Origin of the sequence: Croceibacterium atlanticum (assembly GCF_001008165.2) — a bacterium.
GTDB classification, from domain to species: Bacteria; Pseudomonadota; Alphaproteobacteria; order Sphingomonadales; family Sphingomonadaceae; genus Croceibacterium_C; species Croceibacterium_C atlanticum.
Genome location: NZ_CP011452.2, coordinates 1987376 through 2098939, shown reverse-complemented (window position 1 = coordinate 2098939; position 111564 = coordinate 1987376). Strand labels below are relative to the sequence as shown.

113 protein-coding genes, 1 tRNA gene, 2 pseudogenes and 1 riboswitch (2 of these 117 only partly in view) are annotated in these 111564 nt (G+C 62.3%); of the genes and pseudogenes, 63 read left to right on the top strand and 53 right to left on the bottom strand.

What is annotated here, in order from left to right; translation table 11 throughout:
* On the top strand, positions 1–50 hold the 3' portion of the coding sequence (locus WYH_RS17385; RefSeq protein ID WP_082347941.1) for an excalibur calcium-binding domain-containing protein. The gene continues 37 nt to the left of window position 1, outside the view; only the last 50 of its 87 coding nucleotides appear in the window; its start codon lies beyond the left edge, outside the window; the stop codon is at positions 48–50.
* A 9-nt stretch (positions 51–59) separates the two neighbouring features.
* Here WYH_RS17385 and WYH_RS09945 read toward each other — a convergent pair whose 3' ends face one another.
* Together WYH_RS09945 and WYH_RS09940 are read right to left on the bottom strand one after the other, a co-directional pair.
* Entirely contained in the window at positions 60–602 is a 543-nt protein-coding gene (locus tag WYH_RS09945) for a thermonuclease family protein (RefSeq protein WP_156320120.1), read from the bottom strand.
* Between the two features lie 75 nt (positions 603–677).
* A complete protein-coding gene (locus tag WYH_RS09940) occupies positions 678–1220 on the bottom strand; it encodes a thermonuclease family protein (RefSeq protein ID WP_053833526.1) in 543 nt (180 codons plus the stop codon).
* A gap of 160 nt (positions 1221–1380) precedes the next feature.
* Here WYH_RS09940 and WYH_RS16855 point away from each other — a divergent pair, with 160 nt between their 5' ends.
* Positions 1381–1530, top strand: coding sequence for a hypothetical protein (locus WYH_RS16855; protein ID WP_156320119.1), 150 nt, complete (start codon positions 1381–1383; stop codon positions 1528–1530).
* Between the two features lie 94 nt (positions 1531–1624).
* On the opposite strand, the gene WYH_RS17050 is transcribed toward WYH_RS16855, so the two are convergent.
* Both WYH_RS17050 and ppk2 read right to left on the bottom strand, forming a co-directional pair.
* Entirely contained in the window at positions 1625–1981 is a 357-nt protein-coding gene (locus WYH_RS17050) for a hypothetical protein (protein ID WP_046903708.1), read from the bottom strand.
* A 190-nt stretch (positions 1982–2171) separates the two neighbouring features.
* Positions 2172–2948 (bottom strand): polyphosphate kinase 2, encoded by a 777-nt coding sequence (gene ppk2 / locus WYH_RS09930; RefSeq protein WP_046903707.1) that lies wholly within the window; start codon positions 2946–2948, stop codon positions 2172–2174.
* A 127-nt stretch (positions 2949–3075) separates the two neighbouring features.
* Between ppk2 and argB the strand changes: the two genes are divergently transcribed.
* The 5 genes from argB to WYH_RS09905 are packed head-to-tail and all read left to right on the top strand — an operon-like array spanning position 3076 to position 6161.
* A complete protein-coding gene (argB, locus tag WYH_RS09925) occupies positions 3076–3981 on the top strand; it encodes an acetylglutamate kinase (protein ID WP_046903706.1) in 906 nt (301 codons plus the stop codon).
* A complete protein-coding gene (locus tag WYH_RS09920) occupies positions 3981–4505 on the top strand; it encodes a hypothetical protein (RefSeq protein WP_053833524.1) in 525 nt (174 codons plus the stop codon). The genes argB and WYH_RS09920 overlap by 1 nt, the downstream gene beginning before the upstream one ends.
* A gap of 57 nt (positions 4506–4562) precedes the next feature.
* The gene (locus WYH_RS09915) at positions 4563–4847 is read left to right on the top strand and encodes a YggT family protein (protein WP_046903705.1); all 285 of its coding nucleotides are present in this window, start codon (positions 4563–4565) and stop codon (positions 4845–4847) included.
* Positions 4831–5544, top strand: coding sequence for a hypothetical protein (locus WYH_RS09910; RefSeq protein ID WP_053833523.1), 714 nt, complete (start codon positions 4831–4833; stop codon positions 5542–5544). Before WYH_RS09915 ends, WYH_RS09910 begins: the two co-directional genes overlap by 17 nt.
* Entirely contained in the window at positions 5541–6161 is a 621-nt protein-coding gene (locus WYH_RS09905; RefSeq protein ID WP_046903704.1) for a MarC family protein, read from the top strand. The genes WYH_RS09910 and WYH_RS09905 overlap by 4 nt, the downstream gene beginning before the upstream one ends.
* A gap of 15 nt (positions 6162–6176) precedes the next feature.
* On the opposite strand, the gene WYH_RS09900 is transcribed toward WYH_RS09905, so the two are convergent.
* Both WYH_RS09900 and WYH_RS09895 read right to left on the bottom strand, forming a co-directional pair.
* Positions 6177–6791: an LON peptidase substrate-binding domain-containing protein gene (locus WYH_RS09900; RefSeq protein WP_046905037.1), complete on the bottom strand. Its 615-nt coding sequence runs from the start codon at positions 6789–6791 to the stop codon at positions 6177–6179.
* Positions 6792–6793: 2 nt separating this feature from the next.
* The gene (locus tag WYH_RS09895; protein WP_046903703.1) at positions 6794–7708 is read right to left on the bottom strand and encodes a tetratricopeptide repeat protein; all 915 of its coding nucleotides are present in this window, start codon (positions 7706–7708) and stop codon (positions 6794–6796) included.
* A 187-nt stretch (positions 7709–7895) separates the two neighbouring features.
* Between WYH_RS09895 and WYH_RS09890 the strand changes: the two genes are divergently transcribed.
* Both WYH_RS09890 and WYH_RS09885 read left to right on the top strand, forming a co-directional pair.
* Positions 7896–7970 (top strand) — tRNA-Gly (locus WYH_RS09890).
* A gap of 528 nt (positions 7971–8498) precedes the next feature.
* A complete protein-coding gene (locus tag WYH_RS09885; RefSeq protein ID WP_046903702.1) occupies positions 8499–10526 on the top strand; it encodes a ParB/RepB/Spo0J family partition protein in 2028 nt (675 codons plus the stop codon).
* Positions 10527–10664: 138 nt separating this feature from the next.
* Here WYH_RS09885 and WYH_RS09880 read toward each other — a convergent pair whose 3' ends face one another.
* A complete protein-coding gene (locus tag WYH_RS09880) occupies positions 10665–10994 on the bottom strand; it encodes a YnfA family protein (RefSeq protein ID WP_046903701.1) in 330 nt (109 codons plus the stop codon).
* Positions 10991–11407, bottom strand: a complete 417-nt coding sequence (locus WYH_RS09875; RefSeq protein WP_046903700.1) for a MerR family transcriptional regulator — start codon at positions 11405–11407, stop codon at positions 10991–10993. The genes WYH_RS09880 and WYH_RS09875 overlap by 4 nt, the downstream gene beginning before the upstream one ends.
* 68 nt (positions 11408–11475) lie before the next feature.
* Between WYH_RS09875 and WYH_RS09870 the strand changes: the two genes are divergently transcribed.
* From WYH_RS09870 to WYH_RS09790, 19 genes and pseudogenes are all read left to right on the top strand, one after another.
* Positions 11476–12120 (top strand): cation efflux transmembrane domain-containing protein, encoded by a 645-nt coding sequence (locus WYH_RS09870; RefSeq protein WP_046903699.1) that lies wholly within the window; start codon positions 11476–11478, stop codon positions 12118–12120.
* Between the two features lie 375 nt (positions 12121–12495).
* The gene (locus WYH_RS09865) at positions 12496–12795 is read left to right on the top strand and encodes a DUF736 domain-containing protein (RefSeq protein WP_046903698.1); all 300 of its coding nucleotides are present in this window, start codon (positions 12496–12498) and stop codon (positions 12793–12795) included.
* 151 nt (positions 12796–12946) lie between these two features.
* Positions 12947–13390, top strand: coding sequence for a hypothetical protein (locus WYH_RS09860; RefSeq protein ID WP_046903697.1), 444 nt, complete (start codon positions 12947–12949; stop codon positions 13388–13390).
* Between the two features lie 17 nt (positions 13391–13407).
* Positions 13408–13674 (top strand): DUF7662 domain-containing protein, encoded by a 267-nt coding sequence (locus tag WYH_RS09855; protein WP_046903696.1) that lies wholly within the window; start codon positions 13408–13410, stop codon positions 13672–13674.
* Positions 13675–13927: 253 nt separating this feature from the next.
* A complete protein-coding gene (locus tag WYH_RS09850) occupies positions 13928–14773 on the top strand; it encodes a DUF932 domain-containing protein (protein WP_046903695.1) in 846 nt (281 codons plus the stop codon).
* A 252-nt stretch (positions 14774–15025) separates the two neighbouring features.
* Entirely contained in the window at positions 15026–15277 is a 252-nt protein-coding gene (locus WYH_RS09845; RefSeq protein ID WP_046903694.1) for a helix-turn-helix domain-containing protein, read from the top strand.
* A 138-nt stretch (positions 15278–15415) separates the two neighbouring features.
* Positions 15416–15679: a DNA -binding domain-containing protein gene (locus WYH_RS09840; RefSeq protein ID WP_046905036.1), complete on the top strand. Its 264-nt coding sequence runs from the start codon at positions 15416–15418 to the stop codon at positions 15677–15679.
* Positions 15680–15841: 162 nt separating this feature from the next.
* Positions 15842–16618, top strand: coding sequence for a DUF2285 domain-containing protein (locus tag WYH_RS09835; protein WP_046903693.1), 777 nt, complete (start codon positions 15842–15844; stop codon positions 16616–16618).
* 119 nt (positions 16619–16737) lie between these two features.
* Positions 16738–17004, top strand: a complete 267-nt coding sequence (locus tag WYH_RS09830; RefSeq protein WP_046903692.1) for a helix-turn-helix transcriptional regulator — start codon at positions 16738–16740, stop codon at positions 17002–17004.
* Between the two features lie 5 nt (positions 17005–17009).
* Positions 17010–17903 (top strand): replication initiator protein A, encoded by an 894-nt coding sequence (locus WYH_RS09825; RefSeq protein WP_046903691.1) that lies wholly within the window; start codon positions 17010–17012, stop codon positions 17901–17903.
* 237 nt (positions 17904–18140) lie between these two features.
* Positions 18141–18659, top strand: a complete 519-nt coding sequence (locus tag WYH_RS09820) for a DUF2840 domain-containing protein (protein WP_046903690.1) — start codon at positions 18141–18143, stop codon at positions 18657–18659.
* Positions 18656–19213 (top strand): S26 family signal peptidase, encoded by a 558-nt coding sequence (locus WYH_RS09815; RefSeq protein WP_046903689.1) that lies wholly within the window; start codon positions 18656–18658, stop codon positions 19211–19213. Before WYH_RS09820 ends, WYH_RS09815 begins: the two co-directional genes overlap by 4 nt.
* On the top strand, positions 19210–19902 hold the full coding sequence (locus WYH_RS09810; protein WP_046903688.1) for a lytic transglycosylase domain-containing protein: 693 nt from the start codon (positions 19210–19212) through the stop codon (positions 19900–19902). Before WYH_RS09815 ends, WYH_RS09810 begins: the two co-directional genes overlap by 4 nt.
* 288 nt (positions 19903–20190) lie before the next feature.
* Positions 20191–20418 (top strand): annotated as a pseudogene (locus WYH_RS16560) (S26 family signal peptidase); the annotation flags it as partial.
* The gene (locus tag WYH_RS09805; protein WP_046903688.1) at positions 20415–21107 is read left to right on the top strand and encodes a lytic transglycosylase domain-containing protein; all 693 of its coding nucleotides are present in this window, start codon (positions 20415–20417) and stop codon (positions 21105–21107) included. The pseudogene WYH_RS16560 and the gene WYH_RS09805, both read left to right, overlap by 4 nt.
* 288 nt (positions 21108–21395) lie before the next feature.
* Positions 21396–21623 (top strand): annotated as a pseudogene (locus tag WYH_RS16555) (S26 family signal peptidase); the annotation flags it as partial.
* Between the two features lie 41 nt (positions 21624–21664).
* Entirely contained in the window at positions 21665–22312 is a 648-nt protein-coding gene (locus WYH_RS09800; protein WP_156320188.1) for a lytic transglycosylase domain-containing protein, read from the top strand.
* Positions 22313–22547: 235 nt separating this feature from the next.
* Entirely contained in the window at positions 22548–23636 is a 1089-nt protein-coding gene (locus tag WYH_RS09795; RefSeq protein WP_046903686.1) for an IS110 family RNA-guided transposase, read from the top strand.
* Between the two features lie 541 nt (positions 23637–24177).
* Positions 24178–25908, top strand: coding sequence for a relaxase/mobilization nuclease domain-containing protein (locus WYH_RS09790; RefSeq protein ID WP_046905033.1), 1731 nt, complete (start codon positions 24178–24180; stop codon positions 25906–25908).
* 187 nt (positions 25909–26095) lie between these two features.
* On the opposite strand, the gene WYH_RS09785 is transcribed toward WYH_RS09790, so the two are convergent.
* The 4 genes from WYH_RS09785 to WYH_RS09770 all read right to left on the bottom strand — a co-directional run bounded on the left by WYH_RS09785 (position 26096) and on the right by WYH_RS09770 (position 29415).
* A complete protein-coding gene (locus tag WYH_RS09785; protein ID WP_046903685.1) occupies positions 26096–26908 on the bottom strand; it encodes a hypothetical protein in 813 nt (270 codons plus the stop codon).
* On the bottom strand, positions 26905–27843 hold the full coding sequence (locus tag WYH_RS09780; protein ID WP_046903684.1) for an MvdC/MvdD family ATP grasp protein: 939 nt from the start codon (positions 27841–27843) through the stop codon (positions 26905–26907). The genes WYH_RS09785 and WYH_RS09780 overlap by 4 nt, the downstream gene beginning before the upstream one ends.
* 19 nt (positions 27844–27862) lie before the next feature.
* Positions 27863–28249, bottom strand: a complete 387-nt coding sequence (locus WYH_RS09775) for a hypothetical protein (protein WP_046903683.1) — start codon at positions 28247–28249, stop codon at positions 27863–27865.
* A 77-nt stretch (positions 28250–28326) separates the two neighbouring features.
* The gene (locus tag WYH_RS09770; RefSeq protein WP_053833522.1) at positions 28327–29415 is read right to left on the bottom strand and encodes a hypothetical protein; all 1089 of its coding nucleotides are present in this window, start codon (positions 29413–29415) and stop codon (positions 28327–28329) included.
* Between the two features lie 125 nt (positions 29416–29540).
* Between WYH_RS09770 and WYH_RS09765 the strand changes: the two genes are divergently transcribed.
* From WYH_RS09765 to WYH_RS09745, 5 genes are all read left to right on the top strand, one after another.
* Positions 29541–34688: a hypothetical protein gene (locus tag WYH_RS09765; protein WP_046903681.1), complete on the top strand. Its 5148-nt coding sequence runs from the start codon at positions 29541–29543 to the stop codon at positions 34686–34688.
* A gap of 272 nt (positions 34689–34960) precedes the next feature.
* Positions 34961–36967, top strand: coding sequence for a conjugal transfer protein TraG (locus WYH_RS09760; RefSeq protein ID WP_046903680.1), 2007 nt, complete (start codon positions 34961–34963; stop codon positions 36965–36967).
* Positions 36964–37380 (top strand): ribbon-helix-helix protein, CopG family, encoded by a 417-nt coding sequence (locus WYH_RS09755; protein WP_046903679.1) that lies wholly within the window; start codon positions 36964–36966, stop codon positions 37378–37380. Before WYH_RS09760 ends, WYH_RS09755 begins: the two co-directional genes overlap by 4 nt.
* Positions 37381–37674: 294 nt before the next feature.
* Positions 37675–39804 (top strand): hypothetical protein, encoded by a 2130-nt coding sequence (locus WYH_RS09750; RefSeq protein WP_053833521.1) that lies wholly within the window; start codon positions 37675–37677, stop codon positions 39802–39804.
* On the top strand, positions 39801–40751 hold the full coding sequence (locus WYH_RS09745; protein ID WP_046903677.1) for an HNH endonuclease: 951 nt from the start codon (positions 39801–39803) through the stop codon (positions 40749–40751). The genes WYH_RS09750 and WYH_RS09745 overlap by 4 nt, the downstream gene beginning before the upstream one ends.
* Before the next feature lie 12 nt (positions 40752–40763).
* Here the strand turns inward: WYH_RS09745 and WYH_RS09740 are convergent, their stop codons facing one another.
* The 6 genes from WYH_RS09740 to WYH_RS09715 all read right to left on the bottom strand — a co-directional run bounded on the left by WYH_RS09740 (position 40764) and on the right by WYH_RS09715 (position 46298).
* Positions 40764–41675 carry a DUF6615 family protein gene (locus WYH_RS09740; RefSeq protein WP_046903676.1) on the bottom strand — a complete coding sequence of 304 codons (912 nt, stop codon included), beginning with the start codon at positions 41673–41675 and terminating at the stop codon, positions 40764–40766.
* Between the two features lie 291 nt (positions 41676–41966).
* The gene (locus WYH_RS09735; protein WP_046903675.1) at positions 41967–42482 is read right to left on the bottom strand and encodes a hypothetical protein; all 516 of its coding nucleotides are present in this window, start codon (positions 42480–42482) and stop codon (positions 41967–41969) included.
* On the bottom strand, positions 42482–43705 hold the full coding sequence (locus WYH_RS09730; protein ID WP_156320116.1) for a phospholipase D family protein: 1224 nt from the start codon (positions 43703–43705) through the stop codon (positions 42482–42484). Before WYH_RS09730 ends, WYH_RS09735 begins: the two co-directional genes overlap by 1 nt.
* A gap of 321 nt (positions 43706–44026) precedes the next feature.
* Positions 44027–45400 (bottom strand): hypothetical protein, encoded by a 1374-nt coding sequence (locus WYH_RS09725; RefSeq protein ID WP_046903673.1) that lies wholly within the window; start codon positions 45398–45400, stop codon positions 44027–44029.
* Positions 45401–45721: 321 nt separating this feature from the next.
* Entirely contained in the window at positions 45722–46036 is a 315-nt protein-coding gene (locus tag WYH_RS09720; RefSeq protein WP_046903672.1) for a type II toxin-antitoxin system RelE/ParE family toxin, read from the bottom strand.
* Positions 46037–46040: 4 nt separating this feature from the next.
* Positions 46041–46298: a ribbon-helix-helix domain-containing protein gene (locus WYH_RS09715; RefSeq protein ID WP_179945405.1), complete on the bottom strand. Its 258-nt coding sequence runs from the start codon at positions 46296–46298 to the stop codon at positions 46041–46043.
* A 268-nt stretch (positions 46299–46566) separates the two neighbouring features.
* Between WYH_RS09715 and trbB the strand changes: the two genes are divergently transcribed.
* Genes trbB through WYH_RS09660 form a run of 11 tightly spaced genes read left to right on the top strand, consistent with a single transcriptional unit; the run spans position 46567 to position 56037 of the window.
* Positions 46567–47553 carry a P-type conjugative transfer ATPase TrbB gene (trbB, locus tag WYH_RS09710; RefSeq protein ID WP_046903671.1) on the top strand — a complete coding sequence of 329 codons (987 nt, stop codon included), beginning with the start codon at positions 46567–46569 and terminating at the stop codon, positions 47551–47553.
* The gene (locus WYH_RS09705) at positions 47550–47882 is read left to right on the top strand and encodes a TrbC/VirB2 family type IV secretion system protein (RefSeq protein ID WP_046903670.1); all 333 of its coding nucleotides are present in this window, start codon (positions 47550–47552) and stop codon (positions 47880–47882) included. The genes trbB and WYH_RS09705 overlap by 4 nt, the downstream gene beginning before the upstream one ends.
* The gene (locus tag WYH_RS09700; RefSeq protein WP_046903669.1) at positions 47882–48151 is read left to right on the top strand and encodes a VirB3 family type IV secretion system protein; all 270 of its coding nucleotides are present in this window, start codon (positions 47882–47884) and stop codon (positions 48149–48151) included. Before WYH_RS09705 ends, WYH_RS09700 begins: the two co-directional genes overlap by 1 nt.
* Positions 48148–50616 carry a conjugal transfer protein TrbE gene (gene trbE, locus WYH_RS09695; RefSeq protein ID WP_046905031.1) on the top strand — a complete coding sequence of 823 codons (2469 nt, stop codon included), beginning with the start codon at positions 48148–48150 and terminating at the stop codon, positions 50614–50616. Before WYH_RS09700 ends, trbE begins: the two co-directional genes overlap by 4 nt.
* Positions 50613–51332, top strand: coding sequence for a P-type conjugative transfer protein TrbJ (gene trbJ, locus WYH_RS09690; RefSeq protein WP_046903668.1), 720 nt, complete (start codon positions 50613–50615; stop codon positions 51330–51332). The genes trbE and trbJ overlap by 4 nt, the downstream gene beginning before the upstream one ends.
* Before the next feature lie 13 nt (positions 51333–51345).
* Positions 51346–51606 carry a putative entry exclusion protein TrbK-alt gene (trbK-alt, locus tag WYH_RS09685; RefSeq protein ID WP_046903667.1) on the top strand — a complete coding sequence of 87 codons (261 nt, stop codon included), beginning with the start codon at positions 51346–51348 and terminating at the stop codon, positions 51604–51606.
* Positions 51603–52892, top strand: coding sequence for a P-type conjugative transfer protein TrbL (gene trbL, locus WYH_RS09680; RefSeq protein ID WP_046903666.1), 1290 nt, complete (start codon positions 51603–51605; stop codon positions 52890–52892). The genes trbK-alt and trbL overlap by 4 nt, the downstream gene beginning before the upstream one ends.
* A gap of 4 nt (positions 52893–52896) precedes the next feature.
* Positions 52897–53580: a conjugal transfer protein TrbF gene (gene trbF, locus WYH_RS09675; protein WP_046903665.1), complete on the top strand. Its 684-nt coding sequence runs from the start codon at positions 52897–52899 to the stop codon at positions 53578–53580.
* Positions 53577–54587: a P-type conjugative transfer protein TrbG gene (gene trbG / locus WYH_RS09670; protein ID WP_046903664.1), complete on the top strand. Its 1011-nt coding sequence runs from the start codon at positions 53577–53579 to the stop codon at positions 54585–54587. The genes trbF and trbG overlap by 4 nt, the downstream gene beginning before the upstream one ends.
* Positions 54587–55819, top strand: a complete 1233-nt coding sequence (locus WYH_RS09665; RefSeq protein ID WP_046903663.1) for a TraB/TrbI/VirB10 family type IV secretion system protein — start codon at positions 54587–54589, stop codon at positions 55817–55819. The genes trbG and WYH_RS09665 overlap by 1 nt, the downstream gene beginning before the upstream one ends.
* Positions 55816–56037: a DUF2274 domain-containing protein gene (locus WYH_RS09660; protein WP_046903662.1), complete on the top strand. Its 222-nt coding sequence runs from the start codon at positions 55816–55818 to the stop codon at positions 56035–56037. The genes WYH_RS09665 and WYH_RS09660 overlap by 4 nt, the downstream gene beginning before the upstream one ends.
* Before the next feature lie 19 nt (positions 56038–56056).
* On the opposite strand, the gene WYH_RS09655 is transcribed toward WYH_RS09660, so the two are convergent.
* The 10 genes from WYH_RS09655 to pyk all read right to left on the bottom strand — a co-directional run bounded on the left by WYH_RS09655 (position 56057) and on the right by pyk (position 70426).
* Positions 56057–56365 carry a hypothetical protein gene (locus WYH_RS09655; protein WP_046903661.1) on the bottom strand — a complete coding sequence of 103 codons (309 nt, stop codon included), beginning with the start codon at positions 56363–56365 and terminating at the stop codon, positions 56057–56059.
* Complete coding sequence (locus WYH_RS09650; RefSeq protein WP_046903660.1) at positions 56362–57309, bottom strand: LysR family transcriptional regulator; 948 nt, start codon at positions 57307–57309, stop codon at positions 56362–56364. Before WYH_RS09650 ends, WYH_RS09655 begins: the two co-directional genes overlap by 4 nt.
* 99 nt (positions 57310–57408) lie before the next feature.
* Positions 57409–59886, bottom strand: a complete 2478-nt coding sequence (locus WYH_RS09645) for a heavy metal translocating P-type ATPase (protein WP_046903659.1) — start codon at positions 59884–59886, stop codon at positions 57409–57411.
* Positions 59887–60005: 119 nt separating this feature from the next.
* Positions 60006–63269, bottom strand: coding sequence for an efflux RND transporter permease subunit (locus tag WYH_RS09640; RefSeq protein ID WP_156320187.1), 3264 nt, complete (start codon positions 63267–63269; stop codon positions 60006–60008).
* Between the two features lie 46 nt (positions 63270–63315).
* A complete protein-coding gene (locus tag WYH_RS09635; protein ID WP_046903657.1) occupies positions 63316–64503 on the bottom strand; it encodes an efflux RND transporter periplasmic adaptor subunit in 1188 nt (395 codons plus the stop codon).
* Positions 64504–64514: 11 nt separating this feature from the next.
* Positions 64515–65768 (bottom strand): TolC family protein, encoded by a 1254-nt coding sequence (locus WYH_RS09630; RefSeq protein WP_046903656.1) that lies wholly within the window; start codon positions 65766–65768, stop codon positions 64515–64517.
* Between the two features lie 690 nt (positions 65769–66458).
* On the bottom strand, positions 66459–66782 hold the full coding sequence (locus WYH_RS09620; RefSeq protein ID WP_046903655.1) for a helix-turn-helix domain-containing transcriptional regulator: 324 nt from the start codon (positions 66780–66782) through the stop codon (positions 66459–66461).
* A 4-nt stretch (positions 66783–66786) separates the two neighbouring features.
* A complete protein-coding gene (locus tag WYH_RS09615; protein WP_046903654.1) occupies positions 66787–67125 on the bottom strand; it encodes a type II toxin-antitoxin system RelE/ParE family toxin in 339 nt (112 codons plus the stop codon).
* A gap of 55 nt (positions 67126–67180) precedes the next feature.
* Positions 67181–68449, bottom strand: a complete 1269-nt coding sequence (locus tag WYH_RS09610; protein ID WP_046905029.1) for a tyrosine-type recombinase/integrase — start codon at positions 68447–68449, stop codon at positions 67181–67183.
* A 522-nt stretch (positions 68450–68971) separates the two neighbouring features.
* Positions 68972–70426 carry a pyruvate kinase gene (pyk, locus tag WYH_RS09605; RefSeq protein WP_046903653.1) on the bottom strand — a complete coding sequence of 485 codons (1455 nt, stop codon included), beginning with the start codon at positions 70424–70426 and terminating at the stop codon, positions 68972–68974.
* Between the two features lie 46 nt (positions 70427–70472).
* On the opposite strand from pyk, the gene WYH_RS09600 reads away from it, so the two are divergent.
* The 4 genes from WYH_RS09600 to WYH_RS09585 all read left to right on the top strand — a co-directional run bounded on the left by WYH_RS09600 (position 70473) and on the right by WYH_RS09585 (position 72427).
* The gene (locus WYH_RS09600; protein ID WP_046903652.1) at positions 70473–70784 is read left to right on the top strand and encodes a DUF1244 domain-containing protein; all 312 of its coding nucleotides are present in this window, start codon (positions 70473–70475) and stop codon (positions 70782–70784) included.
* Between the two features lie 90 nt (positions 70785–70874).
* Positions 70875–71111 carry a DUF2312 domain-containing protein gene (locus WYH_RS09595; RefSeq protein WP_046905028.1) on the top strand — a complete coding sequence of 79 codons (237 nt, stop codon included), beginning with the start codon at positions 70875–70877 and terminating at the stop codon, positions 71109–71111.
* A gap of 91 nt (positions 71112–71202) precedes the next feature.
* Complete coding sequence (locus WYH_RS09590) at positions 71203–72081, top strand: SDR family oxidoreductase (protein WP_082347940.1); 879 nt, start codon at positions 71203–71205, stop codon at positions 72079–72081.
* Between the two features lie 22 nt (positions 72082–72103).
* Positions 72104–72427, top strand: coding sequence for a heavy metal-binding domain-containing protein (locus WYH_RS09585; RefSeq protein ID WP_046903651.1), 324 nt, complete (start codon positions 72104–72106; stop codon positions 72425–72427).
* A gap of 24 nt (positions 72428–72451) precedes the next feature.
* Here WYH_RS09585 and WYH_RS09580 read toward each other — a convergent pair whose 3' ends face one another.
* A complete protein-coding gene (locus tag WYH_RS09580; RefSeq protein ID WP_169780753.1) occupies positions 72452–73186 on the bottom strand; it encodes a CPBP family glutamic-type intramembrane protease in 735 nt (244 codons plus the stop codon).
* A gap of 54 nt (positions 73187–73240) precedes the next feature.
* Here WYH_RS09580 and WYH_RS09575 point away from each other — a divergent pair, with 54 nt between their 5' ends.
* The 5 genes from WYH_RS09575 (at position 73241) to WYH_RS09555 (ending at position 76240) form a co-directional block, all read left to right on the top strand.
* Entirely contained in the window at positions 73241–73990 is a 750-nt protein-coding gene (locus WYH_RS09575; RefSeq protein ID WP_046903649.1) for a YebC/PmpR family DNA-binding transcriptional regulator, read from the top strand.
* A gap of 13 nt (positions 73991–74003) precedes the next feature.
* The gene (gene ruvC, locus WYH_RS09570) at positions 74004–74474 is read left to right on the top strand and encodes a crossover junction endodeoxyribonuclease RuvC (RefSeq protein ID WP_046903648.1); all 471 of its coding nucleotides are present in this window, start codon (positions 74004–74006) and stop codon (positions 74472–74474) included.
* A gap of 178 nt (positions 74475–74652) precedes the next feature.
* Complete coding sequence (locus tag WYH_RS09565) at positions 74653–74967, top strand: antibiotic biosynthesis monooxygenase family protein (RefSeq protein ID WP_046903647.1); 315 nt, start codon at positions 74653–74655, stop codon at positions 74965–74967.
* Positions 74964–75311, top strand: a complete 348-nt coding sequence (locus WYH_RS09560) for an arsenate reductase (RefSeq protein WP_046903646.1) — start codon at positions 74964–74966, stop codon at positions 75309–75311. Before WYH_RS09565 ends, WYH_RS09560 begins: the two co-directional genes overlap by 4 nt.
* Positions 75312–75466: 155 nt before the next feature.
* Entirely contained in the window at positions 75467–76240 is a 774-nt protein-coding gene (locus tag WYH_RS09555) for a siderophore-interacting protein (RefSeq protein WP_053833681.1), read from the top strand.
* A gap of 16 nt (positions 76241–76256) precedes the next feature.
* On the opposite strand, the gene WYH_RS09550 is transcribed toward WYH_RS09555, so the two are convergent.
* Both WYH_RS09550 and ubiG read right to left on the bottom strand, forming a co-directional pair.
* Positions 76257–77147: a bestrophin family protein gene (locus WYH_RS09550; protein ID WP_046903645.1), complete on the bottom strand. Its 891-nt coding sequence runs from the start codon at positions 77145–77147 to the stop codon at positions 76257–76259.
* 6 nt (positions 77148–77153) lie between these two features.
* On the bottom strand, positions 77154–77891 hold the full coding sequence (ubiG, locus tag WYH_RS09545) for a bifunctional 2-polyprenyl-6-hydroxyphenol methylase/3-demethylubiquinol 3-O-methyltransferase UbiG (protein ID WP_046903644.1): 738 nt from the start codon (positions 77889–77891) through the stop codon (positions 77154–77156).
* A gap of 62 nt (positions 77892–77953) precedes the next feature.
* Here ubiG and WYH_RS09540 point away from each other — a divergent pair, with 62 nt between their 5' ends.
* The 4 genes from WYH_RS09540 to WYH_RS09525 all read left to right on the top strand — a co-directional run bounded on the left by WYH_RS09540 (position 77954) and on the right by WYH_RS09525 (position 83403).
* Positions 77954–79234, top strand: a complete 1281-nt coding sequence (locus WYH_RS09540; RefSeq protein ID WP_046903643.1) for an aspartate kinase — start codon at positions 77954–77956, stop codon at positions 79232–79234.
* 57 nt (positions 79235–79291) lie between these two features.
* Positions 79292–80827: a bifunctional aminoglycoside phosphotransferase/ATP-binding protein gene (locus WYH_RS09535; protein ID WP_046903642.1), complete on the top strand. Its 1536-nt coding sequence runs from the start codon at positions 79292–79294 to the stop codon at positions 80825–80827.
* 145 nt (positions 80828–80972) lie between these two features.
* Positions 80973–81983, top strand: a complete 1011-nt coding sequence (locus WYH_RS09530) for an NAD(P)H-dependent flavin oxidoreductase (protein ID WP_046903641.1) — start codon at positions 80973–80975, stop codon at positions 81981–81983.
* 19 nt (positions 81984–82002) lie between these two features.
* Positions 82003–83403, top strand: a complete 1401-nt coding sequence (locus WYH_RS09525; protein WP_046903640.1) for an aldehyde dehydrogenase — start codon at positions 82003–82005, stop codon at positions 83401–83403.
* Between the two features lie 83 nt (positions 83404–83486).
* Here WYH_RS09525 and WYH_RS09520 read toward each other — a convergent pair whose 3' ends face one another.
* The 5 genes from WYH_RS09520 to ligM all read right to left on the bottom strand — a co-directional run bounded on the left by WYH_RS09520 (position 83487) and on the right by ligM (position 89161).
* Entirely contained in the window at positions 83487–84650 is a 1164-nt protein-coding gene (locus WYH_RS09520; RefSeq protein WP_046903639.1) for a patatin-like phospholipase family protein, read from the bottom strand.
* Between the two features lie 31 nt (positions 84651–84681).
* On the bottom strand, positions 84682–85245 hold the full coding sequence (locus WYH_RS09515; protein WP_046905025.1) for a TMEM165/GDT1 family protein: 564 nt from the start codon (positions 85243–85245) through the stop codon (positions 84682–84684).
* Positions 85246–85261: 16 nt separating this feature from the next.
* Positions 85262–85437, bottom strand: a riboswitch (yybP-ykoY riboswitch).
* A gap of 35 nt (positions 85438–85472) precedes the next feature.
* The gene (locus WYH_RS09510; protein WP_046903638.1) at positions 85473–86933 is read right to left on the bottom strand and encodes an MFS transporter; all 1461 of its coding nucleotides are present in this window, start codon (positions 86931–86933) and stop codon (positions 85473–85475) included.
* A gap of 30 nt (positions 86934–86963) precedes the next feature.
* Positions 86964–87647, bottom strand: coding sequence for an alpha/beta hydrolase (locus WYH_RS09505; protein WP_046903637.1), 684 nt, complete (start codon positions 87645–87647; stop codon positions 86964–86966).
* A 113-nt stretch (positions 87648–87760) separates the two neighbouring features.
* Positions 87761–89161: a vanillate/3-O-methylgallate O-demethylase gene (gene ligM, locus WYH_RS09500; RefSeq protein WP_046903636.1), complete on the bottom strand. Its 1401-nt coding sequence runs from the start codon at positions 89159–89161 to the stop codon at positions 87761–87763.
* A 117-nt stretch (positions 89162–89278) separates the two neighbouring features.
* Here ligM and WYH_RS09495 point away from each other — a divergent pair, with 117 nt between their 5' ends.
* Positions 89279–89680 carry a VOC family protein gene (locus WYH_RS09495; protein WP_046903635.1) on the top strand — a complete coding sequence of 134 codons (402 nt, stop codon included), beginning with the start codon at positions 89279–89281 and terminating at the stop codon, positions 89678–89680.
* A 96-nt stretch (positions 89681–89776) separates the two neighbouring features.
* Here the strand turns inward: WYH_RS09495 and WYH_RS09490 are convergent, their stop codons facing one another.
* The 7 genes from WYH_RS09490 to WYH_RS09460 form a co-directional block, all read right to left on the bottom strand.
* Positions 89777–90676 carry a TauD/TfdA dioxygenase family protein gene (locus WYH_RS09490; RefSeq protein ID WP_046903634.1) on the bottom strand — a complete coding sequence of 300 codons (900 nt, stop codon included), beginning with the start codon at positions 90674–90676 and terminating at the stop codon, positions 89777–89779.
* An 18-nt stretch (positions 90677–90694) separates the two neighbouring features.
* Entirely contained in the window at positions 90695–91702 is a 1008-nt protein-coding gene (locus WYH_RS09485; RefSeq protein ID WP_046903633.1) for a zinc-dependent alcohol dehydrogenase family protein, read from the bottom strand.
* A gap of 26 nt (positions 91703–91728) precedes the next feature.
* Positions 91729–92544, bottom strand: a complete 816-nt coding sequence (locus tag WYH_RS09480) for a glutathione S-transferase family protein (RefSeq protein ID WP_082347938.1) — start codon at positions 92542–92544, stop codon at positions 91729–91731.
* Positions 92513–93259, bottom strand: coding sequence for an SDR family NAD(P)-dependent oxidoreductase (locus WYH_RS09475; protein ID WP_046903632.1), 747 nt, complete (start codon positions 93257–93259; stop codon positions 92513–92515). Before WYH_RS09475 ends, WYH_RS09480 begins: the two co-directional genes overlap by 32 nt.
* 28 nt (positions 93260–93287) lie before the next feature.
* Complete coding sequence (locus WYH_RS09470; protein ID WP_046903631.1) at positions 93288–94160, bottom strand: amidohydrolase family protein; 873 nt, start codon at positions 94158–94160, stop codon at positions 93288–93290.
* A 76-nt stretch (positions 94161–94236) separates the two neighbouring features.
* Positions 94237–95751 carry an aldehyde dehydrogenase family protein gene (locus WYH_RS09465; protein ID WP_046903630.1) on the bottom strand — a complete coding sequence of 505 codons (1515 nt, stop codon included), beginning with the start codon at positions 95749–95751 and terminating at the stop codon, positions 94237–94239.
* A 139-nt stretch (positions 95752–95890) separates the two neighbouring features.
* Complete coding sequence (locus WYH_RS09460) at positions 95891–98011, bottom strand: PQQ-dependent dehydrogenase, methanol/ethanol family (RefSeq protein WP_046903629.1); 2121 nt, start codon at positions 98009–98011, stop codon at positions 95891–95893.
* 203 nt (positions 98012–98214) lie between these two features.
* Between WYH_RS09460 and WYH_RS09455 the strand changes: the two genes are divergently transcribed.
* On the top strand, positions 98215–99324 hold the full coding sequence (locus WYH_RS09455; RefSeq protein WP_046903628.1) for a 5-methyltetrahydropteroyltriglutamate--homocysteine S-methyltransferase: 1110 nt from the start codon (positions 98215–98217) through the stop codon (positions 99322–99324).
* A gap of 79 nt (positions 99325–99403) precedes the next feature.
* Here WYH_RS09455 and WYH_RS09450 read toward each other — a convergent pair whose 3' ends face one another.
* Together WYH_RS09450 and WYH_RS09445 are read right to left on the bottom strand one after the other, a co-directional pair.
* A complete protein-coding gene (locus tag WYH_RS09450; protein ID WP_046903627.1) occupies positions 99404–101827 on the bottom strand; it encodes a TonB-dependent receptor in 2424 nt (807 codons plus the stop codon).
* Positions 101828–102141: 314 nt separating this feature from the next.
* Complete coding sequence (locus WYH_RS09445; protein WP_046903626.1) at positions 102142–102840, bottom strand: nuclear transport factor 2 family protein; 699 nt, start codon at positions 102838–102840, stop codon at positions 102142–102144.
* Between the two features lie 74 nt (positions 102841–102914).
* Here WYH_RS09445 and WYH_RS09440 point away from each other — a divergent pair, with 74 nt between their 5' ends.
* The 4 genes from WYH_RS09440 to WYH_RS09425 all read left to right on the top strand — a co-directional run bounded on the left by WYH_RS09440 (position 102915) and on the right by WYH_RS09425 (position 105797).
* Positions 102915–103856, top strand: coding sequence for an SDR family NAD(P)-dependent oxidoreductase (locus WYH_RS09440; protein WP_046903625.1), 942 nt, complete (start codon positions 102915–102917; stop codon positions 103854–103856).
* A 122-nt stretch (positions 103857–103978) separates the two neighbouring features.
* Positions 103979–104836 carry a dienelactone hydrolase family protein gene (locus WYH_RS09435; protein ID WP_046903624.1) on the top strand — a complete coding sequence of 286 codons (858 nt, stop codon included), beginning with the start codon at positions 103979–103981 and terminating at the stop codon, positions 104834–104836.
* Position 104837: 1 nt separating this feature from the next.
* Positions 104838–105302, top strand: a complete 465-nt coding sequence (locus WYH_RS09430; RefSeq protein ID WP_046903623.1) for an acetyltransferase — start codon at positions 104838–104840, stop codon at positions 105300–105302.
* A 144-nt stretch (positions 105303–105446) separates the two neighbouring features.
* On the top strand, positions 105447–105797 hold the full coding sequence (locus WYH_RS09425; RefSeq protein WP_082347937.1) for a DUF4168 domain-containing protein: 351 nt from the start codon (positions 105447–105449) through the stop codon (positions 105795–105797).
* 73 nt (positions 105798–105870) lie between these two features.
* Here the strand turns inward: WYH_RS09425 and WYH_RS09420 are convergent, their stop codons facing one another.
* The 8 genes from WYH_RS09420 to WYH_RS09385 form a co-directional block, all read right to left on the bottom strand.
* Positions 105871–106680: a CmcJ/NvfI family oxidoreductase gene (locus tag WYH_RS09420; RefSeq protein WP_046903622.1), complete on the bottom strand. Its 810-nt coding sequence runs from the start codon at positions 106678–106680 to the stop codon at positions 105871–105873.
* Positions 106677–107669: an aldo/keto reductase gene (locus tag WYH_RS09415; protein ID WP_046903621.1), complete on the bottom strand. Its 993-nt coding sequence runs from the start codon at positions 107667–107669 to the stop codon at positions 106677–106679. The genes WYH_RS09420 and WYH_RS09415 overlap by 4 nt, the downstream gene beginning before the upstream one ends.
* A gap of 76 nt (positions 107670–107745) precedes the next feature.
* On the bottom strand, positions 107746–108114 hold the full coding sequence (locus tag WYH_RS09410; RefSeq protein WP_046903620.1) for a hypothetical protein: 369 nt from the start codon (positions 108112–108114) through the stop codon (positions 107746–107748).
* An 82-nt stretch (positions 108115–108196) separates the two neighbouring features.
* On the bottom strand, positions 108197–109156 hold the full coding sequence (locus WYH_RS09405) for a Gfo/Idh/MocA family oxidoreductase (protein ID WP_046903619.1): 960 nt from the start codon (positions 109154–109156) through the stop codon (positions 108197–108199).
* A 97-nt stretch (positions 109157–109253) separates the two neighbouring features.
* Positions 109254–110117 (bottom strand): class III extradiol dioxygenase subunit beta, encoded by an 864-nt coding sequence (locus WYH_RS09400; protein ID WP_046903618.1) that lies wholly within the window; start codon positions 110115–110117, stop codon positions 109254–109256.
* Positions 110118–110121: 4 nt separating this feature from the next.
* Positions 110122–110526, bottom strand: a complete 405-nt coding sequence (gene ligA / locus WYH_RS09395) for a protocatechuate 4,5-dioxygenase subunit alpha (protein WP_046905023.1) — start codon at positions 110524–110526, stop codon at positions 110122–110124.
* 8 nt (positions 110527–110534) lie between these two features.
* A complete protein-coding gene (locus WYH_RS09390) occupies positions 110535–110852 on the bottom strand; it encodes a DUF2218 domain-containing protein (RefSeq protein WP_046903617.1) in 318 nt (105 codons plus the stop codon).
* Positions 110849–111564 carry the 3' portion of an amidohydrolase family protein gene (locus WYH_RS09385; protein ID WP_046903616.1) on the bottom strand. Its footprint extends 310 nt past the window's final position, so the window shows 716 of its 1026 coding nt (coding positions 311–1026); its start codon lies off the right edge, out of view — the gene reads right to left on this strand; it ends in the stop codon at positions 110849–110851. The genes WYH_RS09390 and WYH_RS09385 overlap by 4 nt, the downstream gene beginning before the upstream one ends.

Here is a 111564-nt window from a genome sequence, read left to right as displayed (position 1 = left end):
TGGACCGGGATGGCGACGGGGTGGCCTGCGAACCGTGGCGGGGGCGTTGAACGGCGCGCCTAGCACCAATCGCCGCGATAACCCTTCCAGGGTTCGGCCAGCCCTTCTTCCACCAGAATATCGCCAAGGCTCCGCCCTTCACGCGTGACCACGCGCAGCAGGCGGCCATAACGGTCCCGGTCATTGCCTGCCGTCTCCAGCGTGAAGGGGCCGCGATTGAGCAATTGGGTAAGCCGCTCCGTCGCCTGCGCGCCCAGCCGCGCCTCTCGCGCACAATCGGGCTGGCTGGTTTCAGGCGTATTGATGTCCGCGATGCGGATCTTCTTTCCGCGATACCAGAACGTATCCCCATCCACGACGCAGGTGGTGCGGACTGTACCGCTGCACGGCTCGAAACTCGCGCTGTCCCTGTCCATCGGCACATGGGCGCGGGAGGGAAGAGGGGCATCCCACAGGAACACAACGGTAAAGGTCGCCAGCGGAAGAGCGATCATCAGCGGAAGAAACCAGCGGGCATTTCCCTTCTGCGCTGGCCTGCGCGCAGCAAACCGCCGCCCTTTTTGCGGGCGAAGCGGCACGGCCTTGAAGGGTTTGCGCGGCATGGCGGCATTGTCACCCCAATTCCGTCACCGAAGCGTTAAGCGGCGGCGATCAAGATCTGCCCCGCCCTAGACAGGTCAGCACCAGCCGCGGCGGAAGTTTTCCGGGTTTTCGGCCAGTCCTTCGGCCACCAATATCTGGCCTATGCTCTGCCCGTCGCGGGTGATGGTGCGCAGCAGGCGGCCATAGCGGTCCTCGTTCGGGCCATCGGGATTGCGATGCAGGCTGAAGGGCGCCGCATTCAGCAGATCCTGCAATCGCGCGGCCGCCTGGCTGCCGATACGCGCCTCCTTTGCGCAGGTGGAGCGGCCGGCTTCAGGTGCGTTTATATCGGCGATGCGGATGGCCTGCCCGCGATAATAGAGCGTGTCCCCGTCAATCACGCAATTGGTCTGCATCCGATTGGTGCAGGCGGCGAATTGCGCGCTTTCAATGTCGCCCGTTTCCACGACGGGCCGGGCTTGGCTCTTGGGCGGGCTGAGGCCCAATGTGGCGACCGATGCGGCCGCCAGCGGGACAGCTATCAATGCGGGCAGGAACCAGGACAATTCGCGCCACACATTGTTGCGGCGGCGATACCCGCGGCGATAGGTTGCATCGTCGATCGTTTGTTCTGGCATGGCCGGTCAGATGACGCAGACGGCTATAGGGCGCAATTCAGGGCGATTCCTGATTGGGCGGAAGGATTCCGTCAGGGATTTGAAAACAGGCCCCGGGCCGGAACCGGGTGCGGTGCCCGCGCGTTGATCAGATCGGGATAGATCTGGATAGGAGGAACCCATGGAAGAAGTCACGAATGAAGATCGCCGCCGCGAAATTCGCACTCTTGTGGAGCGGATAGAAGCCCATCCGGAACGCGACATGAAGGAGGAGCGGGAACGGCTGCGCGTGCTGCGCAAGATCGTGGAAGGCGATCAGGACGCGGGCTGAATCAGTTCCGTCCTTGAAACCTGAACCGAATTGAAAAGGGCGGCGGGTCGATGCCCGCCGCCCTTTCGCGACCTGAAGGACGAGGCCTTCATTTTCAGTTGTTCAGCGGGTCATCCACTGAATCCGGTTCCTCGGGCATTTCGGAATCCGGCGTTTCCGGCAGGAAATCCTCGTCATCGAGATCCGGCTGGTCTTCCACCCAATCATCATCTGCCGGGGGCGGCACTTCGTCCGGGTCCACGTTCTGCACGTCGCCCGGCGTGGCGGGTGCTGCATCCTCCGGCGGGGGCGGCGGCAAGGGATCGTCACTGGGCGGTGCGGGCGGTCCCGGAGGCGGGGGCAGCGGATCCTGCGACGGGGGAGGCGGGGGCACTTCCTGCGCCGATGCGGCGGAAGCGCCGGCCAGCAACATGGCGGCCAGCGATGGGGCAATGAAACGGAGCTTGTGCATTTGCGGGTTCCTTGAACTGTTCTGCATCCGCAAACACAAACGTGCGGCCCGCCAGATTGGCGATTGGGATTGCGACCAGCGGCGCGCCGGATAAGGCAAAAGGAGCAGAAAAAGCCCCGGTTCATCGGGGGTTTAGCTGCCGTTAACCTTTGGGCCGCGCGGGCCGTTTCAGCCCGTCGCCCGCCCGCCTCTATTCATCGGGCAGCAGATAGGGGCGAATCGGTTCCAGCATCCGGAATTCTTCCGTCAGCGGCTTGTGCGGCAGGTCCGGCCAGTCGATTTCCTGTTCCGGCACCACCGTATCGGGCAGGCGATCCAGCAGATCGCGGATCAGGGTCAGCCTGCCATGCTTCTGGTCGTTGAAGTCGACCACGGTCCAGGGCGCATGCGGTGTGTGCGTTGCCGCGAACATCGCCTCCCTCGCGGCGGTATAGTCCTGATAACGGCTCCGCGCTGCTGCATCGACGGGGGATAGCTTCCAGCGTTTCAGCGGATCTTCCAGACGTTCCGCGAAGCGTTCTTCCTGATGTTCCTGATCGCAGCTTAGCCAGTATTTGAACAAGCGGATCCCGTCATCCACCAGCAGCCTTTCGAAAATCGGCGCCTGGTGCAGGAAGGCGGTGACTTCGGCATCGCTGGCAAAGCCCATCACCCGTTCCACTCCGGCGCGGTTGTACCAGCTGCGGTCAAACAGCACGATTTCGCCGGCGGCGGGCAGGTGCTGGACGTAACGCTGGAAATACCATTGGCCGGCTTCCACCTCGCCCGGCCTGGGCAGGGCGACCGTGCGGCATTGCCTTGGATTGATGCGTTCAGAAATCGCCTTGATCGTGCCGCCCTTGCCGGCCGTGTCGCGCCCTTCGAACAGAACGCAGATGCGTTCGCCCCTGGTTTTTGCCCAGCGGGCCATGGCCACCAGCTCATGCTCCAGAGGTTCGAGCAATTCCTCGTATTTCTTGCGCTTCATCGTGCTCTTTCCCCCGAGGTGCGGCTGTCCTGGCTACACCAGCGGAAGGCATGGCGGAACGGGCAATGCGTATTTCCGGCGCAGGACTGGCTTTGCAGCGTGCGGGGGAGCGGCTAAGGCGCAGGCCATGACCGCCTCGCAGGACAAGCAAATGCTCGCCAAGGCGGAGACGCTGATCGAGGCGCTCCCCTATTTTCAACGCTATGCCGGGCGTAGTTTCGTCGTGAAATATGGCGGCCACGCCATGGGCGATCCCAAGGCCGCGCGCGATTTTGCCGAAGATATCGTGCTGCTCAAGGCAGTCGGCATCAACCCGGTGGTGGTGCATGGCGGCGGGCCGCAGATCGGTGCCATGCTGAAGAAGCTGGGCGTCGAATCGCAATTCATCGACGGTTTGCGCGTTACGGACAAGGCGACCGCCGAAGTGGCCGAAATGGTGCTGTCCGGCGCGATCAACAAGGAACTGGTCGGCTGGATCGCGCAGGCCGGGGGCAAGGCTCTGGGCATTTCGGGCAAGGATGCCGGGCTGGTCACCGCCAGCAAGGTCGCGCGCACGACCAAGGATCCCGACAGCCAGATCGAACAGGCGATCGACCTGGGCTTTGTCGGCGAACCGGAAGAGGTGGACACCACCATTCTGGAAACCGCGAGCAAGGCGGGCATGATTCCGATCGTGGCCCCGATTGGCGCGGGCAGGGATGGCCATACCTATAATATCAATGCCGATACGATGGCGGGCGCCATTGCCGCCGCGCTTGGTGCCGCACGCCTGTTCCTGCTGACGGATGTATCCGGCGTGCTGGACAAGCAGGGCAGCTTGCTGACGGACCTGACACCCGCCGATATCGCCAAATTGCGTGAAGACGGCACGATCAGCGGCGGCATGATTCCCAAGCTGGAAACCTGCGTGAAAGCGGTTGAGGCCGGGTGCGAAGCGGCAGTGGTTCTGGATGGCCGCGTGCCGCACGCCATGCTGCTGGAATTCTTCACCTCCCGCGGGGCGGGTACGCTGGTTCGCGCCGGGGGCGATTGATGCGGGCGCCGGCACTGCTGCCCGCCTTTGCCCTGCTTGCCGCCTGTTCCGGCAATTCGGGGCAGGCGGACAAAACGGCGGAGCCTGCCGAAGCCGCGCCCGCAGCGTCTCCGCAACCGGCCGATCCGGATCATCTCCTGGCGCTGTCCGACCGGGATTGCGCGGTGGTGGCGAATTTCTATCTCGATGCGGTCAGCGCGGGGCGTTTCCGCGATGCGGCGCTGGTCTGGGCCGGCCCCGAAATAGATGATCGGCTGCTGGAGGCGCGCTTTTCCGATTATGCGGAACCGCAATTCACCATGGCCGAACCGATGACGGAAGGCGCGGCGGGTTCGCTCTATTGCACGATTGACGGCGTTCTGACCGATGCCGCCGATCCTTCAATGCCCGAAAGCGCGGGCCAGCTGGTGCTGCGCCGGGTGAACGATGTGCCCGGTGCCACGCCGCAGCAATTGCGCTGGACGCTGCGTTCCAGCACGTTCATCGAACCGCTTGAACGGGCGGCCGGATCTCCGGACGCTTGATGCGCCTCCACCCGCTGGGCTAGGCAGCAGATTGCACGTAGCGAGAGGAAGTACGTCTTGATTACCCTTGTCAGCATTCTCGGCATTATCGTGCAGGCGATTGTCGTCCTGATCATCGTCCAGTTCGTGATCGGGTTGCTCTTTTCCTTCAATGTCGTCAGCCCGAGCAACCAGTTCCTGATGCAGGTCTATTCCTCCATCAATGCGTTGATGGATCCGCTGTTGCGGCCGATCCGCAAGATCCTGCCCGATACGGGGGCGATCGATTTTTCGCCGCTCGTGCTGATAATCGGGCTGCAGATACTCATGCGCATATTGTCTGACATTGCCTTCCGTATCTGATCCTGTCCTGCGCGGTTGGCGCGCCGCGTTCGCGCTGCTTGCCTGCGCGGCGCTGGCCGCGTGCGCCGCAGGGCCGCAGCGGCGCGACGGGCCACGCATTCCGGCGCGGGCCGATCCCAGCCGGGTGGTCGCGACCGAACTGGCCTTTTCCCGCATGGCGCGGGAAGAAGGGCAGTGGACCGCCTTTGCCGATTATGCGGCGGACGGGGCGCATATGTTCGTTCCGGAAAAGGTGCTGGCGCAGGAATGGCTGAAAGGCCGTGCCGATCCGGCGCAGTCGATCAGCTGGCATCCCCACCGCGTCTGGTCCAGCTGCGACGGGACCGTGGCGGTCACACGGGGGGCTTGGGAAGGGCCGGGCGATACGCATGGCTGGTATTCCACCGTGTGGAAGCGGGTCCGGGATGACCGGCGCGGCGAATATCGCTTTCTCGCGGATCTGAGCGGATCCCTCGAACAGCCGCTGCCTGCGCGCGACATGATCGGATCCGACATTGCCCGCTGTGGCGGCGCGCCGGGCCCGGCACCGGCGGCGCCTGCTGCGCCGGAAGAAAGCGGCCGGTCGGATGACGGCACGCTCTACTGGATCGCAGGGCTGGACGATGCCGGCCGTCCGCAGATCCGCGTATGGCAGTGGGACGGTTCCGAAATGGCGCCTGCTGACCTGTCGCTGGGCAGGGGACGGATCGGGCTATGATCGAAATCTTCCTTTCCGCCTTCGTCACCCTGTTCCTGGTGATCGACCCGCCGGGTTGCGCGCCGATCTATGCCGGGCTGGTGAGCGAGGCGACCCCGCGCCAGCAACGCAACATGGCCATTCGGGCCACATCGATCGCTTCGGTCATCCTGCTGTGCTTCGCCCTGTTCGGGGAACAATTGCTGGGCGCCTTGCATATCCAGCTGGATTCCTTCCGCATCGCCGGCGGTATCATGCTGTTCCTGATCGCGCTGGAAATGGTCTTTGAAAAGCGGACCCAGCGGCGCGAGGAACGGGCCGAGAAGATTCGTGCCACGCCCGAGATAGAGGACGTGTCCGTTTTCCCCATGGCCATGCCGATGCTGGCCGGGCCGGGCGCGATCGCATCCATCATGCTGCTGATGGCGCGGGCGCAGGGCACGGAAGAGACCCTGGTCATTCTCGGCGCGCTGGGTGCGGTCATGCTGCTGACCCTGGGCGCCCTCATCGCGGCCACACCGCTGATGCGGCTGTTCGGCAATGATGTGGAGGCAGTGATCACGCGCCTGCTGGGCGTGTTGCTGGCGGCGCTGGCGATCCAGTTCGTGATCGACGGGGTGAAGGGCAGCTTCCTGTAAGGCAGCCGCCCGTCCCTATTGCAGCGTCACCCGTTCCTCGTCCGGATCGCCGCGGCCGAAAAACTGCATCAGCTGGATCAGCAATTCGCAGCGTTCGGCCAGATTGGGCGCTTCCAGCAATGCCTGCTTGGACGCGGAATCGAATGGCGCGATCTGGCTGACGCCGTTGATCAGCGATGTATCGTCCAGCCGTTCGACCGAATCCCAATCGATCGAATAACCCTGCATATCGGCGAAGATGCGGGCTTCCTGTTCAAAACCGGCGCGTTCGGCCAGGCTCAGCGTTTCATGTTTCGGATCGGCCAGCAATTCCGCCTCGATCTGGCGGAAGGGCGTCTTCACATCCAGTTCCCGCTTAAGGCGGAAGCGCGATTCCCCTTCGAGGACGATATTATACCGGCCATCTTCCAGAGCCTCCACATCCTCGATTCGGCCGACGCAGCCGATCTGGAACAGGGGGGCATCTTCTTCCGGGCCCTGCGGCTGGATCATCGCGATCCGCCGGTCGCGCGCCAGCGCATCCCCCACAAGGGCCCGGTAACGCGGCTCGAATATATGGAGCGGCAATTGCAGGCCCGGGAACAGGATCGCCCCGGACAATGGAAAGATAGAGAGCCGCGAACTGGCCACGATCAACCGAACAGCAACAGCGAAAGGCGCCGCCTCTGGGATGCCACCCAGGCATCTTCCAGCCCGACCGCTTCGAAGATCTGCAACAGCTTGGCCTTGGCCGCGCCTTCATTCCATGCCGGATCGATTTCGATCATCTTCAGCAGCGTGTCCGCCGCTTCATCGCGCGAACCTGCGGCAAAGGCAGCCTGGGCGAAATCGAACTGGGCCTGCATATCGGCCGGACGTTCTGCCGCGGCGGCGCGCAGGGCCTGCAATTCGCTGTCATCGACATCGCTTCCCGCCAGTTCCAGCGCGCTGCCTGCCTGGGCCACCACGGGATCGGCTTTCAGATCTTCCGGCAGGGCATCGAACGCGGCCTGCGCTTCTTCCTTGTGGCCGGCAGCCAGCAATGCGCGAATCAGGCCGGACTGCACGCCGGGATCGTCCGGCGCCATCTGTGCGATCTGCATGAAAACCGATGCGGCCCGTTCGGCATCGCCTTCGGCCAGCAATTGTTCGCCCATGCCGACCAGCTGTTCCAGATCGGGCTGTTGCGAAGCGCCTTCATCGCCGGCACCTGCCTTGATCGGCAGTTTTTCCAGCAATTGGTCCAGCATCTGCTTCAATTGTGATTCGGTGCGGGCCGGGGTCAGATCCGCCACCGGCTGGCCCTGGAAAATCGCATAGACAGTGGGAATCGACCGCACCTGGAACTGGGCGGCGATGAATTGTTCCTCGTCCACATTCAGCTTGGCCAGCAGCACGCCCTTATCGGCATATTCTGCGGCGACCTTTTCCAGCACCGGCGTCAACGCCTTGCACGGTCCACACCATTCGGCCCAGAAATCGAGGATGACGAGCTTGTCGCGCGAGGGATCGACCACGTCCTTGCGGAACCGTTCGACTGCCTTCTGCTCATCGATATTAAGGCCCATGCTAGCCAAGGGGAGGTCTCCTGTCTGTCGCGATTTGGATTCGCACAATGTGGACCTTCAGGCGGATTTGTGAAGGGCATGTGCACGTTGTGACGGGAATGAGTTTTTTCCTCTTGCAGGTCGGCAAACCCGGTGATAGTTGCGCGCCTCCCCACCCGGAGCGGCAAGTTCCGGGGGCGCCAAGTGAGCGGGCGTAGCTCAGGGGTAGAGCACAACCTTGCCAAGGTTGGGGTCGAGGGTTCGAATCCCTTCGCCCGCTCCAGTTTTCCATGACAAATCAGCGAATTAGCGCCACGGCGCATTCCCTTTCGCTGGAGACAAAGCCGGTTGCGAGGGCTGTTGTCTCCACATTGTCTCCAGAAAATCGGCAAAATCAGGTTGGTTCTGGCGTCGAATAGCGAAGATTGCGGCGGCGTCGCCCTTTGGGCCGGGCTTTCGGTTTGCACCGGAGCCAAGCGTTGCCTGTCTCCGCCATGCGGCTTCAATCCCTGACGCGAGCGACGTTTCACGTCATGTCGTAAATCCGCATCTGCGAATTCGCGTCGTCCTCTGGATGCGGAGATCGGTCCAGGGCTGCGCCGACCCGATCGCGTTGTTTGTATCTCTCCCCGTCGGTGGGGTGGGCGACGCTTCCCTTTAGGTTCGCCGCGCCGGGGCGCAACGCGCTTTGCGCTTACTTCCTCTTCGTTTCAGCCCTCCGGGTGCGCCCCGGCTCTGACAGCGAACCAGCCGGTCGCTCCTTCGCCGCCCACCCCATTCCGGGGTGAGTGTGTGTTGAAGGAGAAGTGTGATGAACGCTGTTACCGAAACCACCGCTGCCGAGCCTGTGTCTGGCGTCGAGATTTTCGTGCCCCTGAACAAGCTCAAGAAGTCCCCGCGCAATGCGCGCAAGGTGCCGCACGGGGAAAGCGCCATCGAGGCGCTGGCCGCATCCATCGCGCACAAGGGGCTGATCCAGAACCTTGTCGTGGAACCCGCAGTAAAGGACGATGGAACGCCGACCGGCTTCTATTTCGTCACCGCTGGCGAAGGTCGCAGGCAGGCGATGCTGCTGTGCGCCAAGCGCAGGAAGATGAAGAAGTCCGACCCGGTGCGCTGCTGGCTCGACACCGAGAACGATCCGTCCGAGATCAGTCTGGACGAGAATGTCACCCGCACCCCCATGCACCCCGCCGACCAGTTCGAGCGGTTCCGCGAGCTTTCCGAAACCAAGGGTTGGGGCGCGCAGGAAATCGGCGCGCGGTTCGGCGTGTCCGCCCATGTCGTGAAGCAGCGGCTGCGCCTTGGTGCTGTGTCTCCGAAGCTGTTGCAGGTCTACCGCGAGGATGGGCTGACGCTGGATCAGTTGATGGCCTTTGCCATTACCGGGGACCACGACCGACAGGAGCAGGTGTTCGAGAGCCTGCATCATAACCGCGAGCCATGGATCATTCGGCGCGATCTGACCGCCGCCAATGTTCCCGGCCATGATCGCCGCGCGATCTTCGTGGGCGAGGCAGCTTATGAAGAAGCGGGCGGCACCATCATCCGCGACCTGTTTGCCGACGAAGGCGGCGGCTATTTCGAGGATGCGGGTTTGCTCGATATGCTGGCTATCGAGAAGCTGCGCGAGGTTGCTGCCGAAGTGCAGGCCGAGGGCTGGAAATGGGTCGAGGCGCATATCGACTATCCCCATGCCCACGGCATGCGGCGTTTCTATCCCGAAGCCGTTGCCCTGTCCGACGAGGACGAAAAGCGGTTGGAAGCGGCGTCAGCCCAGTATGACCAGCTTGTCGAGAATTTCGACTCCTATGACGAAATGCCGGAGGACGTGGCGGCCAAGGTCGAGGCGCTGGATGCGGAGATCGATGCGATTTCCGACAAGCGTCATGCCTATGATGCTAAACTGATCGCGCATGGCGGTGTGCTCGTGGTGCTCAACCATGATGGCACGGTCAGGATCGAGCGCGGTTTCGTTCGTGCCGAGGATGAGGTGCTGGCCGATCCGCAGCCCGAAGGTGAAAGCGAAGATGCTGCACCTGATACTGTCGAGGATGAACAGACCGACGATAGCGATGAAGGTGAGCAGGACATCGAAGACGACGAAGTCGGCAAGCCGATTTCCGATGCTCTGACCCGCGACCTGTCCGCGCACCGGACCCTTGCCCTTCGCGTGGCGCTTGGCGAGTGGCCCGACATGGCGTTGATCGCTATAACCCATACGCTGACTTCGCAACTGTTCTACAGCTTTGCCGAGGCCGGTTGCCTTGAGGTCCGTCCGACCGTGACGCCGCTGGGCAGTCATGCGGACGGGATCGAGGATACGCCGCTGGCAGCCAAGGCAAACGCGGCGCATGAGGCATGGGCCGAACGGATGCCCCGTGATGTGGCGGAACTGTGGACCTTCATATTCGCTCTGGACGATGAGGACCGGATGGCGCTGCTGGCGCATTGTGTGGCCTGCACCGTCAATGCGCTGCATCTGCCGTGGGATCGCAAGCCCCGGTCGCTGCAAACCGCCGACAGGCTGGCGAGTGCGCTGGCGCTCGACATGGCGAAGGACTGGACGCCCACCGTGGGCAGCTATCTTGGCCGTGTCACCAAGGCGCATATCGTCGAGGCCGTGACCGAAGGCGTATCGGAGGATGCCGCGCGCCGGATCGTGGACATGAAGAAAGCCGACATGGCGCAGTCCGCCGAGCAGCTTCTGGCCGGGACCGGATGGTTGCCTGCGATCCTGCGGACGCCGGACACGGAAGCGGAGCAGCCATCAGAGGCCGAGGCTCCCGAAGCGCAAGCCGAGGACGGCGAAGACTTCTACGCCGTCGCCGCCGAATAGCGGCATGAAGCCGGGGCCGCCTGAGCGGTCCCGGCCTTCATTTGACACCTGCTGAAAATTGCGGCCGCGCCCCATCGGGCGCGGCCGTATTGTTATGCGTCGGATCGACGCCGCTGAGAATTTACCCGGCTCGGCAGTTCAAATCGAACGGGGACCAAGCAGGATAATGGCCGCTCCAACAAGACAGACGGAGGCACCGGTAATATCCCATCGATCGGGGCGCAGCCCTTCAATCGCCCACAGCCAGCCCAGTGAGGCAGCAATATAGACGCCGCCATAGGCAGCATAGGTACGTCCCGCCGCATCGCTGTCGACCAGGGTTAGCAACCACGCGAACAAGGCGAGCGAGATCATGCCCGGGACAAGCCAGAATGGTGACTTGCCGAGCCGCAGCCATGCCCAGAAGGAGAAGCATCCTGCGATCTCGGCCAAGGCTGCGCCGAGATAGGCGAACGGTGTGAGGTTCACAGGGTCTCTCCTGAAGTGGCAGGCGGTGCGAGCGCCTCGATGATCCGGCAATCCCCGACCGTGCCGCCCTTGCAGGAGTCGAGTAATGCCGACAGCTCGCTACGAAGCGCAGTCAGATCGGCGATCTTGCGCTCGACCTCGGCAAGGTGATCGCGGGCCAAGGCATCGACCGTGGCGCAATCGCGTGACCGATCATCCGACAGTGACAGCAACGCCCGCACCTGGTCGAGCGGGAAGCCGAGATCGCGTGCCCGGCGAATGAATGAGAGCCGGCCCAGTTCCGCCTTCCCATAGGAGCGGTAATTGCCCGAAGTTCGTTCAGGCTTCGCCAGCAATCCGATCCGCTCGTAATAGCGGATCGTTTCGACCTTGGTGCCCGTCGCCTTGCCCAGTTCGCCGATCGTGAATGCCATGCCCTTGACCCTGTAGTTGCTACAGGGTGCATATAGGCGGTCGCATCGGAAGAATCGAGGTAACGGATATGGCAGGCGGATGCTGCGGCGGTTGTGAAACGACTGCACCGACCGAGGACAAGGCATGGCGGCGGGTGCTGTGGATCGTGCTTGCCATTAATGCCGGAATGTTCGGTGTCGAGATGGTGGCGGGGGTTGCGGCGCATTCGGCATCGCTCAAGGCCGACGCGCTCGACTTTCTCGGGGATGCCGCCAACTATGCGATCAGCCTCGGCGTTGCCGGCATGGCACTGCAATGGCGCGCGCGGGCCGCATGGCTCAAGGGCGCCTCGCTGCTCCTGCTCGGTCTGTGGATTCTCGGCAGCACCGCATGGATGGCGATTGCAGGCACACTTCCCCGAGCTGAGACGATGGGCATTATCGGCGTGCTGGCGTTCATCGCCAATCTTGCTTGCGCGATCATGCTGTGGCGGCACCGCGAGGGCGACGCCAACCGCAGGTCGGTATGGATCTGCTCGCGCAATGACGCGATCGGCAATGTGGCCGTGGTCGCCGCCGCGCTCGGCGTGTTCGGCACGGGTACCGCCTGGCCCGATATCGCCGTTGCCATGATCCTCGCCAGTCTTGGTGTCAGCGGCGGCTGGCAGATCGTCCGGCAGGCGCGGTCTGAATTGCGGGGACTTTCGGGAAGTAGGGCACGCGCGGCCACCTGAGGCGCTCAATTTGCCCTTGTGTGGTATGGAGAGCGTTCTGTTCGGCAGGTGCCGAAACACCTGCATCTGTGGCTTAGGGATTCCGATCGCACACCTGCATTCTCTGTTCCCTGCCGTCAGAACCACACCCACACGGCCTCTCTCATGGCTGGTCTGACCGGAGGCAGCTTCGCCCGATCGGCTATGCCGCAATGACGGGTACGCCGCTTTTTTCCGCCGCCTGACGGCTTTGCATCGCGAAACAAAAAAGCGGCTTGCCACCATCCTCCGCTTCGCTGCGGTCCCTTTGGGATGCGCCGCCGATCGCTCCGGTCCCTTGAACCGCCATCGAGGCCGCGATGGGCGTGGTCCGAGCAACACGAAAGGACTTACGACATGGCCACCATCGGCACCTTCACCGCCAACGACAACGGCGAACTGGTCGGCAATATCAGGACGCTCACTCTCAACACCCAGACAATTCTCCGCCCCGTCGACAAGGACGGCGAGAAGTCCCCCGACTTCCGCGTCAGTACCGGCGATCTCGACATCGGCGCGGCCTGGAAGAAGACCAGTCGCGAAGGCCGCGACTATATCTCGGTCAAGCTGGACGATCCGAGCTTCCTGGCTCCCGTCTATGCCACACTTTCCGAGACCGACACCGCCGGCGAATACGTCCTCATTTGGTCGCGCTGACGGCCACCAGCGCCCCACCCTTTCGGGCGGGGCGCATCCATCATCGGATGGATGACCGGCTTTCGTCTTGCGGTCATCGCCATCGCCAGCTAACACTTGCGAGTGAATCGCAATAAGCGGCATGAGGGGATAGCGCAGAAAGGACAGATCGATGACCCGCCATTTCCCTCCGCCAAGCCTCGACGATGCCGCGCATCGTTCATTGCTTGTCGAGGCGGCACGGTGCTGGCGCAATGCGCGCGATACAGGTCAATCGGTCCAGCCCCGTCTCTACAAGATTCTCGCTTCCCAGAATTGCGAGATGCTTGCCCCCGTGTTCGATAGCCTGATGCACCTATGCGAAGACGCACTCGGTCGTCCGGTCGCTATCGGTGAAGCCGCGGCACTGTCGGGCGATGAGCATCTGCTGCTTGGCTTGATCGATGGATCGAAGCCGCGCCGCGCCTGCATCGACTGCGCCGAAGGCGCCGCCTCGGCTCTCGATTGTGCCATCTGCTCGACACGGATCATGATGGGCCTCACCCTTGTTCATGACACCGGCGATGTTCCTCGGCGCATGATTGCCACCCAAACCGTTCCGCCCGTTATGAGCTGAGGGGCGGATACGGCGGGATGGGTAAATATGATGCTCTAGGCACGTTCCTGAGGCGCTGGCGCCGCCGCAACGATGCCGAAGGCGTCGAACTGCGCTTCGCGCATATCGAGGACATTATCGGCGGCCTGCTGCCACGCGGCGCGGCTGAGCCCGAATGGTGGTGCGCGAACGGGCGCGCCGACGCTCATGCGCCGCATCGCCGGGCCTGGCTCGATGCCGGGTTCGAGGCGATTGCCGAACCCAAGGCCGAGACGGTCTATTTCAAGAAACGGCCCACGCTCTGACCAGCGTGGGATGACCTTTGCGGGCGCGGCTGACGCCGCGCCATGATGGCTAAGGGCTTCGCCCTCGCGCCGGTCAAGGGAAGCTTCGCCGTCCTGGCCGGTGTCCCCGGCCTTCCTCCATTCCATTGCGTGCAGGCCGGGCGATCCCCCTCCGGCCCGGCCGCCCTTGTCCGTTGCTACCCCAGTCTCGCCGACGGGCAGGGTTTCAGCGCGGCGCTTCCCGCTGCGCGGAAACCCAAGGAAGGATTTGACCATGAGCTATCACACCCTCGCCACCCGGTTCGGTCGCAATGCCCATCAGATCAGCGGGCGCGAGCCGCTCGATAACGAGGCGCTTTACAGCCACGTCCCCTCGATCTTTGCCAGCGAAGCGCATGACAGCCGTTCGGACCGCTATGTCTACGTACCCACAATCGACATTGTGGAGGGGTTGCGCCGGGAAGGATGGTTCCCGTTCTTCGCCGTCCAGTCGGTGCCGCGCGACGGAAGCCGCCACGGCCACGCCAAGCATATGCTTCGCCTGCGCCGCGATGAAGGCATCGGCAAGCCCGAAGCCGCCGAAGTTATCATCGTCAACAGCCATGACGGGACCAGTGCCTACCAGATGTTCGCCGGGATGCTGCGTTTTGTCTGCACCAATTCCATGATTGCGGGCGAGCGGTTCGAAGAAGTGCGCGTTCCCCACAAGGGCAATATCCAGCATGACATCATCGAAGGTGTTTACACTGTGGCCGAGGACTTCCCCCGGCTGATCGATGCCAGTGAAGGTATGAAGGAAATCCAGCTTGGCGAAGATGAGCAGCGCGTGCTCGCCGAAGCCAGCCTTGTCGCCCGCTATGGCGAGGACGAAAGTCCGCTGCGCCCCGAACAGATCATCGAGCCGCGCCGCCACGAGGACCGGGGCCGCAGTCTCTGGACGACTTTCAACGTCATTCAGGAAAATGTCGTTCGCGGCGGTCTGTCAGGCCGCAAGCGCAATGCGCGAGGCCGTATCCGCCGCAGCACGACCCGCGCGATTAACGGCATCGACCAGAATGTCACGCTCAACCGGGCGCTCTGGACCCTGGCCGAAGGGATGCAGCGCCTCAAGGCGGGCTGACCGCAATCCCGTGGAGCCGGAAACCCGGCTCCACAGTTTTCTGTATTTGCACAGTTACGGAACTACGATTTTACGTTTCGCAGGCCCTGTGCTGATCCGGCCGCGCGTCCCGGCAGGTCCGCGGGGCCGGTCGAATATGCGTGCTCGCCGGGCCATAGCCCGGCTCGCGATTTGACTATTTCCATTCACCGAAAGCGACTATAATAGTCGTTTACGTAGCGAACAACGCGTAGGTTGTGGAGGTGATCGTGCATGATCACTTCCCGCCAAGTGCGGGCCGCTCGTGCGCTTCTGGGTTGGACACAGGAGATGCTAGCAGACAAGGCCCTTGTTGCGCTCACTGCGCTCAAGCGCCTGGAATCGGAGAACAACCTGTCCGTGCGCGACGTTACACGCCATCAGGTGGTCAAGGCGCTGGAAAGCGCAGGGATCGTTGTCCTCGATTCGGACAGGGGACAAGGAGTGCTTCTCGTGAGCGAAGCCCAGAGCGAACCGAACGAATAGCGCCATGCAAGGCGCCAGCATTTATCCGCATTTTCTCCGACCGCTATAGCAGGCGCGGGACAATTGCTCCGCGTCGTAATGGTGTATGTGCCCCGAGACGCCACGCGCCAGAACAATGGCTGAATGCGGAGCGAAGCGATGACGATACCCGCTTTCGAAGACCGCGCGCCCGATGCGGCGCATGTCACCGACTATGACGAACGCCATCACCACACCTATTGGCGGCTGCTCGATGCCGCAGCGGAAAATGCCGATTGGCGCGAGGCCGCCGCGATCATATTTGGGATCGACCCAGAGGCCGAACCCGAGCGCGCGCGCCTGGTGCATGACTCCCATCTCGCGCGTGCGCGCTGGATGACCGAAACCGGCTATCGCCATTATCTGCGCCCTCCCGAATCCTAAGGCCGGGATGGGACTGCGGAGCCAAACTGGCAGCCAACGTAGCCAGACCGCTGACTTGAAACGGCTATGCGCCCGCGCGCTCGACAGGGCTTCTGCCCAGCTGCTCGGCTGAGAACATCTTCCGCTGCGCTCCAAAAGAGAGCCACGCTTGGGAGAGGTTCGATGCCGCCTGAGAGGGACTGGCGCACGCCCCCGGAGGAAGCCAGGGACGAGACGCTGCAATATTCGGACATTGCGATGGGCTATCTCAGTCGCAACGCCCGTTATCGTACCGAATATCGCCGCGCTATCGGCAGGGTGAAGCGTGGAGCGGTCAAATCCGACGACGCCACCGCCGCCTTGGTGCTGCGATGGGGGATCAGCTTCCATACGGACCCGTCCGCCGCTTTCGATGCGAAGCTGGCGGTCGCGCGGCCGAGTCTTTCGCCGACCGAAATAGTTCTGGCTCCGGCGCTCTCGGGGATTGCCGCCGAGCGGCTTGACCCGAAGTCGCTGGGGGACATTCGCGCTTGCATCACCATCGGCGATTTCCGCCATTTCATTCTCGCCGACAAGGATGGCGATGAGCACCTCTGGGTCGCTGGTTCGTTTGGCCGTCCGCTGGCCATGATGCTGCCGTTCGAGACCGACCCACTGGTTCGCCTCGCATCCGCCGAGCGCTTCTGTCGCCGCCTGCTCGGCATGGCGGTCGGGCCACCGCCACTACGGCCAACACAGTTCCGGCGGCATCATTTGCTCACCTTGTTGCAGGTGCTCGACGGGCATGATGCCGGTGCCACCCGCCGGGAACTCGCGGCGGCGCTGATTGATCGCGATGTGCGCGATTACAGCGCTGCCGACTGGAACGGCAGCCGCGAGCGCAAGCGCATTTCTCGCTGGATAAAGGACGCCGTCGAACTGCGCGACGGTGGCTATATTCGTCTGCTGCGCGGCGGTTGAGGGGGACATTTCCGGCACCCTGACTTCTGTCTCTTCTCCGACGCGCATCCGGTTCGCCATCATCGCCTCCTGTCCGCCGGTCCCGCTCATCGGGTCCGGCTATCATCTGGAGGATCATCATGAGCGAACCGGCAGCCGCCACCACGCCACGCTATCTCAAGACGCCCGATGCGGCGGTCCATCTCGGCCTTTCGGCCCGGACGCTCGAAAAGCATCGCTGCTATGGAACCGGGCCGGTTTTTCGCAAGCTCGGCGGCCGTATCGTCTATGCCATCGAAGACCTCGACGCCTGGGCCGCACTCGGCACCCGCCGTTCGACTTCCGATCCCGGCAAAGGTGTCGTCCATCCGGCCAAGCGCCTGCCCACTGATTGCGTGCGCCGCTGAGACCCATGGGCGTTGCAAAGCCTCCTTCCGGCCGCTGCGGCGCCGAACGGACGCAGCTGGAACTGTTCCGTTCGGTCCCCGGCGATCTCGCGCCACGCGATGCGCAGGATCTCATGGCCTGGCCGTTCTTCAGCCTCGCCAAGAGCAGGCGCATTGCGCCGATCGACTTCAATATGGGCAAGACCCGGATATCGGTCGAGGCCGTGCCCGAACATGGCATGGCGACCATTTGGGATGCCGACGTGCTGATCTGGGCGGCAAGCCAGCTCATCGAGGCGCGCGATGCCGGCCGGCCCACTTCGCGTCTCATGATAACGACGCCGCACGAGATATTGGCGTTCACCCGGCGCGGCACCGGCAAGGCAAGCTACGAACGGCTCAAGGCTGCGCTCGACCGGCTGCAATCCACCACTGTCGCAACGTCGATCCGGCAGGAGCATCAGCGTCGCCGTCATCGCTTCTCGTGGATCAACGAATGGCGTGAACTAGCGGACGGCCAGGGCCGGGCGCTCGGGATCGAGTTGATCCTGCCGGACTGGTTCTATGCTGGTGTGCTCGACCGCGCGCTCGTGCTGACGATAGACCGGGCCTATTTCGATCTGACTGGCGGATTGGAGCGCTGGCTTTACCGCATCGTGCGCAAGCATGGCGGGAGGCAGGAAGGCGGGTGGAGCTTCGACATTCCCCACCTTCACAAGAAGTCCGGCGTACTTTCGCCGCTGCGCCGCTTCGCTTTCGAGCTGCGCGGGATCGTCGCCCGCCAGCCGCTGCCTGGCTACGTCCTCAGACTCGAACATGCACTTGGCCGCGATCGGCTGAACTTCGCGCCGATCCCTGTCGATCCGCTCGATGCTGCCATGCGCCGTATGGGCTTCGACGCTGTGGATAACCGGTCATGAGGTTCGGACTATCGGGAACGCCCGGACTCGGACCATCAGGAACGGGATCCTCGGACTATCGGGAACACGAGTGGCCCGCGAGGCCGCAGAAATCCTCGCAGAATCGCACCCCTTCTAACAGTGCTAATAGAATCGAATCCTTCGGATTCTTGCTAACGCAACTCGCCGCTGTGGACAGATCGCGCGCTGCGTCGCCGGCAAGGCGTCTGCTCGACGGTGGCTCACAGGAGATCGGCAATGAATAACGACGCACCCAGCGGTGTGCGCCGAGGCTGCGCATTGGGCTCGGCACGCAAGCAGCTGACCGAAGTCGAGCTGACCTGGATCGAGAAGAAGTTCGAGCACTGGATACGCTTCGGCCGGATCGCGCAGGACCGCATCGTCACGCGCAGAACCCGCATCGTCGGCTTCCGACCCGGCGCGATCTTCGCCTTCGTGCGCTGGATGGCGAACGACTATGGAACGATCAGTTCACGCATTGATGTGCTGCGCGCGGTCGCGCCCGACGAAGCCTACACGACACTGCCCTTCGTGCGGCCCGGCGGTGAAATCCTGCTGCACATCGAAGGCTGGCCGAAGGTCAACGAGGTGTTGTCCGCGATCGACAGCGTGGAGGCGGCCGGTGTCGATCCCTGCGATGCCGCGCCCGATCATTGGCGCCATGTTCACAACCGTATCGCGGCCGGGCAGAGCCCGCGGCCCTATACGATGGAACGCCACCTTGCCTGGCTCAAGCGCCGGGAGATCGAGGATTGACCCGCTTCGGCTATGTCATCGCCACGCTCGTTATCGCGCAGGTGTTCATCGTTCTGTTCGTCGCGGTGGCGCTTGCCGATCCGCGTCCGCGCGTGATCTGGAATGCCAGCGCGAGCGCACCGATCGGTCTCTACCGGATACATGCCGACCCCGATCCACAGACGGGAGCGCTGGTAGCCGTCACGCCGCCGCGACCATGGGCACACTGGATGGCAGAGCGCGGCTATCTCCCGGAAGGTGTGCCCCTCCTCAAGCATGTCGCGGCAATAGCCGGACAGCGCATTTGCCGCATCGGCAACATGGTCAGTGTCGATCGCCAGCCCGTTGCCGTTGCGCTGGATCGCGACAGCCGAGGTCGCCCGCTGCCCGTCTGGCAGGGGTGCCACAAACTCCGGTCGGGCGAATTTCTGTTTATGAACCCGTCCGTGCCCGATAGCCTGGACGGCCGCTATTTCGGCCCGCTTGAGGCAGCAACAATGCTGGGCCGCGCGACGCCGATGCTTACGCGCGATACGGCGGATGGTCCGCTCGTCTGGCGGGGAATCGTGCCATGAACTGCCGGTGTCTTGCAATCGCCCTGGTATTGGCCGTGCAGATGGCCGGTTCGTCGCCGGTCGCTGCGGAACCTGCGCCCGGCATTGCCACGGCCCATCCTTATGCAGCGCATGTGGCCGATGCAGCGCGGCGGTTCGGCATTCCCCAGGACTGGATATGGGCAGTCATGCGCATCGAAAGCAACGGTGAGAGGCGCGCTGTTTCGTCCGCCGGAGCGATGGGCCTGATGCAGATCATGCCCGCAACCTGGGCCAACCTGCGCGCGCGTTATCGTCTCGGATCGGACCCGTTCGATCCGCGCGACAACATCATGGCGGGCGCAGCCTATCTGCGCGAGATGCACGACCGCTACGGCAACGCCGCTGCCATGCTGGCCGCCTACAATGCGGGGCCCGGCCGCTATGAACAGTATCTTTCACGCGGTCGTCCGCTGCCACGCGAGACGCGCGCCTATCTCACGAAGCTGACAGCGGTCACGGGTAATTCCGGCTACGCGACGCTTGCTGCGGCGCCACCGCCCGATCCACTCGCCTGGCGCCGCGCGCGCCTGTTTCCAGCGCGGGCAGATGGCATCCCGGCCACTGAGGATGCGGTGACTGACGAAGCTTCGGATTCTTCGCCGACCGCGCCACCCGGTGCTGTCGAGCCGCCGGCAAACGGTCTTTTCGTATCGCTTTCAGGGCAATGACGGCTGTTGCCACCTACAGCGCCCAATGGCGTGCTCTCCGACCCGCTGGAGGGCGGCAGAGCAGTGACAAGTCTATTGAATTGACGAAGAAAAATCGATTGCCGCTGTATTTGGCGAGGACTTGGCGGCGCGCACGAAGGGTGCGCCGCCTGCGTCCGTTGCTGATCTTGCTTGCACCTCTGCGGCGCTCGGCGCTTCCTCCGCTCCGGTTAAACGGAAGCGAAGGAGTCGGGTGATGGAGTACTTTGCAGGGCTCGATGTGTCGATCGAGGAGACCGCCAGCCCGTTGCCGTTGCGCTGGATCGCGACAGCCGAGGTCGCCCGCTGCCCGTCTGGCAGGGGTGCCACAAACTCCGGTCGGGCGAATTTCTGTTTATGAACCCGTCCGTGCCCGATAGCTTGGACGGCCGCTATTTCGGCCCGCTTGAGGCAGCAACAATGCTGGGCCGCGCGACGCCGATGCTTACGCGCGATACGGCGGATGGTCCGCTCGTCTGGCGGGGAATCGTGCCATGAACTGCCGGTGTCTTGCAATCGCCCTGGTATTGGCCGTGCAGATGGCCGGTTCGTCGCCGGTCGCTGCGGAACCTGCGCCCGGCATTGCCACGGCCCATCCTTATGCAGCGCATGTGGCCGATGCAGCGCGGCGGTTCGGCATTCCCCAGGACTGGATATGGGCAGTCATGCGCATCGAAAGCAACGGTGAGAGGCGCGCTGTTTCGTCCGCCGGAGCGATGGGCCTGATGCAGATCATGCCCGCAACCTGGGCCAACCTGCGCGCGCGTTATCGTCTCGGATCGGACCCGTTCGATCCGCGCGACAACATCATGGCGGGCGCAGCCTATCTGCGCGAGATGCACGACCGCTACGGCAACGCCGCTGCCATGCTGGCCGCCTACAATGCGGGGCCCGGCCGCTATGAACAGTATCTTTCACGCGGTCGTCCGCTGCCACGCGAGACGCGCGCCTATCTCACGAAGCTGACAGCGGTCACGGGTAATTCCGGCTACGCGACGCTTGCTGCGGCGCCACCGCCCGATCCACTCGCCTGGCGCCGCGCGCGCCTGTTTCCAGCGCGGGCAGATGGCATCCCGGCCACTGAGGATGCGGTGACTGACGAAGCTTCGGATTCTTCGCCGACCGCGCCACCCGGTGCTGTCGAGCCGCCGGCAAACGGTCTTTTCGTATCGCTTTCAGGGCAATGACGGCTGTTGCCACCTACAGCGCCCAATGGCGTGCTCTCCGACCCGCTGGAGGGCGGCAGAGCAGTGACAAGTCTATTGAATTGACGAAGAAAAATCGATTGCCGCTGTATTTGGCGAGGACTTGGCGGCGCGCACGAAGGGTGCGCCGCCTGCGTCCGTTGCTGATCTTGCTTGCACCTCTGCGGCGCTCGGCGCTTCCTCCGCTCCGGTTAAACGGAAGCGAAGGAGTCGGGTGATGGAGTACTTTGCAGGGCTCGATGTGTCGATCGAGGAGACCGCCAGCCCGTTGCCGTTGCGCTGGATCGCGACAGCCGAGGTCGCCCGCTGCCCGTCTGGCAGGGGTGCCACAAACTCCGGTCGGGCGAATTTCTGTTTATGAACCCGTCCGTGCCTGACAGCCTGGACGGCCGCTATTTCGGACCGCTTTCGGCCACGACACTGCTGGGCCGCGCGACGCCGATGCTTACGCGCGATACGGCGGATGGTCCGCTCGTCTGGCGGGGAATCGCGCCATGAAACGCAGGCCATTTGCCACCACTTTGGCAATCGCTTTGCAGATGGTCGGCTTGCCTTCGGCTACGGCAGAACCTGCACACGGCACTCCCGGAGTCCATCCCTACGCAGTGCATGTGGCCGATGCAGCGCGGCGGTTCGGCATTCCCCAGGACTGGATATGGGCAGTCATGCGCATCGAAAGCAACGGTGAGAGGCGCGCTGTTTCGTCCGCCGGAGCGATGGGCCTGATGCAGATCATGCCCGCAACCTGGGCCAACCTGCGCGCGCGTTATCGTCTCGGATCGGACCCGTTCGATCCGCGCGACAACATCATGGCGGGCGCAGCCTATCTGCGCGAGATGCACGACCGCTACGGCAACGCCGCTGCCATGCTGGCCGCCTACAATGCGGGGCCCGGCCGCTATGAACAGTATCTTTCACGCGGTCGTCCGCTGCCACGCGAGACGCGCGCCTATCTCACGAAGCTGACAGCGGTCACGGGTAATTCCGGCTACGCGACGCTTGCTGCGGCGCCACCGCCCGATCCACTCGCCTGGCGCCGCGCGCGCCTGTTTCCAGCGCGGGCAGATGGCATCCCGGCCACTGAGGATGCGGTGACTGACGAAGCTTCGGATTCTTCGCCGACCGCGCCACCCGGTGCTGTCGAGCCGCCGGCAAACGGTCTTTTCGTATCGCTTTCAGGGCAATGACGGCTGTTGCCACCTACAGCGCCCAATGGCGTGCTCTCCGCCCCGCTGGAGGGCGGCAGAGCAGTGACAAGTCTATTGAATTGACGAAGAAAAATCGATTGCCGCTGTATTTGGCGAGGACTTGGCGGCGCGCACGAAGGGTGCGCCGCCTGCGTCCGTTGCTGATCTTGCTTGCACCTCTGCGGCGCTCGGCGCTTCCTCCGCTCCGGTTAAACGGAAGCGAAGGAGTCGGGTGATGGAGTACTTTGCAGGGCTCGATGTGTCGATCGAGGAGACCGCGATCTGTGTGGTTGGCGATGACGGCAAGGTGGTGCTGGAGACCGAAGTCCCGACCGATCCGCAGCAGATCGCCGATGCGCTGGAGCGCTATGCCGGACGCCTGCGCCGGGTCGGTCACGAAGCAGGATCGATCTCGCCCTGGCTGCATGCCGGGATGCTGGCGCTGGGGCTCCCGGCCGTGTGTCTGGAGACCCGCCACGTGCGCGCAGCGCTGTCGGCCCAGCGCAACAAGACCGATGCCGCCGATGCACTCGGCATCGCGCATATCATGCGCACGGGCTGGTTCCGCGAGGCGCATATTAAAACGGAAGACTGCTACCGGATCCGCCTGCTGCTGGTGCAGCGGCGCAACCTGAAGCGCAAGTTCCTCGATATCGAGAACGCCATCCGCCACTCATTGAAGGTGTTCGGGATCCGTCTCGGCAAGGTCGGCCGCGGATCGATGGAGAAGGCCGTGCGCGAGGCGGTTGCAGGCGATGCGATGACCGCCGGGCTGATGGACTGCATGCTCAGAGCCCGCGCAGCGCTGTGGGAGGAGTATCTCATCCTGCACAAGCTGGTCACCCAGCTGGCGATGCGCGACGAGCTGTGCCGCAGGTTCATGGCGATCCCCGGCGTCGGCCCGGTGACCTCCCTGAGCTTCAAGAGTGCGATCGACGATCCCGCCCGGTTCCGCCGGTCGCGCAATGTCGCTGCCTATTTTGGGCTCACCTCGCGCCGCTGGCAGTCGGGTAGCTCGATCGACGTAAAGGGGCGGATCAGCAAGGCGGGTGATCCCGATGTGCGCTGCGCGCTCTATGAAGCTGCATCCGCGATGCTCACCCGGTTCAAGGGCCGCGATACGATCAAGAGCTGGGGGCTGAAGCTCGCCAAGACCAAGTGCCACGCCAAGGCGCGTGTCGCGGTCGCCCGCAAGCTTGCCATCGTGATGCACGCAATGTGGCGCGACGGCACGTTCTATGTCGGCGATCCCGACCGGGATGCGCACGAGATCGACAGCGTGAACGCTTCGAAGCTGCGGCGTCTGAGCTACGCGCGGTCATGAACATGAACACACCAGGTGCAGCCGGCTGACGGCTCGACGACATGAAGGAGGTCCGCTGAGGCGGCAAAGGAATGATACAGACCAGGAAAACGGGAAGCACGATATCTTGCCTGCGGCCGCGCACAGCGGACCGCGCTCGATTGCCTGTGACGATGCCCCGTAATTCCGATAGCGACATGTGCCGCGCAGGCCAAAGTATCGCCTCGATGCAGAGCGATACCGGCCTCGATGAGCACGGAAGACTGCACGGCGTATCAGACCTGTCCAACGACTTCGCAGACCTGCGCACAAGCGCGTCGAATAGTTGGTCCTTTAGTGCTAAAGAGAGGAAACGACGATGGCGAATACTTGCTCAAAAACGAAGCCAAATAAGACGGCAAGATAAAAGCCGCGATGTGCCGAGCCATCTGCAGCCGGTCGTGGCCTTGTTTTACAAGGCTTTGCGGCGTTCCGCCGCGAGGTGCGCGCCCGATGGCGCGATGTGTAGCATGTGCCGCTTTCCGCCGTTTGTGCGGGCTTGCCGCACATCGCAGGCCCGAACATGACCGACGACAGCGATTTCCGTGTCCGGCCAGGCCGCATCCGCACGCGGCGCGGGCAACGCGCACGGCCCGCCATCGCGCAGGCTCTTGCCGCCGCCCAGCGAGCTGGAGGCCTTGGCGCGGGACGCGCGCGATCTTCAGGTGTGGGGTTTTCGACCTTCGGACGCGGGCGTGCGGCGAGCATTCGCGCCGCCCATCGCCTCGGTGGCCGGGCTCGCAACGTCGTAATCAAGGCGCGCGTGGTCCGGCATGGAGGCCGCTCGTCGCTTGGTGCACATCTCGATTACCTGCAACGCGACGGCGTCACCCGTGATGGCGAGCGTGGCATGCTATTCGGGACCGAGGGTGACGAATTCGACCGTAGCGAGTTTGCCGCGCGCTGCGAGGATGACCGGCACCATTTCCGCTTTATCGTCTCGCCCAAAGACGCCGGGCAAATGCGCGACCTCAAGACTTTCACGCGGGAACTGATGACGCAGATGGAACGGGATCTCGGCACCCGTCTCGACTGGCGCGGGGTCGAGCACTGGAACACCGACAACCCCCATGTCCATGTCATCGTTCGCGGCGTCGGCGAGGACGGCCGCGATCTCGTGATTTCGCGTGACTATATCCGCGAGGGAATGCGGGCACAGGCGCGCGAGATCGTCACGCAGGAACTCGGCCTGCGCACCGATCTCGAAATCCGCCAGTCGTTGGAGCGGCAAGTCGATGCCGAACGCTGGACCGATATCGATCACCGATTGGCACGAGAGCGCGACCGCAACGGCATCATCGACACTGCGCCCGAACGGGGAGCGCGGCCCGGTCCGGATCATGCGCTGCGCATCGGCCGCTTGCGCAAGCTCGAAGGGCTCGGCCTCGCCAGCGAGGTGGCGCCCGGTCAGTGGACCATGCGTGGCGATGCCGAAACCGCGCTGCGCGAATTGCAGGCGCGTGGTGACATCATCAAGCGGATGCACCGCGCCATGACAGAGCGGGGCATCGACCGGGGCGTCGGCAGTTATGTGCTTGAACCCGAACCTGGGCAGCCTCTAATGGGCAGGCTGGTCGAGCGTGGGTTGCACGACGAGCTGACCGGCAGGGCCTATGCGATCGTCGACGGCATCGACGGACGCACGCACCATATCCAGCTTCCCGACATCGCCGCAACCGGCGATTGCAGGCCCGGCGCAGTCGTCGAGCTAAGGCACTTCGAGGATCGCAAAGGCCGACAGCGGATGGCACTGGCCGTGCGCTCGGACTTCGACCTGAACGCACAGGTCCGCGCGCCCGGTGCTACCTGGCTCGATCGCCGAAACCTGTCGGGCGATGGACGTGATCTCGGGGGCGGTTTCGGGGCGGAGGTTCGGGTCGCGATGGAAGCACGGGCGGAGCATCTCGCCGACGAGGGCCTGGCGCGGCGGCAGGGGCGACGGATCATCTTCGCCCGCAATCTGCTCGATACGCTCCGGCGGCGGGAACTGGATGCCACCGCTGAGAAACTGTCGGCGGAAATCGGCCTGCCGCATACTCCGTCACAGACCGGCGATTACGTCACGGGCACGGTGCGCCAGCGTCTGAACCTTGGCTCGGGTCGCTTTGCCATGATCGACAATGGGCTCGGATTTCAGCTCGTGCCCTGGTCCCCCTCGCTCGACCGGCAGATGGGCAAGCACATCTCCGGCGTCATGCGTGGCGACGGCGGCGTGGACTGGTCGTTAGGGCGCGGACGGGGGTTGGGGCTATAATGTCGCGAACTGGGCCGAAAACGGACCGGCTGCTTTGAGGAGATAGTTCATAGAAACGGACTTTCAGATTTCACCGTGATCGCGGAACGACAACAAGACTGAGCCTTGGGCATGAGGACTCCGATGAATGAGGATTCGAAGAGTAAGTGGCAGTTGAACGCTGACGCTGAGACTACGGTTGCAATGCTTAGTCGCGAACCTCACTCTCGGCTTTTATCGTTTCGGGTCGGGTAAGACGCTGACCTTCAATCTCCGGATCGCTTGCTTGGCCTGAGTCTGATGGTTTTGTCTCCGGCGCTCGCGATGCTTCAGTGGCTTGCGGCCCGCTTTGCCGTAACTCACTTGCCCGTTCCGGATTCGCTGACGTACGCGTCAGCGCGCCAACTCCAACCGAATTAAACGCGTAACAGATTGGGTCGAGCGACAGCAGCAAGACGAATGCACCGAACGCCCTAACTAGATGTTGATGAGTTACCTTGATCCTCGTCACCTTGGCGTTGACCGCGTCCCTCGACCTACGCGACGCCAGCAATGTGCTTCGCGTCAGGTTTGTTAAGGGTCGCGGCGTTCGCCAGGCGGCTGCAATTTCGCCCTCCACGACCCGCTGAAATCCCGATACCTGAAGTGTTTTGAAGGCGTGGTACCCAGCCCCCGCAACATACATAGTTGCAAGGAACATCATCCCAAGCTTGAGGCCTTCGGGAGCCGGGCCAGACTTGTCTTCCCAGGTGGCGGCCTGGAGTGTGATTACGAGTGGAACTAGGGCCGCTAGAACCGCCAGATAGGTTGTCGCCTTGCTCTCTGCAGTTCGAACCCTCTCGGTTTCTGCTTCTGCCACTCGCTGCGCTTCATCAAGGGCCCGTTCCGGTTCTATTGAGAACTTGGCCGAGTTGATCGCAGTGATATCCCGGTCGAACGAAGCCTTTTGCGCCTTGTCCTCGTCGACCGTCAAAGGTTCGATATAGGGAAAGACAGCATCCACCCAGTTCGTCCATTTCATGCAGACAGCCCTTTGGCGATGGCGGCGCTAATTGGCGCACCGGTCCTCTGCTCGATCCAAGCCCATTGTCCGTTAGGATTCGCCTCGAGGAACCAATACTCCCCGTCCTTATCCTCGACGAGATCGATGGCGGAATAGCGGAGGCCGAGCGCGCGGGTAACCGCCACGCACGCGCGCTCCACGTCACCTGGCAGTGCGGTGGCGCGATGCACGAGGTCGGTTCTGACCCCTCTGCGCCAGTCGACGGCGGTCTCCTCGAAATCTTGCGAATCTATAGCGGTGGCGAAGACCTGATCGTCGACGACGATTACCCGAACGTCGGATCGTTTGCGCACTTCTTCCTGCAAAATGACGGGAGCGAGTTCGATCCCGGCTGTCTCGCCCTTGAGCGACGATCCGAGACGCGAAGTGAAGATGACTTTTCCGCGCTCGCCGTCGTCTATGAGAGCGTGACGCAGCGGCTTTGCGACGGCGCCGCCGCGCTCGGAAAAGGCGATGGCGTGGTCGGGATGGTTGGTGACCAAGGTCTCCGGCACGTTGAAACCCAAGCGCCGTGCGATCGTCAGCTGCCGCGGCTTGTCTTCGGCGCGCAGGATCGCAAAAGGGCAGTTCAGCCAGCGGCCGTCGAGGGCATTCCAGATGGATCTCAGGAGGGCGGACCATTCGGCTTGCAGATATTCGGCGGTCGCAGGGTCGCGCTCCTCGAAGTCCGGTGGCATCGGGCGCCGGTAATAGGCTCCGGTGATGTCGCGAAGATCCAACGTCCTGTCTTGTCCTTCAAGCCGCAGCCTTCCAGGATCACCGTTCGGAAGAACCGCGTGATAGGTATGGATATCTTCGGTGTTCAGCCTGAAGAATTCCATTCCGCGGCGTTCGAGTTCGAGCACGACGAAGTCGGTCGTGACGTCCCGCCGGTTAGTAGCCAGGAGGATCAACCGTCCGCTTTCGCCGGAATCACGCCACGCCCTTTACCTGATCGTCCGTTTCCTGCTGGACATCGGTCTTGGTCTGTATTTCGGGCAAGGCTAGCGACGCGTCTTGGTCGTCAGCCTCCTGTCTCACTTTCGTAAGGGTTGAGGTCTCCGCCATGGCACCTCGCTCCTGATCGTGATCGTCGGCTTCGACCTGAGTCATGGTCTTGGTGTGCGTCTGCGCGAGCAGGTCTGCCGCTTGTTCAACAATGGGCCGGGAGAGACCTTCAATGTCGATCACCCAAAGCTGCCTGATCTCGCAATAGCGTCCCGCCATCTCCTGAACTTCGTAGCTTCGTTGCGTAGCGAACCGCATAAGAAAGGGTTCCGCATCACGCCTCGCGGCAGCGGCGCTTGTAGCAGTTCTCATACTTGCTCCCCTCTCGTCTCAGTATCGTTCCGGCCAGCGCGCGTGCAGCACCTCAGCCTGCCTTTCGACCGCTTACTTCAGGCCCTCTGGCGTTCCCGGATCTCGGTTTCGCCAGCAACAATCAGGTCACCAACATAGTCCCGAGACGGGGAGGTAGGGGGCTCTCTGGCCTCACCGACTTCTATCGCATCACAGATCAATTTGGCTACATACGGCGCGTCATCACCCCACCAGGGCACAATTGCACTGCTAAGGATTCGACGAAAACCGTCAAGGGTCTCGATATCAAGGAACAACAGACTCGCCAACTCGGCCATCGTTCGGTCACCAGTCGCTAGAATAAAGCGCTGACTATTGTAGTTTGCTGTCTTCACCCGCTGCACGAACTCGCTGAGATAGGTAATATCCCAGGCTGCATTTCGAATACCAGCCAACGCTCTCTCCCGGTCTGGCGACCTCAGGTGCTTCATCATCCGAGCTCTTGCGGCGCGGGGAGACAGGTACATTGTGGCGAACATGGCGGCAGGGCCAGCTACGATGAAATCCGAAACCATCCACTCGAAGAGTGCGCGCGCCTTCGCCCTTCTCGCCAAGGGCGAGAGCTCCAGGCTCGCGATTTTCAGCGCCACGGCGTAGTTGCGGACCCAGCGATTTAACGGAGCGGCAAGGTCGACAAACCCTTTGGCTGCGGGCGAAAGCACAGGCAGCTTCGAAGCGCGGCCCAATGCGATATCCAGCCATGTTTGGTGCCGATTTTGATCGGCGACCCGAAACCAGGACAGCTCTTCCAGTGCTGCATCATTTCCCTGACGGTGTGCTAGTTCATGAAACGCGATGGAAGGCTCGATGTCGAAATCGACGGTTTGACAAAGCGCCATAATCTCCGCTGCCAGCTGGCTCGTCGGCTCCGCCGGGCGCGCCAGGCCTGTCCGAGCTATCCTCGCCATCCGGGAAACAATGTTCCTGTCTGGCATCACCACCGTTTGGACACCTTCGATCAGCGCTGCATATGTTATAGTTTCCAGACGCAGAAACCCCGCAGGGGCTGGAATGAACCCTGGGACGAGGGCTTGGGATCCTTCGAGTCTATGTATGATCGTTCGCACATCCTCGGCAGGGAAGTCTGGCCTCAAGCAAATCATCGCAGTGGCATCGTCTTCCAACATGACTCTTTCGGATCCTACCTGATGGTCTTGCAAGCTATTGCGCCGTTTCATTGAGTAGTATGCCAAGTTTAGAAATCGCATGAGAAGTCCAAAAAATACCATCAAGAGCAAGACCCGTTCACAACATGACAGATGAAGAGACGAGCGAGACGGAAGGCGGCGACGATCGCGGATCTAGTCCTGCTGCTCGCGGCGGTGCCGGGGTCTATCTCGAAGGCGAACTCGGCGCATTTTACCTTCTAGCGATGCTAGTTGGGACGGAGCCGCGCGGGTTGCCCGGAACCCGTCTTGAGCGGGTCCGCTTCCAAGGTGTCGATCTGGGATACGCTCTCGACGACTTGATTCTTCATGGCAATGCTTCAGCAGGGCCTTGCCTTTTGGAGATCCAATCGAAGCGCGAAATCACGTTCGCGCCAAAGGATAGCGTCTTCCAAGAGGTATGCACCCAAATCGCGCGAAGCGGAGAGGGAGGAGTTCCGGAGCAACAGCATTTGCTGGCCGTCGCGACACAGCGCACCAGCCGTTCAATCTCGGGGCCCTACCAGGACGTGCTCCAGTGGGCGCACATCGCGGACGCAAGTGCCGAGTTCTTCTCACGACTATCTGCGAAGGGCGTGGCGAACAAAGCGATGCGCGAGTTCGTGGCCACCTTTCGCAGCAATCTTGTCGCCGCCGGAATTGCCGATGACGATGAGGTCATCTGGCGCATTCTTCGCCGCTTCGTGATCCTTGAATTCGACTTCGAAGCGATCTCCCCACTAGCGCGGACCCACGCGCTGACGCTGGCGCGGAATGTCCTGTCGGAGCAGGATACGGCGCGAGCGGAAGCGCTGTGGAGCAATCTCATTGAGATATCGATCGCCACAGGGAAGATCGGCGGAGCGCTTGATCGCAATGCATTGTCGGATGAGCTGGCGAAACGCGGATTTCGGTTGGCGGGCGATCGGAATTTCGCGCCATCGCGCGAAAGGCTGGAAGAGACGGCCCGTCTCACCCTCGCCAATATCGGAGATAATCTCGCAGGGGTGCAATTGCCGCGCCTAGACGCCATTGCCAAAGTCGATGCCGGCCTCGATCAACATCGGTTTGTGGAGATCCGCGGCGACGCGGGTGTCGGCAAATCTTGGGTGCTTCGACATGTCGCGGAGCGTGTATCGAGGGAATCGCACATCATCGTGCTTGACCCTATCGCCACTCCGGAAGGTGGCTGGAGCGCCTTCGCCCAGTTGCTCGGCGTGTCTTCAACAGCAAAGGCGTTCTTGAGCGATCTGGCCGCCAGTGGCGGCGGCATCCTGTTCATCGACAGTCTCGAGATGTTCACCGACCCCGGCCGACAGCGAACGGTGAACGACCTATTCCGGGAAGCCAGCGCGGTACCTGGCTTTTCCGTGGTTGTAACCGCGCGTCCCGATTTCGGGGCGGACGGCGAGTCGTGGCTCGCTGAGGATGCGCTTACCGCACTTGGTGCGTCTCATAGGGTGATCGTCGGGGAACTCCTCGAATCCGAAGTCGAAATTCTGCGCGAGCGTGCTCCGGAACTTCGCGCGTTGCTCGCCGCTGATCATCCAGCCGCTCCTATTGCCCGAAACCTTTATCGTCTCTCGCGCTTGCTCAAAGTGCCCAACGCGGCAGTCATCCGAACGGAAGCCGTTCTTGCCGAGTATTGGTGGCGGACCGCCGATGGCGCACCAAACGGCGATGTGCGTCCGGCGCAGCGGATACTTTCCGATCTCGCCGAGCGCGCGCTGACGGGACAGGATGCACTGGAACTGCGAAGCGACTCCGCCGCCCGCTCGCACCTCCTGCGGTCTCTGACGCTGCGCGAACCGCGCCGCGATCACCTAACCTTTTACCACGATGTCCTGCGCGACTGGTCCGTTGCCTCCCGCATCCACGAGGATTCCGCGTATCTGGCGGGTTTGAATTTGTCGGTGCCTGTGTCCCCGCGCGTTGCGCGCGGCATCGAACTTGCGGGGCGGCTGGCGCTTGAGCGCGGAAACGATTGCAGCGCCTGGCTTGAACTATTGAACCTGCTGTCGCCCTCAGGCTCGCACGGCTCGTGGCGGCGCCAGGCTCTCGTCGCGATCGTGCGATCCGAGCTTGGGCCGGGTCTCCTTGAGCGCTGCAGCGACGCGCTGCTTGCTGACGGAGGAACTCTGCTACGAGAGCTCTGTGCAGCAATCAACTCGCTCGAGACGGTGGCGGCGGCCGATCTCTTCAAGGGATTGGCGGCAGGTGGCGAGCAGGCCGCGGTGCCGCGTTCGCTGCGCGCCAACACGACTGGATCGGCGGCATGGCTTCTGCGATGGTGTACCGATCATGCGGCAGAGATTCCGCTGCCGGCAATTGGAGCGGTCCTGGACCTGGTCCAGATCCAGTACCTGATCCTCATGCATGTGCCCAAGTTGGCCGGGCCCACTGCGAAAATGCTGTTCGATTGGCTGCTGCAGCTGGACATCCGCGAGGTGGAGCGGACGATCCCGGCTTGCGACGCGGGCGGCCGGCTCGACCATCAGGCGTATGGCAGGTTGGTGGAAGAGCTGCGAATGTGGACTCTTCTTCTCGCCAGTCATGCGCCCGAACAGGCCAAGGCTTATCTCCGCGCCGTGACGGCAGAGAAAGACCACCGCAAGGCTAACTCCATTCGGTCGTTCGGAAAGGTGCTTGCACAGGTCGCCCCCGCTGAACTTGCCGGCCTCATCACGGGCAGCCTCATTGAAAGCCAAGAAGAACGCTCGGAATATGGGAGGTCTCGCGGCAGCGCGTTCAGCTTTGGCGAGAGCGACTATTTACCCCCATCACCTGCCCAGCCGCCGTTTCTCGACCTGCTTGAAGCTGCGCCGGAGATTGGACTCGGGTTGATCCGGCAGCTGACACAAGAGGCAGTCGCCTTCCATTCGGGCGGCGCCGATCCGGATGCCAACGGGTACGCACTCGAATTTGAAGACGGGCGGCGCTTCTTTCCCTGGGCCCAGACATACTTCTGGTCGCGCGATCAGGCCCGCGAATATTCGGTCGCCTCGGCGCTAAAGGCGCTCGAAGCTTGGGGTCATATTCGGCTGGATGCCGGGGATTCGATCGACGCGGTGCTCGCGGACGTCCTTGGCCCCGACGGAAGCTGCGCAGCCTATCTGCTTGTTGCCGTCGATCTGCTGATCTCACATTGGCCCAAGAGCCGAGACGCTCTAGTTCCGTTCGTTTCCTGTCCTGAGCTTCTCGCCACCGAACGTGGGCGCCAAACGCATGATCAGATGGGCTCCGCGCTGCTCGCGATGGAGCGTGAGCCTGCCGGTAAGGTGCAACTCGCCGACCTTGCCGCGCGGCCATCGCGGGGCATGCCGCTCGAACGCCTGCTGATCGGCTACCTCGGCGACGACCCTGCTTCGCGGCGGGTTCGCACCCAGCTGAGTGCTGCCGTCGATGTCCTGGGCGATTTCAAAACGAACGCCGATTTCGGAGATCCGGCCTTCATGGGCGCTTACGCGCTGAACATTCTCGACTCGGACAACTGGATCGACGTAGAGGGCGGTCGTGCCTATCGGTCGCCGCCAGCCGAAGCCGAGCATCTCGCGAGACTGAGTGAGCAATCGAGCCAATTGATCCGCTCGAGCAACATCGAGGCGAAGATCCAGCTCGCAATCGACGATCCGGCGCGGAGCTCGACCGAGTTAGCCCGCGAAGCCCTTGACTATGCCGAGGGCGATCTTCCCGACGACAGCGATCCCGACACACTGAAAATGCGGTCCACACGGCTGGTTGCCACGGCCATGCTGGTGGCGCGCGACGGAGATGATGTTTTGCTCGCGGAGCATGAGGACTGGGTTCGCGCCGTGATCGAGCGTGCGCTTGCAGAAGAAGCCGATCGGCATGGCGGAGCCGGCAGTTCACTGCGGTTCAACAGGCCAGCGCTGGCTGTTTGCGCGCTCGTCCATCTGTGGCATCGCAAGCGTCAGGCGGCCGATCGTGACGCGCTGATCAAGCTGTCAGCCAGAGACGACCGGTCGACTCCGCTTGCCTTCGCAGCCACGCTGGAAACCATTCTCTCGACCGATCCACAGCTGCTGAAGGCGGCAATGCGCGCGGCATTCGCGAGTTGTCGCTGGCGCTGGCACCCCTATGATGAAGATGCTGGCGAACAGGAGCGCTACGCGCAGGAAAAGGCAGCGGCGGATACGCGCGCGGTAGCAGCTGAGATCGCTTGGCTTGACGGGGGTGCCGAACCCGAATGGTCGCCTTTTCCCGAGGATCGACCGCAGCAGCGCCGCCGCACCCGTCTGCGCGTGCCGGGGGCGCAGGATACCGTGGATGTCGATGCTCCCGCGCCTTGGGTGCCACCGTCGAAGCGGAACGCAACGATTCATGCCGACAGCCAAGCTGCGGCCCGCTGGCTGCAGCTAGTGACTGGTGCAGCCGGCGCCGAGATCGATTGGAGGGGAGAAATCGTCCAAGCTTATGCCGACTGGTCCGCGAATCTCAACGGACATGGCCTGCCGACCGAGACGGAGGTCGATGGCCGCAATAGCGACTGGAATGGTGAATTCTACACCCTGTTCGCGATAGCTCTCATGGATATGCCGCAGCAGCATTTCGAGGACGGGCTGGCGCTGGTTACCAGTCTGCCCGATCGACCGTTCGGCAACGTGGCGGAAACCCTTATCCATACGGCGGACGTGGTCTATTTCAACGACCCTACGCGGTCCGCGCAGCGCGCCGTCGAGCTGCGTTCTAGAATGGTCCAGCGGACAATGGCCCTGCGCGGTTGGCAATGGCTGCGAAACACGAGCGACCTGTCGGTCGACTACGACACCGGCGGGGTTGTGGCAAAACTGCTCATGAACACGCACAGCCCCTTCGCCGGCACAAAGAGCTATCTGGTGCCTGCGGTTTTCGACCGTATCGATCCGCTGCTCGACGCACTGCGCCCAATGCTGCCTGGCGGCCCGACGTCCTTCATTGCCCTCTGCACTATGAACATGATTTTAGTGACGCCTCGCGCTCGCCACATCGAGTTTCTGCTGGCAGCTATCGAGGCCTGGCTCGAGCGATCGGGAAATGATCCGACGATGTGGCTTGAGTTGGGAATCGGGCAGAAAATCATCGAATGGTTCGAACGCGCGAGCGTCGAGGAACCTTCGCTACTCGGCCCCGACCATCCATATAGGATGCGGATCGATACAGCGTTAGGCCGCCTGGTCGATTTCGGCGTACCGGAAGCGCACGAGTTCGACATGCGCATCGAACGGTCGGAAAGGTCGGTTACCGATCGCAAATAAGGTTGGTTTTGGTCGTTGAACCTGCAGTGACTGTCTCGACAACTCACTAGTTAACTGACGTGTAATTTGTGGACCGCACGAAGTCCCGGCAGGTTCTGGGGACTTTGGGAAGTGCTTCTCATGTCAGCAATTAGGGCGCGAAGCCGACATTCTGCGACCACGCGAAATAAGCGAATACTCCATTCCCTGTCTTTCTTCGCCAGGCTGCGCTGGACACGATCGCTGCTTGCATCCGTAGCTTGCTGACCTCCTCCTTATGAGAAGGAGGTCTCATGTCCGCGACCAGAATTCTATGGGGCCAGATCATCGCCGTGTTCCAGATCGTGCTCGTTTCGATCTGGAGCGCGACCCAATGGACGGCAGCAGCGCTGGCCTATCAGCCGGAACTGGGACCGCCTTGGTTCTTTTTGGGTGACTGGCCCGTCTATCCGCCGCCAGCCTTCTTCTGGTGGTGGTTTGCATTCGACGCCTACGCCCCGGAGATATTCAGGACGGGCGCCTATATCGCCGTGTCGGGCGGTTTCGCTGCAATCGTCGTCGCCATTGCGATGTCCGCTTGGCGTGCGCGGGAAGCGCGAAACGCTGAGACCTATGGGTCCGCACGCTGGGCGACCATGGGAGAAGCTCGGACCGCCGGGCTGTTGCGTGACGAGGGTGTCGTTCTCGGCCGTCTCGGATCGGACTATCTGCGCCATCACGGACCCGAGCATGTGCTGTGCTTCGCTCCGACCCGCAGCGGCAAGGGCGTCGGTCTGGTTGTGCCGTCGCTGCTTACATGGCCTGGCTCCGCGATCGTTCACGATATCAAGGGAGAGAACTGGCAGCTCACGGCGGGCTTTCGCGCGCGTCACGGCCGCGTATTGCTGTTCGATCCGACCAATGCTGCATCGGCAGCATACAATCCGCTGCTCGAAATTCGCAAAGGCGCCTGGGAAGTGCGCGACGTGCAGAATGTCGCTGACGTCCTGGTCGATCCGGAAGGCAGCCTTGAAAAGCGCAACCATTGGGAGAAGACCAGCCATGCACTGCTGGTCGGCGCAATTCTACATGTTCTCTATGCTGGCGAAGACAAGACGCTGGCCGGCGTTGCCGCCTTCCTGTCGGACCCGCGGCAGCCCATCGAATCGACGTTACGCGCGATGATGACTACGCTGCATCTGGGTAAGGCAGGTGTCCATCCCGTCGTCGCCAGCGCCGCGCGCGAGCTGTTGAACAAATCGGCGAACGAACGATCGGGTGTGCTCAGCACGGCCATGTCTTTCCTGGGTCTCTATCGCGATCCCGTGGTCGCACAGGTGACACGCAGCTGCGAATGGCGCATCGCGGATCTGGTCGAGAGTGAGCGACCAACGACACTGTATCTGGTCGTGCCGCCCAGCGACATCTCGCGCACCAAGCCGCTCATCCGCCTGATCCTCAACCAGATAGGACGGCGATTGACCGAGGATTTGCAGGCCCGACAGTCGCGCCACCGCTTGCTCCTAATGCTCGACGAGTTTCCGGCACTCGGGCGGCTAGATTTCTTCGAGAGCGCGCTGGCCTTCATGGCAGGCTATGGCATCCAGAGCTTTCTGATCGCCCAAAGCCTCAACCAGATCGAGAAGGCATATGGACCGAACAACGCGATCCTCGACAACTGTCATGTGCGGGTGTCGTTCGCCACCAATGATGAACGTACCGCCAAGCGCATTTCGGATGCACTGGGCACGGCTACCGAAATGCGGGCGATGAAGAACTATGCCGGCCATCGCCTGTCGCCCTGGCTTGGGCACCTGATGGTGTCGCGCTCGGAAACTGCCCGCCAGCTCCTTACGCCGGGTGAGGTCATGCAGCTTCCACCCGACGATGAGATCGTCATGGTCGCCGGTATCCCGCCAATTAGGGCGCAGAAGGTCCGCTACTATAAGGACCGGCGGTTCACCGAACGAGTTGTTTCTCCGCCGAATATTGAAGGCAGAGCACGCAAGACGCGTCCCGATGATTGGAGCGGCCTGCCTCCAATCATTGTGTCACCGGTGTCTGAACCGGCACCGGTAGACAAATTGGCCGAATTATCGTGCGAGGATGACGAGACCGAAAATGCCGGGTTGCGCCGACAGCCCGATATGGAACGTCATGTCGATATCTCACCGGCTCCCAAATCCGCGCCAGCCAACGAGTTCGAACCGGACGATCCCGAACCGGATAGCGATGCCGCGCGGCAAGCCACGGTGCGCCGTCAGATGCGGACCGTAGCGCGTCAGGCATCACTCGATCCCGATGACGGTATTGAATTGTGACGACCAAGGCGCGACTTTCGGTCTATCTCGACCAGGAACTTATGAGGGCGCTGGCTGCCTATGCCGACCGGCGCGGGCAATCGCGTTCGCTGATTGCCGAGGCAGCTATAGCCTCTTTCCTGTCACCCGATGGCGACGAGCGCCGCGAGGCGGCGATGACAAAACGTATAGACCGACTTGACCGTAAGGTGGCGCGGCTTGAACGTGATCTTGGCATCAGTGTCGAGATGATCGCGCTATTCGTTCGCTTTTGGCTGACATCCACTCCGCCACCGCCGGAAAGCGACCGGACCGTGCTACGCAGCTTGGGTGGAGATCGCTACGATGCCTTCATTGATGCGTTGGGACGAAGGCTCGCCAGCGGACGGAGGGTTGCTCAAGAGGTTGTCGAGGATCGAAATCCATCCGAGTAGAAATGAACGCTAGGTCGGACGATCCGGAACGGCAGGTTTCAGGAGGGCCTATTGAGATAGCGGACATCCCAAGCGGCGAAATTGTGGGTCGGCTTGCGAGACTTGCCGGCTATTCAGTGATCAGCCTTCGATGACCAGACGCGGACGGCCAGTTTCTCTGGATGCCATCACTTTCTCGACTACGCAAACGATCGACTTGCACTCTTTGAATGCCAAAGAGTGACGAGATTTCAGATGTTGATGACCGGATGATGCCATCTACATTGTTTGGAAAACCACTCAAGTGAGCGAGCGATGGCGGGGAAAAGACAACATTATGTGCCGCGGCTTCTACAACGCGGATTTCTCGCTGAGCTGGATGGCGAGCGTATCTGGTTGCACCGTGCTGGCGGAGCTGCGCGGCTGGTCGGCATCAAGGATGTAGGCACTGAAGACTGGTTCTACTCGCGTAAGGGGGCGCCGGGCGAACTTACGTTGGACGACGCGATCACCGCGTTCGAACAGGACTTGGGCAAGGATGTCGCGATCCTGCGCACAACGCCACCCGGCACCTCGATCGAGCCGGGCCTGGCCGCACGGATCACCGTCCATCTGGTCATGCGCACTGCGCATCTGCGCCAAACGATCGAGCACGGGATCGACGGCATCACAAACGAGATCGAGACCCTCTTCACCGATCCGATGCGCCTCGGCGCTATGATGGGGATCGACAGCCCGATGTTAGCCTCCGCTGTGACGGAGGCCATCAGCAGCACCGCCCAAGATCTCGTGCCGACGGGATTTCCAGCGCCGCTCAGCGAACGATTGCTGTCCTTCTTCGTGCGCGAACGCGGCAGCGAACTGGCTGCGCAAGCGGCCGCCACGCTCACGCCGATGTTCCCCACGTTGTTCAAGGATCTCGCGAGCCGAGTGCGCGACAGTCACAATGCGATCGTCGCCAAGCCGCTCGACGATCATGGCTGGGTCAAGGCTCTCACCGGCTTTCACTGGACCATCGAGGCCGGGGTTGACTTGATCCTGCCCGACGCCGTGGCGCTCGCACGCGAGACCGGACATTCACTGGCGCCGCTTCTGTTCACGACGGCCGCTGATGCCGAGCTGATCCTGTTGCCGGTGGCGCATGACCGTATTCTGGTCGGCCGGCGCGACACTGCGACTGACGTCGATCTGACGACCTATAATGCGCAGGCGGCAGCGAGTTGTCAGGGCTTCTTCGTCGCCGCAAGCGAGTTCGATGCTGAAGGCCTGAGCGCCACGATCGGCAGCGGTCCGGCGCAGGCGCTGGCGGCATCGATTGCCGAGTCCGTACATGACGCGGAAGCGGCGCGGCGTGATCACGACGGAACCGACCTCCCGCGGGCGCAGCCACGAACGTTTGCGCTGGCGGACTTTTCCTACTGCGTCACGTTGCATGATTTCGGCGACGATGTGCTGGCGCAGGAATATGCCGCTATCCTCCAGAGCGTGGTTGGGGCGCTATCGCGCGACATCCCGCTCCACGATCTCGATGGTGTCACCATCGCGGCCGATTATGGCGATGCGCTAGCGAAGCTCGATCGCGGCGACCCCGATCTGCCGCCGGTGGCCAGCGGTGCCCTTGGATATGGCATCGGCGTCGCCAAGCCGGTGACCGTGGTCCGCGATGGCAAGCCCAAGTCGCATCTCGTGCTGGCGGCTGGGATCGCCGCTGCCTGGACCTCGGACGATACGGACCTGCGCGCATCGAGCCTGCACCTGCTGATCAAGATGCTGGCCGGGATCGCCCATGGCACGCGCTATGCCGATGTTCCGCCGTTCACACCCGATGCAATGGGCCGCGAGCTGCACCTCGCCGTTGCCCATGCTACCAATGGCTATTGGAGCGCGAAACAAGCCGCCTTTGTCGATCCGGATCAGGGCGAGAACTATGCCGACCTGGTCATCACCAGTCTCGATTTCGCGCGGAACGAAATTGGAGCCGCTCGCGCGCGCATGGCAGATGATAGTGATGTCGGCGAAGCTTCGCTGATCGCACTCGAATGCGTCTCGGCCGCGCTCAACCATGTCGCTGACTGGCTGGGCCATCGTGATGGTTTGGCGCCTGATCAGCCCTTTGCCGGCGACGATCTGGCGGCAAGGTTGGCACCGTCCGGGCTCGACCATTGGCTTGCGCTGTTCGGGCGCGATCTCGCGGCGAGCTATGGCGAAGATGGCGCGATCGACCTTGCGGTCGTGACTACGCTCAGTCGCCATGTTGAACGCCTGTTCTGGAGTCTTGGCATCTATTGCTGGCCCGAGGGCGACGACATCCGCTGTGTCGTATCCGATCGGCCGCTGGCGCCGCTCCTGCTGCCGGGCATCGATATTCTCGAAGATGTTCCGAAGTTCGCTCCCGCGTCCCCCAATTTTCAGCTACCCTATGATGGCGAGAATGTGCTGCAATGACCGATGTGGATCTCAGAGAAGCCTTCGATCCCGACAAGCCGGTCAGCTTGCCCAATCGCAAATGCGCTTATTGCGGCGCCGAACTGGAGCGGAAAACCTCGACGCAAGACCATGTCGTCGGACGGCGCTTCGTGCCCGAGGGCACATTGGCGACCGGCTTCTTCCTTCAGGTGAAAAGCTGCCGGCCGTGTAACGACCGCAAGGCTGCGCTTGAGGATGATATCTCGATCATCACTATGCTCCCGGACACACGCGGTGAATATGTACGAGACGACGAGCGCCTGCGGCGGACCGTTGCTCGCAAATCCAAGGGTGCGTTCAGCCCGGCAACACGGCGACTCGCGGCGCAGAGCTACAACAAGATTGACGCCAGCATTCCGATCGGCGGCGGTGTCTCGATGACCTATAGCGGCGTCGCAATGCCAACGCTCGAGGAGCAGAGGGTTGCCCGACTCGCTTACTATCATGTGCAGGGTTTCACCCATTTCCGCTCATTCGACGTCGAGCGTGGGCACGGGAAATGGCTGGAGCCTGGCGAGTTTCTGACGCTTGGCCATCTGACCAAAGAGGATTGGGGCAACCAGAGGATAACGGCCTTTGTGGCAGCAACCCGAAGCTGGGAGCCGGTCTGCACGGCCATCTTGGCCGACGGCTATTTTCGGCATGAGATGCGACGCAAGCCCGACAGCGAACTGGCGAGCTGGGCGGTCGAGTGGAACGGGCGGTATCGGGTCTTCGGCCTTTACGGTCCCGCCGAGGAACGCGACGCGTTTGTCGCTGCGCTTCCCAAGGAACAGATAGATTTCGCTTGGGGCGATACCACCAACGGCTTTGCCTGGCGTGCCGAGACGCCGATCGCGGATGAGGACGATCAGTTGTTCGATCTCCCCGACGATTGGGATGACCGGCCGTTCGCGAAACCGCATTGGCGGCAAACCAAACCCTGAACAGTCGCGCGGTCAGTCCGCGATCAGCAGCACCTTTGGCCGTTTGACTCTTGCGGTGATGATGCGCTCACCGCGACGTTCGACGGCGCTGCGGATGATCGCTGGCAGCCCGTCGCGCCGGTCTTCGCTGCGCGACGCGGGCCGCCGTCTATGCCGCACCTCCCCGTCTGCTGTTGCGCGCTCGCGCGGGAGCGCCTTCACTGTCACCTCGGGGAGCGCCAGCGTCTGGCCGAAACCGGCAAGGCCCGATCGCGCTTCGATCGCGTCCACCACCGCCTGGCGTGCATCCGCCGGGGTTGGAATATCGGAGGCACGGTGCGTGGTGGCAGGCGCACACAGGATGGTCGAGAGCGGAAAGAACAGTGGCTGGAGCGAGCCGATACGCTTGTACGGGAGGCGCTTGGGCTTCACCTTGACTATCGCCTTGATCCGCTCGCGGATTTCCCAGCCACTGGCGAGCTCGATACCAGAGACAGTGCCGCCCGATGCGGTGCAGACATGCGCCGGATTGTAGAAGGCGTAGAGCGGTATGGTAGTGATCGCTTCCTTGCCCAGGCCGCGCAGCAGCGTCTGCGATTGCACGCCGCTGTTATGCGGATGGGCAAGTTCAGTATAGGAGCCGATCTCCCAGTCATGCTTGTGCGGCGTGAGCCGCTTGGCCTGGATGCGAAACTGGACGGCATCGCCTGATAGCGGATCGACAACCAGCAGATCGAAGTCCCCGCCGGTCTTCGATTCCGGCGGTGTCAGAACCACGACGCCGTTGCCGGGCAACGATAGCAGCGAAGCCGCGAGGATGTCGGTGACGCTGTCTTCGCGAAAGCGGCGTTTTAGCTTCTGCTCGATGTCGAGAAATTCCGCGATCATCACGGGCAAGCGGTCGGCGAGATCGCAGGACGACTCGAAGATTGGCGCGATCGCCATCCCGCCTCAGTTCGCCGCCTGATAAAACTCGAACCGGGCCGCCAGCCGGTCGTGATCGGGCCTGTCGACGAGATGGCCGGGCGTCAGAAGCGTCTTGGTTTCCATGATCGGGATGATGGGTTGGCGCGAAACTAACGTCCAGCGCTAAGTTTCTGGAATGCAGTTCGCAGCTGCAGCGATCGACGGTTCGTCGTTACTCAGCTGCAAAGCCGCTGATGACTGATTGATCGGGTGATCGACCTGAAGGGCCGACGGGTCAGGTCGGTCCTACCCCCACGGCAATTTGCCGGATCAGCGCGGCGCGAACACCCAGAGTGAAAGCGCTCCCTTATGGCCCTGCCAGTCTTGACCGACACGAATGAAACCGGATCGCGTGAGGTTGTTGCGCATCGTATTGCTATCGGTCGTCGCGAAGGTCGGCTCGCTAAGCTGCTGCGCGATCAGTTCGACGAGGCCACCCGAGAGTTTCTGCCCGCGCCGATCTGCATGGATCACGACGTAGCCGAGCTCCGGGGCGTTTTCGAAACCTGCGATTGCAACCCCTGCATCGGCGAACTTGTTCAGTCGGTAATTGCGCGATGGTTCCTTGAGGGCGGCAACGCCGGCGACGCGACCGTTTTCGCCTTCCCTTATCATGGTGACCATCCGCGTACGCCGGAGCCTTTGCAGAATCTCATCGACGGTGCCTTCAATCGCGCGCCCTTCCTTGATGAGCTGGGCGACGGCGCGCTGATCCGCTGGGGCGAGGTCTGCAAAGCAGCCAGACCAATTCCAAAGCCTGCTTTCCGCCTCGGATGCAGCGTTCATCAAGAGTCTCCCTTGGTCGTGGGCCTGTAGTAGATGGCATCAAGCATGGCGACGCGCGCATCCCAAAGTTCCATATTCCTACCCGTCGGACGCGAGGAAGTGTACCAAGGTGCCTGGCGAATTGGTTCAATCACCCGCCCCCAATAATTTTCGAGCTTGATGGTGGTCGGCGCGAAAGACAAAGCTTCGGCAAGGCCCGGCGTGTTGCCGCCGTTCACACAAACGAAAAAATCGGGGCGCTTCATTGCGAGGAGCCGGGTTGCCGGCGCAAGCCGCGCCGTTCGTGATGAATTCGAGAACGCCGCTGTGAAGGCAGCAACATAATCATCAAAGTCGGCCTCGGTAACATCGCCACGCCGCGGGATGGCATCGAGTGCGGCAGCAAGGGCGCCATCCTCAAGACCAATCAGCTCGGCAAAAGTGCCCGCGCCCCCCATCGAACCGAACCATCCCCAGTCGAGGCCGTCGAGGCCTTCCTCCTCGGCCTCGCTTCTTCCAAGGACACCTGCAATGCCCTTCGCCTCGGCGACAGTGACTTTCGCGAATGATGGCGTGCGGGAAAAGATTGCCTGGATCGCACGCATGAGCTTCATGCGTTTCGTAAAATCATGAAAGCGATCGATCCGCGCGAGCTCAACGAATTTGGACCATTCCATCGTTGCCAGCGCCGAGTTTACGCGGTTCCAGGTTTTACGTTCGTCCGGTAGTATAGGGTGCATCGGCCTCGGCTTGCTCGCTGCAGCTCTAGCTTGGCGCCTGTAGCTCCTCGCAAGGTCCTGCGTGATAGGTAAGCGAAGGTTTGCGTAAGCTTTAAGCTGCTCGCGAACCTGCGCGAAAAAGGGATGGTCAGCAGCGCCCTTGGCGTGAACGCCGGCTTCAAAGTTGTTGCCGAGCCCGCCTTTGGTGAAGTTGGAGCTACCGATGACGGCTTCAGCCTTCGCGCCGGACTCGAAGTAGAATATCTTGGGGTGGAAGCAGCCTGGGCGGTTCTTCGCTACGTAGGCGTTAGGAACATCGACGAGACGATCGATGAAATCGGCCTCGGTCGCTGAAAAGTCGACGCCGAGAAGGATCGATTCAAATTTCTCACTGTTCGCAAGCAAGATCTCTGCAACCGGAGTAATGCCACCCCAGGCGACCGCAATCGAAATACTGTCATGCTTGCGAATCAGCGCGGAGATTTGGCGCGCCGTCGATAATGCGTCCACCAAAGATATTTGCATGCCTCGCCCATTCCGCTGCCTTAGCTTACCGATAGGCATAGCGAGCATGACAAGCCGCGCATAGCGTCTGGGAGATCCAGCATGATTTCATTTCGGAGGTGTCTGCCTATCCCAATAACCACTATCCAGCATGGCTCGAATGGAGAGTGAGAACGCTGAACGACGGGCGCTTAAGCCAAAGGCCCACTTCATGAAAGAAGCACAGGTTTAGGATGACGATCAGGATCACCGAATGTCTGCAAAGTCGGCGGCTTGCGTCATGCATGGAATGCGCAACCGCGATAGCGGCTATCGCACTTGCCTCAGCGCCACCGTTGTCAATCATTCCCGATGGCTGCCGTCGTTGCGAAACCGCGTAAGCTCGTCCTCATCCTCCTCGATAATGGGAACAAGTAGATCCCAAACCGGGGGCGCTTCGCGGAACTGCAGATCATCTAGATCGATCAGGTCGCCAAGGTTTCGCTCGACGTCAGTGACTGGCACGATGAGCCGCTCGACGACCTCGCCACGCATGTTGCTTGCGGTCACACGAATTTCGATGTGGGCCGCCTGGCCGGTTCGTTCGACCGGCTCAATGACAGCTGTCAGCGCCTGCGATCGCCCGTGGCGGAAGTCCTGGCACCGATACTCTATCTGGATGTCCGGATCTTCCGCCTCCTCCAGTTCGAAACTCGCGCGATCCGTTCGAGCGAGATGATTGGAAAGCCGTGGGATGTTAGTGAGGAAATCACTTTCGGTTGACGGTGGCGGCGGTCCGAACACATCGACCCAATAGGGGCCGTCGTGCAGCACTGCGTTGCCCGAACGAAACTCGACGGTAACATGCTCGGCAGCGACCACGCCCGAGTTTTCGATGGTCACCTCGAAGCCATACTGTGAGAAGAACCGAGCGGCCCCGAGGTGGAGGTTGGGGATGTCGACCGTCTGTAGCCCTGCGGCATAGGCATCGTAGTCCTCATGATAATGCCGGTTCTCCCGTAACCCCGGCACCATGAAACCCCCAGTATTCTGCCGCGGATGCTTCGCGAGTATCATTCGCGTGACCGGCTCAATCGTCGCAGGGGGCAATGCCTGCAGATGGTAGCGGCTTATCGGGCTATCGCAGAGCATCCGGATTGCCACGCGAAGTTGGGGCTCATTGGTCTGGAGCAGCCGGATGCGCTGTTCCAACTCCGCCACCCGCCGGTCGGTTGGCGAGGGTTCGGAAGCGAGAAGCCAGCTTTCGTCAGGCTTGATTGCCTTTACCCCATGGCGACGTGCTGTCGCGCGCGGGCGACTATCGAAGCTCATCACCTCCACCCGCGCGACATCGTCAACCAAGGCGTGAAGTGCCTGCGCAACGATACGGTCGTCGCCGCTATCGCGCTCGAGGTCGTCCAGGCCTGCCCAATTGATCGGGCCGGCTGCTACATACGCAATGTCGACACGCACCGGCTGTTCGACAAGTAGTGTTGTCCCTCCATTTTCGATCGAAGGTTCAAGCAATCGGTTGAGGTCACGGGCACGCTGACCAAGGCGGCCATCGCGTTTGCGCGCGTCGACTTCGGCACTCACCTGCGGCAATATGACCAGTAAGATCGGTCCCTGTGAAAGCGATGACCAATCCAGCTGAGCCAAGGGGCGCGCTTCGAACACCATTTGGGTATCGAGCGCGAATACACGGTCGTAGCTGCTAACGTCGATTCTGTCGGTCATGAACGGATGTGGCACCACTTCGCGCCATGCAGCAAGGCAGGACGATGGAATTGGCTAGCAGCGAAGAGAATTGCTGACCCTCGTTTCAAGGATCAGAATATCCAGGGTACATCAACAGCGTGGGCGACGCGGGAGTCCGCAGCCCATTTCGAGAGGCAAAAGGACTTTCGACCTCCTGACGGCGCAGATTGCCCGAAAAAACGGTATCATGAACGGAAGGCAGTTTTGGACGATCAGGGTTTTGCGCAGGAACGACCGCTACGTTGGCGAAAGCTGTCGCCCTAAGACACCGCAATTGTCCTACGCAGGGTGAGCCGATCTCTACTGGGGTAAATCCTCGCGAAAACGGTCGAGTTGGTGCATTCTCTCGTGAAGCACGGTGACGATCCCGACCGCGCCATCGGACAGTACCCGCCAATAGATATAGTGATGTTCGTGGCGGCAGTAGAATCCTTCCACCCCGAACTCGGCCGGGATCGGGCGCCATGGAATTTTCCGAGCCGCGATTTCGTCGAACCGTTCGAACAGGCCTCGAATGTAGAGGGCGGCCTGCTCCTTACCCCAATTGTCGCGGGTGTAGACGTAAATTTCGTCCAGACGGCGGCCCGCGCGTTTCTGAACACGAAAGACGGCCATGCGATCAGCCTCGCGCGTTGCGGGCGATCACTTTCTCGGCATCGAGTGCCTCATAGGCCGATTCCGGCGCAGCGAAAGCGGCCGTCAGTTCGGCTTTCAGCCGTTCGAACCCTTCGGCTTCTACCCGCTCCTTGTCGCGCCGAATCAAGTCGCGGACATACTCGCTGACATTTTCATAGGCGCCGTCGTCGCCGATATTACTGGCGACGAATTCGCCCAGCGCGCCGCTCACACGGACATTCAGGGTCATGGCCTTGGGCATGGCATTGTCCTTCGATTATCCGTCCTCAACATAAGGGATATTGTGGACGGTGCAACGACCGCTCTGTCCGAGTGCCGCAGCATTAGATCATTGAAGGTTCCCTCCCGTCACTACCCGGCGGCCCGGGGTTCTCCTACGCCATTCCCTGTCTTTCTTCGCCGGCCTGCGAAGCACGTATTTTCCTGTTGAGTCCTTCCGCTTTGCGGCTTTCTTGATGGGCCCCTGACGCCGGGCGGCGGTTCGCCCGGCAGACAAGCAGGGGCTCACCTTGACAGTCCATCCGATCCGTTCCGAGGCAAGGTCACGCGGCGCGCGCATGCTGCGCACTGCGCTGGGGCCATCGATCACGGCATGGCTCGACGATGCTGCCGTGATCGAGGTGATGCTGAACCCCGACGGTCGGCTCTGGGTCGACCGGCTGGGAGAAGGCATCGCCGAGACCGGCATGACGCTGTCCGCTGCCGATGGCGAGCGCATCGTCCGCCTGGTTGCACACCATGTCGGCGTAGAGGTCCATGCCCGGTGCCCGCGCGTCTCGGCCGAGCTTCCGACAAGCGGCGAACGCTTCGAGGGACTGCTGCCGCCCGTCGTCGTCGCGCCCGCCTTCGCGATCCGCAAACCGGCCGTCGCGGTGTTCACGCTCGACGATTATTCGACCGCCGGAATCATGTCGGGGGCTGAGGCGGCAGCACTGCGCGAGGGTGTCGCCACACGCGCCAACATCCTCGTCGCGGGCGGCACAGGCAGCGGCAAGACCACGCTGGTAAACGCCCTGCTGGCCGAGGTGGCGAAGACGGCTGATCGCATCGTCCTGATTGAAGACACGCGCGAGCTGCAGTGCGCCGCGCCTAACCTTGTTGCCATGCGGACCAAGGACGGCGTGGTTTCGCTGTCCGATCTCGTGCGGTCCTCGCTGCGCTTGCGGCCCGACCGCATTCCGATCGGCGAGGTGCGCGGCGCCGAAGCGCTCGATCTCTTGAAAGCCTGGGGCACCGGCCACCCTGGCGGCATCGGGACCATCCATGCCGGAACCGCGCTCGGCGCGCTCCGCCGCATGGAGCAACTCATTCAGGAGGCCGTGGTCACCGTCCCGCGCGCATTGCTCGCTGAAACCATCGACATCGTCGCTGTGCTGGTCCGCGATGGGCATGGCCGCCGTCTCGCCGAACTGGCCCGTGTCGAAGGACTCAATCCCGCAACCGGTGATTATCGCCTCTCTTCGCTTTCCCAGCCCACATCAGGAGACCTGCCATGATCCATGCCATCCGGCATGGCGCCCGCCGCGCCATGCTTGCCGTCACCGCGAGCGTGATTGCGCTGTCCCTGTCGTCGCCTGCCTGTGCGGGCGGCTCGTCGATGCCGTGGGAAGCGCCGCTGCAGTCGATCCTCGAATCGATCGAGGGCCCGGTCGCCAAGATCATCGCGGTCATCATTATCATCATTACGGGCCTGACCCTGGCCTTCGGCGACATGTCGGGCGGTTTCCGGCGACTGATCCAGATCGTGTTCGGGATCAGCATCGCCTTTGCGGCCAGTTCCTTCTTCCTGTCGTTTTTCAGCTTTGGCGGCGGGGCACTGGTCTGATGGAGGTGGGCGAACCGATCCCTGGATATATGGCGCCGGTGCATCGCGCTCTGACAGAGCCGATCCTGCTCGGTGGCGCGCCGCGTTCGCTCGCGATCCTCAACGGCACACTGGCCGGCGCCATCGGCCTGGGCTTGCGGCTCTGGATCGCCGGCCTTGCCATCTGGGCCATCGGCCATGCGCTGTCGGTCTGGGTGGCGCGGCGTGATCCGCAATTCGTGGACGTGGCCCGGCGGCATCTCAAATATCCGACATGGATGCGGCCATGATGTCCTTGCGTGAATACAGGAGCGGCGGCGCGCATCTCGCCGACTTCCTTCCCTGGGCGGCATTGGTGGCGACAAGCGTCGTGCTCAACAAGGACGGCAGCTTTCAGCGCACAGCGCGGTTCCGGGGGCCGGACCTGGATTCGGCAACACCGGCAGAACTGGTCGCCACCACCGCGCGGCTCAACAATGCGCTGCGCCGGCTGGGCTCGGGCTGGGCGATCTTCGTCGAGGCGCAGCGGGTGCCCGCGCTTGATTATCCCGAGTCTACATTCCCCGATCCGGTCTCGACACTGGTCGACATGGAGCGGCGCGAACAGTTTCGGGAGGAAGGCAGCCATTTCGAGAGCCGCTATTATCTAACCCTATTGTGGATGCCGCCGCCGGAAGATGCGGCCAAGGCTGAAGGCTGGCTTTACGAAGGCCGCTCGAACTCCGGCGTCGATCCGTGGGAACTGCTGGGGAGCTTCACCGATCGCAGCGACCGGGTGCTGAACCTGGTCGAGGGCTTCATGCCCGAAGTCCACTGGCTCGATGACGGCGGAACCCTGACCTATTTGCACTCGACCGTCTCGACCCGCCGCCAGCGCGTGCGTGTGCCGGAAACACCGATGCATCTCGACGCTCTGCTCGCCGACGAACCGCTCACCGGCGGGCTGGAACCGAAGCTGGGCGAGCATCATCTGCGCACGCTCACAATCACCGGCTTTCCGAGCGCAACCTTCCCTGGTCTGCTCGACGAACTCAACCGGCTCGCGTTCGAATATCGCTGGTCCACCCGTGCGATCATGCTCGACAAGACCGATGCGACCAAATTGCTCACGAAGATCAGGCGGCAATGGTTCGCCAAGCGCAAAAGCGTCGCCGCGATCCTGAAAGAGGTGATGACCAACGAGGCATCGACGCTGCTCGATAGCGATGCTTCGAACAAGGCCGCCGACGCGGACACTGCCCTGCAGGAGCTGGGCGCTGACTATGCCGGCATGGCCTATGTCACTGCGACGGTGACGGTATGGGATCGTGATCCGGCGATCGCGGCTGAAAAGCTGCGGCTAGTCGAAAAGGTCATCCAGGGCCGCGACTTCACCTGCTTTGTCGAAGGCATGAACGCGATCGAGGCGTGGCTGGGAAGCCTGCCCGGTCACACCTATGCCAATGTCCGGCAACCGCCGATCTCCACGCTCAATCTCGCCCACCTGATCCCCCTGTCAGCGGTATGGGCGGGGCCGGAACGGGACGAGCACTTCGGGTCGCCCCCCTTGCTCTACGGCAGGACCGAAGGCTCGACCCCGTTCCGGTTTTCTCTTCATGTCGGCGATGTTGGCCATACGCTGGTGGTCGGCCCGACAGGTGCGGGCAAGTCCGTGCTGCTGGCGCTGATGGCAATGCAGTTCCGGCGCTACGAGAACGCCCAGGTGTTCGCCTTCGACTTCGGCGGCAGCATCCGTGCCGCCGCACTCGGAATGGGCGGCGACTGGCAGGATCTGGGCGGCGGTCTGTCCGACGACGATGATGGCGGCGTGCAGCTACAGCCGCTTGCGCGAATTGATGATCCGGCAGAGCGCGCCTGGGCCGCCCAATGGCTGGCGGCGATCTTCGCGTCCGAAGGCGTCGCGGTCGATCCGCAGGCCAAGGAGCATATCTGGACGGCGCTCAATTCGCTCGCCAGCGCCCCCTTGTCGGAACGCACCCTGACCGGGCTCGCTGTCCTGCTCCAGAGCCAGCAGCTTAAGCAGGCGCTCGCGCCATACTGCATCGGCGGGCCATGGGGCCGGCTGCTCGATGCCGAAGCCGAACGGCTCGGCGAAGCCTCGGTCCAGGCATTCGAGACCGAGGGTCTGGTCGGCGCCGGATCGGCCGCCGCCGTGCTGTCCTACCTGTTCCACCGGATCGAGGGCCGGCTCGACGGCTCCCCGACGCTCATCATCATCGACGAGGGGTGGCTGGTGCTCGACAGCCCGGACTTCGCAGCACAGCTGCGCGAATGGTTGAAGACGCTGCGCAAGAAAAACGCCTCCGTCGTCTTTGCAACCCAGAGTCTCGCCGACATCGAGACGAGCAGCATTGCGCCGGCCATCATCGAGTCCTGCCCGACGCGCATCTTCCTGCCGAACGAGCGTGCAGCCGAACCGCAGATCGCGGCCATCTACGAGCGGTTCGGGCTCAATGCCCGCCAGATTGAAATCCTCAGCCGGGCGACCCCGAAGCGGGATTACTATTGTCAGAGCCGGCGGGGGAACCGCCTGTTTGAACTGGGCTTGGGCGAAGTGGCGCTGGCCTTCGCAGCGGCGTCTTCAAAGACTGACCAACTCACCATTACCGACATCATCGAAAAGCATGGGCCATCGGCTTTCGCCGCCGAATGGTTGCGTCATCGCGGCTGTGCCTGGGCTGTCGAATTGCTGCCCAAGGCTTCTGTCTCCGAGAACCCCCTTTCCCTCACACCAGATATGGAGATTGAAACATGAAGCTGCCCTATGTGCGCCCTGCCCTTATGGCCGGTGTTCTTGCCACCACGAGCATCGTTGGCCTTGCCTTTGTGAGCCCGGCTCACGCACAGTTTGGCGGGATCGTCTATGATCCGACCAATTACGCGCAGAACCTGCTGACCGCCGCCCGGTCGCTCGAACAGATCAACAATCAGATCCGGCAAATCCAGAACCAGGCGGCCAGCCTCGTCAACGAGGCCCGCAATCTCGCTTCGCTGCCATTCAGCTCGCTTCAGACCTTGCAAGATCAGGTTCGCGAGACGCAGCGGCTGCTCGGCGAAGCCCAGCGAATCGCCTATGATGTGCAGCAGATCGACCAGGCGTTCACCGATCGTTACAAGGGATCGGCGCTTACCGGCAGCAACGCGCAGATGATCGCCAATGCCAATGCGCGCTGGGAAGACAGCGTCGGCGCCTTTCAGGATTCGCTCAAGGTGCAGGCCGGTGTCGTCGGTAATATCGACGGCGCCCGCACCACCATGGACGATCTGGTCTCGGCAAGCCAGTCGGCGACAGGCGCGCTGCAGGCCAGCCAGGCGGGCAATCAGCTTCTCGCCCTGCGATCGCAGCAGCTTGCCGATCTGACCGCGCTGGTCGCGGCACAGGGCCGGGCGCAAGCACTCGATTCCGCACGGCAGGCCGCCGAGGAAGCCGAAGGGCGCGAACGTTTCCGCCGCTTCTTCGGGCGCAACTGAGAGGGGCCGGCCGATGTCGCGCAATTCCAGGATCGCGGGCGTCGCGGCGATCGCCGGGATCATGCTGGCCGTGGCGATCGTCGCCTTGCGCGAACCGGGCGACCCGCCGCGCGAAGCGGTTCTGCCTGTCACCGAAGAAAGCGAGCAACAGGAGATGCTGGCGCGCGAACTCGAACGCTGCGCCACGCTCACCATGCCCGATACGGCTTGCGAAAAGGCCTGGACGGAAAAGCGCCGACGCTTCTTCGGCAGCGATAAAGGTGACCGGCGATGAACGATACCGGCGTCATCGACAATTTCCTGGGCGTCTTTACCGGTTATATCGATTCCGGCTTCGGCTTGCTGGGCGGCGAGGTCGCATTCCTCTCGACTACGCTGATTGCCATCGACGTCACGCTTGCCGGTCTATTCTGGGCTTGGGGCGCGGACGAGGACGTGTTGCAGCGGCTCGTCAGGAAGACCCTCTATATCGGCATCTTCGCCTTCATCATCGGCAACTTCTCGACGCTGGCGACAATCCTGTTCGAAAGCTTCGCGGGGCTGGGGCTCAAGGCGAGTGGTGATGCGCTCAGCCTCGCGGAGTTCATGCAACCCGGTTCCATCGCCGAGACCGGGCTCGACGCGGCCCAGCCCCTGATCGACGCCACCGAGGCGTTCAGCAGCATCTGGTCGGTATTCGCCAATCTCGCCATCATTCTCGTACTGCTGATTGCCTGGCTGATCGTGGTGCTCGCCTTCTTCATCATCGCGGTGCAGGTCTTCATCACCCTTATCGAGTTCAAGCTGGTGACACTCGCCGGCTTTGTTCTCCTGCCCTTCGCCTTTTTCGGCCGCACGGCCTTCATGGCCGAGCGCGTGCTGGGCCATATCGTCTCGACCGGCATCAAGGTGCTGGTGCTTGCGGTCATCACTGGAATCGGCACCACCTTATTCAGCCAGTTTACCGTGACCATGGGTCCGGAGCCCGATGCAGAGCAGGTCATGGCGATTGCGCTGGCCGCGCTCTCGCTGCTCGGCCTTTCCATCTTCGGCCCGGGCATTGCCAACGGCATCGTCACAGGCGGTCCCCAGCTTGGCGCAGGAGCCGCGGCCGGAACCGCGCTGGCCGCCGGTGGTGCGCTGGTCGGCGGTGCGGCCGCCGCCCGGCTTGGCGCGGGCGCGGCGGCAGGCGCGATCGGCGGTACGGCGAGAGGCGCTGCCTACACGTCCGGCGCGGCACGCGGGGCCTATGCCGTCGGCTCATTCGGAAAGAACGGCAGCGCGGCCGTCGCTGGCGGCGCAGCCGGTGCCGGTAAGGTCGCCGCAGGCGCGGTTATTTCACCACTCAGAAAGGCTGCCGGTTCGCTCAAGGAAAGTCACCGCGCGGGCGCTCGCACGGGTCTTGGCGCAGCCGCCGATACGGCGGGAGGCGCTGCCTCCTCTTCATCACAGCCTGCATGGGCCGCCGCGATGAAACGCCGTCAGTCCGCGGCTCATGGCGCGACCGTTGCGGCCCATACGCTGAAAGCCGGAGACAGTCATGGCGGGGGTTCCGGTCCCGATATTCGCGAGAAGGAATGATACGATGTTCCGACGCCCATCCATCCGTTACGGACAGATGCCCGAGCCCGTCACACCCTATCAGCGCGCTGCGCAGGTATGGGACGACCGTATCGGCTCCGCGCGCGTCCAGGCGCGGAACTGGCGCCTTGCCTTTTTCGGTTGTCTCGTCCTTTCCGGGGGCCTTGCGGGCGGTCTCGTCTGGCAGACCGCGCGCGGTCACATCGTTCCCTGGGTGGTCGAGATCGACAAGATGGGCCAGGCCCAGGCAGTAGCACCCGCTACTGCGGACTACCGGCCGAACGATCCGCAGATCGCATTCCAGCTTGCCCGCTTTATCGAACAGGTCCGCAGCATTCCGGCCGATCCGGTGATCGTTCGGCAGAACTGGCTGCGCGCCTATGATTTCACCACCGACAAAGGCGCGATGACCCTCAATGACTATGCCCGCGCCAATGATCCATTGGCCGAGGTCGGCAAGGTGCAGGTCGCAGTCGATATATCGAGCGTCATTCGCGCCTCGGACAACAGCTTCCGCGTCGCATGGACCGAGCGCCGCTATCAGGACGGCAGCCTTGTAAACACCAGCCGTTGGTCGGCCATTCTATCCATCGTCATACAGACCCCGCGCACGCCCGATGCCTTGCGCAAGAATCCGCTCGGCCTCTTCGTCAACGCCATCAACTGGTCGAAGGAACTGGACCAATGATCCGATTACCCGCTCGCAAATCTCTTGCTCTCGCGCTCGTTGCCTCGGCTCTGTCCGCCTGTGCCACCACATCGACAAGGCTGCCGGAAATCGCGTACGACGATCCGCCGCGCGAGATCGCGGCCATGCCTGCACCGGCGACTCCCCGGCCGGTCGAGGTGGTTGCCATTCCCGAGCCGTTACCCTTGCCGGGTCAGTTGAAGCCGGTCGCGGAATCCAGGGCGAAGCCCGAGCCCGCCGATCCCAGGAAACGTATCGGTGCGGCCAATGACGCCGCGCGTGTGCAACCTGTGCGCGACGGCTTTCTCAATGCCATCCAGCAATATCCCTGGTCGGATGGCGCGCTCTATCAGGTCTACACTGCGCCCGGACAGGTCACGGACATTGCCTTACAGGAAGGCGAGCGGCTTGTCGGCCCCGGACCGGTCGCGGCAGGCGATACCGTGCGCTGGATCATCGGCGATACGCTCAGCGGCAATGGCGCGTCCGCTCGCGTGCATATCCTGGTCAAGCCGACCCGGCCCGACATTGCCACCAATCTCGTCATCAATACCGATCGGCGCAGCTATCATCTCGAACTGCGCGCAACGCCCGCGACATATATGGCATCGGTCTCCTGGATTTATCCGCAGGATGAACTGATCGCCTTGCGCAATCGGAACGCAGTGGCGGCATCCGCCGCGCCAGCGGCAACGGGTGTGGACGTGTCCGCACTCAATTTCCGTTATCGCATCGAAGGCGATCGTGTGCCGTGGAAGCCCCTTCGCGCATTCGACGACGGACGGCAGGTGTTCATCGAATTTCCTGCCGGGATCGCGCAAGGCAAAATGCCTCCGCTGTTCGTGACGGGGGCCGCCGGCGATGCCGAGCTGGTCAATTACCGCGTGCGAGGCCGCTTCATGGTGGTGGACCGGCTGTTCGCCGGAGCCGAGCTGCGGCTCGGCGACAAGCGCACTGAGCGACGTGTTCGGATCGTGCGCATCGATGACAAGCGCCGGAGGCGGTGATGGCTGACCCCGACGGAACTACCCTTGCCGAACCTGCCGCGCCGGAGCGAACCACGCAATATCCGGCTACCGATCCCTGGCCTTTCCAGCTTCGCGGGCCGACGCCGAGCGTGATGCGCCTGTCGCGAAAGGCGCTGGCGGTGCTTGGCATAGTGGCTGGTCTCGGTATCGGCGGCGCGCTTATCTATGCGCTGCAGCCGCCGGGCGAGCGAACGGGCCAGGAGCTCTTCAGCACCGATAGCCGCGCCACGAGCGAGGCCATCACGTCGGGACCGAAAGACTATGGCGACGTGCCCAGGCTCGGCGAACCGCTGCCCGGCGATCTCGGCGGCCCGATCGTGGCGGCACGCGAACGCGGCGAGAATGTGCCGGTGCCGCAGGTCGGCACACAGGCAGATCCACGCGCGCAGGCCGAGGAAGCCGCACGCCAGCGCATCGCACAGGAACGCGATGCGGCGCGGACCAGCACGGTATTTCTTGGTAGTGGGTCTGCGGGAGGAGTTGGCGCTACGCCGTCCGTTCCGGTCTTACCTGAGCTTACGGCACAAGCATCCGCTGCTTCAGGGGAAACCGCGTTGCAGGGCGACCAGGCAGGCAAGCGTGCTTTTCTGGAGCAGGCATCCGACCGGCGAACGGTAAGCGCTGAGCGGCTGAGCGGGCTTCCATCGCCCAACGTCCTTCAGGCCGGCAGCATCATTCCGGCCGCGCTCATTACCGGCATCCGGTCCGACCTCCCCGGCCAGATCACCGCGCAGGTGACCGCGAATGTCTATGACAGCCCTACGGGGCGCATCCTGCTCATTCCGCAGGGCGCGCGGCTGATCGGCGAATACGACAGCGATATTGTCGCCGGGCAGACCCGCGTACTGCTTGCCTGGGATCGCCTCATCATGCCGGATGGCCACTCGATTGTCCTTGAGCGCCAGCCTGGTGCCGATCCGGCCGGGTTTGCCGGATTGCAGGATGGCGTGAACCAGCATTGGGGCAATCTGCTCCGGGCCGCGGCTATTTCGACGCTGCTTGGCATCGGCGCCGAGCTGGGCGCGGATAGCGATGACGATCTGATTCGCGCGCTGCGCCGGGGATCACAAGACACTATCAATCAGACAGGTCAGCGGATCGTCGACCGGCAGTTGAACGTGCAGCCCACGCTGACCGTCCGGCCGGGGCATCCCTTGCGCGTGATCCTGGCCCGCGACCTCATATTGGAGCCGGTGGGAGCCTCGCGATGACGAAACTGAAACTTGGGCCGCTGGTTGACGACAAGCCGGTAAAGGTCACGGTCGAACTACCGGCTACCGTCCATCGCGACCTTGTCGCCTATGCTGCCGCGCTGGCGGCCGAGACCGGTGGCGATGCCGTCCCGCCGGAAAAACTGGTCTCGCCGATGCTGGCCCGGTTCATGGCGACCGATCGGGCTTTTCGCCGGCATCGTTCCCAAGCGAACTGACGGCGACTTATATCCCGCCTCAATTGCCAAAGAACCGCTTTGACCGCGCCCTGCCGTCTGCTTCCACGGCCGCCATTTCGGCATTGAAGCATTCGTCGCCGCGAACCGTTCCTTCCGCGCATTGCGCCTGGACATGCCGCGCTTCGTCGAGATGGGCGGCGAAATACTGCTTGCCGCGTGGTCCGGCTGCAGCCGAAGCTCTGGATGCCGAAGCTGCAATGCTTGCCGTCTGCGGAGCGGGTGCGATGACAGGCCGCAATACAAATCCGGCGCCAAATCCGACGACCACGGCGATAAGCGCGATGATGAGTGTCTTGCCTTGAGTCATGACTGTTCCTCTCCCGATTGTTGAGCCGATGGCGTCCGCGCCGGGATGGGCGGCAGCGAATAGCGGACGGCCACGAAATCGAGGAACCGGCGTAGAACGGGATTTTCATTATCCTCGCGCCAATAGCCCGAATAGCCGATCCGTATATGGCCGTTGGTTTCATGGACTTCGCGGAACACCACATTCGGCACCTGAATGCCGAGTGCGGATTCCGCGACGACCGAGATCCGTCCGCCAAGTGCGATGACGCTGAGTACTGTGTCGCGGCTCACATCCTCCATGTCTATCTCGGGCGCGTAGCCTGGCATTCCTAGCTTGCCCAAGAGCAGGTTGCGCGTTTCAGGACCGGGATCGCGCGCCGTCAGCAGGAAGCGTTCGCCGGTCAGGTCGGTCCAGTGAAGCCGGTCACGCTCGGCAAGCGGATGACCTTTCGGCATCGCCACGAGGATACGCTCGCTCCAGAAGGGGCGGCTCATCAGTCCCCGATAGGAAGCCTCGCCGATCATGATCGCGATGTCGAGCAACCTGTTCTCGATTCCCGCGAGCAGCATATCGCGGCCCCGCTCGAAGCCACGTACCTTCACATCGGGAAACCGCTCGCCGAACTCGATGACTGTCGCACGAAGATTTCCGGCTGAAAATGAGGTGTAAAAGCCAATTGCGAGCCGGCCGGCGTGGCCGGTCTTCGTTGCACCAACCCAGTCGTTCAATTCCTCGAATTCGTTCACGATCCGCTGGGCCGTCTCCAGATAGGTTCTGCCGTTCGGCGTCAGGGTCGCGCCACGTGTCTTTCGGTCGAAGAGAACTATTCCGAGCCGCCTTTCGACTTCCAGTACATGCCGACTGAGCGTGGCCTGCTTGATGTTGAGAAGACGCGCCGCGCGGCTGAAACTTCCTGCCTCCGCGGCCGCGATCAGATAGCGAAGCTGGCGTAATTCGATCACTAACTCTCTCAAATGACAATACTAACCAAACCTCTGAAATCATCGAAGCTGCCAGAAGCCAGCGGAAATGCTCCGCTCATGCTTAACCAAGGTGCAATTTCATGCGTGGCTCTTGTCGCGATAGGCGAGCAGGCGCAGAGCATTAAAGACGACGAGAAGCGTCGATCCTTCATGCACCGCCACGGCCGGTCCGATGCCCAGCCCCAGAATGGTCGCTGGCACCAGGAAGACGACGACGCCGAGGCTGACAAAGACATTCTGCAAGATGATCAATCGTGTCGTCCGGCTCAGCCCTACTGCAAATGGCAGATGCGACAGGTCGTCCGCCATCAGCGCGACGTCTGCCGTTTCCAGCGCGACATCGGATCCTGCCGCGCCCATCGCGATGCCCACGGTCGCGGTCGCCATGGCAGGGGCGTCGTTGACGCCGTCACCGACCATCGCAACCTTGGCCTCAGTGCGAATCTTCTTGATCGCCTCGACCTTGTCTTCGGGCATGAGGTCGCCCCATGCCTCATCGATGCCCACCTGCGCGGCGATTCCTTCCGCCGCGCGCTGATGGTCTCCGGAAATCATGATCATCCGTTCGATGCCGATTGCCCGCAACTGTTCGAGCGCGCTCCGCGCGGATTCGCGTGGGGTGTCCATCAGTCCGATCGCCCCCAGGTCAAGATTATCGCGTCGCACGACCATTGAGGTGTAGCCGCCTTCGCGCAGCTGTTCGATGGCTGCCGCTATCTCGTCCGAAAGCCCTGGGACGCCGTCGGCATCGAACATTTCGGGCTTGCCAATTAGGACGGTCTGCCCGGCCACGGTTGCGCTAACACCCATACCGGTCATGCTCTTGAGATCGTAAGCCTCGGGAATTGGGTGCTCGCCGACATAGTATCGACCATCACGAGCGATGGCTTTCGCGAGCGGATGGTCCGACAGGCTCTCCACTGAGACGGCCACGGCGATCAATTCAGCATCAGTCACACCTGCCGCCGAGACTATGCGCTGAATCTGGGGCTCGCCGCGAGTGAGTGTGCCGGTCTTGTCAAAGGCTACCGCCTTCAGCGAGCCCAGCAGCTCCAGCGGAGCCCCCCCCTTCACGAGAACCCCGCCTCGTGCGGCTCGTGCCACGCCGGACAGGACCGCGCTCGGCGTGGCGATAGCCAGCGCGCACGGGCTTGCGGCGACCAGAACTGCCATGGCTCGGTAGAAACTGTCGCTGAAGGGCTCGTCCACCACCACCCATGCGAAGAGCAGCACAAACGCGAGCAGCAGGACGATCGGCACGAAGATTCGCTCGAAGCGGTCGGTAAAGCGTTGGGTCGGCGACTTCTGCGTCTCGGCCTCGCTCACCATCTTCACGACCTTTGCGAGCGTGCTTTCGCTCGAAAGGCGCGTGACTTCGACCTCAATCAGGCCGCTGCCGTTGATGGTCCCGGCGAATGTCCTGCTGGCCGCGTCGACCTGCTGCGGATTGGAGCGAGCAAGCGTCTCATCCGGCACGGCATGTTTGTCCACCGGCATGCTTTCGCCGGTCACGGGTGCCTGGTTGATGCTGGTCGTGCCCTTGACGATGAAGCCGTCGGCCGGGATGCGGGCATCGGGCTTGACGACGATGACATCGCCCGGCACCAGCTCTTCGACGGCGATCTCTTCGGTATTGCCGTTTTCGAGCCGGAGCAGCGCGGTTTGCGGAGCCAGTTCGGCCAGAGCCTCGATCGCGCGCTTGGCCCGCCCCATCGCGTAATGCTCCAGCGCATGGCCAAGGCTGAACAGGAAGAGCAGCAGCGCCCCTTCGGCAAAGGCACCCAGCGCAGCCGCTCCCGCAGCTGCGACCAGCATCAGGGTATCGATTTCGAATTTGCGCTGCCGCAGATTGTCGAAAGCTTCCCGCAGGGTGAAGAAGCCGCCGAAGAAGTAGGCTGCGACATATAGCGCGGTCGGCAACCAGTCCGGCGCGCCGGAAACCAGCTTCTCGATCGCAAAACCGATACCGAGCATTGCGCCGCTGGCGAGGGCAAAGATCAGTTCGGTGTTGGGCCCCAGGAAATTTCCGTGATTGTGGTTATGCTCATGGTCTGCGTCGCCGTGGCTATGCCCGGCATCCGCATCGCCCGCCGACCCTGCGCCGGAAGGCTGGTCTCGCCGGACGTCCATTCGGGCCAGGGCCTCCTCCAGATCCCGCTCGGAGATCTGTTGCATATCGTATTCTATGCGAAGCGTGCCTGCGACATTGGCGCCCGCTTCCAGAACGCCGGGCAACTTGCGCAATTGTTCACCGACCGAACGCGCCTTGCGTTGATGACCGATCCCTTCGACCGACCACAGGAGGTGGCCATAGCGTTCCGCGATCGCAGTGCCGGCGGCCCGGGCAATATCGCGAATGCGCGACAGGGAGACGATTTCGGGATCGTAGTGAATGCACAGCAGCGCCGGCTTGTCGTCCTCTGCGGCCAGAACATGGGCGCGGTCGATTCCTTGCCGTGCGACAAGATTCGCGGTCAGGCGCTGCACGCAATCGTCGTTCTCATCGGGAATATCAGGAAGGACGAGCGGGATTTCGAGTTGCAGCTTCTCTGTCATCAAAAAGATCCACTTTTGCTTTGCTTGAGCGTTTTGGCCTCGACCGTGATTCTGCCGTTGGTACGATCAGGCCCTCCGGAGGAAACCAAAGGGCTTCCTCCGGAGGGCGCGGATGATCGTCAGGTGATTTCAGACCACTCGCGGCGCTCTGTCCGAGTGAGATTGCGCCGAATGCGATCCCACCACTTTTCCCGCCAACTTCGTTTGTCCTCATCCGTGTGCAGGACAAGCCGGGCTATGGCCGGAAGCACGAACAAGGTGAGTGCCGTGGCGGTGATCAGACCGCCGATGACCACCGTCGCGAGAGGTCGCTGCACTTCGGACCCGGTGCCGGTGGCTATCGCCATGGGCACGAAGCCAAGCGATGCCACCAGAGCCGTCATTAGGACCGGCCGCAAGCGAGCCAGTGCGCCTTCGCAAATGGCATCGTCGAGAGCCAGTCCCGCATCGAGCCGCTGGCGGATCGCGGTCATCATCACGAGGCCATTGAGGACGGCAACGCCCGACAATGCGATGAAGCCGACCGCAGCGGAGACCGAGAACGGCATACCCCTGAGAGCCAATGCGAAAACACCGCCTGCAAGCGCCATCGGGATCGCGCTGAACACCGACAAGGCCGGAATCCATCCGCCCAGCGCCATGAACAGCAGCAAGAGGACGACCGTGAAGCAGATCGGCACCACGATCGAGAGCCGTTCCTTCGCGGCCTGCAGGTTCTGGTACTGTCCGCCCCATTCGATGAAGGATGCGGGCGGCAGTTCGACCCTGTCGCCCACCTGTGCCTGCGCGTCTTCCACGAATGAGCCGAGATCGCGCTCGCGGACATTAGCGGATACGATCACGAGCCTGCGGCCCTGCTCGCGGCGAACTTCTGCCAGCCCGTCGACCACCCGGAACTCGGCAACCGAGCGCAAGGGTATCGTCGAACCGCCCGGCAGCAGGATCGGGAGCGCACCGAGCTGGTCGAAATCGTCCCGCGCCGCATTCGACAGGCGAACGACGACATCGAACCGGCGATCGCCTTCGAAGACCAGCCCGGCGGGCCTGCCTCCAAGAGCAATGGCGACCGATTGGGCCACATCTTCGACCGTAAGGCCATAGCGCGCGATGGTGGGCCGGTCGAACGCGATGTCGAGCGTTGGGAAGCCGGTCACCTGCTGGACCTTGACGTCGGCCGCGCCCTCGATGCCCTGCAGAACCCCGGCAACCTCGTTGGCAGCACCGGTCATGGCGGTCAGATCGTCGCCATAAAGTTTTACGGCGAGATCGCCGCGCACGCCCGCGATCAGCTCGTTGAAGCGAAGCTCGATCGGCTGGCTGAACTCATAGGCATTGCCGACAAGGGTACCGAGCGCGCTCTCCATCTCGGCGACCAGATCGTCCTTGGACAGACCAGGATCCGGCCATTCGTCGCGCGGCTTCAAAATGACATAGGCATCGGACGCGTTGGGCGGCATCGGGTCGGTTGCCACCTCGGCCGTGCCGGTGCGGGAAAAGACCAGTGCGACCTGCGGAAACTGCTCAAGCCGGTTTTCGACCTTGCGCTGCATTTCGAGCGACCGCTCGAGCGGGGTCGACGGGATGCGCAGGGCCTGCACGGCGAGGTCGCGCTCGTCGAGCTGCGGCGTGAATTCGCTGCCAAGGAAGCTGAACATGAAGGCCGCGACCGCGAACAGTCCCGCCCCTACGCCGATCACCGGCCACGGACGCGCTATGGCGCGGCGCAGCGCGGGCCCATAGCGTTCCTTTGCCAGCCGAACCGGCTTCACTTCCTTTTCGGTGAGCTTCTTGTTGAGCAGCACCGCGATCATCGCTGGCACGAAAGTCAGCGACAGGACGAACGCCGAAGCCAGCGCAAGCATCACCGTAATGGCCATCGGCGAGAACGTCTTGCCTTCCACCCCGGTGAAGGTGAGCAGAGGCGCATAGACCAGCAGGATGATCGCCTGCCCATAGACGGTCGGCTTGATCATTTCCTGGGCCGCCAGCCTCGTTTCGGTCAGCCTCTCGCCTAACGTGAGCAGCCGCCTTTCGCTGTGCTGGCGGGCGGCAAGCCGCGCGACGCTGTTTTCGACGATGATGACCGCTCCGTCGACGATCAGGCCGAAGTCGAGCGCGCCAAGGCTCATCAGATTACCCGATACGCCAAGGCGGTTCATGCCGATCGCGGCCATCAGCATCGATATCGGAATGACCAGCGCGGCGATGATCGCGGCGCGGATATTGCCAAGCAGCAGGAACAGCACCACGATAACGAGCAGCGCCCCTTCGACGAGGTTCTTCTCGACAGTGGCAATGGTAGCATCGACCAGCGAGGAGCGATTGTAGACAATCTCCGCTTCGACCCCGTCCGGCAGCGAAGCGCGTACCTCCTCAAGCCGTTCGGCGGCCTGCGCCGAAACGGTGCGGCTGTTTTCGCCTGCACGCATGAGCACCGTGCCCACCACCGCCTCGTCGCCGTTGAGCGAAGCCGCGCCGGTTCTGAGCTCGCCGCCGATGCTGACGGTCGCGACATCGACGATGCGGATCGGAACGCCTTCGCGCGTCGCGACAACGGCCTGCTCGATATCTTCGATGCTGCCGAGCCGGGCATCGACCCGCGCGAGCAAGGCCTCACCCGCGCGGTCGACGAAGTTCGCACCCTCGGCAAGGTTGGCAGCCTCCAGCGCATTGATCAGGTCGTCGAATGACAGGCCGTAGCCGGTCAGGCGCGACGGATCGGGCTGGACGAGATATTTCTTCTCGAACCCGCCGATGGAATCCACCCCGGCGACGCCCGGTGTCGAGCGCATCAGCGGCGCCACGATCCAGTCCTGTACCGTACGCAGATACGCCGCCTTTGCGACATCGCTGTCCAGCCTGTCGCCGCGTTCGGTGACGAAGCTGCCGTCCGCCTGCCATCCGGTTGTGCCGCCTACAGGGGCGCCGTTCCCGCCGGGGTGCTCATATTCGATCGTGTACATGAGTACTTCGCCGAGACCGGTCGATATCGGGCCCATGATCGGTTCCGCGCCTTCCGGCAGCGCCGCGGTCAGGGGAGCCAGACGCTCGTTCACCTGTTGGCGTGCGAAGTAGAGATCGGTCCCCTCTTCGAAGATGGCGGTGACCTGACTGAACCCGTTGCGCGAGATCGAGCGGGTGAAATCGAGCCCCTCGATCCCGGCCAGGCCGGTCTCGATCGGATAGGTCACCTGGGTTTCGACCTGCGCAGGCGATAGCGCCGGCGCCTCGGTGTTGATCTGTACCTGAACGTTGGTGATATCCGGCACAGCATCGATAGGGAGTTTGAGGAGGTTCATCGTCCCCCAGATCGCGGCGCCGACTGTCAGGACGATCATAGCCCAGCGGAAGCGAACCGCGACATCGAGGATCATCCCGATCAGGCCATGAGATTGGCGCCCCTCGCGATGGGGGCTTTCGATTGCGTTATCAGTGGCCATGGGAAGCACTGTCCTTTTCGAGTTCTGCCTTGAGCAGGAAGGCGTTCTTGGTCGCGATGCGCCAGTTCGGCTGCAGGCCGGACACGATGGTCACCATGCCTCCCGACCGCGAGCCCGTGACGACGTCGCGAGCCTGGAAGCCGCGCCGGGTCTGCACGAACACCACTTCTTTCCCATCGATGGTCTGGACCGCGTCTTCCGGCACAGCCACGCGTGTCTCGTCGACCTCACCCGAGGGACGAATGGTGGCCTGGAGAAATGCGCCGGGCTGCAAGCCGGGAATGGGCCTGGCGAGCGACAGCACGGCCGTCGCGCTGCGACTTTCGGGATCGAGCGAGGGCGTCACCGAACGGACCCGCGCGCCGACTTCTTGGCCATCCCCCATTTCCAGAGCGGCCTCGTCACCGGGCTGGATACGGACAGCGTCGGCCGATGGCAGGGCCACGTCGACCTGAATCCCGCTGGGATTGACCACGCGATAGAGTTCCTCGCCGGCGTTGACGAAGGAGCCGAGCACAATTGGTGCCGCCGTGACCCGGCCCGAGAGCGGGCTGGTCACCGCTAGCGATCGCCCGTCTCCGCTGACGCCGGCCGCTGTCGAGGCCGCACGGGCACGCGACAGCTCCGACTGCGCGACCTGCAGATTGGCGCGTGCCGCTTCGAGATCCTGGCGTGCCGTGACATTCGCTTCGAATAGACGCTGTTCGCGTTCATAAATTGCCGACAGCTCGCCGACCCGGGCCTGTGCTGCGCTTACTTGCGCGGCGAGCCCGGCGGCATCGGCACTTTCGAGCCGGGCGATGGTTTCGCCCGCCCGCACGTAATCGCCCAACGTCTTCTCGACGCTGCGTACGACCCCCGGTGCCCGGGCATCGATCCGCGCGCTGGCGGTCGGACTGGCCGTGACCGTTGCCGGAAAGACGAGTTCGACGACGGATCCTCTGCCGACCGTTTCGATCACGATTTCCGAGGCACGGATCTGCTCAGCGGTGATCTCGACCAACCCTTCGGGCACCCCGTCATCGGCGTGATCATCACCGCCGCCATTCTCTTCGCCTTCGGCGTGTTCTTCCTCTCCTGCATCACGCGGGGCCCCGCCGCTGTCGGGCCAGAATACAAAGGCAGCAAGGATCAGGATGACGAGGCCGATGGCAACGGCCAGACGTTTGCGATTCATGATAGAGGTCCTCATTGCGCAGCGAGCCAGATGAGCTCGGCCGCGAGACGGCCACGGTCTTCCCGGGCCTGGATCAGGGCTTCACGGATGGTGTCGCGTGCCTCGGCGGCCGCCAACACCTCGATGAGCGGGAAGCGGCCATTGCGATAACCGACATTGACGAGCCGAAGGGCTTCCTCGGCTTGCGGTAGCGAGGTCTGAGCGAGAGTTTCGACCCGGGTTTCGGCGGCAAGGTAGCGCGAGCGCGCCTGCTCGATCTCCAGCCGATAATCAGCCAGCGCTACAGCCTCGCGTGCGTTCGCGGCACGCAGGCGTGCCTGCGCGGCGGCGATGTTTCCCTGGTTGCGATTGGCAAAGGGTAGCGGGATCGAGACGCCAACGAGAAACGCCTGCTCATTGCTTTGCTCGAACCGACGGACACCTGCGGAGATGACCGGGTCGGGCACCGCCAGTGAGCGTTCGCGATCAATCGCGGCATCGGCCGCCTCGCGCTCGGCACGGGCGACCTGGAGACGCAGGGATCCTTCGGAAACAAGCAGGTTGGCAGGCGGCACGATTGCCGGGAAATCTGCGGGCACGAGGGGCGCGGAAGCGGTATCGCTCCACAGTGCTGCCAAGGCAGTGCGTGAAGCGAGTGAGGCAGCCTCTGCCGCCTGCAACTCTGCTTCGGCTTCCGCGACTGCCGCTTCAGCCCGCAGCGCGCGCAAGGGCGGCTCTCGGCCGACTTCGACCAGCAAGCCTGCGATACGCGCAAGTTCGCGGTTGCGTTCGACGATATCGCGCGCGAGTTCGAGCCGCGAGGCAGCGGCGACCGCCTCGACATAGCGAGCGCGAACCTCGCGGCCGAGCCGGGCCGTGGCCAGCTTGCCCTCCAGCGAAGCCACCAAGGCTTCGGCTTCGGCCGAACGGACGCGGGCGCCGCGCTTGCCGCCCAGTTCGAGACGTTGGCCCACCGAAAGCGTGTAATCGGTGGCGGACAACCCCGAAAAAGCTCCGGTGCCCGCGAAGTTTTCAGCTTCGAAGGAGAGCTCGGGGTTGGGCCTTAACCGGGCCTGGTCGATGAGCGCGCGGGCTGCCGCCGCGTCTTCAACCGGCCCGATGAGCCGCGGGTTGATAGGGTTTTCGGAGCCGGTCTCAACGACTCCGCTCCGTTCGAGCGCGTCGTCGAGCGACAGGACGGGTGTGTCCTGCGCTGCGGCCGGCCCGGTAAACAATGCGAGACTTAAGCCCCATACAAGGGAGCCCCGCCAGAAACTGGCGTTCATGGATCATGATTTCCTCTAAGAATTTACGCAAAGCGCCGTGAACGGCGCAGTGGCGGAAATTCAGGCGCGAGGAGGGCGCTTCGGTAGGTCGCGCTCTACGGATGCGAGCCGTGCCACACGCAAGGGAAGGCGCGTGGAAGCCATGAACCTCTGGGCATCAAACGCTTGACCGCGTTCCAGCGCCGTTGATGTGTGATGACAATGGCCATGTGCGCATGTGGCGCTTTTCTCAGCTGGCTGCTTGTCGGTTTCCCCGTCCCCATTCGAATGGGAAGCCATCATTTCGACGACCGTTGGAACGTCTTCCGCCGAGCATTCCAGAGCTTCCGCGACCGGGGCAAATAGCACGCCGATCGCCGCAAGCAGCATCAGGAATGACCTGAAGGGAAAAGCTCGACTCAGCCGGACCATGGCTGCCTCATATAGAGCCAAGGCGTGACAGTAAAGATATAAATTCAGCGTTATGTTATATCAAAAATGACGGATATCTATAAAATAGTTTAAATAATTATAGATGATTTAGTAGGATGAATTAACTTTAAGGAAATGTTTTGTTTTAAAAAACATTTTATTTTACGCACTTTTGGTGAAAAATTGTATGAAATTTGAGTTTTAAAGCGCCATAACAATATGGGTGTTCTGTTTAATTGGATGCAAACAAACAATAAGCGGCGGCTGGATATTGATAAGTCAGACGGCTTCTACGACATGGGCTTCGATCACGACGCCGAGACGCTTGCGCACTGCTCCGAAAATGGCCGCGAGATTGTCCATACTCGGGTTGCCCTTTTCGGACAGCATCCGATGCAGGCTCTTGCTTGGCCGGTTGGTCTCGGCCGCCAAAGCTTCAAAGCCGACCGATGCGTTCACTAGGTCACGCAGGATCAGCCGTGCGACATGCGGCTCGCCATTGAGGAAGGCCGTCGCGGCCTCGTCAAGCATGGCCTTGGCAAAAGCGGGATCGCGCGCGGTGCGCTCCTTTACCGTTTCCTTGAAATCCCGTGTCAGCACCATGTCGCTATTTCCTGGCCTTCTTCGCAGGGGCCTTGCGGCCCTTATATTCCCTCAACAATGCAGTGGCCTCGTTGATATCGGCCTGCTGTCGCTTCTTCGTTCCGCCGACGAACAGGATGATCAGCTCATTCCCGTCCTGCGCCAGATAGAGCCGATAACCCGGTCCCCAATTGATCCGATATTCTCCGAGCCCGCCGCCGATCCATTTGACGTTCGACAGATTGCCCAATTCCAGCCGGACAATCGCCGTCGCAACCTTAGCCCCGGCCTGAGAATCGAGATCATCGAACCAGGATCGGAACGGGCAGGAGCCGTCCTCGCGGATATACTCCTGTACAATCAACTCACAGCCTTAAGAGTAACGTATATGTTACCATTTGTCCAGATCCCATTGTCGCTCAGGCCACGAGCCGCAGTCGGTCGAGCTTGGCGGCGCCCTGGGCGAGCAACTTGGCGATCTCGTCGGACGTGCGTCGCACGGCCAGTTTCAGCGCTTCATCGACGTGGATGTAATCCTGCGTCACGTTCTGCGAGGCGTGTCCCAGCATCGCGCGGATCGTCAGTTCCGAGAAACCGAGTTCGGCGGCAATGCTGGCAAAGGTGTGCCGAAGCACGTGGGGTGTGACGCCCGTGATGCCAGCAAAACCGCAAACGCGCTGCAGGCAGGCGCTTACAGACGTGAAGGGGCCATCGCCCGTCGTTGCCGCAAACACATAGGGATTGCCGGCGATCCGGGGTTGCGCCACGATCACCTTGATTGCTTCCGGCCCGATCGCCCGGACCTGCTCGCCGGTCTTGGTGTCGGGAAAGGCGACGAAGCCGCCCATCGGATTGACCCATTCCCGCTGCATGGCTTGCCCTTCTTCGCGGCGATAGCCGGTCAGAAGCAGCAGGCGGATAACAGCGATCCCGGTCGGGCTAACGCCTTGCTGTTCCGCATAGACCATCGCCTTGCCCAGCGTCTCGATCTCAGCGACGCTGAGGCGTCTTGTTCGCTTGTTTCCGGCGAGTTTCTTGGCGCCCTTGGTCGGATGCTCTGCGAGCAGGCCTTTATGCTTTGCATGTCCCAGGATCGCCTGGATCGTGGTCAGGCAGCGCGCAGCGACACCACGGCCGCCGGTCGCCTTCCCGCCGCGCCCGCCGGTACGAGGCTTTCCGGTTTTGCCCTTAGCCACATCGTCCTGCATCGCTTCGACATCGGCAATCGTCAGATGGCGGGCGATGCGCTTGCCGATCAGCGGGTTGATATGGGTCCGAATCCGGCTCTCATCCATCGCAAGCGATGATTCCTTGATTGGCCGGTTCCGGCGACCGAGAATCCTGCCTGCGCGCGCTTCGGTCAGATACCATTCGCACAATTCGGCGACATTCATCTCGTTGCGGGCACGGCGCGCGTCTTCGGCCGGGTCTTCACCGGATGCCACGGCGCCGAGCTTGATTTTCGCCAGATCGCGAGCCTGGTCCACTGTGAGCACGCCGAAGCGGCCGAGATTGACGCGGCGCTTGACGCCTTCGGCGTTTCGATACTGAATGATGAACGTCTTGAGCCCAGACGGCAGCACCCGAATACCGAACCCGCGGATCTCATTATCCCACAGGACGAACTGCTTTTCAGCAGGGGGCTTGAGCGCATCGATCGCGCGCTTGTTCAGCTTGGCTGTAGGCATTGCCGCCTCCATTTGGAGACAAAGCTCCGGAGAGCGCCTTTTGTCTCCATATTGTCTCCAGAATTCGCCGTTTCGTAGCGAATTGCAGGATATGGCAGCGAAGAAGAAAATCAATATCTATTTGAAATAGCGTAGAAAATCGTATAACAGGAAACTGTGGCGTAAGGTCAGAATCGGATTGCCAAGGTTGGGGTCGAGAGTTCGAATCTCTTCGCCCGCTCCATTCTTCCGACATTATTGAGATTTTCGCCTTCGGGCGGCGGGTTATTGCTGACCCCGTATCGCCCGCATTGTCCGGCCGAATGGCCGCTTTCAGGGGCTTGCCAGTGTGCCAGATGGCGCCGGGCAGACTCCCTGCTTCCCGCACCCGCGCGATAGCTGCTGTTCCGAACGCAGTAGGGCGCGTTTCAGAGCGATCGGACATGCCAGAAAGCTAACGAAGCGGCCGCCTCTGCAATCAGCTTGCAGGCCTGCATCCGGCAAATGTCGGCCGCTTCATAATCGTGGAACGACGGACGGAAATCACCCCTCGTGCTTTTGCAGCTCGTCGCCTTCCATGGTCACGACATGGAGGAGGTTGGTTGCGCCTGATACGCCGAAGGGGACGCCGGCCATAACCACCAGCCGGCAGCCCTTGCCGCCGAAACCGTGGCGCAGGGCCATGCGCTTGCCCTTGCCGATCATTTCTTCAAAACTGCCGATATCCTTGGTGGCGACGGCATGTGCGCCCCATAGCAGCGATACGCGGCGGGCCACGGCGACGGACGGGGTCAGCACCATCACCGGCACTGCGGGCCGTTCCCGCGTCACGCGCCGGGCGGAACCGCCGGACCAGGTAAATACGGCAATCACGCTCAGTTGCACGGTATCGGCAATGGTCATGCAGGAATGGCTGAGCGCGTCCGCCACGGTTGGATCGGGCGGCGTGTCGAGCAAGCGGACGCGCAGCTTGTAATCTTCATCCTGTTCGATCCGGCTGGCGATGGCGTTCATCATGATGACCGATTCTTCTGGCCATTCGCCCGCCGCCGTTTCCGCGCTGAGCATCACGGCGTCCACGCCATCATAGACGGCATTGGCCACGTCGGACACTTCGGCGCGGGTGGGGGCCGGGCTTTCGATCATGGATTCGAGCATCTGCGTTGCCACGATCACCGGCTTGCCCTTCAGGCGAGTGGCGTTGACGATCTTCTTCTGCAGCGGCGGCACATCTTCCGGGTTCAGTTCCACGCCCAGATCGCCGCGCGCGACCATGATGCCGTCCGAATGTTCGATGATTTCATCCAGCCGCTGCACCGCCTGCGGCTTTTCGATCTTGGCGCACAGGGCGCAGCGATCGCCCATCAGGCGGCGCGCTTCGATCAGGTCTTCTGGCCGCTGCACGAAGGAAAGGCCGATCCAGTCTGCGCCCTGATCCACGGCGAAGGTCAGGTCGCGCTTGTCCTTTTCCGTCAGGGCGGGGATCGGAATCTCCGCATCGGGCACATTCACGCCCTTGCGGTCCGAAATCACACCGCCGACTTCTGCCTTGCACACGATCCGGTCCGGATGCGCTTCCAGCACGCGCAGGCGGATCTTGCCGTCATTGATCAGCAGGCGCTGCCCCGGTTCCATCAGATCGAACAGTTCGGGATGGGGTAGGCAGACGCGGGTGGCATCCCCCGGCGTTTCATCCCGGTCCAGCACGAAACGGCTGCCATGCGGGATCACCGCCCGCTGATCCGCAAAAGTGCCGACGCGCAGTTTCGGGCCCTGCAGGTCGCACAATATGGCGATCGGGCGGTTGAACTGTTTTTCCAGCGCCCGCACCGCCTTGAAATTTTCCGCATGGAAGGCGTGGTCGCCATGGCTCATATTGAAGCGGAACGCATCGGCGCCTGCGCGGAACAGCCGGCGGAGCATGTCCGGATCGCGGCTGGCGGGGCCAATGGTGGCGAGTATCTTGACCTTGCGGTTGCGCGGATCGAATTTTGCCATGTGAACGACGCTATGGCAGCGCAGCACGACAAGACAAGGACATAAAATGACCCAACCAACCGATCCCCTGGATAATCTGCCCGATGATGTGGCCGCGGCGGCCTTCCGCCGGCTGGTCCGCCATCTGCGCAAGCGCCACGATGCCCAGAATATAGACCTGATGGGCCTTTCCGGGTTCTGCCGCAATTGCCTGGCCGACTGGATCCGCGATGCCGGTTATGTCGGCGACAAGGGCGATGCGCGGGCCCTGATCCACGGCATGCCGATGGATGAATGGAAAGCGAAATATCAGACCGAGGCGACGCCCGAACAGATCGCCCGGATGGAAGCGAGCCTGGAACGGAACAAGGCTGGTTAGGGGAAAACTCCGGCGGCGGGTTCTCGCCCCGGCGGGCGGACGCTATCGAGCCGCCAAGTGATTCATCCTGCCAATCTGGAGAAGCCCGTAATGGCCGAAAATACCGACGACCGCCTGCGCCTGCTGATCGAGCGTATCGAAAGGCTCGAGGAAGAGAAGAAGGGCATCGCCGACGATATTCGCGATGTCTATGCCGAAGCCAAGGCGGTCGGTTACGATGTGAAGATCATGCGCCAGGTCGTCCGCCTGCGGAAGATGAAGCCTGATGATCGCCGGGAAATGGAAACGATTCTCGATACCTACAAGGCGGCGCTGGGCATCGGCTGAGCCGCCGGCTTGATGCGGCGGGGTGCGGAACAGGCCCCGCCATCATCCCGTTGATCCTGTGTAACCAGCATGGCTGCACAGGATCGACGCGATGAGTGAGGAACTGAAGACTCTCGACAAGGCCCATATCGACGAAACCGCCGAAGAGCCGAAAATGCCGGGGCATGAATCCGGCCTTGAACCCAAACCCGATTGGCAACCGCGTTTTCCCGGCTCCGGCCGGTTGAAGGGCAAGATTGCCATCGTCACCGGCGGAGACAGCGGCATCGGCCGCGCCGTGGCGGTGCTTTTCGCCCGGGAAGGCGCCAATGTCGCCATCGCCTATCTGGAAGAGCATGACGACGCGAAGAAAACCCGCGAATTATGCGAGGCCGAAGGGGCACAGGTTCTGCTGTCCGCCGGTGATCTGGGCGATCCCAAACATGCGCAGGGCTTCGTCGATGCGGTGATCGACCGTTGGGGCCGGCTGGATGTGCTGATCAACAATGCCGGGGAACAGCATCCTGACAAGAACATAGAGGATATCACGCCCGAACAATTGCAGCGGACGTTCCAGACGAACATCTTTTCCATGTTCTATGTCACCCAGGCCGCCCGTCCGCATCTGAAACGAGGCGCGGCGATCGTGAACTGCACCAGCGTGACCATGTACAAGGGTTCCGGCGGATTGCTGGATTACAGTTCCACCAAGGGGGCGATCACCGCTTTCACCCGCTCTCTCAGCGAAAATCTGGTGGGGCAGGGCATCCGCGTGAACGGGGTGGCGCCGGGGCCGATATGGACCCCGCTCAACCCGTTTGGCGGCGCGCCGAAGGAGAAGGTGGAACATTTCGGCGAAAGCACGCCGATGGGCCGCCCCGGCCAGCCGAACGAAGTGGCGCCCGCCTTTCTCTTTCTGGCCTGCGAGGATTCGTCCTATATGTCGGGGCAGATATTGCATCCGAATGGTGGGAGTGTGGTGAATGGCTAGTCCCTGGGGGAGTTCGCGCGACATGATCGTATCGACCACGCCGACGGTGGAAGGCCGCCCGGCTAAGGAATATCTCGGCGTTGTGACCGGGGAAGTCATCGTCGGCGCCAATCTGTTCCGCGATATCTTTGCTTCCATCACCGATCTCGTCGGTGGCCGTTCCGGTAAATATGAGGAAGTGCTGGCCCGCGCCCGGAAGGAGGCGATCGAGGAAATGACCGAGGAAGCGCGCCGCCTGGGCGGCAATGCGGTGATCGGCGTGGATATCGATTATGAAGTGCTGGGACAGAACGGTTCCATGCTGATGGTCAGCGTTTCGGGAACCGCCGTCCGCCTGTCTGACTGACGGTGGCTTGCCGGGCCCCGCCGGTCAGGCTGCTGCGCCAGCCTGCAATGTCAGCACGGCAATGAGCGATACCAGCACCCCGTTGGAGCCTGCGTGAAGCAGCATGGAGGACCACAGCCCATTGGCCACGCGCGCATAACCCAGCACCAGCCCGATCAGCAATTGCGGCAGGACCAGCACCAGGCTGAACCAGCCGACCGTTTCGGACTGGTTCACGATATGGAGCAGGGCAAAGCTGCCTGAACTGGCGGCGTAGAACCACGGGAAATGCTGCTGGAACAAGGGCAGAGTCCGGGCCCGGCGCAACAGGGCGAGGCTGATGCAGGCCGCCGCCACGGTGCCGATCAGCAGGCCCGCCCGCAACATCTGGTCCTGCACCGCCACCAGCGCGAATGCCCCGCCGCCCAGCATGATCGCGATGAAGGCGATATGCCCGGGCCGACCCGACAGCCAGCCGTGAAAGGCGGTTTCTTCCGTGATCGGGGCGACGAGTATCGCGAACAGGGCGAGCTGGCCCAGCGGCAGGTCCAGCAGCCGGTTGCCCGGCAATTGCGGCGCGGCAAGGCTGGCCAGATTCGCCACTGTCAGGCCGGCACAGGTCAGTATCAGGGCCAGCGGCAAGAGATGCAGTGTGGAAATCAGGCTGGCCCTGCCGAAGCCGCGCGGGCGGCCGGGCAGGGAAGGGCGGCGCAGAAAGGCGAAGAAGCCCGTCCACTCTCCGCGCCAACCGGCATGTGCGGGAAGGGTTGAGCAGTTCATATCCATGCGTCTATTGCGGCCCGACTATATTTTCCGGAAAGAAAAGCGGACCCAATGGCAGGCCATTCCAAATTCAAGAACATCATGCATCGCAAGGGCGCGCAGGACAAGAAGCGTTCCGCGATGTTTTCCAAGCTCAGCCGCGAGATTACCGTCGCGGCCAAGACGGGTATGCCCGATCCGGACATGAACCCGCGCCTGCGCCTGGCCGTGAATGCGGCCAAGGCGCAATCCATGCCCAAGGACAATATCCAGCGCGCGATCGACAAGGCGAGCGCGAGCGAGGGCGAGGATTACGAAGAAATCCGGTATGAAGGCTATGGCCCGGGCGGCGTTGCCCTGATCGTGGAAGCGCTGACCGATAATCGCAACCGCACGGCCACCAATGTGCGCACGGCCTTTTCCAAGAACGGCGGCAATCTGGCGGCTTCGGGCGCGGTCAGCCACGGGTTCGAACGCAAGGGCCTGATCGAATATCCCGCCAGCGTCGGGGACGAGGAAAAAGTGCTGGAAGCGGCGATCGAAGCCGGTGCCGACGATGTGGAAAGCAGCGAGGACGGCCACACGATCTGGACCGAGATGGAAGCCTTGCACGAAATCGCCGGTGCGCTGGAAAAAAGCCTGGGCGAAGCGGAAAATGTGAAGCTGGCCTGGAAACCCAACCTGACCGTCGATGTCAGCGAAGGCGATGCGGGCACGCTGTTCAAGCTGATCGACGCGCTGGACGATGATGACGACGTGCAGACAGTCTGGGGCAATTACGAAGTCTCGGACGAGATCATGGAGAAGATCGGCCAGGATTGAGGGCCGGCTTGCCATGCTGATTCTCGGCCTCGATCCCTCGCTGTCCTGCACCGGCTGGGGGATCGTCCGGGCCGAGGGATCGCGGATTTCCCACGTCGCCAATGGTCAGGTGAAAACGGACGCGAAAGCCCCGGTGGCCGAACGGCTGCACCACCTGCATGATGCGATCTTCGCCGTGATCGGCCAATATGCGCCCGATCGCGCGGCGGCGGAGGAGATCTTCGTCAACAAGAACCCCCAGTCCACGCTGAAGCTGGCGCAGGCGCGCGGTGCGATACTGGCCGCCTGCGGGCGGGCGAGCCTTTCCGTTTCCGAACATGCCGCGCGCGCGGTGAAGAAATCCGTGGTCGGAACGGGCGGTGCGGAAAAGGCGCAGGTGCAGGCCATGCTGAAGGTCCTGCTGCCCGGCGTGAAAGTGGAAGGCGCCGATGCGGCGGACGCATTGGCCGTTGCCATTGCCGATGCGCATCTCGGGCGTGGATAGGCTGTCCTACAGGGCCGGAACTGCGTAGCGTCACCCGATGGTTTTGCGCGCTATGATCCTGCCCGGCAATTGTTCCGCGCGGCCCGCGCCGCCCGCCCTGACTTTTTGCGCACAGGACAGTGTTCCAACTGTTCCAGGCCAGCAATTTCAAGGGCCTGGATGTAGGGGAGAATAGGCGATGTTCCTGGTCGTGTTCCGCAATCGCAAGCGCGCAGATATCGACCATGCCGCCTATGAGGCGGAAGCGGACCATATGCTGGCCATGGCCAGCGCGCAGCCGGGCTATCTCTCTTTCAAGAGCTATATGGCGGAAGACGGGGAAGTGATCGCCCTTTCCGAATGGGCGGACGAGGCATCGGCCCGCGCCTGGGGGCGGATGGCCGAACACCGCGCCGTTCAGGCCCGCGGGCGAGAGGAATTTTACGAGAGCTACACGCTCTATGCCTGCGCGGATCCGCGCATCCATCACTTCAATTGCAAGGACAAGACATGAGCATCCACGTCTATGGCATCCCCAATTGCGACACGGTGAAGAAAGCGCGCAAATGGCTGGATGCGCAGGGCATCGAATACGTCTTCCACGATTACAAGAAAGAAGGCGCGGACAGGCTGAAACTTGAACGCTGGGTGGAGGCGAAGGGCTGGGAAGTCGTGCTGAACCGCCGCGGCACCACTTTCCGCAAGCTGCCGGAAGATGAAAAGGCGGATATGGACGCTGCCAGGGCTGTTGCCGTCATGGAAAACCATGTTTCGACGATCAAACGCCCGGTGGTCGAACATCCGGGCGGGCTGCTGGTCGGCTTTACGGAGAAGGAATGGGAAGCGGCGCTTTTCTGAAAATGGCGGCCGCCATGCCCGTGCCGGGAAATGCGCTTGTTGCGAAACGCTTGCAACTTCGTCGGTAGTTACCACATGGTTGCTGGAAGATCGGCTGCCGCGTGCCGCGCGGCGCGTTTTCGCCCGGCAAATTGCCAGCCTATCAGGAGATTCCCTTGGCCCAGCCCTCGCAACGCCCCGCCCCTCGTGAAGTTGAAGTTCTCGCCAGGCGGCTGGTGACGCCCAACATGCTGCGCCTGACGCTGGGCGGTGCGGGCATGGCCGGTTTTCCCGAAGGGCAGGATGGCGGATATGTGAAACTGCGCCTGCCGCCAGCGCCGGATTCTGAAAAACCGCAGGTGCGCACTTATACGATCCGCGCCCAGCGCGAGGGGGAAATCGATGTCGATTTCGCCCTTCATGGCGTGGATAGCGGCCATGCGGGCCCGGCCACGCGCTGGGCCGCGCAAGCGCAGCTGGGCGACCGGATCGAGATAGGCGGGCCGGGCCCGGCCAAGCCGTTGCCGGCGGGCATGGATCACTATTTGATCTTCGGCGATATGACCTCTCTCCCCGCGATCAGCGTCAATCTGGAAAACCTTCCGCGCGATGCGAAGGGCAGGGCCGTGATCGAAATCCGCGAGGAGGCGGACCGGCAGGATCTGGATCATCCCGAAGGCGTGGCGGTGGAATGGCTGGTCAATCCGGATCCCGGCAATGAACAGGCCGTGCTGGCGCGGGCTGCGCGGTCCCTGTCATGGCCTTCCGGTTCCATCTATGCCTGGGCCGCCAGCGAATTCCTGACCATGCAGGCCCTGCGCAGCTATCTGCGGGAAGATCGCGATCTCGGGCGGGACCGGCTCTATATTTCCTCCTACTGGAAATGCGGGCTGGAAGAAGATGCGCACAAGCTGGTGAAGCGCGAGGATGCGGAACTGGCAGGCGCCTGATCGCCTGCCCGCCCGGTCAGCTGAGATAGTAATCCTGTGCCCGCAGCGGTTCGGGCGGGGTTTCGCCCAGATGCGGGGCAAGGCTGATTTCCGCCGTGCGGCAGATGGCATCCAGCGGCAGCGCATTGGGCGTGTTGCCGAAGGGGTGGCTCAGATCCTCCGTCACTTCGGCCAGGCCCAGAAAGACATAGCCGACAATGCCGACAAAGAAGGGCGTCAGCCATCCCGTGGCGGCGACCAGCGCCAGCGGCAGCAGCAGGCAATAGAGAAAGGTCGTGCGGTAGATCAGCAGCGAATAGACATAGGGCAGCGGGGTCACCGCAATCCGTTCACACCCGGCCTGCTGGGCGGCGATGCTGGCGATCCGTTCCGCCAATGTGCGCGATCCGAATCCGTCCAGCGTGCCATCGGCCCGTGCCTTGCCGACAATGGCTGAAATCTCGTCCAGCGCGGCGCAGGCGGGATTGGGGCTCTTCGCCAGATCGCCCACCATTTCGCGTGTGCGCTCATCCAGTTCGACCTTCCGCAGATTGATGCGGTGGAGATGCAGGAAAGCCAGCGAAAGGCGGATGATTCGCTGCTGTTGTTCCCGGTCATCCAGAAACAGCTGCGTTTCGCGCGCGAAATTCCGCAGGTCGGCCAGCAGGCCACCCCATAATTTCCGCGCTTCCCACCAGCGGTCATAGGCGGCGTTGTTGCGAAAGCCGAGGAACAGCGAAAGTGCGACACCGAACACGGTGAAGGCCGTTGCGTCGATATCGGGGAAGCCCGGCATCGCATCATGCAGCCAGACCATCGCCGCGGCGAACAGCATCAGCGCCATCAGCTGCGGGGCGATGATCGGAACGATCGACCCGCGAATGGCAAAGGCCAGCTCGAACAGGGTCGGCTTGTCGCGCAGGATCATGCCGGATCAGGCGCGGCGTGCGGTCAGGATGTAATTCAGCGTCAGATCACCGGACAGGTGGAGCCCCTTCATCGGCGAAAAGGTCATGCCGGTCGGTTCGCTCGCTTCCAGTCCCAGATCGGTCAGCATCGCTGCCAGTTCTTCCGGGGTCACGAAATCGTTCCATTCATGCGTTCCGCGCGGGATCGCGCCCAGCGCTTCTGCCGCGCCGGTCAGCAACAGGCGCGACCGGACCGTGCGGTTGGGCGTGGAAAGAATCATCAGCCCGCCCGGGGCCAGCCTGTCTGCCAGTTGGGACAGGAACAGTTGGTTGTCCGCCACATGTTCGATGACTTCCATCGACGTGACCAGATCGAACGTGCCGATATCCAGCGTGCCGATCTCCCCCGCCATGTAGCGAATATCCAGTCCGGCACCTTCGGCATGGAGCGAGGCGGCCTGCACATTTTCGGCCGCCGCGTCCACGCCGGTCACATCGGCGCCAAGCCGGGCCAGCGGTTCGCACAGCAGGCCCGCGCCGCAGCCAACATCCAGCGCGGCCCGGCCGGCCAGAGGCTTCAGCGAATCGGCGCGATCCGGCCAATGGCGGTCAATCGCGGTGCGAATATATTCCAGCCGGACCGGATTCAGCCTGTGCAACATGGAGGAGGAACCCTTTGGATCCCACCAGTCTTTCGCCAGCGCACCGAAATGAGCAGCCTCATCCGGGCGGATGGTTGCATTTGCGACAGTTGCATCACCCATAGGTGTCTCCTAACAGCGCGCGGGGTTCTAGACCAGAACCGCCACCAGCAGGAGCATATAAGTTGGCGCGTATCGTGATGAAATTCGGCGGCACCTCAATGGCCGGGACCGAGCGGATTCGGCGTGTCGCGAATATCGTGCGCAAACAGCAGGCGGCAGGGCACGAAGTTGCAGTGGTGGTTTCCGCCATGGCGGGCGAGACGGACCGGCTGGTCAATTTCTGCCGCGAGGCGAACCCGCTTTACGATCCGGCCGAATATGACGTGGTCGTTTCCAGCGGGGAACAGGTCACCAGCGGCCTGCTGGCGCTGACGCTGCAGGCTATGGGCTGCAAGGCGCGCAGCTGGCTGGGCTGGCAATTGCCGATCCATACGGTGGAAGCCCATGCCAAGGCGCGTATTCACGATATCGATTCCGATGCGCTGCTGGCCGAAATGGGGCAGGGCGTGATCGCCGTGATCCCCGGCTTCCAGGGCGTTTCGGACGATGGGCGGATTACTACGCTGGGTCGGGGCGGGTCGGACACGTCCGCCGTGGCCGTGGCGGCGGCGATTGGCGCCGATCGCTGCGACATCTATACCGATGTGGACGGCGTTTATACCACCGATCCGCGCATCGTCGCCCGCGCGCGGAAACAGAAATACGTCACTTACGAGGAAATGCTGGAGCTTGCCTCGGTCGGTGCGAAAGTGTTGCAGACCCGCTCTGTCGGGCTCGCCATGAAGAACGGCGTGCGCGTGCAGGTGCTTTCCAGCTTTATCGGAGACGATGCGCCGCCGGCCGACGATTTGCCCGGCACGATGATCGTTTCCGACGAGGAAATGGCCCAGATAACGGAGAATGAGAATATGGAACGCCAGCTTGTCACCGGCATCGCGCATGACAAGAACGAGGCCAAGGTGATCCTGACCCGCGTGCCCGACAAGCCGGGTGCGGTCAGCCATATTTTCGGGCCGCTGGCCGACGCGTCGATCAATGTCGACATGATCATCCAGAATGTCGGCCGCGACAAGGGCGAGACGGACGTTACCTTCACCGTCCCTGCGGCGGACCTCGCCCGCACCCAGGCCATGCTGGAGGACAAGCGGGATTCGATCGGTTACAACCGCATCATCACCGACAGCCACGTGGCGAAGATTTCCGTCGTCGGCGTGGGTATGAAGAGCCATGCGGGCGTTGCCGCCACCATGTTCAAGGCGCTGGCCGATCGCGGCATCAACGTGCAGGCGATTTCCACCAGCGAGATCAAGGTTTCGGTACTGATTGACGAGGACGAGACCGAACTGGCCGTTCGCGTCCTGCACACTGCCTATGGCCTCGATGCGGAGGATGAAGCGGCCTGACATTCCGGGCCGCTTCGCCCCCCATCACCGCATCACGGTGAGTGAAGAGGGAGAAGCGTGACCGCGCAACAGGACCAGCAGGAAGTTATCGACTTCCTCTCCCGCCCGGAAAGCCATGGCGGCGCGGGTCCGGTTGAACGCGTTGAAACGCATATTGCGGTCATCTTCCTGGTTGGGGACCGCGCCTTCAAGCTGAAGCGCGCGGTCCGATATTCATATCTGGATTTCTCCACCCCGGCACAGCGCCGCGCCGTCTGCGAAGAGGAATTGCGCCTCAACCGCAGGACCGCGCCGGAACTCTATATCGCCGTGCGAAGCATTGGCCGCCGGCAGGACGGTTCGCTCGGTTTCGACGTGGGCGATCCGATCGACTGGGTGGTGGAGATGCGGCGCTTCGACGATGGCGCCCTGCTGGAAGCCGTGGCGGAAAGGGGCGATCTCGATCCCGGCCTGGTGCGCCGTTTGGCGGACGGGATCGCGAAGTTTCACGAATCGGCAGAGATAATCCGCGTCCAGGATGGCGCGGAGCGGATTCGCAGTATCGTGACCGGCAACCGCGAAAGCATGGCCGCACAGCCGGACGTGCTGGCAGCCGAAAAATGCGATGCTCTCTATCGCCGCTCTCTCGAACAGGTCGATCGTCTTGCGCCCTTGCTGGATAGCCGTGCGCGAAACGGATTTGTGCGCCATTGCCATGGCGATCTTCATCTCGCCAATATCTGCCTCTGGCGCGGCGAACCGACCCTGTTCGACTGCCTGGAATTCAATTCCGATCTCGCGACCACCGATGTTCTCTATGACGCGGCCTTCCTTGTCATGGACATGTGGGAACGCGGCTTGCGCCGCCAGGCATCGCTGCTGTTCAACCGCTATTGCGATATGAGCGGGGAGAGCGAGGGCGTGGCCACATTGCCGCCGTTCCTTTCCATGCGCGCCGCGATCCGGGCACATGTGAATGCCAGCGCCGCCGCGCAGATGGATGATGCGGAAAAGGCCCGCGGCAAACGCACACAGGCGGGGGAATATCTGGCCGCGGCCCTGACTTTCCTCGACCAGCCATTGCCGCGACTGGTCGTGGTTGGCGGATTTTCGGGCACGGGGAAATCCTCCCTGGCTGGCAAGCTGGCGCCGGAAATTGGCGGCGCGCCCGGCGCGCGGTGGCTGCGAACGGATGTGCTGCGCAAGCGGATGGCCGGTGTCTCCCCGGAAGAAAGCCTTTCGCCCGACGCTTATACGCAGGAGCGATCCGACAAGGTCTATATGCGGCTGATGGACGAAGCGCGCGCGATGCTTTCGGCAGGGCGCAGCGTGGTGGTGGACGGTGTATTCGCCAGATATGCCGAACGCAGCCGGATGGAGGAGCTGGCCCGGCAGGCAGGTGTGCCCTTCACCGGATTATGGTTGGAGGCGCCGCCCGAAGTGCTGAAACAGCGTGTTTCAGGACGTGTGGGTGACGCTTCCGATGCCGATGCCGCCGTGGTCGATCTGCAGATTGCGCGGGATCCGGGCGATCTTTCCGATTGGCGGCGCGTGGATGCCGCGCCCGCGCCGGATGCGGTGCTGGCCGCCGCCCGAAACCATTTGCGCGATTAAGTCAGCATATCGGCTGCATGGCAGAAATGGCCGGCAACGCAGGTCCTGCGTCACTGGCCGCCCGAGCGTGCCGGAGCGTGGGGGGAAACGCGGCGGCCCGGATCAACCACTTGCCGCAATCCGCGCCGCGCCCTAAGCGCCGGGCATGACAGATTACCCCCTTACAACCGCCCGCATGGCGCGCGGTGCGGAGTTCCTCGGCAGCAAATACGCAATTCTGTGCGGGGCGATGAGCTGGGTTTCCGAACGCAATCTGGTGGCAGCGATCAGCAATGGCGGCGGTTTCGGCGTCATCGCCTGCGGTGCGATGACGCCCGACCTGCTGGATGCCGAAATCGCCGGGACCAAGGCGCTGACGGATAAACCCTTCGGCGTGAACATCATCACCATGCATCCGCAATTGCCGGAACTGATCGATGTCTGCGCGAAACATGGCGTCGGCCATGTCGTGCTGGCTGGCGGCATTCCGCCAAAGGGCAGTGTGGAATCGATCAAGGCATTCGGCGCGAAGGTGATCGTTTTCGCGCCGACATTGGCCTTGGCGAAGAAGCTTCTGCGTTCCGGCGCGGATGCTCTGGTGATCGAAGGGATGGAGGCCGGCGGCCATATCGGCCCGGTTTCCACCAGCGTGCTGGCGCAGGAATTCCTGCCATCGCTGGCGGAAGATCATATCGTATTCGTGGCCGGCGGCATCGGCCGGGGGGAAGCGATTGCCGGCTATCTGGAAATGGGCGCGGCCGGTGTGCAGCTGGGCACGCGATTTGCCTGTGCCAGCGAAAGCATCGCCCATCCCGATTTCAAGAAAGCCTTTTTCCGCGCCAGCGCCCGCGATGCAGTGGCCAGCGTGCAGGTCGATTCCCGCCTGCCGGTCATCCCCGTGCGTGCCCTGAAGAACAAGGGCACGGAGGAGTTCACCGCCAAGCAGAGAGAAGTGGCGGGGTTGCTGGATAGCGGCGCTGTGGAAATGGGCGAAGCACAGTTGCAGATCGAACATTACTGGGCCGGGGCGCTGCGCCGGGCGGTGATAGATGGCGATGTTGAAAACGGCAGCTTGATGGCTGGCCAGTCGGTCGGCATGGTTCGCGAAGAGGAACCTGCGGCCCGGATCATTGCAAAGCTTATGGAAGAAAGTGAAGCGGCACTGGCACGGCGCTGAACGGCAAGGAGAAGATTAAATGGAATTCCAGCGAATCAACCCGGTTACGGGAGAAGTCGCTTCCAGCGCGAAGGCGATGCAGCCGGGCGATATCCCGGCAATCTGCGAAAAGGCGCAGGCCGGTTTCGACCAATGGTCGAAGATGGGCCCCAATGCCCGCCGCGCGGTGTTGATGAAGGCGGCTGATGCGCTGGAATCCAAAAAGGACCAGTTCGTCGATGCGATGATGGGCGAAATCGGCGCCACGGCCGGATGGGCCATGTTCAATCTGGGCCTGGCTGCCAGCATGGTGCGCGAAGCTGCATCCATCACCACGCAGATTTCCGGCGAAGTGATCCCGTCCGACAAGCCGGGCTGCCTGGCCATGGCGCTGCGCGAACCCGTGGGCGTCATGCTTGGCATCGCCCCGTGGAACGCGCCGATCATTCTGGGCGTGCGCGCCATCGCCGTGCCGCTTGCCTGCGGCAATGCAGTGATCCTGAAGGCGAGCGAGCAATGCCCGCGCACCCACGCGCTGATCGTGGAAGCCTTTGCCGAAGCGGGCTTCCCCGAAGGCACGATCCAGTCCGTCACCAATGCGCCGGCGGATGCGGGCGATGTGGTGGGCGCGCTGATCGATGCGCCGCAGGTCAAGCGGATCAATTTCACTGGCTCCACCACTGTCGGCAAGATCATCGCCAAACGCGCGGCGGAACATCTCAAGCCCGTCCTGCTGGAACTGGGCGGCAAGGCGCCGATGATCGTTCTGGATGATGCCGATCTGGACGAAGCGGTGAAGGCAGCTGCCTTCGGCGCCTTCATGAATCAGGGCCAGATCTGCATGTCGACCGAACGGATCATCGTGGTCGATGCCGTGGCCGATGAATTTGCCGCAAGGTTCAAGGCGAAGGTCGGCTCCATGCCCGTGGGCGATCCGCGCGAAGGCACCACGCCGCTGGGTGCGGTGGTCGATGAAAAGACTGTCGCCCATTGCATGAGCCTGGTGGAAGATGCGCTGGCCAAGGGTGCGGAACAGCTTACCGGCGGGGAAACCACGCAGAATGTGCTGATGCCGGCTCATGTCATCGACAAGGTCACGCCGGAGATGAAGCTGTTCCGGGATGAAAGCTTCGGCCCGGTGGTCGGCATCGCCCGCGCGCGGGACGAGGATCATGCCGTGGAACTGGCCAATGATACCGAATATGGCCTGTCTGCCGCTGTCTTCACCCGCGATACGGCGCGCGGCCTGAAAGTGGCGCGCCAGATCCAGTCCGGCATTTGCCACGTCAACGGCCCGACCGTGCATGACGAAGCGCAGATGCCTTTCGGCGGCATGAAGGCATCCGGTTATGGCCGGTTCGGCGGCAAGGCCGGGATCGACGCCTTCACGGAACTGCGCTGGGTCACCGTAGAGACGGAGCCCGGCCACTTCCCGATCTGATCAGAGCCGGGCCCTGCCCGATGAACGCCCGGTTGGCGCCGCCAGGATGGCGGGCGCTGACCGGGAAGGGCATAATGCCATTGCTATTCGCTGCCGGTTGAAACCGGCCGTTCGCCCCGCATGATCCGGCCCCCTGTGCCGCGCGGCACGGAATTGACCCAGGCCGCTTGCCGCCCGCGTTCTTTTCCATAGGCAAAGAGTTCGCGCATGAAATCCTGCGCGAAATAATCGTGGTTCTCTTCCACGAAATCATCGCCGATGAAGCTCAGCCGATAGAGGGTGCCGTTATCCCGCGCATTGCGGAATGCGACTTCGGCCTGAGTGCGCAGATCCTTCTGCACGCCCAGTTCGGATGCACGGCGCGCGATCTGCAAAATGCTGCTTTCAACCAGCTGGAAATCGCCGGACAGCCGTTCATTCACCAGCACGAAGATTTGCCGTTCCGCGCCCGCTTCCGGCCGGAGCGGGATGGCAAACAGGCCCCCGCTCGATCCGCCATCGACATGCCATTCACGAATGATGCGGCCATTCACCCGCGTTTCGATCGGTACGGGCGGAAACACTGTGGGCACGGAAGAGGATGCGAGCAGGACCTGCCGGAACAGGCGATAGCGCCCCGGTGCGTTGCTGGCGGCAATGGCTCCCATGTCCCACACCACGCCACGCGCCGCGTCGAAACTGGTGGTGGTGACATAGAGCCGCCGCCCCTTGGCCTGTTCCGCTGCGACAAGATCGATCACCTGGTTGGTTGCATAGCTGGCGATCAGTTCCGCCAGCGGTTCGGTTGATGCCGCGCTGTTGGAAAAGGGAATGGCAAGCGGGAAACGCACGGAATAGACGTCTTCCGGCTCGATCTCGGTATAGGCTGCGGCCAGATGCGGATCATATTGCGGGCCGAGAAAGGCGAATGTCGCGATCAGCGCGCCGGTGCTGACCCCGGTCACGATAGTGAATTGCGGCCGTTCGCCCGTCTCGCTCCAGCCCGAAAGGAAACCCGCGCCATAGGCCCCCCGATCGCCGCCGCCCGACAGGACGAGTTCGGTGATCGGGATGCCGGGTTCGGCGGTGGGAGGCACCAGTCTGGCGCCAAGCCCCGGCTCATCCATCCAGTATCGCACATTTTCCATGTCCGGAATTTGTGCGGATAGGATCTCGCTCTCGGTAAAAGGCGTCCGCTCCGCCGTGGCGCAACCGGACAAAACGAGGGCGAAGGCCAGCAGCAACGGACCGATCGGGGAGCGCATCATATCCTCCGCCTCCCGGAGAATGATTGCCGCGTCAAGAAAGGGCTGCCCACAGCATCCATCCGCCGGCCGCGATGAACAGCGCAGCGGCGATTCCGTGCACTGTAGAGAGCGATATTCGCTGCACCAGGGCATTGCCCAGCAGGACAGCCGGCACATTGGCGATCATCATTCCCAGTGTCGTTCCGGCAGTGACCAGCGCCAGCGATGCAAATTGCGCGCCCAGAGCGACGGTGGCGATCTGCGTCTTGTCGCCGATCTCCACCAGGAAGAAGGCGATCAGCGTGGTCAGGAAGGCGCTGTGCCCGCTTTTCGGTTCCTCATCCTCATCCAGCTTGTCCGGCACCAGCGTCCACAATCCCATGGCGATGAATGACAGGGCGATGGCCACCCGGAACCAGGTGCTCTGCAGCAATTCTGCCACCAATTGTCCGGCCAGGGCCGCAAGCGCGTGATTGGCCAGTGTGGCCAGCAATATGCCAAGAATGATCGGCACGGGCTTGCGGAACCGCGTGGCAAGCAGGATCGCCAGCAGCATGGTCTTGTCGCCGATTTCGGCAATGGCGACGAGCAATGTGGAAGTGAGAAAAGCGTCCATCAGGAAATCCGGTGCCGGGCGGACGAACAACACAACGACATCGCGCCACTCCACCCGGCAAGCGGAGGCGCAATGTCATTGGTCTCGCCGGGACGGTGATCCGTCCTTCCTGCACCACGGCCTCTCGGCCAAGTATGTTGATGCGGGAAACCGTCCGGATGGACGGCGGGCTACTCCCCAGATGACGTGGTGGCCCTAGCTGGCCGTGGCATGCCGCGCAAGCCGCGTCAGAGCTGCATCGCATCATGGTGCGGCGCCGGGCGCCCGCCACTGTCAGCCTGTGGGGGTTCCGCAATGCCGCGGCGGGTGAGTGCAAAACCCGCGAGCAATCCGACGGCGGCAAGCGGCAGGGCCGGAATGAATACGGCAAAGGATGCCGCCTGCGCCACGGCATCGGTCAGGCCTGCTCCGAAACCGGCCATATTGGCGGCCACACCGGCCAGGGCTGCCCCGGCCGATCCCCCCACTTGCCGCACGGTCATGAGAGCCGCGCTGCCGATGACTTCGTCCTCCTGCGAGAGATGGCGCAGGACGAGCCGATTCACGAGGCTGGAAGAAAGGCCGAAACCGGCCCCGGTCGTCGCGCCGGCAAGGACGATCAGCCCCAGGGAGAGCGTGGGGACGAAGACCAGCTGGAAAGTGGTGCCAAGCAAGATCAGGACCGAGCCGATCCGCACCCATGACCGTTCCCGCCCGCTCACCACATTGGCGACGATGAAGGCAGAAGGAGTCCAGGTCAGCGCCAGCGAGGCCACGACATAGCCCGCCTGCAGCGGCGAATAATCGAGCAATTGCTGGACCACGGGCGGGATATAGATGCTGAAAGCCATCATCGAGGCGGAGGTGGCGAAGATCGCCAGATAGGCCGCCCCCACGGGCGTGCGGGGATCGCCCGCGCGATGGGGCAGGAGCCGCGTTTTCGCGCGCCCATCCGCCACGAAGACGAGGGCCAGCAGCACGAAACCGGCGGCAATCGCAGCGATTGCCATGGCTGGCACATGCGTCATGTCCGCCAGGGCGATCATGCCGATGCCCGCCGCGACCAGCAGCAATTGCCGCACCGGCACCATCTTGCGCATGCTGGATGCACGGGCGCCGCGGAACAGGGGCGGGGCCAGCACGGCGAAGATGAGTGCCTGAACCACGAAAACCCAGAAAACCGCGCGCCAATTGCCCGCTGCGGCGAACAGGCCGCCGAACATCGGGCCGATCAGCGTGGCGACGCCCCAAACTCCGGATATGATCGCGAAAACCCGCGCCAGTTGCCGTTCCGGGAAAAGCTGGGCGATGGCGACCATGGCGAAACCGCTGAACCAGCCGCTGCCGATGCCCTGCACCAGTCGCCCGCCAAGAAACGTCACCATGTCCGGTGCGAGTGCGCTGGCGGCATTGCCCGCCGCGAAGACGAAGCCCGCGAAGGAGGATGCGCGGCCCAGGCCGAAGCTTTCGGCCAGCCGTCCGGCACTGGCGCCGGCCACGACCGATCCGATCAGGAACCCGGCGACCGCCCAGCTGAATGCGCCATAGCCGCCCAGTTCCGCCGAGACGCTGGGCATGATCGTGCTGCTGACCAGCGCATCCGCCGCATTCATCCACACGCCCAGAAGGATGATCAGGAGCCTGGGCAGGAATTCGGCAGAGCCTAGTTCGGCCCTTCCGCCTTTTTCAACTGCCGCCGCTTGCCCCATCGCGGAATACCCCCTTCGCCCGATCTCTTATCAGGAGGCGAGGCCGAGCAATATGTCCAGCACCTGTTGGGGTTGGTCGCTCATAACGTGATGAGATGATTCGCTTTCGTGATATTCCCAGGCCGGGTCGTGCTTCACCCGGTCACGGAACGGGGTGAATGGCGTGGGCTGCCAGCCGGACGCGAAGACATAGGCACGCCGCGGAATCTTGGCTTCTTCGCCGGTGAATTGCACAGCTTCGAGCAGGGTCAGCAGCGGATGCAGTCCGACCCTTCCCGGCACGACCGTGAAATCGATCGATCGGATTGGCGGCAAGAGGCCCGGCGTGAAGCGCTGCTTGTCGATATACCAATCATGCTCGGCCTCGCCCGTGATGTCCCATGCCGATTGCCCGTCCAGCGGCAGGAAGGCATCGAGATAGCAGATCGCGTCTATCCGCGCGCCGAGACGAGTGGCGACCATGGTGATGACCATGCCGCCATAGGAATGGCCGACCAGCACGAAACGGTCGAAACCCGCCTGCGCGATCTGTTCGCACACATCGTCCGCATGGTCGGACAGGGTAATGCCCGGATGAAGTTCCGACTGGCGAATGCCCAGTCCGCGAAGAGCGCAGACCAGCACATTGTGCCCTGCGGCCGTCAGGTCTTCCAACGTCCGGTCATAGCTGTGCCCACCGCCCCATGCGCCGTGGACGAGTACGTAATTGGCCATTTTGCGCCCCGTTATCCTTGCCGGAAAAGCAATGGCCCATGAAACCGCGCGGGTCCATGGGCCATCATGTGGGAGCCCGTTGCCGGGCCCCCGCTTGGAGTTGTGTCTACCGCTTACTTGCGGCTGGTGCGCCAGCCGGCCTGATAGGTCTCACGCGACATCTGGCTGTAGGGCACCGGCGAAACGATCGCCTTGACGTTGATCTGCTTGTGCGGCTCGACCGTGGTCTTGCTCGTGCCGCCATTCTCTTCGCCCCAGACCACTTCCAGCTCGGTGCCGAGCGGGATTTCGTGGTCGACAGTCGCCAGCGACAGAGCCTTCTTCTCGTTGAAGGAGTAGCCGGTGAAGAGCGACAGGCCGACAGTGTTGCCGCCAGCGTCCACGACCTTGTCGTAGTTGCTGTTGGCATAGTTGGCGAGCGGCAGGTCGAAGAACTTGTACTGTTCGCCTTCCGGATCGAACATGGAACCGACGATCTTCTTCATGTCGTCGGCGCTCCATTCCAGAGTCACCTTCTTGCGCTGTTCGTCCGGGTTCATCTTCTTCAGCGCGTCGGCGCCGATGAAGTCATGGTCGAACTTCACGAACGGGCCGTAACCCAGTTCCCACGGATTGAGGTAGTAATCCTCGATCTTCTCGCCAACGAAGGAACCGCCGATTGCGCCGGTTGCTTCGTAGCTGTCGGCACCCAGCCATTCGCGGTAATCCTTCAGCTCGTCGCCCGTGTAGATCGGGGGCAGCGGGCTGGGGATCCAGCCGGATTCCAGGGTGTTGGACGGATAGGCGCGCGAACCGACCGGGATCAGGCCGAATTCTTCACCTGCCTTCAGGATTTCCTCACGGATGTAATCCTGCTCGTCATAGGGGCCCCAGATTTCGAGACCCGGCGAGCCGGCCATGCCGTGGCGCAGGGTGCGCACGGTCTTGTTGCCGATCTTCATCTCGCTCATGTTGAAGAACTTGAGCTTTTCGAGCGTGCCGCCGTTCAGCTTCTCGATCACGTCCCAGGCGCGCGGGCCCTGGATCTGGAAGCGCCAGGAAATACGCTCCACCGGCTTGCCCATCGGGCGGCTCGGCGAACGCGGATCGTTGATGATCTCGACGTCGTATTTGCCCTTTTCAGCCTGGAACATCAGCCAGTTGGCGGCCGGTGCGCGGCCGACATAGACGAACTCTTCTTCTGCCAGCCAGAAGATGATGCCGTCGCCGATGACGTGACCAGCGGGAGTGGTCGGGACGTACTGCTTCGCCTTGTTGACCGCCCAGCCCTTCGGCGAGTTGATCATGGTGTCGGAAAGCAGCTTCAGTGCTTCGGGACCCTTGATATAAAGGTCAAACATGTGATGGGACTGGTCAAACAGCACGGCCGAGTGCTGCCAGGCCCACTGTTCGGAGCGCCAGTTGGAAAATTCCGGCGCTACGACCGGATAGACATAGGCGCCAATCTGCGAATTGCGCAGCTTGGTGACGATGTCAGGGGTGTTCTGCAGGATCTGCTCAAGATTCTCGGCCATTCAACCTTCCTCTCACTTGTGAATGAATCACATATACGAAAATTGTATGCGGCACATACAATATCTGGCAAAGGCTGCAAGCGATAAGAACGTTGCGCGGGAAAGGAATCTCAGACGATGAAGGTTGAAGCTCTCGATCACGTCAACATCATCACGGACCGGCTGGACGAGACGGCGGACTTCTACGCCGATCTGCTGGAGCTGGAACGTCGCGATGCGCCCCCTCCGCTCACTCCGCAGAACGCCACCTGGATGTTCGATGCGGAAGATCGGGCAATCATCCATATAAACTCGATCGATTGTCCCCGCGCCTATGATCGCGAGGTGACGCCTGGCCAGTTGACCGGCGCGCTGCATCATGTCGCGCTGAAATGCACCGGCTATGAAGACATGCTGCAACGGCTGGATGCGCGCGGCGCGGATTACCAGACCAATCTGGTTGAAGCGATCGGCCTGCGCCAGATCTTCACCGCCGATCCGAACAATGTGTTGCTGGAACTGAACTTCTTCGCCGATTGAGCGATCGCGTGGCGGCCGCTTTCCGGACATCCGGCAGCGATTGGTGAAAGTCCCCGCCACCGGGCGGGGGCTTTCGGAACGGGCGAAGGGGCGCGGCTAGGCCGGAACGCTCCCCGCCGAGGTAGTCCGGTACATTTCGCGCCGGAACCCGTCATAATCATTGGGCCCCAGATGCAGCGTCAGCCGGTTGTCCCACATGGCGACCATGCCCGGTTCCCACCGCAAGCGGCAAGTGAAACCGTGCTGGGTGATGTGGTGCACGAGGAAATCGAGGATCGGCTTCGCTTCGAAACTCGTCATGCCCTCAATCCCGACGGCATAATTCTCGTCCACGTAAAGCGATTCCTCGCCCGTTTCGGGATGGGTGCGGATCAGCGGATGGTAATGCCCCCTGATCCCTTCCTCATAGCGTTCCGGATCGGCGAAGCTGATCGCCTTGCCCAGCAGTTTTTCCTGCGTCGCGTAATTATTCGCTGCCGACATATGCACGCGGAGCGGACGCAGCATATCGCGATAGGCGCGGGAAAGATGGCGCAGGGCAAGCGCGCAATTGGCCCAGACCGTATCCCCGCCATAGGGCGGCACTTCCACTGAACGCAGTGTCGTGATGCTGGGCGGTTCGGCCAGGAAAGGGCTGTCCGTGTGCCAGCCGCCGCCGAACAGGGCCTTGGAACTCGTCTCCGCCTCTTTCACGATCGGGTGAACATCGCGGTGGCCGGGCACGCCCTGCGTATAGGCATCGACCGCGAAGGGGCCAAACCGGGCGGCAAATGCCTCATGCTCGGCATGGTCCAGATGCTGATCCCGCAGGAACAGCATCTTGTGATGATAAAGCGCCTGCCGGAAATCCTCGAAGGCTTCTTCCGACAGGTCGGGCAGGCGAATGCCGGTGATTTCCGCCCCGATCGCGCTGGTCAGCGGGATCGCGGTAAAATGCCGGCTTTCGAACGGATGGTTAGAGAACTCGCCGCTGGGCGAGACGCGTACTTCCCACATGGCTGTACCTCCTCTGGCTCAGTCGAGCTCGATCACTGTTTTTGCGAAACTTTCCGGCCCCCACGCATGGGCATAGGCGTCCTTGGCCTGATCGAAGCCGAAACGCGCACCGATCAGCGGTTCGATCCTGTTGGTATCGATTGCGGCATTGAGCTTCTTCGCCATGGCGACCGAGCCGACGAAGATCCCGCGCAGCGAGCCCCCGGTCATCATGAGGGACCGCGGATTGGGCCCGCCTTCCGGAGAAAGTACGCCGATAAAGGCCACTTCGCCCAAGGTGCGCAAAGATGCCATGGATTGTTCCGCAGTGCCGGCCCCGCCGACTTCCACCACCTTGTCCACTCCGCCAAATTGCCCGGCAACATGCGCGCCCCAATCGGCGGTGGTCTTGTAATTGAGCGTATGCGAGGCGCCGAGCGCCCGCACCCGTTCCAGCTTTTCATCGGAGGAGGAGGTGGCGATGACTTCGCAGCCGCCGGCGCGGGCCAGTTGCAGTGCCAGCATGGACACGCCGCCCGTGCCCAGCACCAGCACCTTCATGCCCGGCACCAGCGCACGCGGTCCTTCATAGAGAGCGTTCCAGGCCGTTACGCCCGCACAGGGAAGGCAGGCGGCCTGTGCGAAATCCAGCGTCTGTGCCATGGGCACCACCGCGCGTTCGGGCAGGACAACATATTCGGCCAGCATCCCCGGAGACATGCCGTCGCCCAGCGCGGGCCCCATGCGTGGCGGGCCTTCGACCCAGTCAGTGAAGAAGGATCCCTGCACGCGGTCCCCTTCCTTCACGGCGGTCACACCCGGACCGATCGCGGCCACTTCGCCGGCACCGTCCGAAAGCGGAATGGCGGGAGCTTTCAGCGCGCCGCCGAAATACTGGCCCGCGGCGACCGCGAAATCGCGATAGTTGATAGACCATGCGCGCAGGCGGATCAGAACTTCGCCCGGGCCAGGCTCAGGAGTCGGCAAATCCTCTTGATAGAGCTTGTCGAACCCGTCCGACCCTGCCGGCAACATCCATGCGCGCATTATAATCTCTCCCTTTTTTCTATCTTCTATTCGCGTCCGTCGCCGCTCCATGTCCGCAGGCCGGGCTGGGTCCGGTCTTCGCTGGTCAGCGCCGCCTGAACGGCTGGCCGCCGGGAGATCGTATCCCGCCAGCGGACCAGGTTCGGATAAGTAGCGTCAACGGCCAGATCGGGGAACATCCGGTCCGCCATTACGCCGCAATGGGAATAGAAATTGATGTCCGCCAGAGTGTAGGCATCGCCGGTCAGCCATTCTGTCTCGGCCAGCTGCCGGTCCACTTTCTCCAGCGCATAGACGATCTTGTCCATCGCATTGGCCAGGTCTGCTTCGCTGAATCCGGACCGGGCCGTGCGCCATTTCTTGCGCTGGTCCGGCAGGGGGACATGGCTCATCAATTCCTCGAACCTGTCATCCTCTATGCTTTTGGTGACGACGCGGATGAGCCGGTGCCAACCATGCATGGAGACATGGTTCATCACCTGTTCGTCCACGAACTTGTTCCAGTATCGCATCCGCGCCGCGCCTGCCGGATCGCGCGGCCGCAACGGGCCATCCGCCGGGTTGGCATCGGGGAAGGCGTCTTCCAGATATTCGTTGATCACCGTGGTGTGGGTGATGATCGTGCCGTCATGGTCCAGCACCGGAACCTGCCCTTCCGGATTGATCGCCACGAACCAGTCCGAATGTTGTTCGAACCTGTGCAGGTCGACATAGACGCTTTCATATTCCAGCGCCTTTTCCTTCAGGGGAATCATCGACTTTAGCGAATTCGCCAGCGGCTCCGCATGGTAATATTTCAGCGCCACGGGGTCAGACTTCGATCGATTCCAGCACGCCGCCATCGACGGCCCAGTCCTGCCCGGTCACATGGCTGGCAGCGTCGGAAAGCAGGAAGGCTGCGACTTCGGCCAGCTCCTCGCTCGTGCCCATGCGCCGCTGCGGGATGCGGGCTTCGATCTTGCCCTGCTGTTCGGGCGGGATGCGGTCCAGCGCTTCGGTCCGGATGAAGCCGGGGATGATGCAATTGCAGCGTATGTTATGCGGCGCCATTTCCACCGCGATGGCGCGGGCCAGGCCCAGCACGCCATGCTTGGAGGCGACATAGGCCGGGTTCATCGCCATGCCGCGCTTGCTGCCCATGCTGCCGGTGACGAGGATTGCCCCCTTCTTCGCTTCGATCATGGCGGGCAGCACTTTCTGGATAGCCCAGAAAACGCTAGTGAGATTCACCCTGATCGTTTCCTCGAACACGTCCGGATCGAAGGAGACGGCGGGGGTAAAGCCGCCGGTCAGTCCGGCATTGGCGAACAGGCCTTCTATCGGGCCGAAATGCGCCGCCGCATCGTCCAGCGCCTGTTCCAGCTGCGCCTTGTCACCGACATCGGTGGCAAAACCCACCGCATTGGCGCCGATGCCGGAAACCGCCTCGTCCAGCACGTTCCTGCGCCGGGCGAGCATGGAAACGCGGGCACCGCGTGCGGCGAACATCTGTGCGGAAACCAGCCCGATCCCGCTCGAAGCGCCGGTGACGACGATATGCTTGCCGTTGAAGTCCATTCTTTTCTTATCCTCCCCCGCCTGTCTTTCAGGTCAGGCCCAGCAGCTTGGCTGCGTTGTCCTTCATGATGCCGGGCATCACTTCCTCGCGGAAGCCGACATCCTGCGCGGTCTTGATCCATTTGTCCGGATGGATCAGCGGGAAGTCGCTGCCGAACAGCATCTTATGCTTCAGCTGCGTGTTGGCGTACTGGATCACCTGCTTGGGGAAGTATTTCGGGCTCCAGCCGGACAGGTCGATGTAAACATTCGTCTTGTGCAGCGCCATGGAAAGGCTTTCATCCACCCAGGGCCAGCTGGGATGGGCGAGGATGATCTTCATGTCGGGGAAATCCACCGCGACATCATCAACCAGCATCGGTTCGCCATATTTCAGGCGCATCCCGCCGCCGCCGCGCATGCCGGTGCCCATGCCGGAATGGCCGGTGTGGAAGATGGCAGGCAGCTTGTATTCGTTGATCACCTCGTAAATCGGGTAACCCATCTTGTCGCCGGGATCGCAATTCTGGGCGATGTGGTGGAACTTGAAGCCTTTCACCCCGTAATTCTTGATCAGATCCTCTGCCTCGCGCGCGCCGAACTTGCCCTTGTGCGGGTCGATGCTGGCGAAGGCCATGCAGATATCGTCATTCTTGGCGGCCATTTCGGCCACTTCGTAATTGCTCACGCGTTTGGCGCCCATGCCGCTTTCGGCATCCACGGTGAACAGGCAGAGCGCGATCTGCGTTTCGCGGTAAAGCTCTATAATCTCGGGCATTTTGGGCCGTTCGCGCGGCGCCTTGAAATAGGCGCTGGCCGCGTCGAAGAACTGGCCCATGACCGGATCTTCAGGATCGTGGCAGGAGATCTCCGCATGTACGTGTACGTCGATGGCGCGGATCTTCGACAGGTCGATGGGCACGAATTATCTCCTCTCCTGAATACAACGGGGCCCGCCCCGGCCATGCCGGTAGCGGGCCCCTGAATGCAACAGCTTATTACAGCTTCATGATGACCGACTTGGTCTCCATGTAAGCTTCCAGGCCCAGGCGGCCCTGTTCGTGGCCGACGCCGGATTCCTTGTAGCCGCCGAAGGGCAGGGCCGGGTCGATCATGGCGTGGCAATTGATCCACACCGTGCCCGCCTGCAGCTTGCTGGCGATCTGGTGCGCGGCGGAAGCGTTCTTGGTCCACACGCCGGCGGCCAGGCCATATTGCGTGTCGTTGGCGTCCTTCACCACTTCGTCCAGATCCTCGAACCGCTGGGCGACGACGACCGGGCCGAAGATTTCTTCGCGAACCACGCTCATCTGCGGGTTCACATCGGTGAGGATGGTCGGGTTGACGTAATAGCCGCCATCGCTGGACGGGCTGTCGCCACCCATCAGCACGCTGGCGCCATCACGCTTGCCGGCATCGATATAGCCCAGCACGCGTTCCTGCTGCTCCTTGGAAACGAGCGGGCCCATATGGCCTTCCGGGTCGAGCGAGGCGCGCGGAGCCCAGAAGGGGGCGGTTTCGGCCATGCCTTCAACCACTTTGTCGAACACGCTCTTATGCGCGTAAAGGCGCGAACCGGCCACGCAGACCTGGCCCGAATTGAAGAAGATCGCCTGGGAAACGCCCGGTGCGGTTTCCGCGATATCGACATCGGGCATGACCACGACCGGGCTCTTGCCGCCCAGTTCCAGCGTGACATGCTTCAGCGTGTCGGTGGCGTTGCGGTTGATCAGCTTGCCGATTTCGGTCGAACCGGTGAAGGCCACCTTGTCGACATCGGGATGCTTGACCAGCCGGTCGCCGCCCGTGTGGCCATAGCCGGTGACGATGTTGACCACACCGGCGGGAACGCCCGCCTCGTTGATCAGATCGGCCAGGCGCAGGGCGGTCAGGCTGGTCTGTTCGGCGGGCTTGAGGATCGTGGTGCAGCCCGCGGCCAGTGCCGGGGCGATCTTCAGGCAGGCCATCAGCAGCGGGAAGTTCCACGGCACGATCTGTGCGCAGACGCCCACCGGTTCCTTCAGCGTATAGGCGAACATCATGCCGCCGGGCATGGAATAGGGGGGCAGCGTCTCGCCGCCGGCCTTGCCGGCCCAGCCCGCCATGTAACGGAAATGGGCGGCCGCGCCGGGCACGTCCACCACGGCGGCCATGCCCTTGGGCTTGCCCACGTCGATCGCTTCCAGTTCGGCCAGCTCATCCGCATGGGCTTCGATCAGATCGGCGATCTTGTGCATGATCTTTTCGCGCGCCACGGGCGGCATATCGCGCCAGCGGCGATCGTCGAAAGCTGCACGGGCGGCAGCAACGGCACGGTCGATATCCTTGTCCGTCGCTTCGACGAATTTGGAAATGACCTTGCCCGAAGACGGGTCTTCCACGTCGATTGTGGCGTCGCCGCTGGAATCCACCCACTCGCCATTGATGAAGAGCTGCGGCTTGCGGGCGAGCGCCTTCTTGGCGGCCTCGGAATATTCACGCTGTGTGCGATCGATGGTGGTGACTTCGTTCATCTGACCAGGTCCTTTCCCGAAACGAATCCTTTGTGTCTCAATCTAGCAAACGGTCTGGCAGCTGCCTACGTGCCGTCATGCCCATGCGACGCAAATTCTAACGGTCGTTAGAATTGCTGGTCGCGCATGTCGAGTGGTTCTAGCTGCCCAGACCGCCCAGTTTCTTGTCCTCGTTCGCGCGGAAGATGACATATTGGCGGATCGCCTCGATCTTCTCCTTGCCGATCGAGGGGGCGAAACTGGCCATGCCGTTATCCGCCAGCGCGCCGTCATGGACGATCATCTGCCAGCTGTCGGCATTGTCGAGCACCGCGCTGCGCCGCAGATCGGGCAGCACGGTGGAACCGATCGCCGCGTCGCCATGGCACTGCCCGCAATAGCGGCCGTAATTATATCCGCCCAAAGTCACCTGTTCCTTCGTGCCGCGGAAGGGCGGCGGGTCGAGCGGCATACGGTCCAGCGGCGGGGCGGGCGGCAATTCGCCATTCGCGCCCAGCTTGAACACCAGCAGGCGGGAAATATTGCGCACCGGACCCGATCGTTCGGACAGGATGCCGCCCGGCGCCAGGGTCCAGATGCCGCCCCATCCGGCAAGGACGGCAACATATTGTTCGCCATCCAGTTCATAGGTGATGGGCGGGGCAACGATCCCGGTCTGCGCGGGGAAGGACCATAATTCCTTCCCGTCATGCGCGTCATAGGCGACGAAATTGCCGGCTGCCGTCCCCTGGAACAGCAATCCGCCAGCCGTCGCCAGCAAACCGCCATTCCACGGCCCCGGATATTGCACGCGCCAGCGTTCTTCCTGTTTCACCGGGTCCCAGGCGATCAGTGCGCCCTTGGTGGAATCCGCGGTTGCCTGGCGAATGGCGGCATCGGGCGGCATGGCCCCCGCGCCCATGTCCACGCCCACGTTGAAGCCCCGCGCCGTGTCCGGTTTCCAGTCCTTTTCCGGGACATAGGGGAAGCCGGCCTCTATCGCCGGGATATAGACCAGCCCTTCTACCGGATTGAAGGCCATCGGGTGCCAGCTATGTCCGCCCCCGGCGCCCGGCATGGAAACGAATGGCTTGCCGGTCTTGTCATAGCGTGCCTCCGGATTTTCGATCGGGCGGCCGGTGGCCATGTCGATCCCGGTGGTCCAGTTCTGCGGCACGTAATTATTGGCGGAAATCAGTTCGCCCGTCTCGCGGTCGATGACATAGAAATAGCCGTTCTTCGGCGCCTGCATCAGCACCTTGCGCTGCTGCCCATCCATTTCGAGATCGGCCAGCATGATATGCTGCGTGGCGGTGAAGTCCCAGGTTTCGCCGGGCGTCGTCTGGTAATGCCAGACATATTCGCCGGTTTCCGGCTTCAGCGCGACGATGGATGACAGATAGAGATTGTCGCCCCCGCCCGGAGAGCGATAGGACTGGTTCCACGGCGATCCGTTGCCCACGCCGATATAGAGCAGGTCCAGATCCGGGTCATAGGCCATGGCGTCCCAAACCGTGCCGCCGCCGCCCAGTTTCCAGAATTCGCCATTCCAGGTTTCGCGGGCCTTCGCCAGATAGTCCGGCTCAGCCGCTTCTTCCTGCGGATCGCCCGGCACGGTGTAGAAGCGCCAGAGCTGATCCCCGCTGTTTGCGTCATAGGCGGTAATATATCCGCGCACGCCATATTCGGCGCCGCCATTGCCGATCAGCACCTTGCCATCGATGACGCGCGGTGCGCCGGTGATCGTATAGGGCTTGGTCCTGTCGGTCGTTTCCCTGGACCAGGCAACTTCGCCCGTATCGCGATCAAGCGCGACCAGCCGCCCGTCGAACGTGCCGAGGAACAATTTGTCCCCCCATGCGGCCAGCCCGCGATTGACCACGTCGCAGCAGCCATAGGCGCCCCATTCGCCGGGCACTTCGGGATCGTAATCCCACAGCAATTCGCCGCTGCGCGCATCATAGGCTTTCACCTTGCTCCACGCAGTGCTGGTGAAGATCTTGCCGTCGATGACCAGCGGAGTCGCTTCCTGGCCGCGCGCAGTGTCCAGATCCGCGAACCAGGCCAGGCCGAGATCCGCGACATTGCCGGTGCCGATCCCGGTCAGCGGGGAATATCTCTGTTCGGAATAATCGCGGCCATAGGTCAGCCATTCCTTGCCGTCCGCTGCAGTGATCAGGGCGCCGGTCACCCCGTCCTTGGAGGAGCCTTGCGCGTCCCCGTTGCAGCCAGCCAGGCCCAGCGCGAGTGCGCCGGCCAGTATCAACCCCGCCTTTTTCATTGACCCCTCCCAAGGACCTTTTCGTATGTGATGCTTACAATTGTAGAGTCTTTTGGGTCAAGCGCCGCTGTTGCACACTCGCTCTCCCAATTGCCCGTTGCGGAAGGCAGGGGGATGAGCGTATCTTCTTGGCGTCAGTCGAGCGCGAGCCCGCGTTATGACCGCTGGCTTGGATAATTCTTTACCAAGACAGGACATTTCCCATGACTACCAAGCTGCCTTTGCGCGCCGACCATGTCGGTTCATTCCTGCGACCGCGTTCCGTGGTGGAGGCGCGCGAACACCGCGCCGCAGGTAATATCGACTATGCGGCCCTGCGCCAGATCGAGGACGAGGCGATTGCCGAACTCGTGAAATGGCAAGAAGGACTCGGCCTCAAATCGATCACCGATGGCGAGTTCCGGCGTTACTTCTTCCATACTGATTTCCTGCTTCAGCTATCGGGTGTCGAAGAACAGGGCGGTATTGAAAAGGCATTCAAGAACGATACCGGCAAGGATGTGCATTTTGCGCCGCCGAAAATGGTCGTCACCGGTAAGATCGAACATGTGAAGCCGATCCAGAAAGCCGATTACGAATATCTGGCCTCCGTCGCCACCGAAACACCCAAGGTCGCCATTCCCAGCCCGACCATGCTGCATTTCCGCGCCGGCCGGCAGGGCATTCCGGAAGATGTCTATCCCGAAATGGATGCATTCTACGCCGATGTCGCCGCGGCCTACCGTGCAGAAGTGGATAGTCTGGCGGAGGCCGGTTGCCGCTATTTGCAGATGGACGATACCAATCTCGCCTATCTCTGCGACGAGAGCCACCGGGACGATGCCCGCGCACGGGGCATGGATCCCGACGAAACGCCGCGCCAATATGCGGCCCTGATCAATGATGCTTTCGGTTCCGCCCCGTCCGACATGATCAAGGCGATCCATCTGTGCCGAGGTAATTTCCGCAGTTCATGGGCGGCCGAAGGCGGCTATGAGCCGGTGGCGGAGATCATGTTCAACGAACTGGATATTGACGCCTTCTTCCTGGAATATGACGATCCGCGCTCGGGCGATTTCGCGCCCCTGCGTTTCCTGCCCAAGGGCAAGACGGTCGTACTCGGCCTCGTCACCACCAAGCTGGGGCAGTTGGAAAGCAAGGACGATATCAAGCGCCGGATCGACGAAGCGAGCAAGTTTGCCGATCTCGATCAGCTCGCCCTCAGCCCGCAATGCGGCTTTGCCAGCACCGTCCACGGAAATGATCTGACCACGGAACAGCAGGCGGACAAGATACGCCTCTGCGTGGAAGTGGCAGAAGAAGTCTGGGGCTGAACCTGCCCTTTGCCAAGACAGCATAAAGAAAGGGCGGCCAATTGGCCGCCCTTTCCATTTTTCCAATCGTGTGACGCGATCAGAATTTCTTCTTCGCGGTAACCGCCCATTCGCGCGGACGGCCCGGCAGGCCGGTCACGAAACCGGCGCCTGCACGCGTCAGGTCGAACAGGGACTGGAAGTAGTACTTGTCGAACAGGTTGGTCACTTCCACCCCGAGCTCCAGGTCTTCGTCCTCGTTCTTCCAGGTCAGACGAGCATTGGCGACGATATAATCGTCGATCTTGTTCGTCGGGCCGTTGATCGCGTTGGTGTAGATGTCGCTCTGGTAAGAGGCATCGAAACGCGGCGTGATGGATCCGGCAGAACCCAGCAGCGCTTCATACTGCGCGCCGATCGACCACTTCCATTTCGGCGTGTAGTTCGAAACCATGTCCGGCTGGATGCCGCTCGCCGGTTCCAGCGAATCCGCGACATAATCGAAATCGACATAGCTAACCGTGCCGTCGATCACGAAGCCGTCCACCGGACGCAGCGACGTTTCCACCTCGAAGCCCTTCACATGCGCGTCGCCGGCATTTGACGGCAGCGAGCAGGGAACGGCGAAGCCGGCACCTGCCTGCGGGCAGTTGTTCAGCGCCAGCTGAATGCCGTTGTAGTTGCTGTAGAACGCCGCCAGGTTGAGGCGCATCATCCGGTCGAACAGGTCGCTCTTGAAGCCGACTTCGAAGGATTCGAGCGTTTCCGGATCGAAGGACAGCACCTGCTGCGCAAAGAACGGACGCGGGTTGATGCCGCCGCCCTTGAATCCGGTCGACCACTGGCCATAGACCGAGATTTCCGGCGTGATCTCATACATCGCGTTCAGGCGGTAATCGACACGGTCGTGGTCATACGTACCGGTCACGCCGTCCAGCGCGCCAAGCTGCGGATGCACACCGCCATCCAGCGTGCGGCGGACATAGGTGTAGTCCTTGTGCTCGTCGGTATAGCGGATGCCGGCCGTCAGCGTCAGCGGATCGATCGGGTTCCAGGAAACATGCGCGAAGGCGGCCTTGGTGTCCGCATTCACCGGATCGTCCTGGATGAAGGGATCGAGACCGGAATAACGCAGCGACTGCAGCGCGCCATAGACCGAACGCTGGTCCATGTAGAACCCGCCGACCGTGTATTCCAGCCGATCGTCCAGCGCGATACCGTTCAGGCGGACTTCCTGGCTGAACGACCAGAAGGTAAGGTCGCTGATGCCCAGGCTGTGCGAAAGCGGCGATGCCGCATCGTCATTGGTGAACTGCGAACGATATTCGCGGTAGGCGCTGATCGAAACCAGCTGCAGGGAATCGGTCACGTCCCAATCGACCTGGCCCGAAACGCCCCAGCCTTCGAACTTCGTGCGGCCATTGGCGGAAAGCGCCGGCTGCCCGTTATCTGCCAGCATCGCGTAATTGGCGAAGTTGCAATATGGCCCGCAGACGAAGCGGCTGTCATAAGGAACGTCAGCTTCGTACGGATTGATGTCGAATACCCGCGCGGAAGGATTTGCCGGATAGGGGTAATACGGGCTGGCGATTTCGCCTGCGGCGTTCCTGCGTTCCACCAGCACCGAACCGCCATTGTTGCGATCGTCATGCGTGTAGTCGGCAGCGATATTGATATCGAGGCGGCTGGTCGGTTCCCAGCGCAGCTGGCCGCGCACCGCTTCGAAATTGACTTCGCCCTCACGCGCGGAAACGCAATCCGAATTGTAGGGCAGGGTGGCGGTCACGCCGCCTTCGGGGTTCACATCGCTTTCGCCCGCCGGATAGACGCAGCCGAAATCCATGCGCTTGATATAGCCGTCCTGCGACTTGGAGACGCCGGAAATGCGGGTGGACAGCGTATCGGTCAGGCCGAAATCGGCGCTGGCGCGCAGGTCCAGCCGATCACGGATACCGTAAGTGGCGGAAACATAGCCGGTGTTGGAACCGGTCGGACGCTTGGAATAAAGCTTCACCGCGCCGCCGATGGAGTTACGGCCAGCCAGCGTGCCCTGCGGGCCGCGGAGGATTTCGACACGGTCGAGATCGAGCAGGTCGAACAGCGAGCCGGTCAGCGTAGCATAATAGACATCGTCAATATAAAGGCCCACGCCCGGTTCGAGAGCGGGGTTGAAGTCATACTGGCCGACACCGCGGATGCTGGCAGCGATCGAGGGGCCATAGGAGCTGCCCTGCGGCTTCAGCGACACGGACGGAGCCTGTGCGGCAACTTCGGCCACATTGGTCTGGCTGCGCGCTTCGAGCATGTCGCTCGACACTGCGGTGATGGCCAGAGGCGTGTCCTGCAGGTTCTGTTCGCGGAACTGCGCGGTCACGACGATTTCTTCGACGCCGTTCGCAGGCTGCGCCTGAGGTTCCTGTACCGGCTGGTCCTGCGCGATGGCAGGGCTGGCGGCACAGATGGCAAAAAGTGAAATACTTCCGGCGAGTGAACGTCGCACTCTGGCCGTATTAATCTGAAGCATCAGACCCGTCTCCCTTGTTGGCACCGCCCTCGGGCGGGGCGTTGAAAAGTCGGGCGCCGCATACGCGACCAGCGGATTTCTGAAAGATGAATATGGGGTCCGGAGCCGCAGTATTCTGCGATTAGTGCAAACGGGTAACAACGATGTGGGAGTGTATGATCCACTCGTAAACGAATTTTCGGGCAATCCCGAATGGCGCAGGCCAGCCCGTCAATGCGGCGCAACAAAAAACCACCTGTCCGCAGGGCCTGGGTCCCGCGGGCAGGTGGTCACGTCATGCCTTGATCTGGCTGGCCGGAAGAAACAGCCTTTGGTCAGCCCTGTTCCTGTCCGGCCAGGATGGCGCCGAACTTGGGATGGGCGAAATGCATCGGCACGTCATGGCGATAGGGCCAGGTCTTGCGAATCTCTTCTGCCGGCAGCAGCCGGTCGGGGCCGACCGGATCTTCGGGATAGAGCTTTTCGGCAGGCTGGAGATGGCTGGTCGTGTGGGCCCAGCCTTCTTCGTAATTGCCCTGCCACTGCATCTTGTAATCCAGCCGCTGGATTTTCCAGACGCCGTTTTCCCGGACATAGTCATTTTCGTAAACGCCGGCTTCCATGAATTGCTGGGGCATGAAATCGGGTTTGGCTTCCAGGAAATCGTCATGCCAGCCGCCGAACAGCAGGCCACGGAAACGGCCCTTTGCCGTCTGCCGGTCCGGTGCGACGGTGATGATGTCCTGCATCTGGAAGTGATCCAGCAGCAATCCGTTGACAGGCCCCGGTTTGCCGCCGGTGAACCGTCCGGCGATCCAGTCTCCGTAAAGACGTTTTACGCCAGCATGGCCGACATATTCGCCGGAAAGGAAGACGACCACGCCATCTTCCGCAAACAAATCCGCCACTTCGTTCGGCCGGTTGAAATCGATGTAATAGCCATAGGCCCAGTGCAAACGGCGGATAGCATTGATATCCTCCAGCTCTCCAACCCGGTTTTCGAGCGCGGCAAGGCGTTTTTCGACATCACTCATCTTCGACTCTCCCTGAATTCTTTGTATGCGTTCCTAACGATCGTGAATGTTTTGGCGAGAGGAAACTGGCAAAAATGGCCGACAAACAATGGTTGCAGGACGGCAAATGGGCAGGCCGCGTGGCGTTCATCACGGGCGCGGTGACGGGTATCGGACTGGGCGTGGCACAGGCATTTGCCGATGCCGGAATGCGCCTGGCGCTCAGCTATCGTAACGAGGACGACAAGGCGCGCACCGCCGAATGGTTTGCCGAAAAAGGGTATGAACAGCCGCTCTTCGCGAAGCTGGATGTTACCGACCGGGAACGCTTCGCCGAAGTGGCGCAGCAGGTGGTTGACCATTTCGGCGAAGTGCATGTGCTGGTGAACAATGCCGGCGTATCCGTCTTCGGTCCGACGGACGAGGCCAGCTATGACGATTACGACTGGATCATGGGCGTCAATTTCGGCGGTGTGGTCAACGGGCTGGTTTCCTTCCTGCCGAAAATCAAGGCGAGCGAGGGGCGCCGCCACGTCGTCAATGTGGCCAGCATGGCGGCTTTCCTGCCGGGGCCGCAGGCGGGTATCTACACGGCCAGCAAGTTCGCCGTGCGCGGGCTGACCGAATCGCTGCGCTACAACCTTGCTCCGCATGGCATCGGCTGTTCGCTGTGTTGCCCGGCGCTGACCCGCACCAATGCCTGGGCCAGCGCGACCAAGCGGCCTGACAGTTTCAAGGATAGCGGTTTCGCACCGACGCGGGAGGGGGAACTGGAACAGTTCGGCACGGCATTTGAAGAAGGCATGGATCCCTATGAGGTGGGTACAAAGATCCTGGCCGGCATGACCGAACAGAAGGGCCTGATCCTGACCCATCCCGAACACGGCCCGGATTTCGAGGAGATGCACGAAAAGATCATGGCCGCGTTGCCCGATGAAGAAGCGCCCGCCGGCCGTTTGAAGATCGAACAATTGCGGCGCGATGCGATGAAGGCGGCGGAAGAAGGGCTGGTGGTCCAGCTTGACGATCTGACCTGAGGCGAATTGGTGGCGCGCGCGGCAATGGCCGTGCCCGCCGCCAGGAGGCTGCCAAGAGTCAGTGGACGCGGCCAAATGCCTTGCTATCCTCGTCATCCGGGAAGGGAAGCGAGGAGGCTTTCATGTGTGACGAACAGCAATTGGCTCGAATGGGGCGGCTCAATCGTCGTCAGTTCACGGCCTTTGGCGCGATTGCGGGCCTTGCCGCCTGCGCGCCGATGAATGGTGCGAAGGCGGAAGGATCGCTTTCGGAAGAAATGGTGAGCTTCAGCACGCCGCTGGGCACGATGGACGCATTCTTCGTCCATCCGGCGGAAGGGGCGTATCCGGCGGTCATAGTCTGGCCGGATATTGCCGGGCTGCGCGATGCCTTCAAGATGATGGCCCGGCGCCTGGCGGGCGAAGGCTATTCGGTTCTGGTGCTCAACCCTTATTATCAGAGCGCGCCGGCCCCACAGTTCGAAGATTTCGAGGATTGGCGCAATAATGACGGCATGGCGAAAGTCGGCCCCTGGCGTGAAGAAAACACGCATGAGGCGGTGACCGAAACGGCGAAGGCTGCCGTGGCCTGGCTGGATGGGCAGGAGGCGGTCGATACGTCGCGCGGTATCGGCACGCAGGGATATTGCATGGGCGGCCCCTTCGTGGTGCGCACCGCCGCTGCCGTTCCTTCGCGCGTGAAGGCGGGGGCCAGCTTCCATGGCGGAGGTCTGGTCGGCGATGATGATACCGCCCCGATCAATCTTCTGGATGACACGCAGGCGAGCTTCCTGATCGCCATCGCCCAGAATGACGATGCCCGCGTACCGGGCGAAAAGGATGCCTTGCGCGCAGCGGCGGAGGCAGCAGGCCGCCCGGCAGAGATCGAAGTCTATGCCGGGGATCATGGCTGGACCGTGGTCGATTCCCCGGTTTACGCAGAAGAACCGGCGGAAAAGGCGTGGAGCCGCCTGCTCGCCCTTTACGAAAGCGCGCTTTGATATGGGAACTGCCCGCTATGCCATTCGACCTTCGAGTTCTGAGGATGGAGAGCGGGCGGTCGCCATCTGGCGGGCTGCGGTAGAAGCGACCCATGATTTCCTGCCGCCGGAAGATCTGGCGGCAATCGATGCGGAAGTGCGTGAATTCCTGCCGCAAATGCCGCTGTGGCTGGCCGTTGACGATGCGGATCGGCCGATAGCCTTCATGCTGCTGGATGATGGACATTTGGAGGCCCTGTTCATCGATCCCGCCCATGCCGGATCAGGGGTGGGACGGACGCTGGTGGCCCATGCACTGCAGCTCCATCCGGCGCTGACCACCGATGTAAATGAACAGAATCCGGCTGCGCTGGCGTTCTACGAACATCTGGGCTTCCAGCGGACGGGACGTTCCGAACTGGACGGGCAGGGGCGCCCATTCCCGCTGATTCATCTGCGCTATCAGCAGGTATTGGCCAGCGGATAGGCCGGGAGGGCCTGGCAGGGGGCAAATTTCCTCCTCGGGAACGGTCCATCTTCAAATCATTTCGGCTCGACGGGTTATTCCTTGTCTCGCAGGAACAAGGTGTCAGCTCATCCGTGATCCACGCGATATTAACGGAGAGATGAAATGAAAATTGCAGTATTTACAGTGGCTTGTGCCCTTATGGCTGGTGGCGCCGCTTTTGCCCAAGACGCCCCGGCACCGGCTCCTGCCGCCCCGGCGCCGGGTGCGACTGACTTCACCGACCAGCAGATCGATGGTTTTGCGGAGGCTGTCGTGCAGATCCAGGATGTTGCCGCAGACACGACGCTGGAACAGGCTGACAAGAAATCCAGGATGGCAGCAATCGTGGATGAGGCCGGCCTTGATCCGCAGACCTTCAATGCCATCAGCAAGGCCGTGCAATCGGACACAGAATTGCAGCAGAAGGTGCAGATGGCCATCGCCCAGCAGCAGGGCCAGACCAGCAACCAGTAGTCAGGCCCCTGGTGGTCGGGCGGCTATCGCCCCATGCAGACCCCGCGATCCGGTGATCGCGGGGTCTGTCATGTCAGGGTAAGGCGTACCAGTAACAGGTGGCGCGCATTTCCACGCTGACGCGGGGCGGTGAATCCGGCGGGGCCAGCGGATTATCGAAGGCCACATGCGGGATGCATTGCGCCCGTTCGGGATCGCTTTCGCTGGTCTTGAAGATGATGACCTCGTCCGGCGTCATATCGCTGAACCACAGCCAGCGATGGCCGGTATCATGGGCCACCACATAACCTTCGAAGCTGAATTCGGGCGCACCGCCCGGCGGATCGAAGATGGCATCGGCCCTGATCAGTTCCGGCCCTTTCACCGATCGCGTATCGCATAGGGCCAGCGGTACGTCCTGCGGCGCGCCGCTGATTGCGCGCCATACATTGAATTGCGCGCTGCGGGCGATTGCGCGGCCTTGCGGTGCCGACCGGGCCCGGAATTCTGCCCCGGTCGGCGCCGAAACATCGACATGGGCGAAACGCGCCGGATGGGAATTGTCGCTGCTGCCTGTCTGCCCGGTCTTTTCGGAAAAGCGGAGGATACCGCGCGGCGTCACCACCACTTCATCGCAGCCGGTAACCTGTTTCAGCAGGGCGGTAATCTCCGCTGCATGGATCAGTTCGATCTGTTCCGGGTCGGAAAAATCGGCCACTTCGCTGCGATGCCGGGTGAGGATGCAACCTTCGACATCCAGCGAAGTGCTTTCCCCCCGCATGTCGGTGATTTCCATTTCGACCGGGTCGAGGACAATCGTGTCCTTCTCATGCGCGTTGGCATAGTAACGCGGCCGATCGCCGGTATCCTTCACATAGGCGATCGGCGCGTGCAGCGTGGTCATGCCGGTTCAAACTCCTCGGTATCGATGGTCGGCCGGATCGCATCGTGATAGCGGTGGCCGGAAATGGTCTGGTGGTTGATCAGCCGGTCCGCTTCTTCCAGCACATCGGTGGAAACGTCCAGATTCCCGGCATTGTAATTGTCTTCAAGGTGCCGGAGATTGGTTGTGCCGGGGATGACATGGACATTGCCCCCGCGCGAAAGCACCCAGGCGAGCGAAAGCTGGGCCGGAGTGATGCCGGCGCCTTCGGCCAATGCGTTGAATTCCTCGATCACCTTCAGGTTCTTCGGCCAGTTTTCCGCGTTGAAGCGCGGCATCTTGGTCCGCAAATCCTTTTCCTCCAGCGTGGAGGGATCCTTGAGCACGCCGCCAAGCGCGCCGCGGGCCACCGGGCTGAAGGCGACGAAGGGAATGCCCAGTTCCTTGCAAGTATCCAGCACGCCCAGTTCGACATTGCGCGTCCACAGCGAATATTCAGTCTGCACCGCGCCGACCGGATGGACCGCATGTGCTTCGCGGATATGGGCGGAAGACCATTCGGATACGCCATAGGCGCTGATCTTGCCTGCTTCGATCGCCTTCTGGAATGCGCCGACAGAATCGGCGATCGGCACTTTCGGATCGAAACGGTGCATGTAGTACAGATCGATGTGATCGGTGCCGAGCAGTTCGAGGCTCTTGTCGATATCCTCTTCGATATGGGCCGGGCTGCAATCGATGCCGCGTTTCGGCCCGTCCACTATGATCCCGGTCTTGGATGCGAGGAAAAACTCCTTGCGCCGCCCCTTCAGCGCTTCGCCGATCAGCGCCTCGTTCTTGCCCGCGCCATAGATGCGGGCCGTATCGAGGTGGTTATATCCCAGGTCCAGCGAACGGTTGAGGAAGGCAACGCAATCGTCATGGGCAGGCGGCGTGGCATAGGCCCAGGACAGGTTCATGCAGCCAAGGCCGACGGGATGCAGTTCGGTTCCGGCGATAGAGCGGGTCATGGGTCTCCTGACTTGGTCTTTGCCCGATATGGGCGTGAGTGGTTTCGGACTTTGCCGGTTTTGCGCGGTTCAGCCGTCAGGCGTCTGACAGTGCCGATCGGGCCCACTGGTAGAAATCGCCCTGGACCTGCGCAAGTTCATTGGCCGACCGGCGATAGCCGGACACGTCCTTTTCGATAGCGGCGGCACGCCATTGCGATTGATGTTCGGCCAGGCGCTTGCGAACGGCGAAGAAGCGTTCCTCGAATTCTTCGGCCAGGTTCAGGTCAGCCAGCAGGCGCGGATCGGCGCGGATTGCGCCAACCAGTTCCGCCACCAGCGTGGCGAAGCGTGTGCGCAATCTGACGATGTCCCTGATCGCCCGTTCGCCATCGCTCGCAAGCGCATCCAGCATTTTTCGATGCGTGTCTTCAGCATCCGCCAGGAGGCGGTCCAGTCCAGCCATGCAATCCCCCAGATTTTTTATCTTCTGGGGGATTACATTCTGCGGTCAGTTTCGGCCGGTCAAGCGCAATCGCGCTGTGTTCTCAGGACCAGCCATCCTGTTCTTCAAGGCTGGCGGCCAGTTCGCCGATCACACGGTAGCAATCCAGCACCGATGCGACCGAGGAATTGGGTTCGCGGCCTTCGCGGATCGCGGCGATGAATTCGCGGTCCTGCAGTTCGATGCCATTGCTGGAAACGGCGACGCCGGACAGGTCGATCGGTTCCTCGCGGCCCGTCACCAGGTCGTCATAACGGGCGATATAGGTCGCCGTATCGCCGATATAGCGGAAGAAGGTGCCCAGCGGCCCGTCATTGTTGAAGGACAGGGCAAGGGTCAGGATCTGGCCCGCTTCGGTCTTCAGCTGGATCGACATGTCCATGGCGATGCCCAGTTCGGGATGGCGCGGACCCTGGATGGCATTGGCGGTCACCACCTTGCTGCCGGTCATGTACTGGAAAATGTCGATCGAATGGGCGGAATGGTGCCACAGCAGATGGTCCGTCCAGCTGCGCGGCTGCCCCTTCGCGTTCATGTTCTTGCGGCGGAAGAAGAAGGTTTCGATATCCATCGCCTGGATATTGAATTCGCCCGCATCGATCCGGTTCTTCACGAACTGGTGGCTGGGGTTGAAGCGGCGGGTGTGGCCGACCATGCAGACCAGCCCGGTTTCCTTCTGCTTGTCCAGCACGGCCTGCGCATCGGCCCAGCTGTCGGACAGCGGGATTTCCACCTGCACATGCTTGCCCGCATTCATGCACTGGATCGCCTGTTCGGCGTGCATCTGGGTCGGCGTGCAGAGGATGACGGCATCGACATCGTCGCGCTCCAGCGCTTCGGAAAGTTCGGTGCCGGAATGTTTTGCGCCGTATTTGGCGGCAACTTCCGCGGCCTGTTCGGCACGGCGGGAAATGATCGACGTGATTTCCACGCCGTCGATATTCTTAAGTCCGTCGAGATGCTTTTCGCCAAAGGCGCCGGCGCCGGCGAGGGCAATACGCATGGAGCTCTCCTCAATAATCTGTACCCGCCCAATGGCGGGATCATACGCTGGAAAGGGGGAAGCGGGATGGCCCCGCTCCCCCGGAATGTCGGACCGGCTAGGCGGCGTCTTCGTTCTTGAGAACGATATGGCCCAGCGCGGTGTTCGAACATGGTACGTGGTAATGGCGGTGGAGTTCCGAGACATTCGGTCCCAGCGCGCCGCGCATGATCAGCCACATCACCATCTCGATCCCTTCGGATCCGGTCTCGCGCAGATATTCGATATGTTCGATCGTGCGCAGGCGCTGCGGATCCCGGGTCAGATCGTCCAGGAAGCGCTTGTCCCAATCCGGATTGATCAGGCCGGCGCGCGGACCCTGCAACTGGTGGCTCATGCCGCCCGTGCCCCAGATGTGCACGTTCAGATCTTCGGGATAGCTGGCAACCGCGCGGGCGATTGCTTCGCCCAGCATCCAGCAGCGATTGCCGGAGGGCGGCGGATAGGTGACCACGTTGACAGCGATCGGGATGACCTTGGTCGGCCATTTCTTCGGCGTCTTGTTGTCCTTGCTGTCGAAGATGACATCCAGCGGCACGGTCAGGCCGTGATCGACATCCATCTCATTGATGATGGTCATGTCGAATTCGTCGAGGATGCAGCTCTGCGCGATGTGCCAGGCAAGGTCTGCATGACCTTCAACCGGCGGCACGGGGCGCGGGCCCCAGCCTTCATCGGCCGGTTCGAACTTGTCGGCGCAGCCGATCGCGAAGGTCGGGATCACCTTCATGTCGAAGGCGGATGCGTGGTCGTTGTAAACCAGAATGACCACGTCGGGCATGTTTTTCGCGACATAGTCCTTGGTCCATTCATAGCCGGCGAAGATCGGCTTCCAGTAATCGTCGTCCGTCCGACCCTGGTCGATCATCGCGCCGATTGCGGGCACGTGGCTGGTGGTCAGGCCGTGGGTAATGCGGGCCATGTGTTCAATTCCCCTCCTTCTTGGAACGCACGCCATTGGGCGAGCGTCCACCCGCGATCATCATCGCGGCATATTCGTCCTTGCTCATGCCGGTCATGGAACCGGCCGCGTCCTGGAAGCTCTGCCGATCGGTGGAGAACAGCTTGGCCAGGAAATAGATATTGCCGCCTTCGTCGATCATCGCATTGTAATCACGGGCGAGAACGGCCTTCTTCGCCTCTTCGGTCATCGGCCATTCGTCCAGATAGGCGCGCTCGTCCGCCAGGAAACGTTCGCGGTTTTCCGGCTTCATCAGGCTCATCGCGAACTGGTTCAGGTGGTAACCCTTGCGGGCCCGGTTGGCGGTGAAAACGCGCGTGCCGGGTATATCGTCGAACTCGGCGAGATAGGCATGCACGTCGCGGGGCATGGTCTTTGTCATTGCTGCTCTTCCCATTTGTAGGTCAGCGGGGCCTCGCGGAAGGCGAAGCGATCAAGGTGGCGTTCGATCACGGCGCGGAGATGTTCGTTCTGCGCCGCATCGGCGGTGGTAAGCGTGATGGCGATGCCGCCATGCCGGGCCGTCATCACCGCATTGTCCAGTTCGGAGAACGGAAACACGCCCATCCCGTCGCCTTCGTCATAGCTGGTGGCCATCTTGTGGCTCCAATGCGAGGCGAGCTGCTGGATATAGCGTTCCGGCTTTTCGCAGGCTGCGAAACCGGTTGCGGTGACGGCGGATTCGGCATTGCTCATAGGCCGCGTTCTTTCAGTTTTGCGTCCAGACGCGGAAACACCTTTCGGGCATTGCCTTCGAAGATCGCGTGCTTTTCTTCCGCGGAGATATCCAGCGCATCGATATAGCGCTTCGTATCGTCGAAATACTGGCCGGTTGTCGGGTCGATCCCGCGCACCGCGCCCACCATTTCACTGCCGAACAGGATGTTCTTGTTGTCGATCACATCGGCCAGCAGGTTGATGCCGGGCTGGTGATAGACGCAAGTGTCGAAGAACACATTGGTCATGATGTATTCGTCGAGGCTCGGCTTCTTCAGCATGTCCGCCAGGCCGCGATAGCGGCCCCAGTGGAACGGCACGGCGCCGCCGCCATGGGGAATGATGAAGCGCAGATTGGGGAAGCGGGAGAACAGGTCGCCTTCCATCAGCTGCATGAATGCGACAGTGTCCGCCGCAAGGTAGAAACCGCCCGTGGCATGCATGGCCGGGTTGCAGGACCCGGAGACGTGGATCATCGCCGGTACGTCCAGCTCGCTCATCGCCTCGTAGAAGGGGAACCAGTATTCATCGGTCAGCGGAGGATGGGTGAAGTGGCCACCGCCCGGATCGGGATTGAGGTTGCAGCCGATGAAGCCCAGTTCTTCCACGCAGCGGCGCAGTTCCTTCACGCTGGCCGCCATGTCGGCCTTCGGGCTCTGCGGCAACTGGCACACGCCGACAAAGGTTTCCG

What these genes read in the sequence shown, in the direction of transcription:
- WYH_RS09945 (WP_156320120.1), bottom strand. Translation starts at nt 602, where the DNA reads ATGCCGCGCAAACCCTTCAAGGCCGTGCCGCTTCGCCCGCAAAAAGGG.
- WYH_RS09940 (WP_053833526.1), bottom strand. Translation starts at nt 1,220, where the DNA reads ATGCCAGAACAAACGATCGACGATGCAACCTATCGCCGCGGGTATCGC.
- WYH_RS16855 (WP_156320119.1), top strand. Translation starts at nt 1,381, where the DNA reads ATGGAAGAAGTCACGAATGAAGATCGCCGCCGCGAAATTCGCACTCTT.
- WYH_RS17050 (WP_046903708.1), bottom strand. Translation starts at nt 1,981, where the DNA reads ATGCACAAGCTCCGTTTCATTGCCCCATCGCTGGCCGCCATGTTGCTG.
- ppk2 (WP_046903707.1), bottom strand. Translation starts at nt 2,948, where the DNA reads ATGAAGCGCAAGAAATACGAGGAATTGCTCGAACCTCTGGAGCATGAG.
- argB (WP_046903706.1), top strand. Translation starts at nt 3,076, where the DNA reads ATGACCGCCTCGCAGGACAAGCAAATGCTCGCCAAGGCGGAGACGCTG.
- WYH_RS09920 (WP_053833524.1), top strand. Translation starts at nt 3,981, where the DNA reads ATGCGGGCGCCGGCACTGCTGCCCGCCTTTGCCCTGCTTGCCGCCTGT.
- WYH_RS09905 (WP_046903704.1), top strand. Translation starts at nt 5,541, where the DNA reads ATGATCGAAATCTTCCTTTCCGCCTTCGTCACCCTGTTCCTGGTGATC.
- WYH_RS09895 (WP_046903703.1), bottom strand. Translation starts at nt 7,708, where the DNA reads ATGGGCCTTAATATCGATGAGCAGAAGGCAGTCGAACGGTTCCGCAAG.
- WYH_RS09885 (WP_046903702.1), top strand. Translation starts at nt 8,499, where the DNA reads ATGAACGCTGTTACCGAAACCACCGCTGCCGAGCCTGTGTCTGGCGTC.
- WYH_RS09875 (WP_046903700.1), bottom strand. Translation starts at nt 11,407, where the DNA reads ATGGCATTCACGATCGGCGAACTGGGCAAGGCGACGGGCACCAAGGTC.
- WYH_RS09870 (WP_046903699.1), top strand. Translation starts at nt 11,476, where the DNA reads ATGGCAGGCGGATGCTGCGGCGGTTGTGAAACGACTGCACCGACCGAG.
- WYH_RS09865 (WP_046903698.1), top strand. Translation starts at nt 12,496, where the DNA reads ATGGCCACCATCGGCACCTTCACCGCCAACGACAACGGCGAACTGGTC.
- WYH_RS09860 (WP_046903697.1), top strand. Translation starts at nt 12,947, where the DNA reads ATGACCCGCCATTTCCCTCCGCCAAGCCTCGACGATGCCGCGCATCGT.
- WYH_RS09855 (WP_046903696.1), top strand. Translation starts at nt 13,408, where the DNA reads ATGGGTAAATATGATGCTCTAGGCACGTTCCTGAGGCGCTGGCGCCGC.
- WYH_RS09850 (WP_046903695.1), top strand. Translation starts at nt 13,928, where the DNA reads ATGAGCTATCACACCCTCGCCACCCGGTTCGGTCGCAATGCCCATCAG.
- WYH_RS09845 (WP_046903694.1), top strand. Translation starts at nt 15,026, where the DNA reads ATGATCACTTCCCGCCAAGTGCGGGCCGCTCGTGCGCTTCTGGGTTGG.
- WYH_RS09840 (WP_046905036.1), top strand. Translation starts at nt 15,416, where the DNA reads ATGACGATACCCGCTTTCGAAGACCGCGCGCCCGATGCGGCGCATGTC.
- WYH_RS09835 (WP_046903693.1), top strand. Translation starts at nt 15,842, where the DNA reads ATGCCGCCTGAGAGGGACTGGCGCACGCCCCCGGAGGAAGCCAGGGAC.
- WYH_RS09830 (WP_046903692.1), top strand. Translation starts at nt 16,738, where the DNA reads ATGAGCGAACCGGCAGCCGCCACCACGCCACGCTATCTCAAGACGCCC.
- WYH_RS09825 (WP_046903691.1), top strand. Translation starts at nt 17,010, where the DNA reads ATGGGCGTTGCAAAGCCTCCTTCCGGCCGCTGCGGCGCCGAACGGACG.
- WYH_RS09820 (WP_046903690.1), top strand. Translation starts at nt 18,141, where the DNA reads ATGAATAACGACGCACCCAGCGGTGTGCGCCGAGGCTGCGCATTGGGC.
- WYH_RS09810 (WP_046903688.1), top strand. Translation starts at nt 19,210, where the DNA reads ATGAACTGCCGGTGTCTTGCAATCGCCCTGGTATTGGCCGTGCAGATG.
- WYH_RS09805 (WP_046903688.1), top strand. Translation starts at nt 20,415, where the DNA reads ATGAACTGCCGGTGTCTTGCAATCGCCCTGGTATTGGCCGTGCAGATG.
- WYH_RS09800 (WP_156320188.1), top strand. Translation starts at nt 21,665, where the DNA reads ATGGTCGGCTTGCCTTCGGCTACGGCAGAACCTGCACACGGCACTCCC.
- WYH_RS09795 (WP_046903686.1), top strand. Translation starts at nt 22,548, where the DNA reads ATGGAGTACTTTGCAGGGCTCGATGTGTCGATCGAGGAGACCGCGATC.
- WYH_RS09790 (WP_046905033.1), top strand. Translation starts at nt 24,178, where the DNA reads ATGACCGACGACAGCGATTTCCGTGTCCGGCCAGGCCGCATCCGCACG.
- WYH_RS09785 (WP_046903685.1), bottom strand. Translation starts at nt 26,908, where the DNA reads ATGAAATGGACGAACTGGGTGGATGCTGTCTTTCCCTATATCGAACCT.
- WYH_RS09775 (WP_046903683.1), bottom strand. Translation starts at nt 28,249, where the DNA reads ATGAGAACTGCTACAAGCGCCGCTGCCGCGAGGCGTGATGCGGAACCC.
- WYH_RS09770 (WP_053833522.1), bottom strand. Translation starts at nt 29,415, where the DNA reads ATGTTGGAAGACGATGCCACTGCGATGATTTGCTTGAGGCCAGACTTC.
- WYH_RS09765 (WP_046903681.1), top strand. Translation starts at nt 29,541, where the DNA reads ATGACAGATGAAGAGACGAGCGAGACGGAAGGCGGCGACGATCGCGGA.
- WYH_RS09760 (WP_046903680.1), top strand. Translation starts at nt 34,961, where the DNA reads ATGTCCGCGACCAGAATTCTATGGGGCCAGATCATCGCCGTGTTCCAG.
- WYH_RS09750 (WP_053833521.1), top strand. Translation starts at nt 37,675, where the DNA reads ATGGCGGGGAAAAGACAACATTATGTGCCGCGGCTTCTACAACGCGGA.
- WYH_RS09745 (WP_046903677.1), top strand. Translation starts at nt 39,801, where the DNA reads ATGACCGATGTGGATCTCAGAGAAGCCTTCGATCCCGACAAGCCGGTC.
- WYH_RS09740 (WP_046903676.1), bottom strand. Translation starts at nt 41,675, where the DNA reads ATGGCGATCGCGCCAATCTTCGAGTCGTCCTGCGATCTCGCCGACCGC.
- WYH_RS09735 (WP_046903675.1), bottom strand. Translation starts at nt 42,482, where the DNA reads ATGAACGCTGCATCCGAGGCGGAAAGCAGGCTTTGGAATTGGTCTGGC.
- WYH_RS09730 (WP_156320116.1), bottom strand. Translation starts at nt 43,705, where the DNA reads ATGCAAATATCTTTGGTGGACGCATTATCGACGGCGCGCCAAATCTCC.
- WYH_RS09725 (WP_046903673.1), bottom strand. Translation starts at nt 45,400, where the DNA reads ATGACCGACAGAATCGACGTTAGCAGCTACGACCGTGTATTCGCGCTC.
- WYH_RS09720 (WP_046903672.1), bottom strand. Translation starts at nt 46,036, where the DNA reads ATGGCCGTCTTTCGTGTTCAGAAACGCGCGGGCCGCCGTCTGGACGAA.
- WYH_RS09715 (WP_179945405.1), bottom strand. Translation starts at nt 46,298, where the DNA reads ATGCCCAAGGCCATGACCCTGAATGTCCGTGTGAGCGGCGCGCTGGGC.
- WYH_RS09705 (WP_046903670.1), top strand. Translation starts at nt 47,550, where the DNA reads ATGATCCATGCCATCCGGCATGGCGCCCGCCGCGCCATGCTTGCCGTC.
- WYH_RS09700 (WP_046903669.1), top strand. Translation starts at nt 47,882, where the DNA reads ATGGAGGTGGGCGAACCGATCCCTGGATATATGGCGCCGGTGCATCGC.
- trbE (WP_046905031.1), top strand. Translation starts at nt 48,148, where the DNA reads ATGATGTCCTTGCGTGAATACAGGAGCGGCGGCGCGCATCTCGCCGAC.
- trbJ (WP_046903668.1), top strand. Translation starts at nt 50,613, where the DNA reads ATGAAGCTGCCCTATGTGCGCCCTGCCCTTATGGCCGGTGTTCTTGCC.
- trbK-alt (WP_046903667.1), top strand. Translation starts at nt 51,346, where the DNA reads ATGTCGCGCAATTCCAGGATCGCGGGCGTCGCGGCGATCGCCGGGATC.
- trbL (WP_046903666.1), top strand. Translation starts at nt 51,603, where the DNA reads ATGAACGATACCGGCGTCATCGACAATTTCCTGGGCGTCTTTACCGGT.
- trbF (WP_046903665.1), top strand. Translation starts at nt 52,897, where the DNA reads ATGTTCCGACGCCCATCCATCCGTTACGGACAGATGCCCGAGCCCGTC.
- trbG (WP_046903664.1), top strand. Translation starts at nt 53,577, where the DNA reads ATGATCCGATTACCCGCTCGCAAATCTCTTGCTCTCGCGCTCGTTGCC.
- WYH_RS09665 (WP_046903663.1), top strand. Translation starts at nt 54,587, where the DNA reads ATGGCTGACCCCGACGGAACTACCCTTGCCGAACCTGCCGCGCCGGAG.
- WYH_RS09660 (WP_046903662.1), top strand. Translation starts at nt 55,816, where the DNA reads ATGACGAAACTGAAACTTGGGCCGCTGGTTGACGACAAGCCGGTAAAG.
- WYH_RS09655 (WP_046903661.1), bottom strand. Translation starts at nt 56,365, where the DNA reads ATGACTCAAGGCAAGACACTCATCATCGCGCTTATCGCCGTGGTCGTC.
- WYH_RS09645 (WP_046903659.1), bottom strand. Translation starts at nt 59,886, where the DNA reads ATGACAGAGAAGCTGCAACTCGAAATCCCGCTCGTCCTTCCTGATATT.
- WYH_RS09635 (WP_046903657.1), bottom strand. Translation starts at nt 64,503, where the DNA reads ATGAATCGCAAACGTCTGGCCGTTGCCATCGGCCTCGTCATCCTGATC.
- WYH_RS09630 (WP_046903656.1), bottom strand. Translation starts at nt 65,768, where the DNA reads ATGAACGCCAGTTTCTGGCGGGGCTCCCTTGTATGGGGCTTAAGTCTC.
- WYH_RS09620 (WP_046903655.1), bottom strand. Translation starts at nt 66,782, where the DNA reads ATGGTGCTGACACGGGATTTCAAGGAAACGGTAAAGGAGCGCACCGCG.
- WYH_RS09610 (WP_046905029.1), bottom strand. Translation starts at nt 68,449, where the DNA reads ATGCCTACAGCCAAGCTGAACAAGCGCGCGATCGATGCGCTCAAGCCC.
- pyk (WP_046903653.1), bottom strand. Translation starts at nt 70,426, where the DNA reads ATGGCAAAATTCGATCCGCGCAACCGCAAGGTCAAGATACTCGCCACC.
- WYH_RS09600 (WP_046903652.1), top strand. Translation starts at nt 70,473, where the DNA reads ATGACCCAACCAACCGATCCCCTGGATAATCTGCCCGATGATGTGGCC.
- WYH_RS09595 (WP_046905028.1), top strand. Translation starts at nt 70,875, where the DNA reads ATGGCCGAAAATACCGACGACCGCCTGCGCCTGCTGATCGAGCGTATC.
- WYH_RS09590 (WP_082347940.1), top strand. Translation starts at nt 71,203, where the DNA reads ATGAGTGAGGAACTGAAGACTCTCGACAAGGCCCATATCGACGAAACC.
- WYH_RS09585 (WP_046903651.1), top strand. Translation starts at nt 72,104, where the DNA reads ATGATCGTATCGACCACGCCGACGGTGGAAGGCCGCCCGGCTAAGGAA.
- WYH_RS09580 (WP_169780753.1), bottom strand. Translation starts at nt 73,186, where the DNA reads ATGAACTGCTCAACCCTTCCCGCACATGCCGGTTGGCGCGGAGAGTGG.
- WYH_RS09575 (WP_046903649.1), top strand. Translation starts at nt 73,241, where the DNA reads ATGGCAGGCCATTCCAAATTCAAGAACATCATGCATCGCAAGGGCGCG.
- ruvC (WP_046903648.1), top strand. Translation starts at nt 74,004, where the DNA reads ATGCTGATTCTCGGCCTCGATCCCTCGCTGTCCTGCACCGGCTGGGGG.
- WYH_RS09565 (WP_046903647.1), top strand. Translation starts at nt 74,653, where the DNA reads ATGTTCCTGGTCGTGTTCCGCAATCGCAAGCGCGCAGATATCGACCAT.
- WYH_RS09560 (WP_046903646.1), top strand. Translation starts at nt 74,964, where the DNA reads ATGAGCATCCACGTCTATGGCATCCCCAATTGCGACACGGTGAAGAAA.
- WYH_RS09550 (WP_046903645.1), bottom strand. Translation starts at nt 77,147, where the DNA reads ATGATCCTGCGCGACAAGCCGACCCTGTTCGAGCTGGCCTTTGCCATT.
- ubiG (WP_046903644.1), bottom strand. Translation starts at nt 77,891, where the DNA reads ATGGGTGATGCAACTGTCGCAAATGCAACCATCCGCCCGGATGAGGCT.
- WYH_RS09530 (WP_046903641.1), top strand. Translation starts at nt 80,973, where the DNA reads ATGACAGATTACCCCCTTACAACCGCCCGCATGGCGCGCGGTGCGGAG.
- WYH_RS09525 (WP_046903640.1), top strand. Translation starts at nt 82,003, where the DNA reads ATGGAATTCCAGCGAATCAACCCGGTTACGGGAGAAGTCGCTTCCAGC.
- WYH_RS09520 (WP_046903639.1), bottom strand. Translation starts at nt 84,650, where the DNA reads ATGATGCGCTCCCCGATCGGTCCGTTGCTGCTGGCCTTCGCCCTCGTT.
- WYH_RS09515 (WP_046905025.1), bottom strand. Translation starts at nt 85,245, where the DNA reads ATGGACGCTTTTCTCACTTCCACATTGCTCGTCGCCATTGCCGAAATC.
- WYH_RS09510 (WP_046903638.1), bottom strand. Translation starts at nt 86,933, where the DNA reads ATGGGGCAAGCGGCGGCAGTTGAAAAAGGCGGAAGGGCCGAACTAGGC.
- WYH_RS09505 (WP_046903637.1), bottom strand. Translation starts at nt 87,647, where the DNA reads ATGGCCAATTACGTACTCGTCCACGGCGCATGGGGCGGTGGGCACAGC.
- ligM (WP_046903636.1), bottom strand. Translation starts at nt 89,161, where the DNA reads ATGGCCGAGAATCTTGAGCAGATCCTGCAGAACACCCCTGACATCGTC.
- WYH_RS09495 (WP_046903635.1), top strand. Translation starts at nt 89,279, where the DNA reads ATGAAGGTTGAAGCTCTCGATCACGTCAACATCATCACGGACCGGCTG.
- WYH_RS09490 (WP_046903634.1), bottom strand. Translation starts at nt 90,676, where the DNA reads ATGTGGGAAGTACGCGTCTCGCCCAGCGGCGAGTTCTCTAACCATCCG.
- WYH_RS09485 (WP_046903633.1), bottom strand. Translation starts at nt 91,702, where the DNA reads ATGCGCGCATGGATGTTGCCGGCAGGGTCGGACGGGTTCGACAAGCTC.
- WYH_RS09480 (WP_082347938.1), bottom strand. Translation starts at nt 92,544, where the DNA reads ATGGCGGCGTGCTGGAATCGATCGAAGTCTGACCCCGTGGCGCTGAAA.
- WYH_RS09475 (WP_046903632.1), bottom strand. Translation starts at nt 93,259, where the DNA reads ATGGACTTCAACGGCAAGCATATCGTCGTCACCGGCGCTTCGAGCGGG.
- WYH_RS09465 (WP_046903630.1), bottom strand. Translation starts at nt 95,751, where the DNA reads ATGAACGAAGTCACCACCATCGATCGCACACAGCGTGAATATTCCGAG.
- WYH_RS09460 (WP_046903629.1), bottom strand. Translation starts at nt 98,011, where the DNA reads ATGAAAAAGGCGGGGTTGATACTGGCCGGCGCACTCGCGCTGGGCCTG.
- WYH_RS09455 (WP_046903628.1), top strand. Translation starts at nt 98,215, where the DNA reads ATGACTACCAAGCTGCCTTTGCGCGCCGACCATGTCGGTTCATTCCTG.
- WYH_RS09450 (WP_046903627.1), bottom strand. Translation starts at nt 101,827, where the DNA reads ATGCTTCAGATTAATACGGCCAGAGTGCGACGTTCACTCGCCGGAAGT.
- WYH_RS09445 (WP_046903626.1), bottom strand. Translation starts at nt 102,840, where the DNA reads ATGAGTGATGTCGAAAAACGCCTTGCCGCGCTCGAAAACCGGGTTGGA.
- WYH_RS09440 (WP_046903625.1), top strand. Translation starts at nt 102,915, where the DNA reads ATGGCCGACAAACAATGGTTGCAGGACGGCAAATGGGCAGGCCGCGTG.
- WYH_RS09435 (WP_046903624.1), top strand. Translation starts at nt 103,979, where the DNA reads ATGTGTGACGAACAGCAATTGGCTCGAATGGGGCGGCTCAATCGTCGT.
- WYH_RS09430 (WP_046903623.1), top strand. Translation starts at nt 104,838, where the DNA reads ATGGGAACTGCCCGCTATGCCATTCGACCTTCGAGTTCTGAGGATGGA.
- WYH_RS09425 (WP_082347937.1), top strand. Translation starts at nt 105,447, where the DNA reads ATGAAAATTGCAGTATTTACAGTGGCTTGTGCCCTTATGGCTGGTGGC.
- WYH_RS09420 (WP_046903622.1), bottom strand. Translation starts at nt 106,680, where the DNA reads ATGACCACGCTGCACGCGCCGATCGCCTATGTGAAGGATACCGGCGAT.
- WYH_RS09415 (WP_046903621.1), bottom strand. Translation starts at nt 107,669, where the DNA reads ATGACCCGCTCTATCGCCGGAACCGAACTGCATCCCGTCGGCCTTGGC.
- WYH_RS09410 (WP_046903620.1), bottom strand. Translation starts at nt 108,114, where the DNA reads ATGGCTGGACTGGACCGCCTCCTGGCGGATGCTGAAGACACGCATCGA.
- WYH_RS09405 (WP_046903619.1), bottom strand. Translation starts at nt 109,156, where the DNA reads ATGCGTATTGCCCTCGCCGGCGCCGGCGCCTTTGGCGAAAAGCATCTC.
- WYH_RS09400 (WP_046903618.1), bottom strand. Translation starts at nt 110,117, where the DNA reads ATGGCCCGCATTACCCACGGCCTGACCACCAGCCACGTGCCCGCAATC.
- ligA (WP_046905023.1), bottom strand. Translation starts at nt 110,526, where the DNA reads ATGCCCCGCGACGTGCATGCCTATCTCGCCGAGTTCGACGATATACCC.
- WYH_RS09390 (WP_046903617.1), bottom strand. Translation starts at nt 110,852, where the DNA reads ATGAGCAATGCCGAATCCGCCGTCACCGCAACCGGTTTCGCAGCCTGC.